Origin of the sequence: Allomuricauda sp. NFXS6 (assembly GCF_040148835.1) — a bacterium.
In the GTDB taxonomy this organism is placed as follows: Bacteria; Bacteroidota; Bacteroidia; order Flavobacteriales; family Flavobacteriaceae; genus Flagellimonas.
Genome location: NZ_JAGEMG010000002.1, coordinates 288,357 through 403,699, shown reverse-complemented (window position 1 = coordinate 403,699; position 115,343 = coordinate 288,357). Strand labels below are relative to the sequence as shown.

Below are 115,343 nucleotides of genomic sequence, written 5' to 3'. Positions count from 1 at the left end.
CGTTGAAGCCTTGGTAGCCGATTTGGAAAAACAAACCAAGAAAATAGGTAACGACTCTGACAAAATTAAGCAAGTCGCTTCTATCTCTTCCAATAATGACCAAACCATTGGTGATCTTATCGCCAAGGCGTTCGCCAAAGTTGGGAACGAAGGTGTAATCACCGTAGAGGAAGCAAAAGGTACCGACACTTACGTTGACGTAGTTGAAGGTATGCAGTTTGACAGAGGATACCTTTCTCCTTACTTCGTGACCGATACGGATAAAATGATTGCTGATTTGGAGAACCCATATATCCTACTTTTTGATAAGAAAATCTCTAACCTTCAGGAAATCCTTCCTATCCTTGAGCCAGTAGCACAATCTGGAAGACCTCTTTTGATTATCGCTGAAGATGTAGAAGGGCAAGCCCTAGCTACTTTGGTAGTGAACAAATTGAGAGGTGGACTTAAGATTGCCGCTGTAAAAGCGCCAGGTTTTGGAGATAGAAGAAAAGCCATGTTGGAAGATATCGCTATCCTAACCGGTGGTACCGTAATCTCTGAAGAAAGAGGATTCTCTTTGGAAAACGCTTCTTTGGATATGTTGGGTACTGCTGAAACTGTAACCATTGACAAAGACAATACTACAATTGTTAATGGTAGCGGAAATGCGGATGACATAAAAGCTAGAGTGAGCCAAATCAAAGCTCAAATCGAGACTACAACATCTGATTACGACAAGGAAAAACTTCAGGAACGTTTGGCCAAATTGGCCGGTGGTGTTGCCGTACTTTATGTAGGTGCAGCTTCGGAAGTAGAAATGAAAGAGAAGAAAGACCGTGTGGATGATGCCTTGCACGCAACCCGTGCCGCTGTTGAAGAAGGTATTGTTGCCGGTGGTGGTGTTGCTTTGGTAAGGGCCAAAAAGGTCCTTGAAAAATTAGCGACCGAATCTTTGGATGAAACCACAGGTGTACAAATCGTGGCCAAGGCTATAGAGTCTCCTTTGCGTACCATCGTAGAGAATGCTGGTGGTGAAGGTTCTGTAGTTATCGCCAAAGTACTTGAAGGTAAAAAAGACTTTGGTTACGATGCCAAGTCTGACCAATATGTGGATATGCTTAAAGCAGGAATCATTGATCCTAAAAAAGTAACCCGTATTGCCTTGGAGAACGCAGCATCTGTTGCTGGTATGATTTTGACCACAGAGTGTGCATTGACCGATATTAAGGAAGATGCCCCTGCAATGCCTCCAATGGGAGGTGGCGGTGGAATGCCAGGTATGATGTAACAACATCCCATTCGGATTAAAAATAGGAACGCCCCGATTTGCATCGGGGCGTTTTCTTTTTATCTAGTTGAACGGTTCTTCATGAGAACCTAAAAACCAAGTTACTTCTTCTTACCAGTAGCTTGGGCAGTCTTCTTTATAACAGGCTTCACAGCTTTTACAGGAGATGACTTTCCATTTGACTTTGCTTGTTTCATCAGTCAATAAATTAAATGTTGGAGTAAATGTATTTCAGATTTGAATCCGCAGATTTTATTTGGCTAAACATTAACTAAAAACCGTTGTGCATTTTGTTCATGTCAACGGAAAAAGTCAGTTCAAGTGTTCTCCGAAGGAAAATATATCGAGAACTGGATTCTTGTCACTGAAATTCTGATTCTCGATACAATCTTTCTTCGTTTTCACTTTAAAAGGTTACTCGAATTGACAAATTTCAACCAAAATATATAGGGGTCAATCGATGGTTCCCACCACGCTGCCGCAGGTAAGCATCGCATCCCCGTAATAAGGATTGCGTATTTCTTCCTCCAAGCTGAGCCAATTGGCTCCATTATCATTATTAGCCATGGGGCAGTGCTGTACATACAGTTTTGTCTCCAGCATATTCATTTGTTGTGCTATCTGAATTATATTTTGAGAAAGCTGTACAAAATCATCACGTTGGTTCTTTAAATTGTTTTTTGAAGCAATATTAGCTAATTGTCCCTCTAGTCTAGACATATGACTCTTACCCATATCTCCCATTGGCAAGTCGCTTATTTTTGAAGCAACTTCTGCCCCTTTCTGCGCTAACATTTGTGTTTGTTCTTCGTCTGATGCAACCAAGGCATCTTTCAAATTCAGATATATCTCCAATAAGTCACCAAATGTATCTTGTGCCTCGTCCGAAAATTCCATTTTCATTTTGGTGAGGATATTGGATTTACCTGTTTGATTCATCATGGATTTTTTGCCCTGCAATTGAGCCGCAGCATCAACCGTAAAAGTACCTTTGGCAACTACCAAGTCTCCCGACTTCAACCCTGAATTGACAACATAACTCCCATTCATTAAATTTCCTAGTTCCACTTCACGCATTTCAAAAATGGCTTCGTTCGGATTTGGCTGTACATATACTAAGGAACGCTTTCCCGTCCACAAAACCGCGCTTTCCGGTATGGTCAAAGATGCATCTCCTTGAATATTGTCAATTTCAACTTCGGCCTGTACAAACATTCCAGGTTTGAGCAACCCATTTTGGTTATCAAGTTCTGTACGGACCTCCAAGGTTCTTGTATTCTTGTTTAATGTGGGAGCAACAAAGGATACTTTTGCCGGAAATGTTTCATTCGGGTATGAATTGGTGGTAACGTTCAACGTCTGACCTTCCTCAAACAAACTCAATTGGTTTTCATAGGCATCAAAAATGGCCCAAACCGAATTCAAATTGGCCACTTTTACCAAAGGTGAACCTGTTTTAATGTAATCGCCTTCCCCCACCATAATTTCAGAAACCACTCCATTTACATTGGAATACACCGGAAAATTTTCAAGTACTTGTCCCGAGCTTTCAATTTGGTTGATTTGTGCTTCGGACAATTTCCAAAGCTTTAATTTATTGCGAACCGCTTTATATAATTGTGGTTGGGATTCCTTTAAATTGGACGCCGTCAACAGTTCTTGTTGAGCCGAAACCAAAGCTGGAGCATAAATCGTGGCCAACTTTTGACCTTTACGTACCTCTTCCCCCTCAAAATTGACAAAGATGTTTTCTATCCTTCCATCAAAATAGGCCGATTGCACCGCATCCGATTTTTGATTGATCGCTACTTTACCCGAAACCTTAACCTTATTCTCCCCTGTTGTTCCTGAACCTACCATAACGGTTTCCACGCCAGCCAAAACCATCGCATTTTCGGTCATTTTAATTTGATTCGCCATCAGTCCCTCTCCGCTACTTTCTGCTGGAATAAGGTCCATGCCACAAATGGGACACGACCCCGACTCTGGTTGCATAATTTGTGGGTGCATGGAACAGGTCCACATGTCGCCCGTAGCAATTTCCGTGCTATGGTCATGCTCCGCTCCGTTTGTCGCATCGGCACTATTTCCAAATATGAGATATCCTATCAATAGTCCTGTAATTACTGCAATTCCGAAGTATATGATGTTTTCCTTTTTCATGTGTTTATTTTTTTCTTTTTACAACTTTTCTCATCGTTGGCGACGAGGTAAACCAAAGCAAAAATCCGCTCAACACGGTAATCAATCCCAAAAGGGAAAATGCCCGAAGCACAGTCGTATTAAAATCATCACGACTTTCATAATCCATCGTGTGGGTCATCCAAAGAAAATCGAACCACCTCCAATTCCGATGTCGCACCGTTTGAAACGAACCATCGGCCACCGAAACGTAGGCCTTAATATTTTCTGGTGAATCATACGTAATCACATAAGCGGGCAATTTCTTTTCCCTATACTCGTGATGTTTATCGGTCTCATTGATGACCTCAACCTCTTTAACTTTTAATTCTGGTGACATTTGACGCTCCGCAACAGCTAGAGCTTCTACTTCCGAAACACCTTCTTTTAAGTTGCCGCTTTTCGCATCAACCAAAAATTCATTGTTAATCCAGTAGTAGGGTTTGCCAGCTATTTCCTTAAGGCTCAACGAACTTATTTTAGATGGAATATTGATTTGTGAAAGCCCAATGAGTCCATCAAATGCAACGGGTTCATAATCCATGTTCCTGAAATGGTCCCCATGGATTTCATCAATATCGGTCCAGCTGAAGTAGAGTCCACTGGCTGTCCACATGATGAATTGAATGCCCAAAAATATTCCCAAATACCTATGGGCTTTTCTAATCTTAACCGCTGTTGTTCGTTTTACCATTTTATTTTTAGTCGATTGATTTAGTTCGTAATCGTAATGCATTGGCTATAACCGACACCGAGCTAAAGCTCATGGCCAGGGCTGCGATCATGGGCGAAAGCAAAATCCCAAAGAAGGGATAGAGTACCCCTGCTGCCACCGGCACACCAATGGTGTTGTATATCAATGCAAAAAATAAGTTTTGTTTTATGTTTTTCATCACGGCCTCACTAAGGTTCCGTGCTTTTACAATGCCGTGCAGGTCGCCTTTTACCAAAGTTATCATGGCGCTTTCTATGGCCACATCGGTACCCGTACCCATGGCAATACCCAAATCGCTTTTGGCCAATGCTGGAGCATCGTTGATACCATCACCCGCCATGGCGACCACTTTGCCGTTGTTTTGAAGCTGTTCCACTTCCTTCATTTTATCCTCGGGCAAGGTTTCGGCCTTAAAATCATCCAAATGTAACTCACTGGCCACTGCTTTTGCGGTCGTTGCATTGTCTCCCGTAAGCATGATCACTTTTATTCCTTTATCCTGAATTGCTTTGATCGCTTTGGCACTTGTCTCCTTGATTTTATCACCAATGGCCACAAAACCGTGACATTTACCATCAATGGCCAAATAGGAAACCGTTTTACCTTTCTCTTGTGCTTTTTTGACCTTTTCCATTATATCATCAGAAATGTCAACATTGGCTTTTTCCATCAATTTGATGTTCCCCAACTTAATCTCCAAATCCTTGATCTTGCCTTCAACACCCATACCCGTCACGGCATTGAAATATTTTGTTTTTAGAATTTTGATTTCCTTTTCTTTACCATAATTCACCGTCGCTTGTGCCAAAGGGTGTTCGCTATTGGCATTTACCGACACTAGATATTGCAGCAATTCTTCTTCCGAATAGTCATCCGAAAACACTACCAATTGATCAAAGGTGGGCTTGCCCTCGGTAATGGTTCCTGTTTTATCAATGATCAGGGTGTCCACATCGGCCATTTTCTCCAAGGCTTCGGCATTTTTGATCAACACTCCATTTTGGGCACCTTTTCCCACCCCAACCATTACGGACATGGGTGTGGCGAGACCGAGTGCACATGGACAGGCGATGATCAATACAGCAATGGCATTGATCAAGGCGTAAACATAGGTGGGCTCTGGACCCCAAATAGCCCAAACTGCGAATGTTAAAACTGAAACGATAACAACCGTTGGCACAAAATAGGCGGATACCTTATCAGCCAAATTTTGAATGGGTGCACGGCTTCGGCTGGCTTCGTTCACCATCTTGATGATTTGTGAAAGCAGGGTGTCGCTACCCACTTTTTCGGCTTTCATTAAAAAGGTTTGGTTACCGTTGATGGTACCACTGCTTACTTTGTCATCCACTGTTTTTTCAACTGGAATGGGCTCTCCTGTGATCATGGATTCATCCACCGAAGTGTCTCCCTCTGTAATCATACCGTCCACAGGAATTTTTTCGCCAGGTTTCACACGGAGAATATCATCCTTTTCTATATCATCAATACTTACCTCAACTTCTTCCCCATCCACAACTTTGATCGCTTTGTTGGGCGCCAATTTCAATAATTCCTTTACCGCATTATTGGTTTTGCTGTGCGCCCTAGCCTCTAACAATTGACCCAAAAGCACCAAGGTGAGGATTACGGTTGCTGCCTCAAAATACACGTGAACCGCACCTGTTTCCCCCTTGAACTGGTCAGGAAAAAATCCTGGGAACAACAATGCGAGCACACTAAATATAAAAGCCACGCCCGCACCGATACCAATCAAGGTAAACATGTTCAGGTTCCACGTTTTAATGCTTCGATAAGCTCTTTCAAAAAACATCCATGTAGCGTAAAAAACCACGGGAAGCGATAGGGCAAACTGTACCCAATTCCAAAATTTTGGCGCCATTAGCTCATGCAACGGATTATTGGGAATCATATCGCTCATGGCTATCAAGAAAATGGGCAGCGTAAAAGCTACTGCTATCCAAAATTTCTTGAGCAGTTTTTTATAGGTTTTTTCTTCCGCGCTGGCTTCGGGCTCCTTGGGCACCAACTCCATTCCACATTTTGGGCAGGAACCTGGGCCATCTTCCACCACTTCGGGATGCATGGGACAGGTCCATTGTTGTTTGGAACTGGACGAAGTGTTTTGCTCCTCCACCAAATCCATCCCACAAACGGGGCAATCCCCTGGTTCATCATAGGTTTTGTCTCCCTCGCATTGCATGGGGCAATAGAAGGTACCATTACCGTTGGAAACCGATTTTTTCTCTTTTTTCTTTGGTTTATGATGGTGGCCTTCGGCATGAATACTGTAACCGCCCCCATCTTTTTCCAAAGCTTCCTCGAACTTTTTGATTGGAATGTGCTCCTCCATCTCAATCACGGCCTCGGCTTTTTCCAGATTTACCTCAACCCCGGTAACCCCCTCCACTTTGGAAAGGGTTCCTTCTACATGATTTCTACAGCCATTACAGCTCATTCCGTGTATGTGATAGGTATGTTTCATCTTGTTTGTTTTTTTTATTCAAAACTAGCTGAACACCAGCAGGAAGCTTTTCACAATTCTGGGTATCTTTTATACAATTTGATCTAAAGGCCTCCGATTCCAATCTTGCACTTTTCGGTATTCACTCATGGACATTCCTGTTATCGATTTAAACTGTTTGGCCAAATGGCTACTGCTCTTATAGTTCAAATCATAAGCTATTTCAGAAAATGTCTTGTTATCCATCTGGATTTCTTCCTTTACCCGCTCAATTTTCAAGAGGATAAAGTACTTTTCAATGGTCAGGCCCTCCTTGGCACTGAACATTTTACTGAGCACCGAATAATCTTTGTTCATTTTTTCTGACAGGTATTTCGAGAGATTCCGGTGCAAATCGCCATCCAAAGCATTGATCAAGTGTTTTTTAATGTCAGCTATATAACTTTCATTCACACCCTCGATCAATTCAAAACCATTTTTGACCAAAATCTCCCGAATACGCTCCAATTGATATTGGGCTCCGTCATAAAATTGGACTTCTCCCAAATCCATATGTACCACCTTGATGCCCGCATTCTGAAACTCTTGTCTCAGAACACCTTTGCATCTATCGCAAACCATATTTTTTACTTTAATCCGCATCGCTGGTACACAATTCAAGCTTTAATTAATTGTGGGTATGTCCGTCCGCCATGTGCTCCTCGTTCAACACATAGGTCATCCCGCAAACTGGGCATTTACCCTCTTCATCGCTTCCACTGCCTTCACAATGCATTGGGCAAACATATGTGGAGGTATATTCCTTGCCTTCCATGTCATGCCCTTCATGGTCCATCTTTTCCATGTCATGGCCTTCTTCATGTTCCATGGTTGCTTCCGTAGAAGTTTCTTTTGCTTCCTCCGTTTTTCCCTTGCACGATACCGTAAGTACCAATACTGAAGCGAATGCGATTCCGATAATAGTTCTAATGTTTGTTCTCATTTTTGACATTTTAAATTTACTTGTTAATTAAATAATTGATGATGGCAGATTGTAGATAATACAACTGCACTGATTGTATTTGATTGGTTTGAAACTTGAGCTGCAACTCCTGAATGTCGAGGACATCGTTAAAGTCGATGGTGCCCGTTTCGTAGTTCTTGATCAGGATTTCTTCGGCATCCTTGGCCTGTTTTAGGTTTTTTGCTTGGGTTTGATGCGCAATACGAGCCTGATTCCGTTGCGAAATGGCATTGGCATAGGCATTTTCCAGCACGTTCAGCCGCTCCTCTTTTTGGAATTCAATCTCTTTTTGACGAAGCTCGTTCTGTTTGGTGGTCGATTTAAACTTATTGTTGAAAATGGGCACGGAAAAAGTGACCATGGGCATTACAATATCCTTTCCGTTATCGCTAAAAACCATATTATCCCGTTCCGATACGGGTATATAGTCCAACCCTATCCCAAAACTTGGAGCATTTTCCTTTTGGTTGAGCAATTCCGATTGCGTGACCGATTCATACAATTGATCATATTTGAGCAACTCTGGATTAAGGCTCAAATCTTCTTTGTTGAAAATGGGGTCGTCCACAGGAATATCCATTACATTCACCACCTCAACCCCAATACTTTCATCACGATTCAGTAAATTATTGAAGACAGCCTGCTCTGCTAGGTACGATTGCTCCAACACTTCTTTCTGCTGTTGCAGTTCATTTTGACGAATTTGAAGTTTTAAAACATCAACCGCGGAGGCATTTCCCACTTCAACAGAGGTCAAAGCCAAGGTCTCGTAGGTTTTTAGCAATTGTATATTTTCCTCCAATACTTTCTGTTTGGCTTGAATCCCATACAATTTGTAATACGATTGTGCCACGGACAAGGCCAATTTTCGTTTGGCGATCACAATTTCCGCATACTCGGTTTCCGCCATGGAACTTGCATAGTTTTCCCGTGCGGTGATCGTCCCGAACCAAGGTAACATTTGCGATACCGAAAATCTGGCACGTTGTGCTCCTGTTCTGGTCTCTGGTTCGCTCACAAAATATCCTGCTGCTATGGTGGTATTGGGCAAAGTGTTCATTTCGACCACCTTTTCCTTTGCGATGTTATAGCGGAGTTCCAACGCTTGGATCATGGGACTGTTCAACTCGGCTTCTTGCAAATAGCTTTCCAAGGACTGGGCGTTAACCCCAAAAGCCGTTAAAGCAAATAGTATGTATATGAATCTATTTTTCATCGGTTTTGCATTTTAAGTTGCAGCTCACTTTTCCAACTGTATAGCACGGGCACCACAAACAAGGTGATCAATGCGATCAGCATACCTCCAAAACTTGGAATAGCCATCGGAATCATGATGTCACTTCCTCTACCCGTACTGGTAAGCACGGGCAGAAGTGCCAAAATGGTGGTCGCCGTGGTCATCAAACACGGCCGGATACGTTTTTCGCCTGCTTCCAATACCGAAGCACGGATGTTTTTCAAGTTGTCCGGTTTGTTCTTATCAAAAGTTTGGGTAAGGTATGTGGCCATCACCACCCCGTCATCCGTGGCAATTCCGAACAGGGCAATAAAACCTACCCAAACGGCCACACTCAGGTTAATCGTATGCATTTGGAAAAGATCACGCAGGTTCTCTCCCATAAAACTGAAATTCAGGAACCAATCCTGACCGTAGAACCAAATCATTAAAAAGCCACCTGCAAAAGCTACCGCAATTCCAGAAAACACCATCAAGGATGTGGCCACCGACCTAAACTGAAAGTAAAGAATCAAAAAGATGATCAATAGGGCCAAGGGAACCACCACGGACAATGTTTTTTCGGCACGTAACTGGTTCTCATACGTCCCGGTAAATTTATAGCTGATGCCTTTTGGCACTACCAATGCTCCACTTTCTATTTTTTCCAGGATCTTGGCTTGGGCATTTTCCACCACATTGACCTCTGCATAGCCATCTTGCTTATCAAATAGCACATAGCCCACCAAAAAGGTATCCTCACTCTTGATGGCTTGCGGTCCTTGTTCGTAACGGATGCTTACCAATTCGCTCAATGGAACAGGACTTCCTTTTTGTACGGGAACATAAATATTTTCCAAATCGGTTGGGTTTTCCCGAAGTTCCCTTGGGTAGCGCACCCGAACACCATAGCGCTCCCTTCCTTCCACGGTTTGGGTCAATGTCATACCTCCTAGGGCAACCTCAAGAATTTGCTGCACATCTTCAATCACAAGTCCATAGCGCACCAATTTTTCACGGTCAATATCGATGAGCAGATAGGGCTTCCCAACGATTCGGTCTGCAAAAACAGCTTCATCTTTAACTCCAGCCGCTTCTTTTAAAATAGGCTCCAGTTTAAGACCAAAGTTCTCGATTTCCTTTAAATCCTGACCTTTCACTTTAATTCCCATCGGAGCACGCATTCCTGTTTGAAGCATCACCAAACGTGTTTCGATGGGTTGGAGCTTGGGCGCCGAAGTAACTCCGGGCAACTTGGTCACTTTCACGATTTCGTTCCAAATATCATCCGGATTTTTAATCTCGGGGCGCCAGTTTCGGAAGTATTCACCATCAGTATCAGGAATTAAAAGATTCCTATTTATTCGCAATGGTTCGCTTACATGATTTTCCGTATAGTTTTGTTCGTTGCTCACTTTCAAGTTTGGATTGGCCAATACTTTTCCGTTGCTCAGCTCAAAATACCCATCTGCATTTACCTTGAATCGTTGTGGACTTCCAGCATCATTTTTCTCATATTCTGAGCGGTATTGAATAATATTCTCATACATGGAAAGTGGTGCGGGGTCCAATGCGGATTCGGTTCTACCTGCTTTTCCTACCACGGTTTCAATCTCAGGAATGGTGGCTACGGCCATATCCAATTGCTGCAACACCCGCTTGTTTTCTTCCACTCCCGCATGCGGCAATGAAGTGGGCATCAACAAGAAAGAACCTTCATTTAAGGAAGGCATGAACTCTTGACCTGTATTCCGCATGATCATGAACCCAAAGACCACAATCACCGTCGGAATGGACAAGAACAACAATTTGTTTTCCAATGCCCAGGTCAAAATACGGCTGTAATATTGTCTGAAGAGGTAAAATACTCCCAATAAAACACCACAAATCAATCCAACAAAAATTAGGTTGATGGCAATACTACGATCAAAGCCCAAGGGTCTCCAATAAGTTGCTAACAAGAAAATGATTGTCGCAACGCAGATACCCACATTGAGCATTCCAGCTTGTTTCTCCTCCAGAATTTTTCTCAATTTCAGGATTCCAGCAACACCGAAAGCGATCAACGCCAAGCCCAACCAATATCCGAAACCGATGGCAACCAATCCCAAAAGAATCAAAACACCATTCCAAATGTACTTGTATAATTGATTAGGGCTTTTCTTTCTAAAAATTATCGCTGCAAAAGGCGGAATCAAAAAGAGCGCCACTATAATAGAGGCCGTCAATGCCATCGTCTTGGTAAAAGCCAGTGGACGGAAGAGTTTTCCTTCGGCACCGACCATAGTGAATACAGGTATAAAACTGATAATCGTGGTCAGTACGGCCGTTAAAATTGCTCCTGAAACCTCGGAAGTGGCATTGTAGACCACCTCATTTATGGACAAGTTTTCATTGTTTTCGTCCATATGTCGGATAATATTCTCAGAGAGAATGACCCCAACATCGACCATAGTTCCAATCGCAATGGCTATTCCTGAAAGTGCCACGATATTGGCATCTACCCCAAACATTTTCATGGAAATGAAGACCATGAGCACTGCAATGGGCAACAAACCAGAAATCAGGATAGAAGCTCGAAGGTTGAACACCATAACCACAATGACCAAAATAGTGATGAGAATTTCAAGAGTCAAAGCTTCGTTGAGCGTGCCAAGGGTTTCTTGAATGAGTTCAGTTCTATCATAAAAGGGAACAATGGTCAATTGCGAAGTGGTCCCATCTTTCAATTCTTTCGATGGAAGTCCCGCACTCAACTCTTTTATTTGATCTTTTACATTGTTGATAACCTCCAACGGATTGGCTCCGTATCGGGCCACAACCACACCACCAACTACTTCGGCTCCTTCCTTGTCCAAAATTCCGCGACGCACCGCAGGCCCCAAAGAAACTCGGGCCACATCCTGTACACGAATGGAGGTGTAATCCGTTGCAGTCACCACTGCATTTTTGATATCGTCCAAAGATTTGATGTAGCCAAGCCCACGAACCAAATATTCTGCTTTGTTGATTTCCAAAGTTTGTGCACCAATATCCCGATTACTCTGCTTTACGGCTTTGACGACTTGATCCAACCCCACGTTGTACTGTTTCATCAATTCAGGATCCACGTCCACTTGGTATTCCTGAACAAATCCGCCAATAGAGGCGACTTCGGATACGCCAGATGCCGAGGATAAAGCATATTTTACATAGTAATCCTGTACACTGCGTAGTTCCTGAAGGTCCCATCCGCCAGTAACGTTTCCGTCTTTATCACGACCTTCCAAGGTGTACCAGAATATCTGTCCCAAAGCAGTAGCATCAGGTCCCAAGGCAGGGTTAACACCATCAGGCAATAGGTTGTTAGGAAGTGAATTAAGTTTCTCCAGAATACGGCTGCGACTCCAGTAGAACTCTACATCCTCCTCAAAAATGATATAGATACTAGAAAACCCGAACATAGAAGAACTCCGAATGGTTTTTACCCCAGGTATTCCCAATAAAGAAGTTGTCAATGGGTAAGTAATCTGATCTTCGATATCCTGAGGGGAACGACCTGGCCATTTGGTGAACACAATCTGTTGGTTTTCACCTATATCGGGAATAGCATCAACAGCCACGGGATTGCTTGGCAAAATAGCACCAGTATTCCAATTAAAAGGAGTGCTTACGATGCCCCAGGCCATAAAAACCAGCAGGAGCAATACGGCTACTAATTTATTTTCTATTAAAAATTTGATGCTTTTATTCAGCATAAAGGTTTGATTTAAACATTAGATCGACTCAAAAACGCGCATAAACGCAATTGCCCAACCATTTTAGGTCAGGTAAAATTCAATCTATGTTAAATCAAATAAGGAAAGTCTGGTCAAGAACCTGGACATCCCGTATCAATGGAGGTGGGTTGTACTCACTGAAGGGAGTAAGTTCTTCGGAATCAATTTCGAAAAGTTGAAAATAGGTTTGGACAAAGCTTACCAAGAAGACTTGCTGATCCAAACTAAAGTTTTCAAAGGAGAGTTTTAAGTCGTCTTGACCTTGAACAGTAAAAGATTCATCATCACAACACGATTTTTCCATCTTCATGTCCATGCCGCAATCGTCGGCGTGCGCAAAGAAAGAAATATCCATCACCCGACCCATACAAATATGCTTGTCCACCGTCCACGAAACCGTGGAGGCCAACAGCAAAAATGCCATTACCGAGGATACTATTTGATGAAAAATCTGCTTCATTCGACTACAAAACTACAAAATATTAACATTTATTGTTTTGCTTAACAGAACTTTATCTGTTTTTAAGCTGTAAGCTTGTTTTCTTTTGTCGTACAAATCCACTATTCAATACATTTGCAAAAAAATACCTCATGCTAAAATCATTGGAACCCAAGGTCCTCGAAATCATAAAAGATGAAAACAAATCGATTGATACCCGCTTGGGCGAAATCTGTGAACTTTTGCGCAACAATGTCGACCATTACGACTGGGTGGGTTTTTATTTTAAAAATGGGGATAAAAATGAATTGAAATTGGGACCCTACGCTGGCGCTCCAACCGACCACACCATCATACCCTTTGGCAAAGGTATTTGTGGACAGGTTGCCGTGAGCAACAAGAACTTTGTGGTACCCGACGTAGCTGCGCAAGACAATTACATCGCCTGCAGCATCACGGTAAAAGCAGAGATTGTTGTCCCGTTGTTCGTAAATAGTGAAAATGTGGGGCAAATCGATATCGATTCCAACACTCCTGACCCATTTACCGAGGAAGATGAACGCTTTTTGGAATTCGTCAACCAGAAAGTGGCAGAGATTCTGTAAAACTTCTCCGAATTTGTTGATAAACCGTACTGCTATTTAGTGGCAAATGGAGTACTTTTGTACGCTTAAGAAATTGATTTTTAAGATATAAATGAGTACTGCCAAAAAAGCCTCCGCTGCATTGATTTCCGTTTTCCATAAAGACGGATTGGAACCTATTGTAAAAAAACTGGATGAACTAGGTGTAACCCTTTATTCTACTGGGGGAACCGAAAAATTTATACGCGACCTGGGTATCGATGTGGTGCCTGTCGAGGATGTTACCAGTTACCCTTCCATTTTGGGGGGACGCGTTAAAACCCTACATCCAAAAGTGTTTGGCGGCATTTTGAACCGTCAGGACAATGATAGCGATGTGGCCCAAATGGAGGAATTTGAGATTCCGCAGTTGGATATCGTCATTGTGGACCTTTACCCTTTTGAAAAAACGGTGGCCAGTGGGGCATCGGAACAAGATATTATTGAAAAAATAGACATAGGGGGCATCTCTCTCATCAGGGCCGCTGCCAAAAATTTCAAGGATGTACTTTGTGTTTCATCCATGGAAGATTATGAAGATTTCTTGGGCGTTATTTCCGAAGGAAATGGCATCACAACCTTGGAAGACCGCAAACGTTTTGCTACCAAGGCGTTCAATATTTCTTCACATTACGATACGGCCATCTTCAACTACTTTAATAAAGAAAAAGAAGAAACCGTATTAAAAATCAGCGAGACCAAAGGTCAGGTGTTGCGCTATGGTGAAAACCCGCACCAAAAAGGATACTTCTTTGGTGATTTTGATGCGATGTTCTCCAAACTTCACGGTAAGGAACTGTCCTACAACAACCTTTTGGATGTTGATGCTGCCGTAAACCTAATGGGCGAATTTAAAAATGATGAGCCAACCTTTGCTATCCTAAAACACAACAACGCTTGTGGCTTGGCCACACGAAATACTATTCATCAAGCGTATGTGGATGCATTGGCAGGTGATCCTGTTTCAGCATTTGGTGGTATTTTGATTTCCAATGTTGAAATTGACAAGCCTACTGCAGAAGAAATTCATAAACTGTTCTGCGAAGTGGTGATTGCCCCTAGCTATTCTAATGATGCTTTGGAAATCTTGAAAGGCAAGAAGAACCGAATCATTCTTATACAAAATGAAACAGCATTGCCAGACACTTTGGTAAGAACTTGTTTGAACGGTGTTTTGGTTCAGGATAAAGATTCCAAAACTGATTCCAAAGAAGATTTGACCCCTGTTACCAAAAAACAAGCCACGCCAGAAGAAATCGAAGATTTGATTTTTGCCTCCAAATTGTGCAAGCATACCAAAAGTAATACCATTGTTTTGGCCAAGAACAAACAATTGTGTGCAAGCGGAACAGGGCAAACATCACGTGTTGATGCCTTAAACCAAGCCATTCATAAGGCAAAATCCTTCGAGTTTAATTTAGATGGAGCAGTAATGGCCAGCGATGCCTTCTTCCCGTTCCCTGATTGTGTGGAGATTGCGGACAAAGCGGGCATTAAAAGTGTAATTCAGCCAGGGGGTTCCATCAAAGATCAGCTGAGCATTGATTATTGCAACGAAAATGGATTGGCGATGGTGATGACGGGCACTCGACATTTTAAACATTAATTTTAGTACTTTAGCCGATAATTTTTACCGTTAATCCGAAATAAACGCTTTTTTATGGGATTCTTTGATTTCATGACCGAGGAAATTGCTATTGACCTTGGTACTGCAAATACCCTGATCATCCACTTGGACAAAGTGGTTGTAGACAGTCCTTCCATTGTGGCAAGGGACCGTGTATCGGGGAAAATAATCGCGGTGGGCCGCGAAGCCAATATGATGCAGGGGAAAACCCATGAAAACATCAAAACCATACGGCCGTTAAAAGACGGGGTAATCGCCGATTTTGATGCATCGGAAAAGATGATCAGTATGTTCATCAAAAATATTCCGGCGCTCAAGAAAAAATGGTTCCCGCCGGCACTTCGCATGGTCATTTGTATCCCATCGGGCATTACAGAAGTGGAAATGCGTGCGGTACGTGAGTCTGCGGAACGTGTTAACGGTAAAGAAGTATACCTTATTCATGAGCCCATGGCCGCTGCCATTGGTATCGGCTTGGACATTATGCAACCGAAAGGTAATATGATTGTGGACATAGGTGGTGGTACAACCGAGATTGCTGTAATCGCGCTTGGTGGTATCGTGTGTGACAAATCCGTTAAAATTGCAGGGGATGTGTTCACGAACGACATTATTTATTACATGCGTACCCAACACAACTTGTACGTCGGGGAAAGTACCGCAGAAGCCATCAAAATAGAGATTGGTTCGGCTACGGAAGATTTAAAATCCCCACCAGAAGACAAATCGATTCAGGGTCGCGATCTTTTAACGGGAAAACCAAAACAGGTCCAGGTGTCTTACCGAGAAATTGCCAAAGCCTTGGATAAAAGCATTTTAAGAGTAGAAGATGCGGTTATGGAAACTTTATCGCAAACTCCTCCCGAATTGGCTGCCGATATATACAACACTGGTATTTATTTGGCGGGTGGTGGCTCTATGCTGCGAGGATTGGACAGAAGGCTTTCCCAAAAAACCGATTTGCCCGTTTACATTGCCGAAGATCCTTTGAGAGCCGTTGTTCGAGGCACCGGTATCGCGCTTAAAAACTTGGAACGCTATAAAAGTATTTTAATAAAATAGCACTGTAGTCTTTACAGTTCTATTATCTTCAAGGAGTTGAATATCTTCTTAACGATACGATTGCATGCAACGCATCATCAATTTTGTTTTACGCTATAGAAATGCATTTTTGTATGCATTTTTTGCGTTTATAGCCTTGGTCATGACCATTCGGTCACATTCCTACCATCAATCCAAATTTTTTAATTCATCTCGATGGGTCACGGGCAGCATTTATGGCGCTGGTTCCGATGTGTCCTCGTATTTCAATCTGCAAGAGGAGAACAAAAGATTGGTGGAGGAAAATCAGCAGTTGCGAAGAATCCTTTTCAACGCTCAATATGATAGCATTGAACCCCTGGATTCCACCTTGGCCGTATATCAGGTTATGAATGCCAAGCTCATTAAAAATAGTTTTACCTCTCCCCGCAATTACGTAACCATAGACAAAGGGGAGGAAGATGGTGTCCATCAAGATATGGGGGTAATAACCACCGACGGTATTTTGGGCATTGTAGAAAATGTTTCGAACGGTTTTGCCACTGTCCAAAGCGTGCTTAACACCAAATCCAACATCAATGCCAAAATAAAAGGCACGGAATACTTTGGCTCTTTGATCTGGGACACCAAAGATTACACCCTTGTCCAGCTTGTCGATATTCCCAGATTGGTGCCATTGGTCGTTGGTGACACCATTGTTACCGGCGGCATGTCCAGTATTTTTCCGGAAAACGTGCCTATCGGGACAATAAAAAAGTACGACCTCAATGATGCCAAGAGTTTTTATAACATTGATGTGGAACTTTTTTCAGATATGGCCAACATCAAAAATGTGTACTTAATAGCGAACAAGGATAAAGAGGAAATTGAAGAACTAGAATCCAGAACCATAGAATGAACAACACCTTGATCATAAATATGCTGCGTTTTGTGTTGTTGGTCATCACACAGGTGCTCATATTCAACAATCTGAATTTTTTAGGCTTTATCAACCCATTTGTCTACGTGGTGTTCTTTTATTGGTATCCCATCAAAGTAAATCGTGCGATTTTTATGCTCACCGCATTTTTATTGGGGTTAGTCATCGATATTTTTTCGGATACTTTGGCTTTAAACGCTCTAGCTTCGGTAACCATTGCCTATGCCAGGCCTGCCATTATGAGGTTTTGTTTTGGCGTTAACTACGATTTTCAGAGTTTTAGCTTCAAAAACACCACCAAGGTCCAGCGCATCACCTTTTTGGCCTTGCTTGTTTTGATTCATCATTTGATATTCTTTTCGTTTGAGATTTTAAGTATCGCCCATTTCCTTTTAATTTTGAAGAAAGTTTTTGCCACAGGTATTGTAACTTTAATACTTTGTGTATTATTCAGTTCACTTTTTAGTCCAAAAACCGAATAAAAACGTAGTTTTTATCGTTGGGATATATACGGAGCCCAAGAATTTAGGTCGATCATGAAAAAATTATTGCTTTCATCCATAGTTGTTCTTATAGGATTTACCTTTATAGGTAGACTGTCCTATTTGCAATTGTTCCGTTTTTCGCCCGATCAAATATTGGACGACCCTGCCATAAAAAAAGTGTATGACTATCCTGAAAGAGGATACATTTACGATAGGGACGGTAAACTCTTGGTGGGCAATCAACCTGCATACGACGTTATGGTCATCCCAAGGGAAGTAAAACCTTTGGACACTTTGGAATTTTGCAGTCTTTTGGGCATTGAAAAGCCTGAATTCCTTGAAAAAATGGAAAAAGCCAGACGGTACTCCCCTAGACTACCCTCGGTTTTGGTTCCTCAACTTTCCAAAGAGGATTATGCCAAGCTTCAGGAGAAAATGCGGCATTTTACCGGCTTTTATATTCAAAAAAGGTCATTGCGCTATTACAACACCAAAAGTGCGGCAAACGTACTCGGCTATATTAGTGAAGTGAACGAATGGGACCTCAAAAATAACCCGTACTACGTTGCTGGGGAGTTAAAAGGCCGAACAGGCATTGAGCAGCAGTACGAAGAGATACTAAGAGGACAAAAAGGGGTTAAACATATTCAAAAGGACCGTTTTAACAGGGATATTGGTCCGTACAAGGATGGAAGATTGGACACCCTGCCCCAACAAGGCAAAGAGATACATATTACTCTGGACAAGACCTTACAAGAATACGGAGAAAAGTTGATGCACGGTAAACGAGGGGGAATTGTTGCCATTGAACCCAAATCTGGGGAAATTTTAGCCATGATTTCAGGCCCAACATACGACCCTGCACTTTTGGTGGGCAGACAACGATCAAAAAATTATAGCAAACTCCATTACGATACCATATCCAAACCTACATGGGACCGTTCCATTTTGGCGCAGCCTTCACCAGGGTCACCTTTCAAAACCCTGAACGCATTGGTCGGTCTCCAAGAAGGTGTTATCAATACCGATACAAAATTTAGATGCTATCACGGTTTTTATGTAGGCAACACGCTCAGGGGATGTCATTGCGGTGGTGGCGTCAGGGATTTGAACTCGGGCATCTATCAATCTTGTAACGCCTATTTTGCTGGTGTATTCCGAAAGATTTTTGATAAATACGAGACCACCGATAAAGGCATGGATGTTTGGGAAAAACATATGAAAAGTTTTGGCCTTGGTGATTTCTTGGGTACCGACCTCCCTACAGGCGCCCCGGGAAGAATTCCAGATGTGGCCTATTACGATAAGTGGTATGGGGATGGCCGGTGGGCGGCATCCACGATCATATCCAATTCCATAGGTCAAGGGGAAATTGCGGCCACCCCCCTACAATTGGCCAATATGACTGCCGCCATTGCCAACCGCGGATATTTTTACACCCCGCACATTATTAAAAGTATTGGGAACCATGGTAAAATTGACCCCAAATACACCGAGCCCCGTTATACCACCATTGAGAGAAAACATTTTGACCCCGTGATTGAGGGGATGGCCAATGTATACAACTATGGTACCGGAAGATGGGTTCAGATTCCAGATATAGAAATTGCCGGTAAAACAGGAACTGTAGAAAACTATATACGGGTTGACGGTGAACGCATGCAATTGACGGACCACTCTGTTTTTGTGGCTTTTGCACCTGTGGAAAACCCTCAGATAGCCTTGGCAGTATATATTGAAAATGGCTATTACGGATCACGCTACGCAGGACACATCGCTTCACTTTTGATAGAAAAATACATCAAAGGGGAAATTACCAGAAAAGATCTTGAGAAGCGGATGCTGGAAAAAACATTGGAACACGAATACGCAAAACCTTACAGCGGTGAACCCTTTGAAATAAACGAGTATGAGTGGTAGAGGACCTTTTGGGAGGTTGGATTGGATTACATTTATCCTCTACACGCTTTTAGTTTTTATTGGTTGGATCAATATTTACTCCACTTCTGTTGGGGAAGCGCATACTTCAATTTTTGACTTTTCCACTTTATATGGAAAACAACTCTTTTTTATAGGCCTTGCTATATTGGGCATCATGTTCGTACTATTTGTGGAATCACAGTTTTTTGAACGCTTTGCCTCCATTTTTTATGTAGTTTCCATTGTGCTGCTATTGGGGTTGTTTGTTTTCGGGAAAACGATTGCAGGAGCAACTTCTTGGTACGATCTTGGTTTTTTCAACCTTCAGCCATCGGAGTTGGCCAAAGTGGCCACTTCTCTAGCTTTGGCAAAGTTCTTAAGTGATATACAAACCGATATACGCACGGGGAAACACCAACTTTATGCCCTGGCCATTATTCTATTGCCTGCCTTGCTGATATTGCCCCAACCTGACCCAGGAAGCTCGCTCATTTATTTTTCGCTTTTTTTTGTGTTATTCAGGGAAGGTTTTCCAATCTATTATTTAGGAATTCTAATATTTGCCGTGGTCTTGTTTGCTACAACTTTAATGTTTGGAACCGTTTGGGTTGCCATTGGATTGATTATTCTGACCTTGTTGGTCTATACCTTCAAAAAAGCTTCTGTAAAGATACCTATTCTTCCCGTTCTCGGGGTTATTGTTGTATCCATACTCTTTTCACTATCCGTAAATTTTGTGTTTGAAAATGTATTTGAACAACGCCACCGAGACCGCTTTGCGCTATGGTTAAGTCTGGAAAAAGATGAAGAGAAACTAGATGAGATCCGAAAGACAATAGGCTACAACACTTATCAATCAGAAAAAGCGATTGAGTCGGGCGGATTTATTGGAAAAGGGTTTTTGGAGGGCACTCGGACCAAAGGAGATTTTGTGCCAGAGCAGCATACCGATTATATTTTTAGTTCGGTCGGTGAAGAATGGGGCTTTTTGGGCACCTCGGCCGTAATCTTGCTGTTCTCGTTGTTCTTTTTACGATTGATTTATATTGCCGAGCGACAAAAAAGTGACTTTAGCCGAATGTATGGCTATGGGGTGATTTCCATATTGGTGTTCCATTACTTCATCAACATTGGAATGGTAATCGGGCTATTGCCCACTATTGGTGTTCCCTTGCCATTTTTTAGCTATGGTGGTTCCGGTCTTATTTTCTTTACAATGTTGTTGTTCATCTTTCTAAAACTGGACTCCAACCGATTAAAGGATGGTATTTAGAATTTCCAGCCCGAGGAATCCACTTGAGATTCAAGTTTAGACTGCCAGGCTTCAGGTTGTTTCTCAAAAAAATCAATGCCTGTTTTTATCTCTATTTCATCAATGGGCACCAAAAAATTTTTGAGAGGTTCTTGACTTTCCTCTGCTGGAATCAAAAAGGCGAGCAGCTGTGCGTTATCATCAAAGCCTCTCAATACAATTTTGTAAAACATCCGGGGTACATCAACATCTTCGTCCCCTATTTCAATTAAATCATCTTCCAAAACACCGCCTGTCACCACCAATAAATCGCCATACTTTTTACACCAATAGCGGATTTTCTGCTCCAAACGGTTCCAAATGCCTGCATTGAATTGTTTATCCTGCGGACTGATGTTGCTCGTGTAAAAAGTTTCGTTGTACGCCTGTTCAGAAAATCGACGATCTCCTGCCGGCAGCAAATGTCCTCTATCGTAACCGGAACCTCTATAATTTTTCCAATCCGCCGATTTTGTGCTTACCTTCGGATCTTCTATAAAATAAGGTCTTTGTCTATCATCATAAGTGAGATGTTCCTTTTTTAGGGTATATGCTACCCACTCTGGCTGTTCATGTGGTTCACTATATGAAAGTGTGTAATAAGCATGCTCCACTATTTCTCCAGTTGTAGAGGTAGGTAAAAAAATTGATTCCGCTAAATCCACACTGGAACCATTGGTATTGGAGTATGTGGCTGGAGTATAAAAATTTTCGAACAGCCAAAACCCGATTATACATAGTGTAATGAGCACCGCATATATCGTCCTATTTTTCATTGAACCAATTGTTTATTTGAAAACTTTATTGCCTAAGTTGCCATAAAAAAAGCCAACTCACAAGAGTCGGCTTTAAATAGGATTATTTTAATAGTGACCAGACTATCCTTTAACGCTGGCCAATTTATTTTCTTCTTTTTTGATATTATTCTGGTGAAGGTCCTTAAGTACATTCACAGCTTCTTCTACATAAATGTCTCGTGCCAAATCCTTGTGCCATCTGTCCCTTTTTTCTCTTAGTACAGAATCTTGAGTAAACAGTTCTTTCTCATACTGTAGGGAGCTAAAAGATAGTTTGGAATCGTAATCCCTTAAGCTTTTGAACCTTTCTGAACGTTTTTTGGCCTCTTGTTCTTTGTTCACGTATGCATTATAATTAAGGGAAATCAAGTTTTCGTCCTGTTGCTCCTTCAGCCATCTGGCGTTTTCCTCAATAAGTTTGATTTGCTCGTTACTCGCCATACGTTCCTTGCTCTTTTTCACGGCATCATCAAAATCAATGTAACCGTCCCAAACTTTATAGTCGGCAGGAGTGATCTTATCCCAACCCAATGGATTTTGTTGATCGCGCTCTCCCAAATCGATATAACTGTATCTGTCCGGAACCACGATGTCACTTTTTACTCCTTCCAACTGGGTAGACCCGCCGTTGATTCTATAGAATTTTTGGGTGGTCAATTTGATTGCTCCCAAATCTCCGTGCTCGTTTCCTCGGACGATACCATCCAAAGGAATTACATTTTGTACAGTTCCCTTTCCGAAGGTTTGCTTGCTTCCAATGATCACAGCTCTTTTATAATCCTGCATAGCGGCTGCCAAAATTTCCGACGCCGATGCGGATAGTTCGTTTACCAAAATTACCAATGGTCCGTCCCATTGAATCCGCTCATCCTTGTCCTCGTGCACTTCTTTTCGTTGCCCAGAGGAACGCACTTGAACTATAGGGCCATCCTTAATGAACAATCCTGCCATTTCAACAACGGTTTTTAATGATCCTCCTCCATTATCACGCAAATCAAGTACAATACCTTCGGCACCTGCTTCTTTTAAACGTTCTAATTCCTTGGCTACGTCTGTTGCCGCATTTCTTTCGCTATAGTCTTCAAAATCCACATAAAATTTTGGGAGATCGATTAGACCATATTTAACATCGCCAGCATCTATGGTGGCAGATTTGGCGTAGGATTCTTCCAATTCCACTACATCTCGGGTTATGGAGACCGTTTCTATGGTACCATCTACTTTGCGCACGGTTAAATCCACTACGGTTCCTTCCGGACCTTTGATCAATTTAATGGCATCTTCCAATCGCATTCCCACAATGTTGATGGGCTCTTCGCCTTCTTGCCCTACTTTTAGGATTTGATCGCCCACCTCAAGGCTCTGGTCTCTCCAAACAGGACCACCGGAAATAATCTCTACAATTTTGGCGCCTTCTGGTTTCTTCTGTAACCTGGCTCCTATACCTTCAAATTTACCTGACATACCAATGTCAAATTTTTCCTTTTCTTCTGGAGCAAAGTAAAAGGTATGGGGATCAAACTCCTCAACAATGGTGTTCAAATACTGCACAAACCAGTCTTTACGTTCCAAATCGCCCACAAAGTCGAAAAACTCGTCCAAGGTGTTTTTGGTCACTTCCCTTGCTTCTTCCTCTGTAATAACTTTATCTACAGAGCTCGGTATATCGTTAAATGCCAATATCGCATCGGCATCCAAGCCTGATTCCTGATTTGCATCAGAAATTATATTATCCACTTTATTGTCGAAAACATTAAGTGTGTTGTATTTCAATTGCTTTCTCCAACGTTCCTTGAGTTCTTTTTTGTTGGCCGCAAAATCTTGTTCGTCATAATCGATCTCAATGGATTCATCGAGTGTATAATCAAAAGGCGTAGCAAGTACTTCTTTGTAAATATCCTTGGCTTCCTCCATTCGGACCATTAAGCGCTCATATACGGTATTGAAAAATTCGATATCGGTGTTCCTGATCTCGTCATCGATCATGAACCTGTATTTTTCAAATTCCCTGATGTCGCTTTTTAGAAAGTATCTTTTGGTTGGGTCAATGATATCGATAAAGTCATCAAAAACATTGGAACTGAAGCTATCGTTCACTTCTTTGGGCTCATAATGCCCTTTTTCCAACACGTAGGAAATCAATTCCAACAAAAATTTATCCTTGTCGTCGTTATCAAAAGACTTATTGGTAAAACTGCAGGAGGCAACTGCAACAAGGATAACCAAAAGTGCCAAAATAAAGTTCTTTTTCATAATGTGATTTTTCTAGAGCGAAATAATCTGACCTCATACTGTCAAATCTTCATTACATCACCCATCGTTTCTACTTGTATGAATTCTCTAAGATACAGAAAAAACCGTGCCAGTCCGTTCTGCCCAATTTAATTTTTTGTTAAACGCTGAAGGTTTCATATCCTTTTGAAAAACGTATTTTTATAGCTTAAATTATCCAAGATGGAAAAACCGCTTATTCTGGTTACCAACGATGATGGAATCACAGCTCCAGGACTTAGGGCGTTAATCCGCACCATGAAAGAACTTGGAGATGTTGTGGTAGTGGCTCCCGACAGTCCGCAAAGCGGTATGGGACACGCCATTACCGTAGACAGTACATTGTTTTCCAAAAAAGTTGTCGTAGACCATAAAGAAGGTGCCCCGAGCGAGTACAGTTGTAGCGGAACCCCTGCGGATTGTGTAAAATTGGCACTTCGGGTAATTTTGGACCGAAAACCCGACATTTGTGTAAGCGGTATCAATCACGGGTCCAATTCCTCCATAAACGTGATTTACTCAGGAACCATGAGTGCAGCCATTGAGGCAGGTATCGAAGGTATTCCCGCTATCGGTTTTTCGCTCTGTGATTATTCTTGGGATGCTGACTTTGAACCCGCTCTGGGTTCCATCAAAAAAATTGTTTCCGAAGCGTTGACCAATGGAATTCCAAAGGGAACAGTCTTAAACGTCAATATTCCAAAAACAAAATCAGCACCCAAAGGGATAAGAATATGCAGGCAGGCACGCGGCAATTGGAAAGAGAAATTTGACAAAAGAACTAGTCCTTCTGGAAAGGATTATTATTGGTTAACGGGAGAATTTGAACTTTTGGACAAGGGCGAGGACACGGACGAATGGGCCTTGGCACAAGACCACATTTCGGTAGTGCCCACCCAGTTCGACCTCACGGCACACCACGCCATACCACAAATAAACAACTGGAACTTAAATGAACAATAAGAAAGAAATCATCATAGGATTTATCGTAGGAATTATTGCAAACACTTTTGGAACTTTGCTTTACATTCTCATGTTTTCCGATTTGGGCATTGTGGAGACCTTTAATGCCGCTGTTAACCAAGGGCACATTGGCAGTTTATTGGCATTGGGCGCAATTTTAAACTTGGTGGCGTTTTTCGGGTTTTTACGCATAAAAAGGGATCAAAGGGCCAAAGGCGTTATGTTGGCGACCTTGGTAACTGCCTTGGTTATTTTAATGTACAAAGTGATGGCTTAAAAGTCTAAAAATCAAACCCAAGAACAAGTTCAAGATTAAATGTTTTTACTGAAATTACTTTTGGACATGGTGTTTGCATTTTAACTTGATACTTATCAATGAAATATTATATAATAGCTGGTGAAGCATCGGGGGACCTGCACGGGTCCAATTTAATAAAAGCTCTTAAAAAAGAGGATGCCTTGGCAGAGATTCGTTGCTGGGGCGGCGACTTGATGCAACAAGCTGGCGGCGATTTGGCCAAACATTACAAGGACATGGCTTTTATGGGTTTTTTGGAGGTCCTCATGAACATTCCTACCATCTTCAAAAACATTTCATATTGCAAGGAAGATATTCAAAAGTTCAATCCAGATGTAATTATTTTTATTGATTTCTCCGGCTTCAATCTTAGGATTGCCAAGTGGGCCAAGGATCATGGTTTCAAGACCAATTATTACATTTCACCCCAAATTTGGGCATCAAGAGAAAGTAGAATCAAAAAGATCAAGAGGGATATTGACCATATGTACGTAATCCTTCCTTTTGAAAAAGATTTTTACGAAAAAAAACACGGTTACCCAGTACAGTTTGTTGGTCATCCTTTAATTGATGCCATAGAAAACACACCGCTACAGGACAATGACACGTTCCGAAAAGAAAACGGACTGGACCCTGACAAACCCATTATTGCCTTGCTGCCCGGGAGCAGGAAACAGGAAGTGCAAAAAATGTTGGAGGTGATGCTTTCTGTAAAAAAAGATTTTTCCGATTATCAATTTGTGATCGCGGGCGCTCCAAGTCTTCCCGATGAGTTCTATATCCCATTCTTAAAAGGTGATAAAGTGGAGTATGTTTCCAACAAAACCTACACGCTTTTAAAGCATTCCCATGCCGCAATGGTTACCAGTGGAACGGCAACTTTGGAAACAGCTCTTTTCGGCATCCCACAAGTGGTTTGCTACAAAGGAAATTGGATTTCCTACCAAATTGCGAAGCGCATCATTACGTTGGATTATATATCATTGGTGAACTTGATCATGAAAAGAGAAGTTGTTAAAGAATTGATTCAAAATGATTTATCAACAAAAAATCTTAAAAAAGAACTTTCCAAAATCGTAGATGGGGCCGAGCGGGAGCGGATGTTATCTGACTATACATTGTTAAAAGAAAAGTTGGGAGGGAAAGGTGCCAGTGAATTGGCCGCCAAATTAATTGTGAAAAATGCGTAGTTTTATCTTCCAAGAAAGTAAATCTATTCTTGGATGTTACGAAAAACCATAATCTTACTGTTGCTTTTTACCATCGCTGCTTGTGGCCCAGGTAAAAAACGACGCACCTACAGCAAGACCCGAACCGTTACGGTAGAGGGGTCCACCACTGACACTTCCCCTAAACGAAAATCCAAAAAGGAGGGGCGTAAAAATACTAAGGCAGATGCCATTGTTTCTACAGCTATCACATATTCTGGAACCCGCTACAAATACGGGGGAACCACCAAGAGGGGTATGGATTGCTCCGGATTGGTCTATGTTTCTTTAAAAGAAAACGAAATCATGTTTCCCAGAACTTCCTACCAAATGGCTTTGGAAGGGCAAAAAATTCGGGTAAACAGTGTTGAAAAAGGAGACTTGCTCTTTTTTAAGACCAGTAAAAGAGGAAAGCGCATCAACCACGTAGGATTGGTGGTCGATGTGGATGGAAACGACATCAAATTTATACATGCCACAACCTCACGGGGCGTTCTGGTATCCTCGTTACGGGAAGGATACTGGAACAGTGCATTTGTAAAGGCCATGCGCATCCTGTAAAGTGCGTCAACTTAACTTTGTGTCCATAAAACTCACTTTGTGTGTGGCTTTGGGCATTATTATCGGTTTTTATCTTGAAGTTGCTCCGTTTTTGCCCCTAATTGCAATGCTCGTTTTACTGCCTACAATGTATTGGGCCATTAAAAAACAGCGTAGAGAAGGGTTCCCGTATTTTGAGGTGCTAACTTCGCTAACAACAATATGTTTGGGTGTTTTTGTTGTGGGGATTTCCATGAACAAAAGCATGTCGCACCACTATAACAAACTAATCCTCAACAAAGAAAAGGTTTGGCACCTCAAAGTGAGTGATGTACTTAAACCGAATGCGTACTCCCACCGATATATTACCCGAATTATTGCTGCGGATGATGGCGTAGCACCCGGAAAATTGCTTTTGAGTCTTTCGGTGGATTCCACTTTGAAGCAATTACAGGTTGATGATGAGTTTTTGATTTACGCAAAACCTGAAAGTATTCGGCCACCATTAAATCCCCACCAGTTTGATTACAAAGCCTATCTTGAAAAGCAGGGTATTCAACATCAAATCAGAACCAATCATGCTGCTATCATAAAAAAGCAAGGTGCTCCAAAAACTTTGTTCGGTCTTGCATCCAACTTTAGGGAACACATCATATCCAAATTGGGACAGAAGGACTTCGGAGCAGAAGAAATGGGTGTTATCCAAGCATTGCTTTTGGGAAAACGCGACGATATTTCGGAGAGCACCTATAACAATTATAAAAACGCGGGTGCCGTTCATATATTGGCTGTTTCTGGACTTCACGTAGGCATTATCCTTTTGTTGTTGGAATTTATTTTAGTCCCGTTGGAACGTTTACCTAAAGGTAAAACCATCAAACTGGTAGTGGTTGTACTGCTGCTTTGGAGCTATGCCTTTATTGCAGGGCTTTCTCCTTCCATTGTCCGTGCGGTTACCATGTTTTCTTTTGTGGCCTATGCGCTGTACCTGAACCGACCCACCAATTCGTTCAACATTATTGCCCTGTCGATGTTGTTTATTTTGATGGTAAAGCCCTTGTTCTTGTTTCAGCTTGGATTTCAAATGAGCTATGCCGCCGTGTTTGCCATTGTTTGGATTTACCCCAAGTTGCAAAGGTTTTGGTTTCCCGATAATCTCATCATCCGTAAAACCTGGCAATTGTTATCGGTAAGTGTTGCGGCACAATTGGGGGTTTTACCGATTAGTTTGTTCTATTTTCATCAGTTTCCTGCCTTGTTTTTTATTTCCAACCTGCTGGTCATTCCATTTTTGGGGTTGATTTTGGGCTTTGGAATCTTGGTCATCCTTTTGGCCTTGATTGATTTCTTGCCACAATTTTTGATCGATAGTTTTAACTGGGTGATTCAACTGATGAATTCTGTTGTTGGTTGGGTGGCCCAGCAGGAAGGTTTCATCATCAAAAATATTCCTTTTGATTCGGTTCAGCTGTTACTGGGTTATTTTATCATCATTGCAATGGTGGTTTTTCTATCCAAGCCCAAATGGAAAACTGCCTTGGTTCTCTTTGGAGGAGTCATCGTTTTTCAAAGTTGGATAATTTGGAATCAGTTTCAAGTGAACCAAAAAGAAGTCATCATACTTGCTCACCGTTCCAGAAATACGGTTTTGTTGCATCAATTAGGAGATTCACTTTCCATGATTACTTCGGATAGCACCAATATTGGAAACATTGGTGCTGATTATGCCGTGGCGGAGCGGATTCAAAAATTGGACACGGTTCAACTCAGAAATAGCTATCAAATCGGTCAGAAAAAGTTATTTGTTTTGGATAGCTTGGCCATCTTTCCTTTGGAAGGGCATTTGGACTACCTACTGCTTACCCAGTCAACGGAAATTAATCTAGAGCGGGTTCTGGACTCCATCGAACCCAAAAAAATATTTGCGGACGGAAGCAATTACCCGAGCTTGATCAAAAAATGGAAACAAACCTGTAGACAAAAGGAAATCCCTTTCCACTACACGGGTGAAAAGGGATTTTATGTTTTTGATTTTTAAAAAGTTTCTAGTGGACCTTGCCCATCAACCTTTTGATCAATGGTGAGGCCAAAATCACTAAAACACCAGCTCCCAAAGCATATTCGGCTATGAGCATAAAGCCATCCGTATAAACAGCAAGGGTGCTAAAACCACTTATGTCGGCGTCTGTACTTTCAATGGCCAATTGTTTGCCGATAAAGCCAACTACCTGAAAAGCAAATGCGGATGAGAGGAACCACACCCCCATCATAAAGGCAACGATACGTTTGGGAGATAGGTCCGTAATTTTTGATAGTCCAACTGGAGACATAAACAATTCCCCAACTGATAACAAGAAGTACATCAATAATAGGTACGTAAAGGGAACAAAACCGTTTTCGTTGGCACTGGCTCCACTTACGGCCAAGGCATAAAAACTAACTCCAGCCAACAAAAGCCCCATTCCAAACTTGTAGGGCGTTCTTGGATTGAGCTTCTTTTTGGAGAGCCATTGCCACATTAAAGAGATTGGGATGGCCAGAATAATAATCCACATGGAGTTCAATGAATTTGTTTGGGAAGCGGACATAATTCCCTCCAAGTCTACATTTCGTGCAGCGAAGAGTGTTATTACACTACCCGAAAGCTCATGAAAGCCCCAGAAGATGGTCATAAAAAAGGTAATCAGTACAGCGACAAACAGTTTTTTACGCTCATCCACGGTTGCTTTGTACATAATGTAACCCAAGTATACCAAGATGGACAATCCTATCAATTTAAAAATTACATTGACTATGTTCTGATCATCAAAGAAAGTTCCTTCAGCACCCAATGCCTTGTAAGCCGACAATAAATAGGCTATCACTGGAACCGAGGCGAAAGCCAAAACCGGTACCAATACTCCTTGTTTTAGACCGAAAACCCTTTTTTCAATGTTTCCATTTGCTGGCGGAAGGCCTTTATCTCCAAACACGCCTTTTTTGATTCCGCTCCAAAAAACGATCAAACCTGTAAGCATCCCTATTCCTGCTAATCCAAATCCATAATGCCACCCATATTTAGCTGCCAAGAAACCGCAAAGCAATGGAGCTACCCAACCGCCAATGTTGATTCCCATATAAAAAATGGTGAACCCAGAATCCTTTTTAGGATCTCCATCTTTATACAGCGAACCTACAAATGTTGATATGTTTGGTTTGAAGAATCCGTTGCCGGCTATAATAAGGGAAAGCGCCAGAAAAAACGTGATATTATTTTCGATGGCCAGTACAAAATGTCCCAAGGACATTAATATACCTCCCAAAAAAATAGATTTTCGCATCCCTAGAATACTATCGGAAATACGTCCACCAATAACGGTGGAAGCGTAAACCAATGAACCGTAAGACGAGTAAACTGCCGCTGTGGCATAATCCCGCTCCATTAAGGCAGCGAAGATTACTTCTACCATATAAAGGGTAAGCAACGCGCGCATTCCATAAAAACTGAAACGCTCCCATAACTCTGCAAAAAAGAGGTAGAACAATCCCCTTGGATGCCCAAATATTTGTTTTTCGCTTTCTGGTGTGGATACTTCTGTCATAACAGGTCTGTATTGGTTAAAATTCTATAGATTTTCCTTAACGAAGTTGGTCATTTTGGTATAGAGGTGCAATCGGGTATTGCCACCGTAAATACCGTGGTTTTTATCGGGATAAATGGCCCAATCAAACTGTTTGTTGGCCTGTACCAGTGCCTCGATCATTCGCATTGTATTCTGCACATGCACGTTATCGTCTCCCGAGCCATGCACCAACAAGTATTTACCTTTCAACAATTCTGGGTAGTTGAACGGTGAATTATCATCATACCCCGTTGGGTTTTCCTGAGGGGTCTGCATATAGCGCTCCGTGTAAATGGTATCATAAAAACGCCATGAGGTCACAGGTGCCACGGCAATGGCCATTTCAAAGGTGTCGTTGCCCTTCAACAAACAGTTGGTCGACATAAAACCTCCATAGCTCCACCCCCAGATTCCTGTTCTGTTTTCATCGATGTAGGAACGTTCGCTCAATTGTTGAGCTGCTGCAATCTGATCTTCCACTTCATATTTTCCCAACTCTTTTTGGGTCAATTTTTTAAAGTCGCGGCCTTTTAGCCCGGTTCCCCTGCCATCTACACAGGCCACAATATAGCCTTGTGATGCCAAGTGCTGGTGCCAATAATCGTTGCTGCCCATCCACGAATTGGAAACTTGTTGCGAACCCGGCCCGCTGTATTGGAACATGAACAATGGGTATTTTTTGTTGGGATCAAAATCCGCAGGCTTTATCATATACATATTGAGGTCGTACCCGTTTATGTTTATGGTGGAAAATTCTTTGGGGGCAATCTCGTACCCTTCCAATTTGTTCAGCAAAGCTGAATTGTCCTTGATTTCCTTAAGTAATTTACCATCGGATGCTTTGTGCAAGGTAAATTTATATGGGGTGGTCGCACTGGAATAGGTGTTGATGTAATAGGTGAAATCACTGCTGAAAGCTGCTGAATTGGTTCCCTTCTCCACAGAAAGTTCCTTTTTGCGTTTCCCTTTGGTGGATATGCTGTAAACACCTCTATTGATGGAACCATTCTCCACGGATTGATAAAAAATACGGTCGTACTTTTCATCATAACCATAATAGCTTGTGACCTCCCAAGGGCCTTCGGTAATTTGATTCTTTAGTTTCCCATCCCTTGCGTACAGGTAAAGATGGTTGTAGCCGTCTGCTTCGCTTGTCCAAATAAAACTATCGTCATCCAGAAAAGTGAGGTCATCATCAATATCCACATAGGCTTCATCCGTTTCTTGCAACAAAATGGTTGCTGAATTATCCTGAGCATTTACCTCATAAAGTTTCAAATCGTTTTGATGTCTGTTCAAGGTCTGGACACTCAAATGGTGTGGGTTGTGCATCCACTTTATTCTTGGAATGTAGTAGGGATCATTTAAATCTACATCAGAAATATTGCCCGACGCCACATCAAACAAATGTAAAGTAACTATGGAATTTTTCTCCCCTGCCTTCGGGTACTTAAACTCATGCTGGTAAGGATAAAGTTCATTTCCGTAAAAATCCATGGAAAAGTGTGGTACTTCGGTTTCATCAAATCTTAGAAATGCGATTTTGGTTCCATCGCTGTTCCATTCAAAAGCTCGGACAAAAGCAAATTCCTCTTCGTACACCCAATCCGTTACTCCGTTAATAATGGTGCCTTTGTTTCCATCAGTGGTCACTTGTTTGGTGGTTCTGGACCCCAAGTCCAATATATAAATGTTGTTATTGAGCACATAGGCTACCTTGCTTCCATCTGGAGAAAGCGTAGGTTCTTGAATTTTCGTCTCGGCGATTTTTACCAATGCTTTGGAGGCAATGTCATACACATAATAAATACCCAAACGAGATCGTCTGAAAACAGGCTCCACTTCTGTTGCCAAGAGCACTTGCGATTCATCATCACTAAAAGTATAGGATGAAAAGTATGGGATGGCATCAGATGAGGCCACAATGGTCTCCACCTTTTCCAAGGTTTCATAATCGTACTTGTCCAAACTACTTGAACGTGGGGAACGTTCGGTATTTAAAATGGTGTATTGTGTACCGTTGTTCATGGATCGGAGGACGTCCATGGATTCTGTTCTGAATTCTCCTCCCCAAATCTCTTCAAGGGTTATTTTTTTCTTTTGCGCTGTAGAAAAAGTAAAAACTCCCAGAAGGAACAGGAATAGAAAAGACTTTTTGTTCATAGAATGAAAAAATTGATTAAATATTCTCTTAAATGTCAAAAAACATTTTTGTCACCTTGAGCGCAGTCGAAAAGGTAAAACGAAAATGTCTCGACTGCGCTCGACATGACATATTGATTCAAAATGTGCTATTTGAAATACGTTTTCAGATAGGCACATTTGATTAAAAACTTCCAAGTTTACTAATATTTATTGTAAAAATAAATTTTGATGTTGCGTTTGCAACAAATTTTAACCTTTGAAGCAATGCCAAGTTTTCAAAACACATACAAGGCTCCCTTAATGGTCAATATCCGTATATTTGATTGCTTTAAGCCAGCTTTATGAACACACCCGTTGAAGGATTTTCCAAACTCACCAAAACCCAAAAAATTGATTGGATAGCCACCAATTGCACCAAGGACCCAAAAAAAACCAAACAGCTATTGCAGCAGTATTGGAACACCGACCCCAGAGTGCAAAAATTACACGATGAATTTATCGAAAATACCATATCCAATTACTATTTGCCGTTTGCCATTGCACCAAATTTTAAAATCAACGGCAAGCTCTACGCAGTTCCTATGGCCATTGAGGAAAGTTCTGTGGTCGCAGCAGCAAGCAAAGCTGCCAAATTTTGGTTGAATCGTGGTGGTTTTAAGACAGAAATCCTAGGTACAGAAAAAGTTGGACAGGTACACTTTATATATAAAGGTGATAAAAAAAAGCTATCCAATTTCTTCGCTTTGGCCAAACCCGAATTATTGAAAAGTGTTGCTTCCATTACAAAAAGCATGGAAAAACGGGGCGGGGGCATCAATAATATTGAATTACGGGATTTAAGCGATAACATTGAAGACTACCATCAGCTCCACTGTACTTTTGAGACTCTGGATGCAATGGGGGCCAATTTTATCAATTCCTGTTTGGAGCAATTTGCCAAAACATTAAAAGAACAAGCACTTGCTTTTGATGCTTTTACGGAAGAAGAAAAAAATATTGAGGTGGTGATGAGCATTCTATCCAATTATGTACCCAATTGCTTGGTGAAAGCAGAGGTAAGCTGTCCTATCTCAGAATTGGGCAATACGGATATGTCTGCCGAAGCATTTGCCGAAAAATTTGTACGGGCCGTAAACATTGCCAAGGCAGAGCCCTACCGGGCCGTTACCCACAATAAGGGCATAATGAACGGAATTGATGCCGTAGTCCTTGCCACTGGGAACGATTTTCGAGCGGTGGAAGCAGGCGTGCACGCCTATGCTGCAAAAGAGGGGCAATATTCCAGCTTGACGCATGCCAAAATCGAAAATGGCATTTTCAAATTTTGGATTGAAGTCCCTCTGGCCCTTGGCACTGTGGGCGGATTGACCACGTTGCATCCGCTAGTGAAACTTGCACTGGAAATACTTCAAAATCCATCGGCAAAACAGTTGATGCAGCTAGTCGCCGTGGCCGGATTGGCTCAGAATTTTGCAGCAGTCCGCAGTCTTGTTACAACAGGCATTCAAAAAGGCCACATGAAGATGCACTTGCTCAACATGCTCAACCAAATGGGAGCCACCGAAACCGAAAAACAGCAACTGGTCACCTATTTTAAGGACCAAACCGTAACCAATGCTTCGGTGAAAGAAGCGTTGGAAAAGATTAAAAAATAGCCGTCCACTTTTTTTGTACCTTTAACTTAAATCAACACAATCAAAAATATTGGAGCATTTAGAAAAGTATATTGAAATCAATCCTGCAAAAAGGTTCGGAAAACCTATTTTAAAGGGAACCAGGATATCAATTTATGATGTCTTAAACTGGATGGCCAATGGTATGGATAAATCCGCCATAATTGCAGATTTTCCTGAATTGTCAGAACAACACATCAATGCATGTCTTGCCTATGCCGCGGACCGTGAAAAGAAATTGAACATTGCTTCGTGAAATTACTCTTTGACCAAAACATTTCCTTTCGGCTAATAAAAATAATAGCACCCTTTTTTCCTCATTCTTATTCTGTAAAGGATTTAAACCTAGTAGACTCTGCGGACATTGATATTTGGAGGTATGCCAAGGACAATCATTTTACCATAGTGACCTTTGATTCTGATTTTTTTGATTTAAACACGTTATATGGTGGACCTTCTAAAATAATTTGGCTTAAAACTGGTAACATGACCACCTCTTTGATCCCAAAATTGTTTGAGGAGCAACAAGATTTGATAAAAGAGTTTATCGAAGATAATGAGAGTGGTTTTCTTGTACTTTCACTGAACAATCAAAAATGAGAAAAGAGTTTTACAGCAACGGCAAATTATTACTGTCAGGAGAATATGCTATTTTGGATGGTGCCCTAGGACTGGCCATTCCCACCAGTTATGGGCAATCGCTCCATGTAACTCCGACCAAATCAGGTTTTTTGGAATGGACCAGTTTTGACGAAAACAAGAATATTTGGTTCTTCGCAAAGTTCGACCTTGAAAGCTTGAACGTTGTATCCACTTCAGACGAAGCAATGGCCCAAACGCTGCTCACATTACTTCTGGAGGCCAATGCTCAAAATCCATTATTGTTAACGGATAGCGATGGTTTCCAGATAGAAACCCATCTTACTTTTCCGCAATCGTGGGGATTGGGCACATCTTCCACATTAATTAACAATATGGCACAATGGGCACGGGTAGATGCCTATCAGCTTTTATGGAATGCTTTTGGGGGCAGCGGTTACGATATTGCCTGTGCACAGTACAACTTTCCAATTACCTATCAACTAGTTGATGGAGTGCCCAAAGTTGAAGTGATAGATTTTAATCCAATTTTCAAGAACTCACTCTATTTTGTTCACCTCAACCAAAAGCAGAGTAGTAAAGAGGCCATTACCAATTATCGAGCACAACAATTTGATAAATCAGAGCTCATAAAAAAGGTTTCAAGCCTGACACAAAAAATTATTGATACATCCACCTTATCCGGATTCGAATCCTTAGTGGAAGAGCATGAAGCATTACTTTCGAGTATCTTGAAAATTGAACCTGTAAAGCAACGTCTCTTCCCCGATTATTTTGGGATGATGAAAAGTCTTGGTGCTTGGGGCGGAGATTTTGTTTTGGCAACAGGTGACGATAAAACCATTTCTTACTTCAAGTCGAAGGGCTACCCAACTGTCATTCCATACTCAAAAATGATACTTTAGAGAATGGGGAAACCCGTTATTTGCAATTTTTAGCCTCATTCGTAAATTCATATGGGGCACACATCAGATCATGCTTACCTAGCAAAGACATTTGTATTAGGTTTGGGACATTCATCAAACTAGTTGCAAAAATGTCTCAAATCTTTAAAAACATAGTTGGTAAATTTTTACTGGGTATTATGCTGTTATACAGTTACTTCTCATTTGGTCAAAACCATATTGAGGGAACCCTAAGATTGAATAACTTCTTGAACAAAAGCTGTTCGACCAACTTTAAAAAAATTACTTCGGAATCCGTAAAAGATATCTTGAAATATGATGTGTATTACATTACACAAGAAACCAGGAATATTTATGGCGAAAAGGAAAAACAGGTCAATGAGTTCATTGTAATTGACAATGGCCAGGAAGTGAATCGGTTTGAACCCATTAAAACCAATACAAAACTTCCAGAATTTACCAATTACATCCGTGAGGATTTTACCTTGAACCAAGAAAACGCTCCCCATTTTCAAGCGCTTTTGGATTACATCTACCCTATTGCTGAATGGAAACCGGACAAACGAGAATTCTTTTTTAAAAACGGCAAGTGGTATTTTCTTCGTGATGCCTACTTCAGAACTAAACAGGGTTTTGAAATCACAGTGGATTCAGAAGGAAAAATCACCCATATCTGTTATAAAATGAAATGGGATGAACCTGAAAGTAAATGATTCTGATCCATCCAAAAAAATTAACAACCAAAAACGCCTCCCGTTCGGGAGGCGTTTTTATTATCTCATATTGCTAAATCCTAGTAGAACGTAGCTCTCTTATCTTCTATCTCTGCTTTTTCCTTCAAAGCATTGTAAACGGCACCATTTACTCTGGCAGCTGTACTTGTTTGCAAGTTTTGTGCATAGGTGCTATAGTTTTCAATGTCGGCAGCTGGGGTTTTGTTGGTCACTTTAACCATATAAACTCCAGTGTTTCCTTCAATCAAATCAGAGGTCTGGTCTTTTTCCATGGCAAAGGCGGTCCCAACTACCAAAGGTTCTCTACCTGCTCCTGGAAGCGTTGGTGAGGACAAAGTTACCGCTGAAGCTGTACTTAGACTAACATTATTGTCCGAAGCAATCGCATCCATAGCTTTCCCTTTGTTGGCTGCAATGATCTTTTCTGCCTTAAGTTGCTTTCTTATAGCCGGTAATGCTGTTGCAGAGGCATCCTCAGGAGCCATAACGCCCTTTTTGTATTTCTTGGTCAACTGCGCCACTGCATACCCGTTGTTTACGTTAAAACGCTTGATGTCGCCAACACTCGTATCATCGTTAAAGGCCCATTGTACCATACTACGTTGTGAACCAAGTCCGGGAAGGTTTTCCTCCATCTCTTTGATTTTATTTACCGGTCGAACAGTATAGCTGCTCTCTCTTGCGATGTCGCCAAAATCTTCCGGTTCTGCATCAATTACTGCCATTTCAAACTTGGTGGCATCTGTAAACAAGGTATTGATGGTTTCTTCGGACGGCTCGATTTCTCTTGCCAAAGTAGCGACCTGAACCACATCTTGCTTATCATCCACTTTGATAACGTGGTATCCAAATTGTGTTTCTACCAAACCAACTGTTCCCGTTGGATTCCCAAAACAGAAATCGTTGAACTCATCGGCCATTACCCCTTCTTGGAAATACCCAAGGTCCCCTCCACGTGGTGCGGAAGGCCCATCTGAGTTATCTCGTGCCAAAGCAGTAAACACGGCTTCTTCTTTTTTTGCCTCGGCCAACAATCTATTTGCCTCGGCCTCGGCCTCTTCTTTGGTTCTGGTAATGGATGGGTTGGCACGTTCGGCTCCTTCCCAAGCTATTAGGATATGGCTTGCTTTTACGGTTCCGTTTTCTTTTTTGTCCATTACTTTGGATACTTTGAAAGTACCTCCATCCTTATAAGGTCCGTACACTTCTCCAATGCCCATGGCCATCAAAGTGTCGGCTACTACCGAAGGTAAATCTTTCTTGGCTTTGTAAATGGTATCGAACTTGGAATCGGAATATCTATCCAAGAATGCGGCCATGTTATTGGTATTTCTAAAACCAAGTATGGTATCGTTGGCATCCTTTGCTTCTGAATATTCAACAGAATCATCCATCAAAGCGGTAATCTCTTCTTTTACATTATTTTCATCCTCTGCAGATGGTTTTTCTTCAAAATAAACAAAACGGATATCACGGGCTTTTTCTTGTTTGAACATTGCCTTGTGGTCATTGATATAGGCTTGGATGTCACTTTTGGAAACTTCGATGGTACTATCAGGAATGGAAGAGTAGGGAATACGAACGTATTGCATATCCAATTTGTCGTTGGCCATTTTGTAGTTCATTTCTCCTTCCGTTAGGGTAGCAGTAACTCCTCCTTTGACCAAATTGAAGTACATCTGCTCCTTAGCTGCTTGAATAATGGATTCTTCATCCTGCAACCAAGCATCGTAACGCAAAGGGTCATTGGCTTTCCAATCGGCGATGGCGCTTTTAAAGACTTGCTCGTTGAATACGCCGTTATCGTCTTGGAAGTCTGGAATTTGGGCGTAACCCGAGGTTCTCACAAATTCAACGATCTGATCGCTTTCCACATCAACTCCCAAATTTTCGAACTGTTGGTTCAGGATGGTTTTTCTTACTTCTTGATCGTACACCATGTTCACCAACTGGGTCGATGTTACATTTGGTCCATATCTTCTGGAAGCGTTTTCTACCTGGGCTCTAAACTCGTTGATGGGAATATTTTCTCCATTTACCTCTGCAACCGTGGAGCCCACTTTTCCACCAGAAAAATTGTCGCTGCTGAATACTCCCGATATTACAAATGCGAACAACGCCAAACCAATAATTAGAATAAGAACTGTTGTCCGTTTTCTAATATTCTCTAATATTGCCATTTTACTGCTTGTTTTCTTTAAATTCAGTGGGCGAAAATACCACTTTCTTTTCAAATAGGAAAGCTAAAAAAGGTACGGAAATTATTAATCTTCAGCATGAACGCGCACACTTACCAGATCTATTTTGGTATTGGACACCTCCAAAATCTTAAAGGTAAAATTGTCCACGGTCACCTCTGAATCCTGTTCGGGTATTTCTCCTGTTTGATTTACGATCAATCCGCCCAGGGTTTCATATTCTTCTCCTTCTGGAAGCTCCAATTTGTAATGCTCGTTGATGTAATCCACCTCCATACGTGCGGAAAACTTGTATTCGTTCTCGCTTATCCGCTCTTCATGTAGGTCTGTAGAATCATGTTCATCCTCTATTTCACCAAAAAGCTCCTCTATAATGTCCTCTACGGTCAAAATACCCGAAGTACCTCCGTATTCATCCAAAACTACTGCCATACTTTTGCGTTTTTTGGTCAGCACATTCAATATATCCTGAATAAGCATGGTCTCCGGTACAAACTCCACGGGAAGCAATATACTTTTGATGGTCTTGGGTTTTTTGAACAACTCGTATGAGTGCACATAACCGATTATTTCGTCAATGCTGTCTTTATAGATGAGAATTTTTGAATAACCGGTTTCAGAAAATAGTTTGGTAAGGTTTTTTGGTGTCTCGCTGATCTCTACTGCAGTAATCTCCGTGCGGGGCACCATTACTTCTCTGGCTTTCACGGTTGAAAACTCCAATGCATTCTGAAAAATCTGTATTTCGGAATCCACCTCATCCTCTTCCTCCACGGTTTCCATTTGTTCGTTGATGTAATCTCCCAGCTCCAGTTTGGTGAAAGAAAGTTGCACCTCGTCACCATCCGTCTTTAAAAATACTCTTAGGATAAAGTCCGATACCTTGATCACAAACCAAGATATGGCAGCGAACAAAATGTAAAAGAAATAGGCAGGTACAGCAAATATTTTGATCAGGGCATTGGCATATATCTGAAAAAATACCTTGGGCAAAAACTCCGCCGTCAGTAGAATAACCAATGTGGATATTACTGTTTGTGACAGCAAGTTGAAATCCGTTAACAAAGCATTTACCAACTGGTAATCACTAGGAAGGAGGCTTTGGAACCATTCCATGAGCACATCTCCCATAAATAGACCGTAAATAACCAATGCGATGTTATTGCCAATAAGCATGGTGGCAATAAATTTTGAAGGTTTATCGGTAAGCAAGGTCAGTACTTTGGCCAAGAAGCCTTCTTGCTTTTTCTCTATTTCAATATGAATTTTGTTGGCAGAAACGAAAGCTATCTCCATTCCCGAAAAAAATGCTGAAAACAGCAGCGAAAGAACTATAATTATTGCGGAGTAATCCAATGTTATTGTTGATTATCCTTTTTTCGTTGTTCAAAGCGCTTCCGATATCGTCTTCTAAAAACGAACATGGCTATGGACACCACCGCAAAAAAGATAAAAATATAAGTATCTTTTGGATTAACACTCCAAAGCGTGGCTATCTTATAAATGGAGATGGCCGCTACGGCCAAATAAAGGTATTCCGTGTATCTTAAAATTTTGATCATCCTATTCTTCTTCTTTTATCGTCATTAATCCGTAGGTCTTGTGTGCTTTGAAAAAAGTAAAGTCCTTATTAAAATCCATCCCTTCGCCGTCCATTACGGTTCCGTCTTCGGGATTGGTATATTTAAAAGAAGCTTCCGTAAAGATCCAATTGTTCTTTCTATCAAAGTACAACTGGTCTGTCTCCAATTTTTTACCGTCATGGCTTTCAATCACCACATTTCCACGCAAATCTATCAAATTGGTTTGTGAATATACAATACCATAATCAGCAACAATCACACTTTTATTATTTTTTTCATCGTAGAAGTCAACTCGAAGTCCTTCAGGAAAAGTCTTGAACTTAAATCTTTGATTGTCAAAGTCCTCGGATATTGGACTGGTTAGCACGGCGATTACACGCGATGTTGCCGAATCTTGGGTGCCCATACTCTCGATGGTCTCGGTATAGGTCAGGGTGAAATTTTTGGCTATACCTTGAGGAAATAAGGGTTTTACGGCCTCTTCCCCTACTCTTTCGTAATTGTCACCACAGGACATAAAAAGGATTGCCACGGTAAAAACCGTGGCAAAGCTCTTTAAAATATGTTCTGATGTTTGTTTCACTACAGGCTTGGTACCGTAACACTACCTCCTACCCAGCAGTCGAAAGAAATGCTTTGACCTGCTTTTCCTGAGCTGAAGATCATCTCTTTGGATGGTGCCTTGGCAGCGTAACTAGCTGCTGTTTGACTGGCCCGTCCGCTTAGCGCAGGATCTACCCTTCCGGCTTTTCTTGCCATGTCGGCTGCCTTCCAGTAAATCGCTCTTTTTTCGAATGGTGTACTACCGCAAGCGTTGGCACTGGTTGCATAAAGGTTGGCAATCAACAAATAAGCTTTACCGTTGGCCGGATTTGCATCAATAGCTTTTAGAGCATAGCTTCTTGCTTGTGACTTACTGCTATTTCTTACCGTAGTTGCAATCTTGTAAAGGATTTCAGATTTTTTATAAGAATCCGTTTCCAACTCTACTGCCTTGTTAAAGTCAGCAAGAGCACCATTCATATCTCCAGATTTTTGCTTGAGCACACCACCGTACATATATGCATCGGCAGATGGATCTAGTGCTAACTGGGCTTCGAACAACTTTCGAAACATGGGGTCGTCCGTACATTCTTTGGAGAACATTCTTCCAACCGCACGCTTTACCCACTTTACATCATCTTTCTTTTCATCAAAGCTTTTTTCGTACAATGGAATAAGGTTGTCACAATCGGCAAGTGCTCCCAATTTGGAGTCTACGCTACTGGCAACTTTACCGTATGATTCTGAGTTCACTGTTGCTACTCTAAGTGCTCTTTTTTCTTTGGAGGTCAAAGTTCCCAAAGAATCCTTAGGAAGAAGCTTTGTTACTATTCCCGTCAACTCCTTGTTTTCCTCTTCTATTTTTCCAGTAACATCATCATACGTGGTAAAAACATCTTGAAGATCTTTTTTACCGGCTCCGTGCAAATCTACCAAAGTGGAGAAGTATAGGTACAAGGCCCTAGGATTCTTGAAATTGGCTTGATCTTCTTGGAAAGCTTTGTCCAACATATTGAACAATTCTTCATCGGAGGCCATTTTGTTCTCTTGCAACAATAAAGCCTTATCAATGGCAACGCCAGCTTTGCTGTATTTTGTTGGGAAATATTGCAGACTGTTGTCATACAATGTCAGCAAGTCTTGGACATAGCCATCTTTCTCGGCACCGGTCGAACTCTCGATCTTGGCCTTCAGGATTCTTTCTCCATAAGAGAAATTGGCCTTGTTGATGTCCGGGCAACTTTCGTAAACCATTTTCCATGGCTCGTAAGCTGCATCATAATTTTTCACTTTTACGTGTTCCGCATAAATCGACAGGTTGGTCATACACTCGGGGTTCTGTGCTTGGGCCATACTTAATCCCGCAAACATGGTGACCATTATCATCGCTAAGTAGTGTCTCTTTTTCATCTTACTAGTTTTAAAGCTGTTAAAGTACAAATTTTCATTAAAAAATCCTCTTTAAGGATATTATATGGGTGGTTATTTATCAAAATTGTAAAAAATGGGCTATCAATTTATTCTTTTCTTTATAAACCATTTATCATTTAAAGATAAGCCTACATTAATTTTAAAATAACTTTCCTCAATTAGGTTTGCATCGGTTGTTCCGCGTCTTCCCAGTTCAAAACCTAAGTTAAGATTGGAGAAGTTCGCTCCTAATGGTAATCCTAATCCAAAAGTTATGCCAAAGTTATTTATTTCTTTATTGTTCACGGTTAAACCGGTTACATCGTAACGGAGACCGGCACGATAGGTAATTCGTTTATAGTACCCAGAAAGTGAACGATAATCGGGTATCCAATAACCTCCAAAGGCATAGGTATTCGCATCATTATATGTTACGTTGTCCAATGCCAGAAAGGAGTTTTCGAAATTGCTCATTTGTTGAAAACTGTACTCAGCACCCAAAAACCATTTTTTATTCTCCCCGAAACCAAGACCTAGCGTGGTTCTAGTGGGCACCTTTATCTCGGTGTTCCTAAGGTTTGATGCATCCAAATCCACATCTACCACCTCAATATTGTTGCCGTTGGCAATTGAAAAAGACCCAAGGGTCTGCGTGTTCTTGGAAACCAAATTACCTTGGGTATTCACTAACACAGAGGTATAGAGCGTGTATTTATCCTTTATTGTGGGCGTATAGTTAAGGGCATAGTTAAAATCGTATCCGTTTATCCGGGATTCGCGAGTATCCAATGTTCCAAACTGAACACCTTCCACACTTTGTACCCTTTCATATTCCAAAGTTCCAAAATTAAAATTGGCCGTGACCCCTATACTAAGATTTCTTATAAGCTCATATCCAATGGATGCGTACAAGCGGTTTACACCACCACTGCCGTCAAAAAAATTGGTCACTTCCGAACCTCCGGGCGTAAGTGAAGTATCGCTTAAACTATAGCCAACGGAAGAGTAGGGCATCAAACCAAAACCGAATCCCAAATTTTCGGCCAAGGGAAAACCAATGGAAAGATAATCCAAGTTGGTCACGGATGTATTCTGCTCATCCTCCCAGTCCTTTAAGCGGTATTCTTTATGCGATAATCCCGCTGTATATGCCGTCAACCGAAGTTTGGAGTATGCTGCTGGATTGGATAGATTGATGTGGATACTGTCCCCATACATGCTTATTCCTCCCATCATTTGGTTGTCCACGGTCCCGTGGTCCCTGTGTTCGCCCACCCCAAAATAGGAATATGGCGAAATTGTTCCGTTTTGTGCGAACAATCCATGGGCTGTCACGCAGAAAAAAGCGATCAGAATTTTTTTAATCATTCAGTTTGTGTTGTATTCCAGTAGGCCATTTAGCCCCTCCAAGAGAAATTTGGAGTTCGCAAATATGGTGTTTTTTAGCCTTTTGGCAAAAAAATGGGAGTCTCCGCCTGTTAAAATAACTGTTAAATCTTGAAAACGAGATTGATATTGATCGATAACTCCATCCACTTCCTGTGTCACACCATTGATTACACCGCTATGCATGCAGGATTCCGTTGAGTTGCCTATAAAATCCAACAATTCGTCCGGACCAAGCAATGGCAGTCCAGCGGTTTGGTTGTGCATAGCCTTGTACCTCATCTGTACACCGGGCGAAATAGCCCCTCCAACGTATTCCCCGGCATTGTTCACCATATCGTAGGTGATGCAGGTACCGGCATCTATGACCAAAGTGTTTCCTCGGGGATTTTGGCAATATGCCGCAGCGGCCAAAGCCAAACGATCCACGCCCAAGGTTTGAGGGGTGGCATAACTGTTCCTAAAAGGGACTTTGGAAGTATTGGTAAGCACGTGCACCTTGCAAAAAAGGGCAACAACATCCCTTTCCTTTCTATCCAATTTCCCTACTGACGATAATATGGCCTTGTTGATTCTCGGGTATTTTTCGAACAACTCCTTTATTATTGATAAAAACAGACCAGACTCCGAGGTTTGGTCATAGATTAACTTTCTGTTCTGGAAAACAGCATATTTAATAAGGGTGTTGCCGATGTCGATAACCAAGTTCATGTTGCAAAGATCGGGAATTGGAAAAAATCAAAACCTTTTTTTCGGGTTTTTGTTTGTATATCCTAATTTTGAAATTATATTTGCACCCGCTTAATAAAGCTTGGTACCTTAGCTCAGTTGGTAGAGCAACGGACTGAAAATCCGTGTGTCCCTGGTTCGATTCCTGGAGGTACCACTTTTAAATTTCACAGAAGCTCTGTAGGTCAACGACTTACGGAGCTTTTCTTTTTTCAGGGGACGAATGAGGGGACGAAATAAGTTTACATGGTTTGTTAAACCGAAAACTTAAAATCAATTCATTTTCTAATAAATTTTATAACTCACAGAAATTCTAGGTAAGATATCGTAATGCCTTATCCCTTTTTGGTTTGTACGTCTTATGGTTTATGTTTAACCCTGTAATATAATCCACATATTCTCTTTTCCTTCTTTTTGAAAATTGACGCAAAGGAATTACCACTACCCACTCAAAAAAATCATTATGCCCTACTAGGTCAGTTTTATGAGCTGAAATCAATCTTTCAAGAAACACATCGTAGACTTTCTTAGGCATAACTTGATAACTATATCTAAGCCATTTATACATCTTAGAATCATCGAAGTAATCAATTAATTCAAGAATAAAGTGACACTGCTCTTCTTCATTGAATTTTTTTGAAATCACCGATAGTCTTCCCCTAAAAGTTGGATAATCACGTCCATTATTATCCTCAAAAGGCTTTTTCAAATAGTTCAAAACCGTTTTACCGTAAAACCATTTATCTTCCAAAGATTTTACATTCTTAACATAAGATATCAATAACATTCCTTTTATTCCATTCAATCGATTTAAAAAATATTGCCCTGAAGACTTTTTCAATTGAAACATGAATTTTTTGCTTTCTTTAGAAGGGTATTTAGCAAAGGCATTGATTGAAGCATCAATAACCGAATCAACTTCTTGAGCTGTCAAACCACTGTCATCATTAGTTTTTTCAAACATTTTCAACAAGGTGTTCCCAAATGGAAAACCATCCTTACCCGTGGACTTGAAGTGCTCTAATAGGGTTTGAGAAAAAGGATAATCATAAACATCATATTTAGCAACATCCTCAGACAAAATATCATTTATCTTCAAAGACAACTTTCTTGAAATATTCTTTTTCAAATACCTCGTAAAAAAAGAAGTACGGTAAGATATTTGGTTAAATTCCTCAGTGTAGAAAATTAAATTTTTAATTAAATCAAAAAAAGATGAATATAACTGATAAAGTTTTGACTCATCGAAATCTTTTTTATAATTAGTATATAAATAATCATTAAGTATGTCAAGCACTTCTATAGTTGACGATGAAATCTTAATATCTAAAGTCATGTTAAGCAACTCATTTAAACGCAGAAAATGCTGCAGGTAATGCTCATACTTGCTCAACGAAATGGACTCCGCCTTATAAAAAAGCTCTAATACATCCAAATAGTAACTAACCAAACTAACTCTTGAAGCTTTATCCTTTTCATTACTTATCGAATAATCTAAACAAAGTTTAGAGGTAAGATGACGCCCTTTTGATTCTTTGTTTTCAAGCTCTCTAGCTAATCTTTTGTATGCACGTTTGGATATTACTTGCGATGCTATTTTGTAGTTTTCTAATGACTTAATTTTTGATACGCCAGATGGGTTGAAAATTAATTTATTACTAAAATTCTTCTGAATAGATGAAAGCTCACTGGTATCTTTGAATTTTGAAATGAAATATTCTATTTTTTCGTTTTCATCATCAATTTCATTGTTTACAAGAAATACACTTTTGAAATAAATTAAAAAAGAATTGTATAAATCTTGATTTACATTATCATAAAACCATTTAGTTCCATCAACTATTTTATTGAAATCAAGTTTTGGAAATAACTTTTGTATTCTAACATCTTTAAAAAGACTTTTAAAAAAAGGGTGTTCATTATGGTCTTCAACAATTATTTGTCTAAACTGCCCCTGTTTTTCATCCAAAACAAATTCTATAAGCAATTGTAGCACTGGTAAAGCGATAAATTCATACGCTTGATGCTTAAAGGTCATTTCTGAATAAACTTCATTTATCTTTTTAATCAACTTTTCCTCATCAAAAGTTGTATCTGAATCATTCAAATATTCCATCAAAGATTGGTATTTACCAAGTCTTATGAAATTATCAATATCGTCAGGGATTTCTTTATCTAAATCAATGTTAAGTATGAACGGGTCAAGTTTTTTAAAACGTATTTCTTGAGTGCTGAACAAAAAATTTCTTTGAGAATCAGTAAGCTTAACCTTGGAGTTTGCAATAAAATACAAGCCATTTTCATCTGGTTGCAAATTTGTTATAACCTCATTTATTTTACTCAGCAACCTTTTATCATATAGAATATGGTCGTATAAATCCTTCCACTCATATTTAATTATCAAAAGCTTGATAAAAAAACTAAGGTTATCCTTAATTACGTCACCATTTATGTAACCCTTGTTTGCTTGCTCAGTAACCAACCACATTTCACTTTGATAGTTGTTTAAAAACTGTATTACTTTACGTGGATTATTGGTAAATTCCTGACATATAATCCTAATACAAGCTGAGTTCAAACCTAATTTATATTTGTCATTAATAGCACTTGTAAACTCAGTCAACTCCTTATTTGAAAACGCCTTTAACCTCAAGATTAAATGAAAAATTTTTCTTAAATATTCATCAGCGTTGTCAGTCTTTTGAGCCAAAAAAGACGAAATCCCTTTCTCATCAACTGGCAAGATGAAAATTACCTTTTCGTGTTCAAGAAAGTTCTTTATAGTATTAAGCGTTAAAAGTAAGTTCTCGTCATCACAACGATCAAGATTATCAATTACAATAACAACTTTTTTAAATACAGGCCTGTTTAGTAGAGTTTGAATCCAATTATAAACAATACCCCCTGTGTTTCCTGTTATATCGGAAATTATTTCATCAAAGATTGTCTCAAACCTTTCTGGTTCTACCACCTTATTTTCCTTTATAACCACTTTATACTTATTTATCGTACTACTTGAAGCCTTTGAAAGAAGTGATACTGATATGGTAATTAATGCGATGACGGCCCTTGTCCTGTCCTCAATACCGAACATTGGGATTATAAAAATTAAAAATGCAAAAACTACAAAAAGAAATAGCAGCCAATCAGGAAGACTTAACCAATTAAAACGATGTTTTGTCTGCTTAGGATCTTCAACGGTAGATTCGGCGTATAATAATCTTTCAAGTTTAGATTGAGTTTTAACATTGAATTTTTTTGTCAACTCAATCAGAAAGCTTCTTCTAAAATCATCCTTTGAGTATTTCCAGGCATCAAATTCAAAATATCCTATTTTATCAGATTTAAGACCATTATGATTGCTTATTCTATTTTCCAAAGTGGATAAAATCGTAGATTTCCCACTACCCCAACTACCAAAAAGTCCTATATTCTTACTACCGTCACAATTATTAACTATTTCAAATATCGTATCTGAATAGGGCTTTGTTCCCAGTAAATCATTTTTTTCAGTCAGTTTTAATACCTCATCTGGTATAAAGTTAATCTTCATAAAACTTAATAATTCTAGTATTAAATTGAGATTAAGTCATAGGGAGAAGGAGACTGAAAAATACATTAAAAATTATTATTGTAGTATTTTTCATAATAACTTTTTGACTTTTAACAAAAAAAGTAAAAACAAAAAACTGCAGTGTTATTTTTATGCTTTGATTGAATTCATAAAACCTTTTGTAACAATGTCATATTCTTCTCAAGCAAACACTTCTTATATGAACTTGTTGGACAACTTAGAAAATAGGCTGCCAAGCAGCAATGATTTAAGCAACTGTCTGAATATTTAATTCTTTTCATCTAATCAGATTGTTTACTTTCTTTCTCCAGTTTATCCTTTAAATTTCCATAAAAATCAATAGAATTATCAATGTAGACGCGAGGTTTTCCAGAGGTAATTGAATACATTGAATCCAGAGATTCTAACAAATTTTGAATGACATCTACGTTTAATGCGGCGACAAAACTATGATTAACTCCACCATATTTCAACCTAACTTTCTCAAAACCAATGGAGGTTTGTAGAATTTTTAATTCGTCGTAGGTTTTACATTGATTTTCAGCGTTATGATCGAAAACCACACCTAACATATTCAAATCTTCATGCAACAAATATGCATCAATTATGGGTTGTCCGAAAAAAAGATTTTTTTCAAAATCCAATGTGATTTTACCAAAAGATATTGCCCCTTTAACCGCAATTTTATTTTTTAACGCATATTTTAAAAAATACCAACTGTCTACTAAAATTTTTACCAAGTCCTCTTTTGAGTCCTTTTTTGAAAAAAAAAGAAAAGAGTCGGAAAATGTTACTGATCTGGTTTGATACTTAACAATTTCCAAATTTGCCTTCTTCAATTTATTTTCATCAAATTCATGACCCTCAAGTTTTTCAACATGACTTTTAAGATTTTCAAGTTTTTTTAGTATTTCTGAATGCGATTTCCTTTGGACCATATCCTTAAAACCCAGTACATCGAAAAAAGCGACAAATCTATTATCTGTTTTTTCCCAATCCATTTACAGTATTTGTATGATTAAATTTTAAAAAAGTAGTGAAAATAATTTATATTATCATACTTGTAATTTTTTTAAGATAATTCTGATGTTTAAAATAAGTGAATATTCTTTTTAAGCTCAAGAACATAGTCCTAATTTTTTAAGAACTGTTTTTTTTGCATGTGACTGAAGCAACTTAATCTAAAATGGCTTTGTTCTTCTCATCCAATCTTCTATAAAGCGGCAAAGTTTGCCTGTTCAAATCGATACTCTTGACCCTCAAAAAAGTTCTATCTAAAGTATCCTTGACCGTGAACTCTCCCCTTACTGCATTAAGCTTTTCAAAGTTCCTTAAATAATCGGGTGTTGTATAAAAATCAGTGTACAACTGAGAGATCCGTTTGGAGCAATTCCAAGGCTGGCATTTGAACTTACCATAGTTTTTGGTAATATATTTTGTCACATATGAACCTGTAGCCTTAATATTCTTGGTATGTATTTGTTTTACATCAAATGCACTTGACGGATTGAAATTCTCATTCCTTGGATGCACTCCATTCTTCTTCTGTAATTCAATCCAATATTTCCACCACTTTTCAATTTTCCAATATTTGTTGGTGATAATGTGAAAATGAACATTCCCCTTGAATTCATCATTCTTGGTCTGTCTTTCTGCCACCCATAGATATTGAAAATCATCAAACCGCTTTTTGGCATTATCCAGAAACTTTCTGAGCAAATCAACTGCCTGTTCATCGTCCACTTTGTTCATGAATGTTAGGGTAACAAAGCTGAATCTCTTATAACATCTTGAAAAGCAAGTAATCTTCTTTCTGATTTTCCTTTTTGAACGTTTGGAGAGGTGTCGCAACTTGGGTTCGCCTGTTTTCTTTTTAACTGGCTTAGGCTTATCCTTTTTGGGTTCTTCTTCATCTTCTGGTTTTTTCTTCTTTCGTTGGAGTGATGAACCAGTAAACTCTTCTTCAGGAACTACACCGAACATTCTTGTGGAAAACTCAACACTTGTTCCATAGGTATTCTTAACTATCATGCTACGCTAAAAAATCGGAATCGTTGCGCATTTATAAATACCATATAAAGGTTTTTAACTAAAGGTTTCTATGAATGCGCAATGATTTCTAAAGGTTAAAAAAAAGAAAACGCTACTCGCTTATGAATGGCGGGATGAAACTGTCCCTGTTGAACCTACGCATAAAGGTACCCGCCCTGCGGTTATAGACGTTCATATATTCCCAATTGGGATGCTTTTTTCTTAGGAACAAGGAGAACCCGTTGAGCTTATGAACATATGTCCATTTCTTTGGCTTTGTACCATCTTCAAAAAACACGATAACGGAATAATCATTCTTCTTTTTTAACATGACAGCCCTCCTCTCTTATTTGCAGGGTTTATCAAGTTTAAAGCTTGATCAATATCTACCTTCTTATACAAAACCCTATTACCAATTCTATAGGCTCTAATCAAGCCCTCTTTTGTCCAATCGTGTAATGTAGGGAGAGAGATTCTTAGAAATTTAGCAGTTTCTTTTCTAGAGAACATATCAGGATCACTTGCTTTTGGCGGATGAGCAAATTCCTTAATCGCCCTTTTAATTGCTTTATCCAATGCTTCTTCAAAAGCAGTTTCAAAATCAGTTTTCTCGAATGTTCTTAATTCAATTTTTCCCATTTTCATTTTATTTTATCAATTAATAGTGGGGCAATGATAAAATGGGAAACACCCTGTAGTAGGTAGAGTAGTAACTACTTTAAAAAGGATAGTTTTTGGGAAACCATCCGAATATAAAATCCTATAAGTAGTGTTCAGACACTATTTTTAAACAATAAAACTCTATATACCAATAATTTAAATAGATTTAATCAAGTACCTGTATCTAATTGATTGACCTATCCCCAATACAGCAATAAAATAAAGCCAGTAAAGATAATGTTCTGTTATAGCCCAAATCGCAAATGGAATGGACACTATTATAAATTCTAATTGCAGAAGTCTTTTGAGTGATTTTCCAACCATATTCTTCTTAGAAAAGGCGAGCTCAAAAACAAACATGAAGAGCAAGGTTGGAGGCCAAACTACAACACCATAAGTAAAGAATGAAAATATTGAACCTAATATCCCTATTCTTAAAGATTGTTGTATACTATCAATTTGGCTATTGAAACTGATAAGCTCTTCAGTCAAACCAAGCACTATCACTCCCAAAAGCAAAGAAAGCCATATTATCCAAAGTGATTTAGGTATTTTATAATTTAATCTCAAATTTCAGTTTTAGAAATCTTGAATACAATTAACTAGAGATCTTCCAAATCTTTTTTTACCAGTTTCAATTCCTCGCCAAACTCCAAGCTTTCAAATAGTTTCTTTAATCTCTTTAAGCCCTTTTCTGTTTTAACTTTTTTACTTGTATTTCCTGTTGTATGAAAATAAGACAAGTGTTGACGAGTTGACTCTTCCTTCTCTTCAATTATTAGGGACAAGATTTTTGCATACTTTGTTTTCTCATATTCATCATTAAATCTCAACCCCATATAATAAAGTGCTAGAAGTTTTTCTTTGTGGGTTAATTCCGCTTCGCTCTTTACTCTTTTTTTGGAATCATTATCAAATCTCAAATTCTTCAACCAAGAATAAAATTTCGCTAATTCCTCAGCCTGTCTCACAACCATTAATTTCTGCTGTACTAGGCTTTCTGGTTCATTTGGAAGAGGTGTATAATTATAATTCCCCTCTACATAACTGTATCGAAACGCTAAAGCAAATAATTCATTTAAACCTTTTGGAACAACTATTTTAAAAACATGCAAAGATGTGCGGTTAGGAGCTGAACCACTACCTCCAGCTAACGCAGTTATCGGTGTGTGTTCTACTTTAGGCTCGAGAAAACGCTCTATTTCGGATATTTCATTTTCAACTAGGTTATTCTTGTTTGGAGCGTTTTCAAATATTGCTTTAAAGTTGCTCTTTAATTCTTCAAATACGGTTAAGCTCATTAATTAAAAAATGGGTGATTCAACAATTTATCAGCGTTCTGCTCTTGTGAGATTTTTATGTACTGCATAAAAGAACGCTCAGTTTTGTGTCCTGTTATCTTCATAATGGAAATACTTGGAACATCTGCCAAATATAAATTTGTTGCAAAGCTTCTTCTAGCTGTGTGTGTAGTGACCAACTGATATTTGGGACAATTGTTCTTTTGAACCTTACCGCCCTTGGTAATAGTTGTTTGTATCATCTGCTTTAATCCAGACACACTTGCAACTTCTTTTAAATACCTATTCATTAACTGATTTGTGTAAGCCTTGGGAAGTTCATTATTATATTTTTTGAGAATGAGCTTTACCGTAGGATGAAGCGGAACAGAAACACGCTGACCTGTTTTTTGTGTCCTAATTTGCAGGATGGATTTATTATAATCAATGTTTTCTGGTCTAATCTGGGTAAAATCAGAAAATCTAAGCCCTGTATAACACCCAACCAAAAACAAATCTCTGACCTTATCCAATCTAGGACTGGCAGAAAAATCAATACCCTCCATCTTTTTAAGCTCTTCAACGGTCAGATAAATATTTTCCGAATCTTCTTTACGTGCTTTAAACTTTCTCTTTTTAAAATCCATGTTTAGATTCAACCCTCTATCTGTGGCTTCATTCAGAAATATCTTAAGGATTTTGATATGCTTACCAACGGTATTTAATGAGAGATTACATTTATGAGTCAAATAGCTCGTGTACTGGTTATAAAACTCTAAAGTAATGGAATCAAAGTCCAAAGATTTATTATAGGCTTCTGCATACTCTTTTAAATGCCTTAAAGTAGTCCTATAGGCTTTGATAGTAGAGTGAGATTTTAAATGTTCACACTCTAGGATATAATCCTCCATAAACTTAAATAAGGTCGTTTTTTCGGACTGCAATACATTTCCATCAACAATTTGAAGAAAGGCTTTTTTCAAAATTGGATTTGTTGGCTGAACTCCATCATTTAGCAATTTGCGAAAAGCAGTATTAATTCCATTCTGCAAAACATCTAGTCTTGCATTAAATTCTGGATATTGAGGAAACTTCCTTGTTTCCTTTGCTCGATGATTCTTCTTGTTCCAAAATTTAGGGTCTATTTTTTCTCCTGTGGAATACTTGAATCTTTTGTACTGATAGTCATAAACCAAGTACACCAAAGTCTCTGATTTGGCATTTGGTTCTTTTAGAATAAATCTTGCATTTGGCATGTCCCAAATATAAACAAGAAAAATCCCCTAGGGGACGAGAGAGGGGACGAATAATTTTAATTTCGTTCAATTACACCTTATTTCAGTTTATCGGAAAACAGCCTAAAAACCCCTTATATACTCAGTAAATACAAGCAAATAAGATAAAATAGAGAAAGAATTTATGGGGTTCTGGAGGTACCACAAAAAACCCGGCAAATTTGCCGGGTTTTTTTGTTTAGGGCCCTACTACAACTACAACCTTTATTTTATTCCAATAAGCTAAATGATGTGTATATTCTTCTCCATCACAAGGTACATTATTGCAGTTGCGAGGGTGATTTTTACAATAACATAGCCAATTATTGTATTTTTATTACTTATTTTACATTAACAAACGTATTAGTGTAAATATTTTATTTTTTTTATAATAACAAAAATGGAATTGTGACTTCATAAGAGAGTAAATGAAAACTTTTAAAGCTGGCCAATATAGAAATCAAGGGTATTATAAAAGTTTCCAACCCGAACCCATCAATAGAAAATGGCTTTTGGAAGACATGGAGCTTTTACAGCTGTTGTCTCAGGCCGATAGACAGCTGGGTCGATTGGACATGTACAGCGAACACATACCAGACATTGATCTATTCATCAGCATGCACGTTCTTAAAGAAGCTACCCAAAGTAGTAAGATCGAAGGTACGCAGACCAATATGGAAGAAGCCTTACTCGATAAAGAGGACATAAGCCAAGAAAAAAGAAATGACTGGGAAGAAGTACACAACTATATCCTTGCTATGCAAAAAGCGATTGAAATGTTGGAAAAAATTCCATTTTCCAGTCGCCTTATAAAACAAACCCATAAAATATTGCTACAAGGGGTACGGGGAGAACATAAACTGCCCGGCCAATTTAGAACAAGCCAAAATTGGATCGGTGGAGCTTCCTTGGATGATGCCGTATTTATTCCGCCCATACACAATAGTATTGGAGAATTAATGGGTGATTTGGAAAAATTTGCACACAATGAAGAACTGTTCTTCCCAGACCTGCTTAAAATTGGGATCATACACTATCAATTTGAGACAATCCACCCCTTTTTGGACGGAAACGGAAGGGTTGGCAGGTTATTGATCACCCTATATTTGGTAAATAAGGAAATCTTAAAAAAGCCCATACTCTACCTATCGGACTTCTTTGAACGCAACAAGACCTTATATTATGACAATTTAATGCGTGCCCGGACCCATAACGATATGAAACAATGGCTCAAGTTCTTTTTGGTAGGAATCATTGAAACAGCCAAGAACGGGGTACACACCTTTAACGACATCCTTACATTAAAGCAAAAGGCGGAATTGAACATCCAAACCTTGGGCGCCAGGGCCACCAACGCCCAAAAGGTCTTACACTATTTATTAAAAAGGCCTATGGTCGATGTAAACAAAATTGTGGAAATAACGGGCGTCTCCCAAAAAACTGGCTATAATTTAATCGCGGACCTCGAAGAACTTCAAATACTAAATGAAATCACAGGGGGCAAAAGAGGTAAGGTGTATGTTTTTAAAGAATACCTGAACCTTTTTAATTCGTAAGCATTAGTATAAAGCCTTTTGTACCAAAGCCATTATTTCCTTTCCAAATGAAGTACTTCAGTTCAACTCCTTTGTGTCATACAATTTCCCTAAATTGGTAGTCATGGAATTTAGTTTTTTCAAAGGATTATTTGATATTAACAAAATACCAGCAAAACTTGCTTTGGTGTTCGCAGTGGTTTCTGGAGTATTACTTTTCTTTCCCGAGGACACTTTAAAAAAATTACAGGCTGACCAATTTGTTAGTGAATATGGATTATACATTGGTACTGTCTTTCTTTTTTCTACTGCTCTTACAATAATCAATGTTGGAATTTGGTTCCAAAAACAAATTAGGTATCAAATTGAACTTGCAAGGGCCAAATCCAGAATCAAGTACTATATCAGAAACTTAAGTCCGCGTGAAAAATCAGTACTTCGAGAGTTTTATATAGTAGGAAACACGATTAAAATGCCATATGACAACCCAGTAGTTAGCGGGTTAATAGAAAACAACATCATTCGGCCAGTAAGTCTTTTTCAGTCAGATTCTTCCTTTATAATCGATGGTCATTACACATCGATGACACTTGGTGACTATGCAAGAAAGATTATTAAGCCAAAATATGTTGATTTGATGACGCCTGAGATGACTGAAGAAGAAAAGGCTAAAATAATTTCGGAAAGACCCCCTTGGGCAGGAAGACATTAATTACTATATAATAAGCAAACCATGTCCCCCCACGCGATCAATTCAAAAACCTGTGGTGTTCAAAATCACATAGCGGCCTATCTCTCAAACCCTTCAGAAAAAAATTCCGTGATACTTAAATCAAAATAGGTAGCAATTCTTTTAATCGTACTGAATTTTGGGTCCCATTTACCAGTTTCTATCCGTCCAAAATGGATTCCGGTATCGTTATAAGCATCTTCTTGAGTAAGATTTCGGGTTTCTCTCAACCCCTTAATCCGGTTGGCTAAGTCTTTCAAAAAATCAACATTTTGCTGGTCGTTGTCCATCATACGACAGCAATGTCAAAATTTTGCAAGTCGAAATTAATGACTTAAACGTCATTTTTGTTTAATTTTGGGCAATCCCATTCACTAAAATGACCTATTATGCCAAATCTTCCCATTTCATACACTTTTACGGACTTTCTACACCAAAGTTCCCATACCCCACTGTGCATCACCTTTGCTACCCTGGAAATCACAAACCACCAAAACGGGCAGTTCCTCAACCAAGTGGAGCGGCGGCAGAGCCGCATCGTCCTGCAAAAAATACCACAAACGGGGCTGGCCCAGATGACCGTGCTGGACAATCTGGTGTTCCGCTTTTCCTTTAAATTCCGACTGCCCCTTGCAGCAAAGTGCCACAATTTGGAAATGCGCTCCCTGCCCCGCCCCTTGGACCGTGGCAGGCTGTGCGTGGACAACGAAAAGTTGGTGCTATCCTTTAGGATAAATGCCCCGGACCCGTCACTCCGCGTGGAGGTAACGCAGGTGTACAAAGACATTTGCAAGCTTGAAGAATTCAGCGCACCGTTATGCGGGCAAACCCAATAATTTGCTGTTTTTTTGGTTCCTTGCGCCGCAGATCAACCTGCCGCTCGGGCGCTTTTTTTGCTGTTCTTAAATTCACTAGGGCTCAAACCGTATCGTTCCTTAAAGATCTTGGAAAAATAGCTTCTACTGGTAAACCCAATGGAGTAGACCACCTCGGAAATGTTCATTTCGGTGGTGGCAATGTAATCGCGTGCCAGCTCCAATCTGGCGTGCCGTATATATTCCGTCACCGTTTTGTTGTACAACAACTTAAACCCTTCTTGCAACTTGGCTTGGGTTAGCCCGGTCTCGGCGGAAATATCTTCCAACGAAAAATCCTTGGCGATGTTCTTCTCTATTTTTTTGGCATACTTGCGGATAGTTTTCAGCTCCCTTTTCAGCAAACTGGTCTGCGGGCGTTTGTTCATCACTTCCTTGTTGTGCTGCATCATGTGCATGGACAGAATTTGATACACGTACCCTTCGACCATCATAACGTGCAACATGCCCTTTGCCTTTATTTTCTGTATCTCCTGCACCACTTCGGCAATCTTAAGGTTGTAAGAGCCGTAGTAAGCAAAAACCTTTTCGTGGTCCGTGTCCAAAAACACTTGGTACAACTGCTTGTTGAGTTCTTCGCCCTGGTTTAATCTTCGGCGCAAAAAATGTTTTCTCCGTACCTGGATCACGGTCTGGGAAATTTTTACATCCTTGGGAAAGTATCTGTCGGTAATGCCGCCATCGCGATTGGTGAGGATAACCGACTGGAACTGTTCCATGATCTTTATCTCGTCCTCCGGCTGGTACCCGAACTTATGTCCGCAATAGCCCTCCAAACAATAATAAAAACTGATCGGATTATAATCTGAGGTATCCATTTCTATGGTCACCTCGTCAAAAAAGGTTATTTCAAGCTCCAAAAAACTCACTCCCCAGTCAAAAGTGATAAAACGAATACTGCCTTTTGCCTTGTCGTTGGAAACATTCAAGGTATACTGCCCCCATCGCTCCTCTATTGTGCCACCAATTATATTTTTAATTTGCTCCACCGATGCTGCGGTATCCTGAGCGTCCACTTTAATTTTTATCATTGGGGTATTGTACTGCTATTTATTTCAAATTAGGTCCTAACCCATAAAGATAGGCTTTGTGGCGGTTTGTACAACTATTCGCCTTCACCTTTAAAATAGTTTTAATAAAATTTATGGAAAGCAGCACAATTAAATTGGTATGCGTTAAACTTTCTGTCTTCTTATGGTTTACTTGTGATTGACATTCCTAAAGATTATGATCTACAAACTTTCAAATGATGCCGGAAAAGAAATGATAGAAGAGGAGTTTGGAATTCCTTTCAGATATCCAAATTTATTTAAGCCAAACCCGATTGTCAATGGTTTCAATGAGACCAACCTATGTGTGGTGACCACGGAAAACCCCACCGAAATATCATTGGCCATTTGGGGACTGATGCCCCAAAACTTTAAGGAAGATTGGCATACATTTCAGGACAATGCCAATACCTTGAACGTAAAATTGGAAGAATTGGAAAGCATTCCGTGGATGCAAGAATCCTTTGAGCAACGTCGGTGCTTGATCATTGTAACCGGGTTTTACACCCATCTTTTGGAAAATGGCAATACCTGTAGCTACTATATTTATCAGGCATCCGGAAAACCATTTTACTTGGCCGGAACCTACAATATTTTAAATGATGGATTTTTATGTACCGCTTTAACGGTAAACAAAACAGACGCTTTCCTATCCAGCTACCATAACATTAGCAATTTGGCACCTGTAATCATCCCAAAAAACCAAGCAAGCAGTTGGTTGAACAAAAACACAGCCATCGATGATTTGGAAGATATCATCGAAAGGCCCAAAAAATTAAACCTGGAAGCCAAACGGATGTCCAACGAATTCTTTTTGAAAAACCTCACCGCCAATACACAAACCGATGCCCTGTTTGTCGGCTTTACACACTAAATAAGCAAGCATTGGCATTCACAGGGTGATTACAAACTGTTTTTTTCTTTAGCGTTAACATAAATACGGAAAACGGCAAGTTCGAATTCAAAAATGAGCGACATTTGTAATGTACTGATTAAGAGATGATCAGACAATAATTTAAAACACTACTATTATGTTACGATGGACAGTAACCTTTATAATTTTAGCCATTATAGCCGGTATATTCGGATTTGGTGGTATTGCCGCAGGAGCTGCAAGCATCGCTAAAATATTATTCTTCATATTCATTGTACTATTTATCATTTCGTTGATAACAGGAAGAAAAAAATTATAACAGCAAAAGCGCACTAATATAGAATCATAAACCCAAAACAGAGAACAATATGAAAAAGTCGATAAGTTTATTTACAATGGTTTTAGCAATGGTACTCACCTTGAGTTTGACCAGTTGCAGAGAAACAAAAGAGGATAAGGCCGAAGAGGCCATAGAAGAAGTGGAAGACGGGGTTGAAGATGCCGCAGAAGACGTGGAGGACGCCGCTGAAGATGTCGGAGACGACATGGAAGATGCCGCCGAAGATGTTAAAGATGAAGTAGAGGACGCCACCGATGATGACTCCTAACAAGTTTCAGGACTAAACAGAAAACTCTGGCAAGAAATTGCCGGAGTTTTTTTATGTCTCTGACTATTATTCTTCCCCCCAAACCTTAGTTTTAACAATATTCGTTCCTACCTTAGGACACATAAACACCACCATTTTTTGAAAACTGCTCTCGTCATAGTTTACATTTTAAGCTCAGTTTGGGCCATCGGGGCTATTATCTACCACGGAAGAAGGCCTTCGCGCTCTATCAGTTGGGCCCTCGCGATTATTGCCCTGCCCGTATTGGGAGCAGTGCTCTACTATTTGTTTGGGATGAATCGCAGAAAGTTCAAATTCTTCAATACCAAAGAGTTTGAGAAAAGAAACAAATACACCCACCCTAAAATTTCTGCCCAAGAAAAATTCTTGACCCATTTTAATACGGACATTAGGAAGGAACGACTCAACCGGCTGATAGAGACCAGCTCCAATACCACGGCAAAAGCCAAAAACAAAATAACGGCCCTACAAGATGGCGGGGAAACCTTCAACGTACTTTTTAAGGCCTTGGAAGAAGCCGAAAAGTTTATCCATGTACAGTATTATATTTTGGAAAGAGGCGAGCTTTTGGACAAAATGTTGGAGCTTTTTAAACGAAAAATCAATGAAGGCCTAGAAATTCGAATCATTTACGATTCCTTGGGAAGCTATCAATTAAGGGGGCGTCCCAGAAAAAATTTTAAGGATGTCGGGGTAAAGATCTATCCCATAATGCCGATTCGACTTAAAAACTTGCTGTTCTCGCTCAATTTTAGGAATCACCGAAAAATTGTGATCATCGACAACAAAGTTGCCTTTACTGGTGGCGTCAATGTTTCCGATAAGTACATTAAGCGAGAAAATGGTCTGGGCAAATGGAAAGATACCCATCTAAAACTTGAAGGACCCATCGTAAACGATTTACATCTGGTTTTTCTGAAGGATTACTTTTTTGCCAGTAACAAAGAGGATTTTCACATCTCGGATTACCTTACCGAACAAGAAGCAGCTGGTGACGTGGATGCGCAAGTGGTGGCAGGAGGACCAGATTCCAAGCACCCCACCATAATGCAGCAATATATTGGTATGATGAACCAGGCCAAAAGCTCCATTTGCATAGCAAACCCCTATTTTGTGCCTGGGGAGGCCTTTTTGCAAAGCCTAAAAATTACCGCACTCGAAGGGGTGGACATTAGTCTTTTGGTGCCAAAAAAATCAGATTCACAAGCGGCCAAGTTCGCTATGTTCTCTCATTTTGAAGAACTGCTTCAGGTCGGAATCAAAATATATCTTAGGGAGGACTTCTCGCACAGCAAAATAATGATTGTTGATGATGATTTGGTCTCCATAGGCTCTGGAAATTTCGATATGCGAAGCTTTGAGCTCAACTACGAGACCAATATCCTTATCTATAACAGGGAGATTGCCAAAGAAATGACCCAAGAGTTCAACAAAATCAGTGAAAAAGCCAATCTCGTCACTTTGGAAAGATTTCGGAACCGCACTATTTGGCAAAAATTTCTTGAAGGCCTATTCAAGTTTTTCAAACCCCTTATTTAGTTTTTACCAACAACGATTTGCATCAATTATTGATTGAATAAAGGCAAGTCAATTCCAACACAGAATTAACTTTGTTTCAAAATAAAACAATCATGAAAAATCTATTTTTAGTGCTATGTTTAATCGGAACAACGGCCGTAAGTGCCCAAAGCATCTCAAAAAATGCATTGGGTATACGAATTGGCGACAATGACGGATTTGGGGGTGAAATCTCCTATCAGCGTTACCTCAAAGAAAACAACAGGTTGGAATTTGACCTGGGTTGGAGGGATTCCAATAATGTAGATGCCTTTAAACTGGTCGGACTCTATCAATGGGTAATGCCCATAGATGGTGGTTTCCATTGGTATGTTGGTGCCGGTGGCGGTATTGGTTCTTTTGATGCAGGGGAAAACGATGGGATTTTTGCCTTGGTTGCTGGTGACATTGGTATTGAATATGATTTTAATATTCCATTGCTCATTTCACTGGACATGAGACCAGAGCTCGGTTTCAACGACGATTATTCCAATGACCTTGACTTGGATATCGCCCTTGGACTGCGATACCAGTTTTAAGCACAAATAAGACAATAAACAAGAGGCCGCCTAAAAAGCTTGTTACTTGTCAGTTCGAGCGCAGTCGAGAACCTAAAGCATATTGATAATCAATGGGTTTCGACTGCGCTCAACCTGACAAAATCAAAATTTTGTTGCTTTTTAGACGACCTCTTTTTTTAACCCTTTAATTTTGAAAAGAAAACTAAAATTACTTTTTCTACTGTCCATATCCGTATTTTTAATCATCCTTATTTTGAAAGAACTCAAAAACACCATCCCAGATAGTATTAGACCAGAGGTGGAGACTGCCCTAGGGCATTTTCCGGAACTTAAGGGCATTCCTATTGAATTCAAATTCAAAAAAAACATAAGAAAATCCGTAATGCAGGCCCAGCCGACCTGGAGCGCACTGCTAAAGCCCAAAAGCAAACGTAGCTACGTAATTCTTATCAGTGAAGAGTTCAAAATTTCCGGCGAAGAATTTAAAACGGTGGACATGCCTACAGATGTTTTGATAGGATGGGTAGGTCACGAACTTGGGCACGTTATGGATTACCAAGAGCGGGGAAACCTGAATCTTGTAGGCTTTGGCGTTCGGTATGTGTTGTTGAAGGAGTTCGTAAAAAAAGCGGAGCGTGCTGCAGATTCCTTTGCCGTATCGCGAGGTATGTCCGAATATATTCTGAAAACAAAGCGTTTTATACTCGACCATTCGGAAATTGATGAAACCTACAAAACAAGAATAAAGCAATATTACCTATCTCCCGATGAAATTATGGAAATGGTCAAAGAGCAAGATTCCCTAAATGACAATGGATTGTTATAAGTTTTGGGAAACAAATGCCTCCCATTCCTTAAAACGGTCCTCTCCCATAACTCTTTCCATTTTTACCTGTCCGCCCTTTTTCTTATTGGCACCGTTCCAATCCGCGAACATTTGCTGGGGCACAAAATTTACCTTCACCCCTTCCAAAGCTTTGCTTCGGGCAACTTTGTAATTTTTGTTGGCTTCTTTTAAGTAGCTGTCCAGGACGCTGGCCGTTTTTTCTTCGTCCAAATGCTCATCGGAACCCAAATACCACGTATGGTAAAATCCGTCATCAAAACGTTTCGCACAAAGTGTATATTCAGGAACCTTAATATTCAGTTCTTCCTCCAAATGTTTTACGGCATCATTCAATTTGTTCACCGAAAGCTGTGATCCCACGGTATTTAAAAAGAATTTGGTACGTCCCGTGATTTTTATTTCGGCTCGTTCCACATCGGTAAAGGCAATGGTGTCTCCAATAATATATCGCCACGCACCGGACACGGTCGATATTATCAAAACATAATCCACATCTGCTTCAACCTCGTCCAAGGTAATGGAGGGTGCATCATCCGTTAACGAACCATCTTGATTGACATACTCAGGTTCAAAAGGCACAAACTCAAAATAGATTCCGTTGTCCGTGATAAGTTTCATCGCAGTGGTCTCTGGCCTGTTTTGACAGGCAAAAAATCCTTCGGACGCCAAATAGGTATCTATAATTTGAATGGGGCGGCCCAATAGGGCATTGAAGCTTTTCTCGTAAGGGTCAAACGCCACTCCACCCGATGTAAAAGCCCGTAAGTTGGGCCATATCTCGTGGATATTGTCCACCTTATGATAGTCTATTACTTTCTTGAGCATCAGCTCCATCCAAGAAGGAATGCCGCTCAGGGCGCCAATATCCCAATTTTTGGCATTCTGTGCTATGGAAAGTACACGCTCGTCCCAATCATCTATTTTGGCGATTTGGTCACCGGGCTTATAGTATTTTTTGAACCAGAAAGGAATGTTACTGGCACTTATGCCGCTAATTTCACCTTCTTTTTTACCATCGCGCTCCTGCAGATTGGTAGAACTCCCCAACATCATGATTTCTTTCTCAAAAAAATCGGCGGGCATATCAAAATTGCTCATCGCAAACACCTGTTGCCTTCCAGCTCGGGTAATGGAGTCCAACATATCTCCGGTAACGGGAATTCTTTTGGGTTTTTTTCCCGTAGTACCCGAAGAAAGAGCAAAGAAATCAGGGCTTCCCGGCCAGACAACGTCCGCTTCGCCTTGAATGGTCTTGCTCCACCATTCATCGGTTATTTTTTTATAATCGTGGTAGGGTATCGCTTTGGAAAATGCCTTTTGGACATCGTTGGATTTTAAAATGGAATCAAAAACGTATTCTTTTCCGAATTGAGTATTCTTTGCCTTGGCCAATAATGTCTCCAAGGTCTTTTTCTGCTCTTCGACCGGACTATTTTCCTTGCTCAGCGCATCCCGAGCTTCGATAACCCCTTTTATAATGTTTCCTATGATTGCCATTTATCGGTAATTTATGTGTTTAAATTTACCCTAATAACGCAGGAAAGTTTCACTCAATCCATTTTTAGATTGACGTAAATCATCTTAAGCATTTACAGCGGCCGATAAAGAAGAGGAATCGGTGAAAACATCTCTGGCAACAGGCTGTTCCAAGTTGTTGGCAATTTTGGAATAAAGAGGCTCTGGTGTATCCCGATGTATTGAAACGTTTCCATTGCCAGGATCGATTTGAACAACGACCAAAGAAAGGTAATCCATAAGGTGTTCGGCTTCTTTTATGAGTATTCTAACTACCTGAAGCCGGACCGCATATTCTAAATTGATTTTGCGCTCATGGTGCAATGCCCTTTTATCCTTTAGATTTTTCCAGATTATTTCCAAGTCAAAATTTTCAACAAAAATAGCCCAAATAATATTTGTTTTACAATTACGTTACATTTATTTAACATTAAAAACATCTTCCTGCTTTCCTTGGCCCATCTTATTTCTTGCGAGCTAAGGACACATTATCAACCCGTTAACCCCCAAATCCATTTTTATTGGGTTTTTTTCAACACTTTAGCCGATCCACTTCTTAATGTTTTCATAAATATGGAAATCAAATAGTTCCATAGGCAAAAAATATCAAACTAACTCTTATATTTAGCCGATTGCGAATAATTTTAAAAACAAAAAATGACCCACGAATTACTAGAAAAGGCGGAAGAGTTTGAAAAAAGGCCCATGAGCCACATGTCCACCAGCGATAGGGTTAAGGCCTCAAGGGAAGCAAAAAGCTTGATTCTTTCCATAAACGAGATTTATAAAAAAACCAAGGATTCCAAATTAATGGAAACCATGAAAAACATTACCGCAAAGAAGCGTAAAATAGAAAAGCGCCTCAAAGGTTCCCCTTTGGTTTAATATACCTTTTGTGGAAGGGTGTTGGTGGTTCCAAAACCAATACCCTTCCCAAAAAACTTTTGTTCCCCTTCCCAAAACCTTCCTAAATTATTGTTTTTCAGCGAACAACTCAATTTCGCTAAGCACCCTATTACCTAAGAACAATACTTTTTCCATTTACATAACATTTATAACCAATTATGTCTTAATTACTGCAACCAATAAAAAACTGGATTGTATTAATGGGTGTTATAGATAATTTAGAGCTATAGTTTTAACTCAACTAAATACAAACACTCAGAAAAATGAACACTATGGAAGCAAAGCTAGGGTACCTATTCTGGTACGTTGTAATTGCACTATCCGTTTACGCTCTTTTAAGCAGTATCTACCTTTACATTAGTTAACTATACTAAACACTAACACAAACCCAATATAGTTAGTAATGTGTCTTTATAGGGGGCCCCTGATCAGGTGCCCTTTTTTAATTCCAGTTCATTCTCGGTAACAAAACTTCTTTCTTGTAGTGATAATCCTCCACATTTATTAGTACCTCATCCAAAAAAGATATCGCTTCATTTACATGAGGTCCTTTGTTCAACATTACACATTCAGCTTGAACCGAAGAAGTAATATCGGTTATTTCAGACCTTGAGGGCATGCCCTTCTTTGCAAGACTTTCCAATACTTGAGTGGCCCAAACCACCGGTATATGGGCTGCACTGCAAAACGATAAAATCCCTTCCTGCACCATTCCCATATTTTTCCAACCCACTTCCAATGCCAGATCGCCGCGGGCAATCATAATGCCCAAATGCTTGCGCTGCATCGCAGATATTAGAATGCTTATTAAATTCCTGTACGCCAAATTGGTCTCAATTTTCAGAATAATGCCCAATTCTTCATCTGCCCCCAATCTTTTCAATTCATACAAGAGGTCGTCAACATCATTTTCATCGTTTACATAAGAGTAATTTACGATGTCCGCATGAGCAACCACAAACTTCAAGTCTTCCCGATCTTTGTCCGTAAGCCCAGAAATGCCCAAATCCAAGGTGGGCAGGTTGATTCCCTTTTCTCCTTTTAGTTTTGCACCGCCAACTTTGGCCCGTGTTATTTTTACCCGAAACGATTCCGAAGCCGTTTCCACAACCTCGCCCTCGATTTTGCCATCATCAAATAAAATGGGCTCTCCTTTTTTTACACGTTGAATAATTTGAGAAGGTACACAACCAATTGTCGCAGGTTTCACAACGATTCCGTTTTTATCATACTCTGGAAGGGTTGCTCCATTTTCTCTGTCGGTAACAATAAGGTGGTCCCCTTTATTAAGTGGAATAAATTGTTTTTCTTTCTTTTTTGAAGCTTTGGATCGTTTTCCTTGCACAGTGAAATCAATGCTACCTGTTCTAACCTTGGACCCTGTCAAATCCATGGCAACTTTGACAGTGGCGGAACATTCTTTAGCTGCTTTGCGCACATTGTCAATTATGGCTTTCCAAACTTCGGGACCATCATGCGCGCAATTTATTCGAGCACAGTCCATCCCGTTTTTTACCATTTGCAACACCATATCGTAATTGGTGGCTGCCTCGGTGGGCTGCGTGACCATAATCCTGACCCTTCGCGATTTGGTATTGGTCCCAAAAAGTTCATCAGTATGTTTTACAAGTAATTTCGCACCATCACCAATGCTTAAAAACTCTTTCTTGGAAAGGTCTGGAGCAGCTCCCAATAAGCTGTTAACGATAATTTTCAGATTGATGATACTCCCCAAAATATTCCCTTCCGAATTGGCAAGACGCGTTAAGCCCAATTGCTTTAGACCCTTTTGCATGTTTCGGGCATCAAAACTTCGGAAGGTAGCATAGTGCAATAAATTTTTTGCACTTTCCCTATAAACCGGACACACCTCAGCAGGCAAAATACCATCAATAGCCTGTTGCCGTTGAATCAAATTTATGACTTCGTCAATCTGCAAAGCCATTTTTTGCAACTGTTGCCGTGTAATACCCATACCCACTATTTATGACAAAGATCATAAGTAAATCGTTCAAAAAAACTGACATTGATCAGCGTAATGTAACATTACCAGACAGATTGCATCTTCTTGATGGATTCAATTGCAATGGGAGCCTGCTTATCCTCATTTACAATAATTAAGGTATGGTAAGGGCTTGTTGGGAATATCTGTTCTGTCATGGAAAGCATTCCTTGGTCCACAAACAATTCCATGGACGACCAATCCATTAATATTTTGAACTCTTTTACATCTCCCTCTATACCGTTTAAAGGTGCGACATGCTTTTTGGCTCCAAAATCTTCTTGAAAATCAACTTTTCCGGACAAAGTTCTATCTACAGAAAAAATCTGATTGTCGGAATCCATAGTCATTACAAACGCCTCATCCAGTTCATTTTTAAACAGTAATTTAAAATTTTTAGCGGCCGTTCTAAGCCGAATCTCTGATTGATTGAGCCCTTCTACCTGTAAGGTATCCGATGTATTGGCCGCCACCTCAACCTCATTGACCAGTGTTGAATTGGTCAAACCACTTATTTTGTCAATTGGGTAATTTGTCAAAAAGCAATCATCCGCAACTTTGTGCAAGGATAATTTTCGGGGCACCGTCATAGCACTTCGCCATTTCTTTGTAGGCGTATCTCGGGCGTAGTCCCAGTTGCTCATCCATCCTATAAAAATACGCTCCTCTTCCGGAACATTGTTATAGGTTACTCCTGCGTAATTATCTGTTCCGTAATCAAACCATTTAGGATTCTTTTGATCGGAAGTAAAAGTTGTACCATCAAAATCTCCCACGAAATATTGAGTCCCACTGCCACCATTTGGGGCTCCGGGGTTAATACTAATGATCAAGACCCATTTTTCCTCATTGGAACCCTCTACTTTCAAGGGAAAAAGATCCGGACATTCCCATACCCCGCCATGGGCACCCTGCGATTTACCAAAATCGCTCAAGTATGTCCAATCCTTTAAGTTTTTGGAACTATAAAATTTGGCGTGGTCCCCAGCTACCAAGATCAAAATCCAACTGTCAGACGGCTCATGCCAAAATACTTTGGGATCCCTAAAATCCTTGATGCCATCGTTAAGAATCACAGGGTTGTTCTTATACTTTTTCCAAGTGTCGCCATTGTCCAAACTATAGGCTATACCCTGAGTTTGAAAATCCTTCCTTCCAGCCTTCTCCCCTTCCATGGAATGGTATGTGAAAATGGCCACCAAAGGTGTTTTCCCATTTGCACCAAAACCCGAGGTGTTTTTCTTATCCACTACTGCACTCCCGGAAAAAATATAGCCGTGCTCATCAGGGTAAAGTGCAATGGGCCTGTGCTTCCAATGCACCAAGTCCTCACTTACAGCGTGTCCCCAATGCATGGGGCCCCATACAATATCCTCCGGGTAATATTGGTAAAAAAGATGGTAAACCCCTTGGTTAAAGACCAACCCATTAGGGTCGTTCATCCATTTTTCCTTTGGTGAAAAGTGGAATTGCGGACGATACTCCTCCTTGTACAATGATTCCTCTTTCGGTTGATTCGGCACTTCTTCCCTTTTTTCCTTACAAGAAACAAGTGCAGCCATCACTATGCAACTGATAATTAGTCTAAACATTACCTTAAGTTAAAATAATCTTTTTCAAGATAAAGAAATTTTATCTCCCACCTTACATGCTTCTGAAAACCAAGAAATAATCACTTTGAATGGCAACCAAGGCTACATTCAAAAAAATAATTCCCACATGCTTGAAAGGAATGAAACCAAAAATCTACCTATCTTTAAACAACGTTTTGCAAACCCCAACTAAATCTAAATAAGTTGAGCAAAAACCTACTTTTAATCCTTACCCGAAACCCCGAACTCGGTAAATGCAAGACCCGATTGGCCGCTAAAGTGGGCAACAAAGTCGCTTTAGATATTTATAAATTTTTATTGGACCATACCGTCACGTTCACTAAAAATCTTAAGGTTGAAAAATGGGTCTACTATTCGGAGGAGATTTGGCAAGATGATATTTGGGACAACAATGTTTACCAAAAAAAACTTCAGGTAGGAAAGGATTTGGGCGAACGAATGATGAATGCCTTTAAAGAAGGATTCCAAGCCGGTTTTGAAAATATCATCGTTATTGGTAGCGATATGTTCCACCTAAACCAATCCGATTTGGAAGAGGCTTTCTCAAAATTTAAAGACCACAACTATGTTGTGGGTCCCGCTGAAGATGGCGGCTACTATCTTTTGGGGATGAAATCCATAAAACCTGAACTGTTCCAAAATAAAAACTGGGGCACAGATACCGTTCTACAGGATACACTTTCCGATATCAAAAACGAAAAAGTGGCACTAATGGATGAGAAAAATGATGTGGATTACTACAAAGACATAAAAGATGTAAAAGCCTTTGCTCCATTTTTAAAACATATACAAGAATGACACAAAAACAGATTGGCGAATCCGTTGAATATTTAAAAAAGCGAGGTTTTGAAACCCCAGAAATCGGCATTGTGCTCGGCACGGGCCTGGGACAACTTGTGGACAAAATAGAAAATTCCATTGAAGCCCATTACAACCACATCCCCTATTTTCCTTTGGCTACTGTGGAATTCCATACCGGCAAATTGATTTATGGGACAATCGAAGGCAAAAAAGCCGTGGTAATGCAAGGGCGTTTTCATTTGTACGAAGGCTATGATTTTCTGGACATCACCTATCCCATTCGGGTTATGCATCAATTGGGCATCAAGAAATTGTTTGTTTCCAATGCGGCAGGTGCCATCAACCTCAACTTTAAAAAAGGGGATATTATGTTGATAGAAGATCACATCAACCTTCAAGGAGGTTCTCCCTTAGCTTTTAAAAATGTAGGAGAGTTTGGCGACCGATTTGTTGATATGAGCGAACCCTACGACCTGGACATGCGCAAAAAATTGGAAGCTATTGCGTTAAGAGAGAATATATCACTTAAAAAAGGAGTCTATGTTTCGGTAGTTGGCCCACAACTCGAAACCAAGGCCGAATATAGAATGCTCAAAATTATGGGCGCCGATGCTGTGGGAATGAGTACGGTTCCCGAAGTAATTGTTGCAAATCATTTACGACTACCCATTGTAGCGGTATCCGTATTGACCGATGAATGTGACCCAGATAATCTAGAACCCGTTGAAGTTCAGGAGATTATAAAAATAGCAAAGCAAACGGAGCCAAAAATGATCAAGCTGTTTCAAGAATTAATCAAAGAACTATGAGCTATTTAGATGCCACCCAAGACCTCTATAAAGAGGCCGCCCTAACCCCAGATGTTGGGCTTTGCTGTACCACCAACCCCATTTGGCAATTTCCCGGGCTTTCCATTCCCAAGATTATGCAAGAAATGAACTATGGCTGTGGCAGCACCGTTTCCGCACAGGATTTGGTGAACAATCCCAAAGTACTTTATGTAGGGGTAGGTGGCGGAATGGAACTGCTTCAATTCTCCTATTTTTCCAGACAACAAGGAGGTGTAACAGGAGTGGATTCCGTAGATGAAATGTTGGAGGCTTCCAGAAAAAACTTCAAAATTGCCGAACAAGAAAACGATTGGTTCAAAAGTGAGTATGTGAACTTGGTCAAAGGTGATGCATTACATCTACCAGTAGAAGATGAAAGTATTGACGTGGCCGCCCAAAATTGCCTCTTCAATATTTTTAAAATAGAGGACTTGAAAAAAGCGGTTTCCGAAATGTACCGTGTTTTGAAGCCGCACGGCAGATTGGTGATGAGCGACCCTATTTGCGAGCAGCCTATGAGTGATGAACTCCGTAATGATGATAGACTGAGAGCGCAATGCCTGAGCGGCAGTATTCCATTGAAAGATTATGTAAAAGTGTTGACCGATGCTGGGTTCGGCACCATCGAGATTCGCGGGAAACGGTCTTACAGGGTATTATCCCCAAACCATTACCCTACAAATGAACTCATCCATATCGAATCCATTGAAATTGCAGCTATCAAAGACCCAATGCCAGAGGATGGACCTTGTGTTTTTACAGGTAAAACAGCCATCTATTTTGGCAACGAAGATTATTTTGATGACAAAAAAGGACACGTGCTACAACAAAACCAACCCCTAGCAGTTTGTGATAAAACAGCAGCAGCCTTGTCAAATGCTTCGAATGAAATTTACATTAGCGAAAGTACCTACCACTATAATGGTGGCGGATGTTGTTAGGTGATTTATTTAGAAATTGTAGTCTTGGAAGATTCGTAGTCCAACAGAATTCCTTCGGAGATCCACTTGGCCAAAGCCTGTCGGTTATCCGGATCTAAAATTCTGCGCTGGTCCTTTTTGTTTCTGATATTGCCGATTTCGATATAGGCCATGGCAGGAAGCGTATTTTTAACCATGTACAAACTGCTTCGCTCCATAAAAGTACCGTTGTACAATCGGTTGGGCTGAAATTTTTTGTATTTCCTAAAAAATGTCCGGTGAATGCTCTCTGCCAGTTTTTTGCCGTTTTTGCTCTTTTCGTGATGGTAGAAAAACACATCGATATTGGTTCCCTCGCTACGGCTGTCCACGTGAGTGACCAGTAAACGTTGATATTTCCCAGAATTCTTCAGATACAAATCATTTACAGCTTTGGAGCGCTGCTTCAATCGCTCCAACTGACTCAACGGAATAGTATTGGACTGCACAGTCTCATCCGTGTCCAATTCCAGCAACCTACTGTCTCGGATTCCATCATTTTCATCCTGAACAATCAAATGTACCTCCGCACCATGTGATACCAACTCACGGGCCAGCCTAAGGGTTACATCATAAGCATATTCATCTTCAGAAATCAATTTTCCGCGGTACTTTTCCACAGCGCCCGGGTCTGGACCACCGTGCCCTGAGATTAAATAGTAGACTGTTTTGTCCAAGCGTTTGCTCACAGCATCCACCTTTTTAAAATCTTCTCCAAAAATGGGATAGGTAATTCCTTGATCAATCTCCTCTACTTTTTTGGTTGCCAAAGTATCCGGCAATACATAGGAACGTCCCATAAACAACGATTCGTCCTCACCCAAATCCTCTGCGTTCAACGATACAAATTTATTGTAATGTTTTGTTGGGCTCACTCCGTGCCTTCTGAGCAAGGAATAGATACCATCCCCTTCTTGGGCAATAACTTTTGGAAATTCCTCTTGGGCACAGATTGCACCTTGAAGTAAAATGCTGAGTAAAACGGTAAACTGAAAAGATTTCATTTTAATTCTCAAATTCCAAATCAACATAATCATTAATAATGCCATTGCTGATCAAGTTGGCAAATTCTTTTTTGTTGGGTTTGAGGGAAATCTTGCTGTCCGATATACTGGAACCGCTTTCAATAGTAAGCAAGCTAATGGCCGGCAGCATGTTTCTGGCCAAATACAGACTGTTCTGATCTTCGAAAATCAAGCTGGCTTCATTGGAAGATTTGCTTGAAATACTTTTTTCCTTAAAAACATTTTGAAGGTTTTTTGCAAAACGCTGTCCTTGGGTGCTTTTGTTATAGTGATAAACGGCCACATTCAAATTGCCTGAGTTTACAATGTTTTCAGTACGGATGAACAATACCCGTTGGTATTTACCCGTGTTCTGCAAGTAACGTTTGTTAACGACCTTTATATAATCTCCCAACACATCTTTTGTGAATATATCTCCCCCCAAGTCCGTGGCAATCTCATCACCCATCACATACACTTGGGCTCCGTTCACCATTAGCTCTGCTGCCAATCGTTGGGTGATATCCTTTATAAAATCTTTATCTCCCTCAGTACTGTTTTCGGTAATCAAGTAGTAGACAGCATCCTTGAGTTTATTACTTTTTAGCGACATTTGGGCAAGTTCCTTATCAAAAATGGGTTCCTCCGCATCTTTCTTGGCCTCGACCATTACTCCGGTCTTCTTAAAGGAATCATCAGCATAGGGAACATTATATGCCTCACCCAGTTTTAGCGCGCTTCCTTTTTTTATCTTGTCCGAATTGAGTTCCAAAAATTCTCCATAGTGTTTAGCAGGATCCAATCCTTGTTTGCGGAGCAGGGAAAAAATACCGTCTCCTTGTTCTGCAACCACCTTGTAGTAAGTGCTTTCCTGTGCAAAAATGAACGTACAGGCCCAAACCCAAAAAAGAAGGGATAATCGTGATTTCATTATTGTATGTCTTTGGGTGGGATGTGTTGCAAATATGGTAAAAAAACACGTAGCTCGGTTACGAATTAGCCCAAAATTTCGGACAAATTAATTTATTAATCCTGAAGACTGGATTGCTTTACATTTGCAAACTGTCTTCGGATTACAGATTCGGCAGGTTTGTTTTGGGGCGTAAAGCGGTTGTCCTCGTGCCCCCCTACCTGATCGTGCTGCATAAACCACTTCCAAACAAAGCCGCCCGCAAACCAATCCTCATTCCAAAATTCATCAAAGATTACCTGCGTGGCGTCGGCTTGGGCCTGAAGATTAACATTCATTTGGTTTCGGTCGACCAACCAAGGTTTTTTGCCGGTAAAGTCCATACTTCGGTACCCAAACTCCGTAAAAAGAATAGGTTTATCTTCTTGTTTGGATAGTTCCCTCATTTCAGTTTTCCAAGGTTGCCATCCCTCGGTAAGTGTTTGAATGGTTGGATTTTCTTTTTCGCACAATGGGAAGTAGGCGTTCACCCCAATGTAATCCAATTGACCCCAAAACGGTGTTTTGGCATATTCGTCCCAGTTGGCAGCATAGGTAAGTTCACCGTGGTATACCTTTTTTACTTTTTGGATAAGGCTGTTCCAAAACTCAGGTCGCTCGTTTACGAAGGTTTTCAACTCCGTTCCAATACAAAACATATCGCTCTGGGTTTCCTCGGCCAGTGCTGCATATAGTAGTATAAATTGTTCGTACGCTACTTCCAGTTGCTTCCAATCCTTTTCCGTTGGCATCTTCATGTTTCCTGTAAACTCACCTCTATGGATCCAGATTTGGGGCTTTACCATCACGCTCACCCCATTTTGATGCATTTTTTGAATGTATTGCCTGGCTCCTTCCCTTCTCTCCCCATACCATTGGTGGTCCGAATCAAAAACCAATTCGGGCGAATCCAAATCACGGATAAAGCCAAAAGGCATAATGGCCGCATAATTGGCCTGAATATCCAGAACAGGGGCAATATGATGTTGAGCCACTTCTTCCCGGGACGAGACAAAACTGACACCATTGACTTTGGCTAACTTGCCACTACCGCAAGAGGCAAAAATAAAGACCCATAATAGAACTACTTTCTTCATAATAATTGTGGAACCCTCTAAAATAATAATTTTAAAGCATCATTTAGCTGCCAAATTCTTATTAAATTCCATTTCACTGTTAAGTTCTTTCCATAAAACTCGACATATAAAACAATCAAAGCCAACCCATGGAACATATTGTCATCATTGGAAATGGAATAGCCGGAATTACCGCTGCTAGGCATATCCGGAAACTTTCCGATAAAAAAATCACTGTTGTTTCGGTCGAAAGCAAGTATTTCTTTTCAAGAACCGCTTTAATGTACGTGTACATGGGGCACATGAAATTTGAGCATACTCAACCCTACGAAAACCACTTTTGGAAGAAAAACAGAATTGAATTGGTAGAGGGCTATGTTTCGCATGTAAACACTCAAGAAAAAATTGTTCAAATTGATGGAGCACCAGACCTTAATTATGACAAACTCGTTATAGCTACGGGGTCCAAACCCAATAAATTTGGATGGCCCGGTCAAGATTTAGATGGGGTCCAAGGACTCTACTCCAAACAAGACTTGGAACTTTTAGAAGAAAATGCCCCCAACAATAAGGTCTGCAAACGCGCTGTAATTGTGGGCGGCGGTTTAATCGGCATCGAATTGGCCGAAATGCTTCGCACTCGCAACATTCCTGTTACTTTTTTGGTTCGAGAGGACAGTTTTTGGAACGGCGTCTTACCCAAAGGCGAATCAGAAATGATCAACGAACATATTCGGGAACACCATATTGACCTGCGTTTGGGTGCTTCGCTCAAAGAAATCAACTCAGATGAACACGGAAAAGTAAAATCCGTGACCCTTGCCGAATCGGGTGAACAAATTGAATGTAATCTGGTGGGCTTGACGGCTGGCGTTACTCCAAATATTGATTTCCTCAAAGATTCGGGCATTGAATTGGGCCGTGGTGTTAAAGTAAATCGATTTTTGGAGACCAATGTTAAAGATGTTTTTGCTATCGGTGATTGTGCCGAGCAGCATGAAGCCATTGGAAATCGCAGACCTATTGAAGCGGTATGGTACACGGGCCGGATGATGGGAGAAACCCTTGCCCAGACCATTTGTGACAACCGAATGGAATACAAACCCGGACACTGGTTCAACTCAGCCAAATTTCTGGATATCGAATACCAAACCTATGGTTGGGTATTTTCAGAAAAAAGAAAAAAAGAAACGGAAGCTCATTTTCATTGGAGGCATCCCAAAGAAAAAATCTGTATCACCCTAGCGTTTGATAAAGATTCCGAAACACTCTTGGGCATCAATACCTTTGGCATTCGTTTACGACACGAAATCTTTGACCGTTGGCTCAACGATAAAAGAAATGTCGATTATGTAATGGAGCATCTCGTAGATGCCAATTTTGACCCTGAATTTTATAAAAATTTTGAAGCGCAGATCGTATCCAAATACAATTCCGATTTTGGAAAATCCATCAAACTGAAAAAGAAAAACCTAAAACGCATCTTCCAGATTGCCTAACCTATAATTATGAGCACGTACGACAAAAGTATGGCCCTTACCGGGGAACCACCAAAAAGTTTGAGCATCGGTCAAAAAATTGCCGTTTTTTTAGGAATGTCCGGACTAGGCATTCTGCTTTTGGCCATTTTTAATGTTGGATTTCCGAATAAAACCCTGTGGTTGACACTATCGCTTTCGGCTATCACCTTTGGTACCATTTTGTTCTCTTGGGATGCCTATTCCAGAAAATTGCCCGGCATCAAAAACGATGGGGTTTGGTTCAAGTCAATTTCCAGCCGCGGTTTATGGGGCTGGATGGCAGGTCTTGCACTCACAGGCTTTTACATTGTGCTCTACTTTTATCCTGAATATCTAGGTTTGGTCAGCGATGGAGATAACAAAGGAGTAATCGGCCTTTTTGATCCCCTCAGCATATTCTTGAACGGAAATCCAGCAAGCCAGTGGTTTGTTTACGGCACGCTCTATACCGTGGCCATTTTGATTTTTGGCATCAAGTTCCTTTGGAAATACCGTCATAATCGATACGAAAGACTGCGCACTTGGAGCGTGATGTTCTTTCAAACCGCTTTTGCGTTCATCATTCCAGAACTGATGGCCCGTTTGAACGGTCACAAGATTTTGGACGGTGGTAGCCTCCCTTATTTTGATCTGAAAAATATTTGGCCGCTCAACTATTATAATTTTGAGGGGTACCGTATCAAAATGTTCTTAACCTCCGGGGAAATTGGGTTTGCACTATTGATTTTTGCCATTCTTTCCATTTTTGTGATAACTCCCATACTCACATACAAATACGGTAAAAGATGGTATTGCTCTTGGGTTTGTGGTTGTGGTGGACTTGCCGAAACCGCTGGTGATTCGTTTAGGCAATTGAGTGATAAATCTACCAAAGCATGGAAAATTGAGCGTTGGGTGGTGCATAGCGTGGTAGTTTTTGTGACCTTGATGACCACAGCGGTCATCTATTCCTATTTGGGGACTGATACCAGCAAATACTGGCTGACGAAAAGCTCTTTTTTGATCGGCGTAGGCGTTTTGTTGACCTTAGTGTTTGCTTGGGTGATGATTTTTAAAAGAAATCAGCTTCAAAAAGATGCACAATGCGGAGCCATCGGATATTTTGTGATTATAATTGCGTTGATCGGATTCCACTTTTTTAGTGGTGAGGGAGAAGTTTTTCTCTTCAAATCTGGAACGCTTCGTAAATCGTACTCTTTTTTGATTGGCAGTATTTTCTCTGGAGTCATCGGAACCGGGTTCTATCCCATATTTGGTAGCAGGGTTTGGTGCAGATTCGGTTGTCCTATGGCTGCTATCCTAGGTTTTCAGCAGAAATTGTTTTCCAGATTTAGAATAACCACCAACGGCGGACAATGCATTTCTTGCGGAAACTGCTCAACGTACTGCGAAATGGGCATTGATGTGCGTGCCTACGCGCAAAAAGGTGAAAACATCGTAAGGTCCAGTTGCGTCGGTTGCGGTATATGCTCAGCCGTGTGTCCTAGGGGCGTCCTCAAATTGGAGAACGGTCCGCTTGAAGGTAGAATTGACAGCAATCAAGTGCTTTTGGGCAATGATGTGGATTTGATGACCCTCGTAAACAAGAAGTAAATCACTTTTCTTTTTGAACAATTCAAGGTAGAATCCATGGAAAATTTTAGTTTTGGCAACTTAAACATTAACTAAAACCTGTTGTGCATTTTGAAGGCTTCATGTATCAAAATCCGTCAATTCGAGTGAAATTCCAAAGGAATTTCTTATCGAGAATCGGGTTTTGACTTGAAATTCTGGTTCTCGATACAATTTTTCTTGCGAAAAATCACTCGAACTGACGAATTTCAATCATAATGCACAATGGGGTAACTAAAGTTTATTCCCAGCCAATGGCGGATATCAAAGTCATTATCCCAGCAATCAACGAAGGAGATTCCATTGGTTTGGTAGTTTCAGAATTGCCCCAACAAGTATCTGAAATTGTGGTTGTCGACAACGGTTCCTCTGACGATACCATTGCAAATGCAAAAAAAGCGGGGGCAACCGTAATCACCGAAAACCGCAAGGGCTATGGGTTTGCCTGTTTAAAGGGATTAAATTACATCTCCGAACAATCCAAAACACCCGATATTATCGTATTTATCGATGGAGACTATTCAGATTATCCAGAGGAATTGGATAAGATTGTCGCCCCAATTTTGGAAAATGACATCGATTTTGTGGTCGGAGCACGAAAAAAATCACTTCGCGAACCGGGATCAATGACCCCACAACAGGTTTTTGGGAACCAATTGGCCACATTCTTAATGCGATTATTTTTCAGGTCAAAGTTTACGGATTTGGGACCTTTTAGGGCGATAAAATATGAAAAGCTCAAAGAATTGGACATGCAGGACACCACTTATGGATGGACTGTGGAAATGCAATTGAAAGTTTTGAGGAAAAAAATGTCATATATCGAAGTACCAGTACGTTACAAACGAAGAATTGGCATCTCAAAAGTATCAGGTACGGTAAAAGGTACTATATTTGCGGGCATAAAAATATTGGGTTGGATCTTTAAATACAGTTTAAAATAAATGGGACTTGCTATTGCTTACATCATCATTGCTATTTATAGTTTCGCCTTGCTTTTGATTTTCTTTTATAGCCTTGCGCAGTTGAATCTGCTGATCAACTATCTGGGCTACAAAAAACGAAACGAAGAAGCTCCAAAATTTAACCTGCTCGATCCCAAAGAAATTCCATTCGTAACCATTCAACTTCCTATCTACAACGAGGAATATGTAATGGAGCGTTTGTTGGAGAACATTGCCAAAATAGAATACCCAAAAAGCAAATTGGAAATCCAGGTGTTGGACGACTCCACAGATGATTCTGTAATTGAAACGGCTCGTTGGGTACAAGAGCTTCAAGAAACTGGATTGGACATTCAACATATACGAAGGGAAAACAGACAAGGTTTTAAAGCAGGAGCCCTCAAAGAAGGTTTGGAAATCGCCAAAGGCGATTTTATTGCCATTTTTGATGCAGACTTCCTTCCAGAGTCCGATTGGCTGAAAAAGACCGTTCCTTATTTTAAGGATGAGGAAATTGGTGTGGTGCAGACCCGTTGGGGACACATCAACAGAGATTATTCTACCCTTACCCGTATCCAAGCTTTTGCTTTGGATGCCCACTTTACCTTAGAGCAAGTAGGAAGAAATTCGAAAGGACACTTCATCAACTTTAACGGTACCGCAGGTATTTGGAGAAAAGAGTGCATTTTTGATGCTGGTAACTGGGAAGGAGACACCCTTACCGAAGATTTGGATTTGAGCTACCGCGCCCAGCTGAAAAACTGGAAATTCAAATATTTGGAAGATGTGGAGACACCAGCTGAACTTCCCGTTGTAATCAGTGCAGCACGCTCGCAACAATTCCGTTGGAACAAAGGTGGGGCCGAAAACTTTAGAAAGACTGTTTGGAGTGTCATCACGTCCAAAAACATACCTTTTAAAACCAAGTTCCATGGTGTAATGCACCTATTGAACAGCTCTATGTTCCTATGCGTGTTCACCGTAGCTTTGCTGAGCATTCCCATGCTCTACATCAAAAACACTTACGGACATTTAGGTTGGGTGTTTGAAGTTACCAGCTTCTTCATTTTGAGTACCATCATCCTATTTGTGTGTTATTGGTTTACCTACAAAAGCATTCAGGGCAGTAGTTTTGATAATTTTGTGGACTATATTAAACTCTTCTTTACTTTCTTCTCTGTGGCATTGGGCTTCTCTTTGCACAATACCGTTGCCGTTTTGGAAGGACATTTGGGCAAGCGAAGCGAATTTGTAAGAACCCCAAAATTCAACATCAACAGCATTAAAGACACTTGGAAGGGCAATAAATATTTGACCACCAAATTATCGCCCAACATGATCTTGGAGTTTGCCTTAATGATCTATTTTCTTTTCGGAATGTACAGTGCCATACCATTGAACGACTACGGATTGTTCCCGTTCCACTTAATGTTGTTCTTAGGTTTCGGATTTGTATTTTTTAAATCCTTAACTTCCAAAGCATAAAACAAAACCATGCAATCTTACTGGCGACTGCACAGATACCCGATACTATTTGCTGTCGCTTGTATTTTATTCTATTGGAGCTTCGCTTACAATTTGGTTCGTACCGACTTTGTTAAGCTATTTATGCTCTTCGGAGCCACCTTTTACCTTACCTATAAAATCATCCAGTTCGAAAAATGGAACTTCAAATTTCTTTTGATTGTTGGAATTCTGTTTCGACTGGTATTTTTGATTGCAGAGCCTAACCTTTCGCAAGACTTTTATCGCTTTATTTGGGATGGTGAACTCATTAAAAATGGCATCAACCCATATTTGTATACCCCTGACCAAATTATGGAAGAAGGGATGGTGTCCTTTACCAGCATGAATGAGCTCCATGAAGGCATGAGTGCTCTAAACGCTCGGCACTACAGCAACTACCCCCCAGTAAACCAAGTTCTCTTTGCACTCGCATCAATTTTAGGGGAAGGAAGTGTGATGGGTTCCATGATTGCCATGCGTTTAACTGTAATCTTGGCAGACTTGGGTGTTCTTTATTTCGGAAGAAAGCTATTGCAAAACCTTAACAAGGCCAACCACATGGCGTTTTGGTATTTTTTGAATCCTTTAGTTATCATAGAGCTTACGGGAAACCTCCATTTTGAAGGCGTAATGCTCTTCTTTTTTGTTTGGGCATTGTACCTCATATCAAAAAACAAGTGGTTATGGGCAACACCCATTTATGCCATCTCTATCATGGTAAAATTAATGCCTATCCTCTTTTTGCCCATCTTCCTAAAATATTTTGGATTTAAAAAGAGTGTCGTTTTTTACACACTGGTAATATTGGGATGTGCAGCCCTACTACTACCATTTTACTCTCCTATTTTTATCGATAACTATGCGGAGACAGTCGGACTGTGGTTTTCCAATTTTGAGTTCAACGCCAGTATGTACAATGTGGTAAAAAAGATTGCCGTTACCTATTACGAAGCCAAACCTTGGGAACTTATTGACTCCTACGGCTCCATGCTTACAAAGGCCATCATTGTAATTGTGTTGTTGTTTACGTTCCTAAGGAAAAACCAAAAATTGCAAAGTGTCATTACCTCCATGGTATTTGCACTGGCCTGTTACTATTTCCTTTCCAGCACCGTTCATCCGTGGTACGTGGTGTTCTTGTTGGGCTTTGCCATCTTTACCGATTACAGGTTCCCTCTGGTATGGTCCTGTACCATCATTTTAAGTTATTATGCCTACTCCAACCCAGACTATAAAGAAAATTTGTGGTTGTTAGCCGTTGAATACATTTTGGTAATTGGCTTTTTTATTTACGAAATGATAGGTAGCAGACCGAAAAAGTTATATTTCTTCAAAAAGTAACCGCAACTTTAGCCCAATTCGAATTAATTTGTACATTAGCCCCTGAATGAAAGGACAACTGTATATATTATCTACTTTGAGCATCACTGCTCCGATCAGTCCGTTTACTCCCCGCCGTCGTCGCCCGTAAGGGTGCAATATAACTATTGGAAATAGGTGAGTCCATTTCCGCAAAATCTCCAAATACATTTTTTCAATTTTTTACAGAATTATCGCTTGCAATGGAAATTATTGTTGCTAACGAATCACATTTTAAATACGCACAGATCATAAGTGATACCATTACCGAATCGGCCAAGGTTCGAGGTACGGGTATCGCCAGACGTACGCCCGAGTACATCATCAAACGTCTTCAGAACGGAAACGCCATCATTGCTCTGGATGGTGATAAGTTTGCAGGTTTCTGCTATATCGAAGTTTGGGGAAACAAAGACTTTGTGGCCAATTCTGGATTGATTGTGCATCCCGATTATAGAAATCAAGGGCTCGCCAAAAAAATCAAGAAAGCAGTTTTTGACCTATCACGAAAAAAATTCCCCGATGCCAAAATTTTTGGTATCACCACGGGCTTGGCCGTAATGAAAATGAACTACGAGCTCGGATACAAACCCGTTACTTTTTCCGAACTTACGGACGACCCTGAATTCTGGAAAGGCTGTCAGACCTGTAAGAATTTTGATATTCTAACACGTACCGAAAGAAAAATGTGCCTTTGTACAGGGATGTTGCACGACCCAAAAGCACAAAAACAAGAACCTGAAAAAATAAACAAAAAAGCTTTTAAAAGGCTCAAAAGCATAAAAGAAAGCCTTTTTCTTAAAAAGAAAGATAAATAAATTGTCAGGTCGAGCTGTCATCCTGAGCGTAGTCGAAGGAGCAGTCGTACCATTGAGAATACTTAAAAACTAAGACATTAAATGGATTCCTGCTGGAGTTTATGCTGAGCAAAGCGAAGTGCAGGAATGACAAACTAAAAGAAAAATGGAAAAATTAGTTATAGCCTATAGCGGCGGATTGGATACCTCATATTGTGCCAAATATCTATCACAGGAAGAAGGGTTTGAAGTGCATGCGGTAAGCGTAAACACGGGAGGCTTCAGCAAATCTGAAATAGTGGAGATCGAAGAAAAGGCACTTGCCTTGGGGGCTAGCTCCTACACCTCCATCGATGCAGTTACCACCTTTTATAACAAAGTGGTGAAATACCTCATCTTTGGAAATGTGCTTCGGAACAATACCTATCCACTCTCGGTAAGTGCGGAAAGAATTGTTCAAGCCATAGAAATCGTGAACCACGCCAAAAAAATTGGTGCCAAATACATCGCACACGGAAGTACCGGAGCCGGTAACGATCAAGTAAGATTTGATATGATTTTTCAAATCTTGGCGCCCGAAATTCAAATCATTACCCCGATCAGGGACAAAAAGTTGGCTAGGGAAGAAGAAATTGAGTACCTGCAACAAAACGGTATTGACTACTCTTGGGAGAAAGCCAAATATTCCGTCAACAAAGGATTATGGGGAACATCCGTAGGCGGTGACGAGACCTTGACCTCCCACTTATCCTTGCCCGAAAGTGCCTACCCGAGCCAATTGGAAAAAGAACTGCCCAAAAAGTTGAAGCTTACCTTTAAAAAAGGTGAATTGGTAGCCATTGACGGTGAGCAGGACACCCCTGTTGCCAACATCGAAAAATTATCCGCCATTGCGTCCAAATATGCCATTGGCAGGGATATCCACGTAGGGGATACCATTATTGGAATCAAGGGAAGGGTCGGTTTTGAAGCTGCCGCACCATTGATCATTATAAAAGCGCACCATTTGTTGGAAAAACATACCTTGAGCAAATGGCAACAATACCAAAAAGAGCAAATGGGGAATTTTTATGGGATGTTGTTGCACGAAGGAAATTATTTGGACGAGGTAATGCGAAACATCGAAGCCTTTTTGACAGATACCCAAAAACATGTATCGGGAGATGTATTCGTCACCTTACATCCCTACCGATTTGAATTGAACGGCATCACTTCCAAGCACGATTTGATGAACGCCTCTTTTGGAAGTTATGGAGAAATGAACAAAGGTTGGACCGCTGATGAGGCCAAAGGTTTCATCAAGATTTTGTCCAACTCCGGAAAAATTGCAAACCACGTAAACAATAAAATTTAAGAGCCGTCACCCTGAACTTGATTCAGGGTCTCATTAGAGTGAGATGCTGAAATAAATTCAGCATGACGATAAATAATTCTCCATTGATATGAGAAAAAAAAATATTAAAGCAGGAATCATAGGAGGTTCTGGATATACAGGTGGGGAGCTAATCAGACTATTGCTCAATCATCCCCAAACCGAAATTGACTTTGTGTACAGCACCACAAGAGCGGACAAACCCATCACATCTGCTCATCAGGATTTGCTGGGACAAACGGAATTGAAGTTTTCTGGAGAAATAAATCCAGAAGTTGATGTGGTTTTTCTTTGTTTAGGACACGGCAATTCAACCTCGTTTTTGAACGAGAACCAATTTTCAGCATCAACAAAAATCATCGACCTCAGCAACGATTTCAGATTACAAGCTGATTCTGTTTTTAACGGTCAAAGATTTATATATGGGCTTCCCGAACTGAACAAGTCTGCCATACAAGCTGCAGAGGCCATTGCCAACCCAGGTTGTTTTGCCACTGCCATCCAATTGGCGTTGTTGCCCTTGGCAAAAGCAGGTTTGTTGAACGATGATGTCCATATAAACGCCGTTACGGGAAGTACCGGTGCAGGTGTTGGATTGTCCGCAACTTCACATTTTAGCTGGAGGAACAACAATGTTTCTTGGTACAAGCCTTTTACACACCAACATTTGGGAGAAATCGGTGAAAGCTTGAACTCCTTCGGAAACTCCGTAGGCAAGCTGATGTTCTTGCCGAACCGTGGCAACTTTACCAGAGGGATTTTGGCCACCGCTTACACCAAATACGACGGCAGCTTGGAAGAAGCAAAACAGTTGTACAACGACTTTTACAAAGATGCCGCATTTACGCATATGTCAGAAGATGAACTGCATTTGAAACAAGTGGTAAACACAAACCAATGCCACATCCATTTGCATAAGTACGATGACCTCCTTTTGGTGACCTCGGCCATTGATAATTTATTGAAAGGGGCATCCGGACAAGCAGTACAAAATATGAGTTTGATGTTCGGTTTCCCGGAAACCGAAGGTCTGTTGTTAAAGGCGGGCGTGTTTTAAAATTATGAGGTCGAGCTGTCACATCGAGCGGAGTCGAGATGCGAGACCATATTCAAAAACTTGAAACATCTCTCGACTGCGCTCGAGATGACAAAACTAAAGAAACCATGAAAATAGCCATTATAGGAGCGGGAAATTTGGGAATGGCCATTGCCAAAGGCATTTTGCACAGCAACGGAGCCACCACAATGTACCTCACCAAACGGAACACCGAATCCATCAAGGAATTTGAAAAATACGGCAATGTAACCGTCACTTCGGATAACCAAGAAGCAGTCAAAAATTCGGACATCCTTGTTTTTGCGGTGCAACCGGGGCATTTTGCCTCCATTTTGGAAGAAACCAAAGACCTGCTCACCGAAAAGCACGTGGTGATCAGCACCATTACGGGTTTCCGCATTCCGAAAATCGAGGAAATCATAGGCAATGATAAATTCATTATCCGAAGTATGCCCAACACGGCTATTTCTGTGGGTAAGTCAATGACCTGTATTTGTAGTAACGAGCCCGGCAAAAAACGGGTTGACTTGGCCAAGGCCATTTTTAACCGCATGGGTCATACCATGGAAATTCCAGAAGATCAAATGCAGGCGGCAACGGTGATTTGTGCCAGCGGTATTGCTTTTTGGATGCGTTTGATTCGTGCCACAACACAAGGGGCCATACAATTGGGGTTTGATGCAAAAGAAGCTCAAGAACTGGCCATGCATACCTGTAATGGGGCCGCAAGTCTATTAATTGAATCCGGCAGTCATCCCGAAGAAGAAATAGATCGCGTGACCACGCCAAAAGGATGCACCATTGAAGGCTTGAACGAAATGGAACACCAAGGATTGAGCTCATCATTGATCAAGGGAATTGTTTCCTCATTTGAAAAAATAAGCCAAATCAGAAAAGGATAAAAATGTTAGGTCGAGCTGTCACATCGAGCGGAGTCGAGATGCGAGACCTTTATTGAAGAAAAATATAAAAACACCTCTCGACTGCGCTCGAGGTGACAAATAAAAGATTATGAAACTATTCGACGTATATCCACTTTATGATGTCACTCCCGTAAAGGCTAAAGGCATTGAGGTCTGGGATGATAAAGGAGAAAAATACTTGGATTTTTATGGAGGACACGCCGTAATTTCCATTGGTCACACACATCCACATTACGTAAAACGTATCAAGGAGCAATTGGACAACATGGCGTTTTACAGCAATTCTGTCCAAAATCCGTTGCAAAAGGAATTGGCCAAAAAATTAGGAGAAATGTCCAGCTGTGAGGACTACGATCTTTTTATGTGTAATTCAGGGGCAGAAGCCAATGAAAATGCCTTAAAAATGGCCTCTTTTCACACCGGAAAATCCAAAGTAATCGCTTTCACCAATAGTTTTCATGGGAGAACCTCAGCCGCCGTTGCCGCAACGGACAATCCGAGCATCAATGCACCCATCAACAAACAACAAGAGGTTACTTTTTTGCCTTTGAACGATAAAGAGGCTTTTGAAAAAGCAATCACCTCCGATAACTATTGTGCCGTAATTTTGGAAGCCATTCAAGGAGTAGGTGGATTGGACGAACCTACCACAGAATTCTTCCAGTACATTGCTGAAAAATGTAAAGAAAACAATGTGGTTCTTATTGCCGATGAAGTACAATCAGGCTACGGACGAAGTGGTAAATTCTTCGCTTTTCAGCATCATGGAATCAAACCTGATATCATTTCTATTGCCAAGGGTATGGGAAACGGTTTTCCTGTTGGTGGTATCTTGATTCATGACTCTTTTAAACCCTCCTACGGACTTTTGGGCACCACCTTTGGCGGTAACCATCTGGCCTGTGCAGCATGTCTTGCGGTTCTGGAAGTTTTGGAGGATGAAAATTTGATGGACAACGCTGCTGAACTCGGTGCTTATTTTAAGGAAAAAGCGGCAGAGATACCACAAATCAAAAACGTAAAAGGAAAAGGATTGATGATAGGTCTGGAGTTTGACTTCGAAATCGCCGACCTAAGAAAAAAAATGATTTTGGAACAGCATATGTTCACGGGAAGTGCCAAAAACAAAAAATTATTGCGCTTCTTGCCTGCCTTGAACATCACCAAAGAAGACATAGACCTATTTTTTGAAGCGCTGAAAAAAACATTATAATGAAGCATTATTTAACAGTAAACGATATAGCATCCCTGCCCGATTGGGTGGACGAAGCCATAACACTAAAAAAAGACCCCTATCAGTTTGAAGATTTGGGCAAACGAAAAACAATCTGTTTGTTGTTTTTCAACAATAGTCTTAGGACACGCTTAAGTACACAAAAAGCGGCCATGCACCTTGGTATGGAAGTAATGATCATGAATTTCGGGAACGAAGGCTGGGCTTTGGAATATGGTGATGGCACCGTAATGGACAAAGGTACCTCGGAACACATTAAAGAAGCTGCACAAGTGGTTTCACAATATTCCGACATTGTGGCCATAAGAGCGTTTGCGGGATTGGTCGAAAAAGAAAAGGATGAAGCGGAGGAAGTCATCAACGGGTTCGCCAAGTATGCGACAATCCCCGTGGTAAATATGGAAAGTTCGGTGGGACACCCGCTTCAGGCTTTGGCAGATGCCATCACCTTGAAGGAAAACGAAACCAAAAAGAGGCCCAAAATCGTGCTTTCTTGGGCTCCGCACCCAAAAGCATTGCCGCACGCCGTAGCTAATTCATTTATTCAGATGATGAAGAAGCAGGAGGCGGATTTCGTGATTACGCATCCCAAAGGATATGAACTTAATCCAGAATTGACCCAAGGATGCCAAATAGAATACGACCAAGACAAAGCATTGGAGGATGCCGATTTTGTCTACGTAAAAAACTGGAGCAGCTATGCTGATTATGGCAAAGTACTGAGTACCGATAAAAATTGGACCATCACAAAAGACAAATTGGGAAAAGCCAAGTTTATGCACTGTCTTCCTGTTCGAAGAAACATGATCGTGGAAGATGCCGTTTTGGACAGTGAACAATCCTTAGTAGTGGAACAAGCAAAAAACAGGATTTTCTCAGCTCAAATTGTATTAAAGAAAATATTGGAAGACAAATGAAACTAAAGGATAAGGTCTGTATTGTAACTGGCGCAACAAGTGGCATGGGAAAAGCCATAGCCGAGGCACTTTCTTGTGAAGGAGCCAATTTGGTGCTTTCGGGCAGAAACCAAGAAAGCGGTAAAGCGTTGGAAAACAATCTTGGCAATGCCGTATTTGTTCCAGGAGATGTTACCGATCCATCTTACAACAAAAAACTGGTCGATACAGCGATGGAAACTTTTGGCAAGCTGGATATCCTTTCGTTGAATGCTGGTGTTCTCGGTATTGGAAATGTTGAGAATCTTTCTATTGATTTATGGCGTAAGACCATCGACACCAATTTGAGTTCCATATTTTATCTTTGTAAATATGCGCTCCCCTACTTACAGAAAGAACCGCAAGGCAATATTTTGATCAATGCATCCATTGCCGCCTTTAAGAGTTTCCCGAATCACCCGGCTTATTGCGCTTCAAAAGCAGCAGCTGTTGCCTTAACTAAGCAAATGGCAGTTGATTATGCCCCAAAAATTAGAGTGAACGCTATTTGTCCCGGTCCCGTAGACACTCCCTTATTGTGGGAATCTGCCAAAGCATTTGAGCAACCGGACACCGCTGTGGAAAATGCGAAAAAGACTACACTGTTAAAAAGGTTGGGCACACCTGAAGATATTACTAAACTTGTGCTTTTTTTGGTTTCTGATGATAGTTCTTGGATTACGGGAACCACAGTGACCATAGATGGAGGGATTATAAATACATAAAATGAAACAAAAATTATCCGTAGTGAAAATAGGCGGTAACCTAATAGAGGACGCAGCGGTGTGCAAGCACGTATTGGGACTGTTCTCTAAAATGGACGGCAACAAAATTTTGGTCCACGGAGGTGGAAATAAAGCCACAGAACTGGCCCATCAAATGGGGGTGGAATCCAAAATGGTAAACGGAAGACGTATTACCAACGCAGAAACCTTGGACATAGCGCTAATGGTATACGGAGGATTATACAGTAAAAAAATAGTGGCCAACTTGCAATCTCTGGGTACCGATGCCATTGGAATGAGCGGTGCCGACGCAAACGCCATTCTAGCACACAAAAGACCAAAAAAAAATATCGATTTTGGCTTTGTCGGCGACGTGGACATGGTGAATACCTACGGAGTTTTTAAACTACTGCAGGCAGGCTTTACGCCGATTTTCTGTGCCCTCACCCACGATGGAAAAGGACAAATGCTCAACACCAATGCCGATACTATCGCGGCGGAACTGGCCATTGCCATGTCCGACCAGTTTGAAACCACTCTTTACTATTGCTTCGAAAAAAAAGGAGTGCTCGAAGATATTGAGGACGAAAACTCCGTGATTCAGCATATTGACTCCAAAGGGTATGACGAACTTTTGGCCTATGGGATTATTGCGGATGGTATGCTTCCCAAAATGCACAATTGTTTTTATGCCCTGCGCAACAAGGTATCCAAAGTTTGCGTAGGAAACACCACTATGCTCGAAGCAGGTAATTCAGATTATACCACATTAACCTTATGAAAATCGACCAAGATATATTAACGAAAAAAGCCATTGAACTGCTGAAAAAACTTATCAGCACACCTTCCTTTTCAGGGGAAGAGGATAAAACGGGGGATGCCATTGAGGAATTTCTACAGGGATTTGGGGTGGAAACAAAAAGACAACACAACAACATTTATGCGTTCAACAAACATTTTGATGAAAGCAAACCAACCTTGTTGCTCAACTCACACCACGATACCGTAAAACCGAACAGTGCTTATACCAAAGACCCCTTTGATGCCCATATTGAGGATGGTAAATTGTACGGACTTGGCAGTAATGATGCAGGTGGATGCTTAGTATCACTTTTGGCCACTTTTGTTCATTTTTATGAAAACGAAAACCTGAGTCATAATATAATTATGGCTGCCACGGGTGAAGAAGAGGATGCTGGTGAAAAAAGTATCCGCGCTTTGCTTCCCATACTACCCAAAATTGATGTGGCCGTTGTGGGCGAACCCACCTTAATGGATTTGGCCATTGCAGAAAAGGGGTTGGTGGTTTTTGATGCCGTTGTGGAGGGAACTCCATCACACGCTGCGCACCCCAACGACCATAATTCTATTTACAACACCATTGAAGTATTACAATGGCTCAAAGATTATTCCTTTGATAAAGTTTCTGATGCTTTGGGCGAAGTAAAACTGACCACAACCCAAATCAGCGCAGGAAACCAGCATAACGTAGTACCTGGCCACGTGGATTTGGTGATTGATGTTCGGGTGAACGATTGTTACAGTAATCAGGAAATAGCGGATATCCTTCAGAAGGAAGCACCGTGCAAAATGACGCCTCGTTCTTTACGATTGAACTCATCTTCCATAGACCCAGACCACGATTTGGTAAAAAGTGGATTGGCCTTGGGTAGAAAAACTTATGGTTCCCCGACCTTGTCCGATCAAGCCGCTTTGACCTGTCAATCGGTAAAATTGGGGCCTGGTGACAGTACACGCTCCCACTCTGCAAACGAATTTATCTTTGTAAAAGAAATAGAGGAAGGAATAGATATTTACATTAAAATTCTTATGGGATTTTTGCAATAACTAAAATACAATGATCAATTAGCAATTTACATTGACCAATTGTTTATTGATAATTGACAACTGATAATTGAATAGTATGAAACTCTGGGACAAAGGATTCAGTACCGATAAAAAAATAGACCATTTTACCGTTGGCAACGACCGTGAACTGGATTTAGTATTGGCAAAATATGACGTGATCGCTTCCAAGGCACACGCCAAAATGCTGGGCAAAGTAGGTTTGATTACAGAAGAAGAGGGCAAAGACTTGGTAAAAGCATTGGATGCCATAGCCAAGGATATTGAAAAGGGAAAATTTATCATCGAGGATGATTTCGAGGACATGCACTCGAAAATTGAGTTTATCCTGACCGAAAAATTGGGAGATACCGGTAAAAAAATTCATTCTGCCCGTTCTCGAAACGACCAAGTTTTGGTCGCCATGCAATTGTTCCTTAAAGATGAGTTGACCGAAATTAAAACTCAGGTAAAAACACTGTTTGACTTATTAATGAAACTAGCGGACAAGCACAAAAATGTTTTGCTGCCGGGATACACCCATCTGCAAATCGCAATGCCTTCCTCTTTTGGGCTCTGGTTTTCTGCCTATGCCGAGAGCTTGGTGGATGATCTATACTTTGTACAGGCCGCCCATAAAGTTACCGATCAAAACCCTTTGGGAAGTGCCGCCGGTTATGGAAGCTCTTTTCCGATCGATAGAAGTTTCACTACAGAAGATATGGACTTTGCCACTCAAAAATACAATGTGGTAGCAGCACAAATGGGTCGTGGCAAAGTGGAAAAAGCCACTGCATTTGGAATATCCAGCGTGGCCGCTACGCTATCCAAAATGGCGATGGACATTTGTTTGTACATGAGTCAGAACTTTGATTTTATCTCCTTTCCGAACGAGCTCACTACGGGGAGCAGCATTATGCCGCACAAGAAAAACCCGGATGTATTTGAATTGATCAGGGGGAAATGCAATAAGATTCAAGCGGTACCGAACCAATTGATCATGATCATGAACAATTTGCCCAGTGGTTACCATAGGGACCTTCAATTGGTGAAGGAAGTTATTGTTCCAGCACTACAAGATATGCACGCCTGTTTGGAAATGATGACATTTAGCCTAAAAGAAATCAAAGTCAACAAAAACATTTTGGACGACCCCAAGTACGATTATCTGTTTAGTGTGGACACCTTGAACGAGCTTGTAAAAAGTGGAATGCCCTTCCGCGATGCCTACAAAACTATGGGCAAAGCCATAGAAAATGGCAATTTTAAACCCAAACGGGATATTGACCACACCCACGAAGGCAGCTTGGGCAATCTGTGTTTGGAGCAGATAAAAAAGAAAATGGAAAAGGTTTTGGCCTAAAATAGATAAATTGGGTTGAAATTTAAGCCTAAGGCTTTCAACTTGATTTTATGTCCATCAGAATTTTACTCGGTTTATTTTTATGTAGTGCTTTTTTTAAATTTTCATTTGCACAGGATGTGTATGCGAAAAATGAATCCGTCGATATCCAAAACTATGTTTTTGGTCTTCATTTGAACGATGCATCCAACGAAATTAAAGGAGAAACACAGGTAAGGGTTCTGTTTAAAGAAAACCCTGCTCCTTTCTCTTTGGACCTCATCCAAAAAAACGGTGCATTTGGTATGGAAGTCACCAAAGTGATGGAAAATAGTTCCCAAGCCAACTATACGTACAACGATAACAAAATCAGCATTGTTCCGAAGAATTCGAAGGATTCCATCCAGACCTACACCATCAAATACCAAGGTGTTCCAGAAAAGGGCTTGGTCATCGACACCACAAAATTTGGGAAGCGTTCCTTTTTTGGCGACAATTGGCCCAACTTGGCGCGGCATTGGCTTCCGTCCGTGGACCATCCGTACGATAAAGCCAGTGTGGAATTCCAGATTACTGCTCCAGACCACTACGATGTGATGGCAACGGGCAAAAAAATGGAAGAAAGCAATCTTGAAAATGGCTATAAACTCACCATTTATAGCGAACCTGCTCCGGTGGCCACTAAAGTGATGACCATCGGTGTCACTGAATTTGCTTCAAGATTGGTGGATAACATTGACGGCATTGAAGTTTCCGCTTGGGTATATCCACAAAACCGTTTAGAAGGTTTCGGTGATTATACCGTTGCAGCAAATGTGTTCGACTACTTCATTGATCATATCGGTCCTTATTCTTATGCAAAACTGGCCAATATGCAAGCCAAGACGCAATGGGGCGGGCTGGAAAATGCCGGCACCATCGCTTATTTTGAAAATTCGGTAACGGGGAACAAAACTGTGGAACCATTGATTGCCCACGAAATCGCCCATCAATGGTTTGGAAATTCTGCTACGGAAAAAAGCTGGAACCATGTTTGGCTCAGCGAAGGCTTTGCTACCTATTTCTGTATCCTGTATTTGGAAAGTGTGTACGGCGATGAGCGCCGAAAAGAGGAACTGGCCATCGATAAACAGCAAATCTTTGACTATTACCGAAAAAATCCTGCTCCCATTGTGGACCTCAGCATCAAAGACCCGATGAAAGTGTTGAGTACCAACACCTACCAAAAAGGAGGATGGGTACTGAACATGCTCCGTCACAGATTAGGTGATGGCGTTTTTTGGGAGGGCATCCGAAACTACTACGCTACGTATCAAAACAGCAATGTACTTACCGAGGATTTTCGGCATATGATGGAACAGGTGTCAGGAGAAGATTTGGAATCATTTTTTCAACAATGGTTGTTTGTTAAGGGCCACCCTCAAATCCAATGGAACTGGGATTACAGCAATGAAAACATCAACCTCAACATAAAGCAATTACAAGACCATCACGTATTTGTATTTCCTTTGGAAATAGGTATAGTAAAAGATGGGAAACTGACCATCAAAACAATCGAGGTGAACCAACGCAACCAAAATATCGCAATCGAAACCAAGGACCAACCTGATTCCATTGTTTTGGATCCCAACGAATGGACTTTGTTCGAGAATATGGGCAAATTGTAAGCTGAAAAAATAATGGACAAGCTAGAACCCGGTGAGTATTACGGAACACATTATCAAAAATCGGCTTATGATAACTTTATTGTTACCGATACCGAGTATACCGAGGAGAAAGTGGATTGGCACTATCACGAAAATCCCTATTTCACCTATCTGCTTCAGGGCAAATTGTTTGAATCCAATAAAAAAGAATCCTATTATTTAGCACCTGGAAATTTGTTGTTCCATAACTGGCAAGATGCACATTACAATATAAAACCAAATGAATTCACACGAGGTTTTCACATTGAAATGAATGAAGATTGGTTTTCCAACTTTGACATCGAATTGTCCAATTTTGAAGGGAGTATCAATTTAAAGAATCCCATAATCAAAAACTCAATGAACCAGATTTTCATTGAGAGTAAAATAAACGACCCCTATTCAAATTTGAGTATTGACAATCATTTGATTGCTATTTTCAATGCTGTAAAAAGTGATAAAGAGGAAAGTTCACAAAAGCCAGCTTGGGTAAATCGATTAAAAGAATTGTTGCTTGAGGAACAAATGGATCATTCCTTAAAAGGATTGAGTTCAGCGCTGGAGATTCATCCAGTACATTTATCAAGGGAATTTAACCGGTATTTTGGAACAAGCCTTGGCAACTACATTCGACTGGTAAAACTGAACAAAGCATTTTGCCTGCTTGCTTCCAACAAATTTTCAATGACAGAAATCTGTTATCAATGTGGTTTCTACGATCAGAGTCATTTCATCTCAAACTTTAAGCGGGTTTATCGTTCCACCCCAACAGCGTTGTTGAAAAAAATTAGCTGATGTTAATTTTATACAATTTTGCTGCTGTATATAGTTTCATCTTTGCTTCTTCATCAAGAATCAATCAAAAAATGGAACTTAAAAGCACCACTACCACCTTTTTCGCACTTCTTTCCTTTAGTCTTTTTAGCCAAGATATGGCCAATTATACCGGGGGTTGGGAAGGAAAAATCAAGACTACAAAGGAATTCAACCTAAAGGTTGCTATAGAAAATCTGGATTCTGAAAATCCTGTTTTCAAGATTTACAACCACAGAAACATCATTGATCAAAAGTTTAAAAAAACCAATTCTCTAGGATTAAAAATCTCTTTTTCCGACAATTATTTTTTTGAAGGCACAGTTTCGGAAAATGGAAAGGAAATCAATGGGTTTATCAAATCCGGGTTACTTCTTTATCACATAAAACTTGTCAAATCCAAGGCCAATACCTTCACGGGAATTTGGAATCTATTGATGGTAGATGAATTGAAGTCACTCGATTTTTATTTGAGTGTGGAAAATGGAAAAGGTAATGATTACCAAGCGTATCCAATTTTAGGGGACAATCGTTTTACGGGAACCTGGTGTTCTAATTTTAAAAAAGAGAATGATGTTATTTATTTTACCGATTTTAAAACCGGGCTTCAATTTAAAGGGCAGCTATTTAAAAATAATATTCACTTAGAGGTTCTTTTAGGAGAGAATTTGCTCACTGAGATAGCCCTACAAAAATCTACAACGGATTGGAAGATTGGCGGCTTTGCCAGTCCAAATAAAACCTCCACGCTAGAGCTTACCGAAATGGAAAACCGTATTGCAAAGGATTCTTACCCGAACACCCATTCCGTTTTAGTTTCAAAAAATGGAAAATTGATTTATGAAAACTATTTTCAAGGGTATGACGCAAATATTCCACACGATATGCGTTCCGCATCCAAAAGCATTTCATCTGCCGTAGTAGGAATAGCTAAAGATGAATTGTTATTTGCCACCGTAGAGCAATCCATCTTCGATTTTCTGCCTGAAAAATATAAGTGCCTCAAAGACAGTTTAAAATCCAAAATAGATATTCAAAGTCTTTTAACGATGAGCTCCGGATTGGATGCTGATGATTATACACAGGAAAGAACTTCATTGGCATCCGAGAACCATTATCAGCCGACTGATGATTGGGCGAAAACAGTATTAAAAGCCCCTATGCTGAACACCCCAAATACAGCCGCCAATTATGGTTCGGCAAATCCGTTTTTACTTGGCATTGCGATGGATTCTGTTGTTTCTGGCCCCTTGGAATTGTTTATGGACCAACACCTTTTTCAAAAACTTAACATCTCAAATTATATCATACAAACAGATTTGCAAGGCACCCCGTATTTTGGCGGCGGAATGTATCTGACTCCAAAAGATATGTTGAAATTTGGCGAACTGTATCTTGCCAAGGGTAAATGGAAAGGAAGGCGTGTAGTTTCCAAAAAATGGGTTGCCAACTCGTTTAAGGAACATCATCATTTAGAAAATGTACCAGATAAAAATGGTTATGGTTATTTGTGGTGGCACCACACCTATCAAGTCAATGGTAAACCCATAAATTCTATTGAGGCCAGAGGAGCTGGTGGGCAATACATTTTTGTGATTCCTGAGTTAAAAACGGTGGCTGTAATAACTTCCGGAAACTACACAAACGGAAAAACTCAACAACCCGAATTGATTTTTGAAAAGCATATTTTGCCTTATCTTAAAAAGTGAATCCATTATGTTGTCAAAACTATATCTGCCCTAAATTGATTTATAACAAAAAAAGAATTAGATTCAAACATCTAACTCAAATCCATTTCTTGTAAAATCAACAATATCTGCAATTGTAACAGCAATAGATGTAGGAGAAGCACATCTTTCAGAAAAACAAGTATCTACTTGTTAAGAACCATAAATACTTGATGCTTACCATTTGGGTAGTTCATGATCAAAAACTATAAATGACAAGCCAACAATTTGACGTGATAATTATAGGAGGCGGTTTGGCTGGATTAACAAGTGCCATTGATTTGTCGCAAAATAATTTCAAGGTGCTACTCATTGAAAAAAACAGTTTCCCCAAGCACAAGGTCTGTGGCGAATATGTGTCCAACGAAGTTTTGCCCTATTTGGAATATTTAGGCTTCAACCCTTTTGAATTTGGGGCAAAGCGCATCACCAATTTTGAACTTACCACACACAACAACAAAACCATACAAGCTGAATTGCCCCTTGGCGGATTCGGAATGAGCCGATACGAAATGGATTTTCAGCTTTATCAGTTAGCACTAAAGCAAAAGGTTACCGTATTGAAGGATACAGTGATTAATGTGATATTTGAGAATGACGTTTTTAGCGTTCAAACTAAATCAGGTCAAAGTTTTACTTCAAAAATCACCATGGGTGCCTTTGGGAAACGATCTAATTTGGACACTACCTTGCAGCGTTCGTTTATCACCAAAAAATCTCCATACTTAGGTGTAAAGATTCATATGTCTGGTAATTTTCCTGAAAATAAGGTTGCACTTCACAATTTTCAAGGTGGCTATTGTGGTGTGTCCAAGGTTGAGAACGACCACATTAATCTATGTTACATCACTAATTATGAAGCATTTAAGCGTTATAAAGATATTGATGCCTTTCAAAATGAAGTTTTATTTAAAAACCTTGTCTTAAAGGAGCTATTTCAGAATTCAAATATTGAATTCGATAAGCCATTGACCATCAGTCAAATATCTTTTGAGACCAAAAATCCCATTGAGAACCATATGATCATGTGCGGCGATTCGGCAGGAATGATTCATCCACTATGTGGAAACGGAATGGCTATGGCGATACGGAGTGCACAATTAGCATCAGGTCTTATTATTGACTATCTTCAAAATAAAATAGATACGCGAGCGGCATTAGAGCGAAAATATGCCAAAGTCTGGAACAAAACGTTCAGCTTTAGATTAAAAGTCGGCCATGGCATTGCCTATTTATTCAGACAAGATTGGTTGGCACCAAAATTACTGGTAGTTTTAAGGAGCACACCTTTTTTGATACCGCTAATTATTAGAATGACACACGGAAAGCCCATGAAAGTTTAATGAACTTATTTGTAGACACCACATACAGAAGCAATGCCACAGAGCTTATGGATGATTTTTCCATGAAGGGTGAATTGCTTCGAGATACGTTGGATAAGCTGGGTAAAATAAATAAATGGCTTGGTGGAAATCATGTGACCTTGGATGGCCTACGCCAATTGCTGAAAAATCAACCCAAAGATAAAACCTATACCATTGTGGATTTAGGTTGTGGTCATGGTGATATACTAAGATTGATTGCGGATTATGGGAGAAAACACAAGTATTCGTTCAATCTCATCGGTATTGATGCGAACCAAGATGCCATTGACTATGCCGTGGAATTATCTGAAGGGTATGATGAACTATCATTTAAAAAGCTGGATGTTTTTTCCGATGAATTTCAAAGTTTGGATTATGACATTGTGCTTTCCACCTTGTTTTTGCATCATTTGAATCAAGATGAAATCCATACCCTACTAAAAACCATACAATCAAAGACAAAGCTTGGCATCGTTATCAATGATCTACACCGCAACAGCATTGCTTATGGATTATTTAAATTATTGGGCCTGGTCATTTCCAACCATATGATTGTAGAAGATGGATTAACCTCTATTTTAAGGGCATTTAAGCGGGAAGAATTAGAAAACATTTCAAAGCAACTGAACCTTAGATCACAAATTTGTTGGAAATGGGCATTCCGCTACCAATGGCTAATTAGGAGTTAATTTAGAATAAAAATTGTCACGCTGAGCTTATAGAAGCGTCTCAAAATAGGAAACAAAAAAGATTCCTGTCTATGCAGGAAATTAATATGGCAGTACGAATAACATCGGTCGCAAAGCAACTTCCAAAATATACCAGAGAAACCAAAGATATTTTACCGTATGTAGCACTTTGGCTCGAAGGACAAGAAGAACGTTTTAAACGCAAAGTCCTCAAGATTTTCGAGAATGCGGCTGTTGACAGGCGTTATTCCATAATGAGCCCAGAGGAAGTGTTTTTAAAAACTTCGTTTGAAGAAAAAAATGACATTTACGTTAGAGAATCCATTAAACTGGCAGAGAAAAGTTTGTTGAAAGCCTTGGATAAAGCCAATTTGGAACCAACAGATTTGGACTATATCATCACGGTGAGTTGCACAGGTATCATGATTCCTTCTTTGGATGCTTATTTGATCAATCGTCTAAAGCTAAAACAGGATATTGTTCGGTTGCCAGTAACCGAGATGGGGTGTGCCGCAGGCGTTTCAGGGATTTTATATGCTAAGAATTTTTTAAAGGCCAATCCCAACAAAAGGGCTGTTGTTATTGCTGTTGAGTCGCCAACCGCAACCTTTCAACTCGATGATTACTCGATGGTCAACATTGTGAGTGCGGCCATATTTGGTGATGGTTGTGCAAGTGTTATTCTATCCTCTCACGAGGATGAGGTTGGTCCAGAAATCAAGGATGAAGCCATGTACCACTTTTATGATGCAGAGCATATGATGGGATTTAAATTAAGGAATACCGGGCTACAAATGGTTTTGGACCGATCCGTTCCCCAGACCATAGCAGATCACTTTCCCGATATTATCCATCCTTTTTTAGAGAAAAATGGCCTAACCATTGAAGATATAGATCATTTGGTGTTTCATCCAGGAGGTAAGAAAATTGTTCAAACGGTTGAAGACCTATTCGGTGCTCTTGGCAAAAATATAAATGATACAAAAGAAGTTTTAAGACTATACGGCAATATGAGCAGTGCTACCGTGCTCTATGTTTTGGAACGATTTATGGACCGGCAACTGCCTAAAGGAGATAAAGGAATTATGCTGAGTTTTGGACCAGGTTTTTCCGCCCAGAGAATACTTTTGGAGTGGTGAAAAAATATATACTTTGTCCTGCTGAGCCTGTCGAAGCATTTCATTTTTAGACAACTATGATAAAAGAATTTACAGATAAAAATTATTGGGCCTTGATACTTGGCGGCAGCAGTGGTTTAGGTTTGGCCACGGCAAAAAAATTGGCCAAACATGGCATGAACATTTGTGTTGTACACCGTAATCCTAGAATGCAAGAAGAAGCTATTTCCAAAGAATTTAAAATAATAGAGCAAGAAGGAATACGATTCAAGGCTTTTAACAGTGATGCTTTTCATCAACAGAAAAGAGAGGCCATTGTACAAGAATTGAAATCAATACTAGGCGAAAATCAAAAAATAAAAGTACTCGTCCACAGTGTTGCGAAAGGGAATCTAAAACCTATGGTTTCTGACGAAAAAGCGGAACTACAGCACGATGACTTTACCTTGACCATACAGGCTATGGGAATTAGTTTGTACGACTGGACCAAATCAATTTTTGAAGCACAATTGTTCGCAGCAGATGCACGTATACTAAGTTTTACCAGTGAAGGCAATTCCAAGGCTTGGCAGAGTTATGCCGCCGTTTCGGCAGCCAAGGCGACCCTGGAAGCCATCACCCGAAATATAGCATTGGAGTTTGCACCTTACGGAATTAAGGCCAATTGCATTCAAGCGGGGGTAACGGACACCACCTCTTTACAAATGATTCCCGGAAGTGAACAGATCATTAAACATACATTAAAACGAAATCCAAATAAACGTTTGACCACCCCTGAGGATGTGGCCAACGTGGTTTATTTACTAACAAAGGACGAAGCCGCTTGGATTACGGGAACGGTAATTCCAGTGGATGGAGGGGAACATTTGATTTAAAATGAAGACATCGGAAATCATAGCATTATTACCTTATCAAAGACCGTTTTTGTTTGTGGACGATATTGTTTCCGTCACGGAAAACAACATAGTGGGGCATTATACATTTAAAGATGATGAGTTTTTTTATGAAGGACATTTTAAAAATAATCCAATAACGCCAGGTGTAATACTCACTGAATGTATGGCACAAATTGGTTTGGTTTGTTTAGGAATTTACCTGATGAAAGATGAATTAATGAAAGCCGAAAATCTACAAATAGCCTTGACCTCACATCAAATGGATTTTTATTTGCCCGTTTTACCCGGCAAAAAAGTCCACGTGCATTCCGAAAAGGAAGTGTTTCGATTTAATAAATTAAAATGTAAGGTGAAAATGCTCAACAAGGACGGAGAACTCGTAGCAAGAGGATTAATTTCAGGAATGTTGAAAGTATAATAATTCTAAACCTTCAAAAAAAGATTCCGTTGTCACGCTGAGCTTGTCGAAGCGTACAATTTTGAGATGAAATTTTATTATGTATACATATTGCTTTGTTCGGATAATTCATACTATACCGGTATGACTAATGATTTAGACCGCAGAATAACTCAGCATAACTCTGGACATAGAAAGTTCAATTATACCAGTACAAGATTACCCGTAGAGCTGAAAATGGTCTTTACAATGTACCAATCCATCAGAAGCAATAAAGATTGAAAAACAAATAAAGGGTTGGTCCCGCAGAAAAAAGAAAGCATTGATTGAAGAAAACTGGACTGACTTGGTTGAGTTTTCAAAGAATTATAAAGAACATGGAAACAAAATTAAACCAGATTAGTCATCGTGTAATTATGTGACTAAAAGTAATATGTCACACTGAGCTTGGCGAAGTGTATCATAGAAAGAACGATTTAATTAAAGGAGAAAGTCTTCGACAGGCTCAAACTGACATAAGAGCAATCAATTGTAATTATGAGAAACATATAATGGATAATCAAGGAACTAAATGTCATGCTGAGCATATTGAAGCGTAGTCTAAAAAAATGAAAAACAGAGTCGTAATAACAGGAATGGGAGTAGTTGCACCAAACGGTGTCGGTATTTCACAATTCACGGAAGCCCTAAAAAATGGGACCTCGGGAATCACTTTTCATCAACAATTAAAAGACCTTAATTTTTCGTGTCAAATAGGTGGTATTCCCAATGTTACCAATGAATTACAATCAAAATATTTTACAGATTTACAATTACGAGGATTTAATAGTTCTGGAATATTATATGGTTGTATAGCTGGTATAGATGCCTGGAAAGATGCAGGGTTTTATATGAATCCAGATAGTGAGCTAGATTATGAGACAGGACTCATTTTTGGAACGGGAACATCAGGTGTGGAAAAATTCAGGGAAGCGATTTACAAGCTCGATGATGGACAGGTAAGACGTTTGGGCAGCACAGTGGTACTCCAGACCATGGGCAGCGGAGTTAGCGCATATTTAGGGGGTATGTTGGGGCTGGGCAATCAGGTTACCACAAATTCCTCCGCATGCACCACCGGCACCGAAGCTGTTTTAATGGGATATGACCGGATTAAGAGTGGAAAAGCCAAACGTATGTTGGTGGGGAGCTGCAGCGATCACGGGCCCTACGTTTGGGGCGGGTTTGACGCCATGCGCGTTATGACCTACAAACACAATGGTGATCCTGAAAAAGGTTCGCGACCCATGAGCGCCTCGGCATCAGGTTTTGTACCTGGGAGTGGCGCAGGGGCTTTGGTTTTGGAGTCTTTGGAATCCGCTTTGGAACGCGGTGCAAACATTTATGCCGAAGTTCTTGGCGGTGAAGTCAATTCTGGCGGGCAACGCCAAGGCGGTACCTTGACCGCACCAAATCCGGAGGCGGTACAACGATGTATAAAAAATGCCCTGAAGCAATCGAAAATAAATTCGAGTGAAATAGATGTCATAAATGGGCATCTTACGGCTACTTCCAAGGATGCGCTAGAAATTGAAAATTGGACCAAGGCATTGGGGAGAAAAGATGGGGATTTCCCCTTCATCAATTCTACCAAATCATTGGTAGGTCATTGTTTGGCCGCAGCAGGTGCTATTGAATGCGTGGCCAGTGTTATTCAACTCAAAGAACAGTTTGTGGCGCCCAACCTGAATTGCGAAGACCTTCATGAAGACATCAAGGAACTGATACCCACTTCCAAAGTCCCTACACAATCCATAAATGGCAATGTTGATATAGTGGCCAAAGCCAGTTTTGGTTTTGGAGATGTGAATGTCTGTGTTTTATTTAAGCAATTTATACCGTAACTTACATTTCAAAAAATATGACGAAGGAACAATTAATTGCCAAACTAAAACCTATAATTGAACCCTACATTCAAGATGAGGAGGCTTTCAAAAACTTATCCGAAGACACGGATTTTGTGAAGGACCTCAAGATAAACTCGGCGAACCTTGTGGATATCATTTTGGATATTGAGGACGAATTTGATATTCGATTGGAAAATGAGGATATGGAGCAAATGCTGAACGTAAAGTCTGCCATGGGCATTGTTACTTCAAAACTTGAAAACTAATGGTCGGCAATGATATCGTTGATCTTCATGAAGCACAGCTTGCTTCAAATTGGGAACGACCACGATTCTTGAATAAACTTTTTACGGAATCCGAACAACGGTATATCCAGGATGCCAAAAACCCATTTCAAATGGTTTGGCGATTATGGAGCATGAAAGAGGCTTCGTATAAATTATACACGCAACAGTATCCTAGGCGTTTTTATGATCCCAAGGGATTCGAATGTACCTTTCAGAATAATTCCGGAACCGTAAAATTCAAGGGGTTCCAATCTTATGTTGAAACCAAGGAAACCTCAAACTATATCATCTCCGAAGCAAGACTGCATATACAAAAGTGGAGTTCCAAAGTTGTAAAATTTAAAACCGTAGATCAACAAGACCAAAGTGAAGAACTAAAAACAAGACTGTTGAACTATGTCGGTAGCGCTTATCAGCTACAAAAGAGCGAATTGGACATTCCCACCTTGAATAACGGAAAAGAACAGTTCCATATTAGCTTAACCCATCATGGATGTTACGGTGCCTTCGCCATAGGCTGATTGTTGAAAGATTTGCAAACATCATGATATCTAATGAATCTAAAAGCACAAAACTTGTTTTGAACAAAAACTGACTTCATAAGAAAAATATTACTTTTTATCGAAATGTTTTTTCACGTTAGCTTTTAAAAATGTAAGTTTCCACACCTAAACTAACGCATGAAAAAATTCTACTTCTCAATTCTTTTGGGCCTTGCTTATTTTATCGTATCTGCCCAAACGAAATTTATCACTACTTGGAAGACCGACAATCCAGGAGTATCAGCGGACAACCAAATTACAATTCCAACATATGCTGGAAATTATGGAGAAGTAATTATTAATTGGGGGGATGGAACTATTTCAACACTTACCAATGCCTATAATCCCTCTCACGTTTATGATGTTCCTGGTGTTTACACAATTGAAATCACCGGGAATTTTCCTGGTTTATATTTTAATAATGGTGGAGATAGGGAGAAACTATTGTCCGTTGATCAATGGGGCTCAATAGAATGGGTAACTATGCAGTCTTCTTTTAGTGGTTGTACAAATCTCGACTTACTTGCCAATGATACCCCCAATATTTCCCAAGTTACATCAATGGCTTTTGCTTTTGCTAATTGTAATTCGATGTTGGGAACACCTGCTATAAATGATTGGGATGTTTCCAATGTAACAAATATGGATAGTGCTTTTGCTCAATGTTTTCTGTTCAATCATGATATCGGAAAATGGGATGTTTCTAATGTCAAATACTTAGCAAACATGTTCCAAGAAGCAAATACCTTCAATCAGGACATAGGTAATTGGAATGTTAGCAATGTAGAATCTATGTGGGGTATGTTTGCTGGTGCCGATTCGTTCAATCAAAATATTGGTGATTGGGATATTTCCAATGTCATTTCAACAGGTTGGATGTTTATTTCGGCCAAATCTTTTAACCAAGATATTGGAGGATGGAATGTTAACAATGTCGTTAATATGGCCCAAATGTTCTCAGGTGCAGATAATTTTGATCAAAACTTAGGCGAATGGAATATATCAAACGTAACCAATATGCAAGATATGTTTGATAGAACAGGCTTGTCCCAAGAAAACTATGACAATACCTTGAATGGTTGGACAAGTTTGCCTTCATTACAGGAAGGTGTTGAATTCAATGCTGGCAGCAGCACTTATTGCAATGGTGAATCTGCAAGGTTTAAGTTAATCAATGAATATAATTGGGCGATAACTGATGCAGGAAAAGGTGACTGCCCATTTGTGACCACTTGGAAAACCGATAACCCTGGAATTTCGGCGGACAATCAAATTACAATTCCAACATTTCCGGGTGAGACCTATAACTACTCGGTTGATTGGGGCGATGGTACTTCCGATTCAAATGTGGAAGGCAATATTACACATACCTATGCAACACCAGGAACTTATCAAGTTTCTATAAGTGGCGATTTTCCAAGAATATATTTTAATGATTTATCCTTCGATGAAGCAACCAATGATAGTGATAAAATAATGGAAGTGAATCAATGGGGCTCTATCGAATGGACATCAATGGAATCTGCATTTCATGGTTGTGCTAATTTGGATGTTACAGTTTTGGATCTTCCAGATTTTAGTCGGGTCACTAGTCTAGTGTATATGTTCAGAGGATGTAGGTCACTTATAGGAAACGAATCGATGAATTCTTGGGACGTATCCAATATCACCAATCTAACAGCTGCATTCAACACAACGGATTTATTCAATCAAGACATTTCGAATTGGGATGTTTCCAATGTCACCAGTTTAAATGGAACCTTTGCGGAAGCCAAGGCTTTTAGTCAAAACTTAAATGACTGGGATGTAAGCAGCGTAACCAACCTTGGAGTTGTTTTTGGATATGCATCTTCCTTTAATCAACCCTTGAACAATTGGGATGTTTCGAAAGTCTCGGACTTTCATTCGGCATTTGCTGGGACACCTTTTAATCAACCTTTGAACAATTGGGATACCTCAAGTGCAAGCACAATGGGTGGAATGTTTTCGGATGCCGTCAATTTTAATCAAGATATTGGAAATTGGAATGTGTCTTCAGTGGAATATTTTGGAGCCATGTTTCAAAATGCCAGTTCTTTTAATCAAGATATTTCAAATTGGGATACCTCAAGTGTAATCGAAATGAGTGGAATGTTTGGTGGTGCAACTTCTTTTGACCAAAACTTAGGAGAGTGGGAAATAAGTAATGTGACCAATATGGTTTACCTTTTTTTAAATGCAGGATTATCCTTGGATAATTACGACAAAACATTGATTGGTTGGAATAGCTTGCCCTTAAAACAAAACAATGTTGTTTTGAACGCTGGCTCAAGTCAATATTGTGATTCTGAAGAAGCACGACAGAGCTTAATTGATGATTTTGGGTGGACCATTGTTGATGGAGGTAAAGCACCCTTATGCAACGAGGACAATGATGCCGATGGGGTTTTTGATCATTTGGACCTTTGTTTGAATACCAATCCAGATGCTGTTGTGGATGATTATGGCTGTGAAATTATTCCCGAGGATGCCGTCCAAGTATATGTTTTGACTCCTAGTTGTGTTGATAGTGCGGATGGCGCAGTAAACCTCTCGATGACTGTACCTGGCCATTTGATGGATATTTCCATATCTGGTGGTGATGCTTACTCCAACCAATTTGAAGATGTCGCATCGGGACAGGAGTTTGAAATTGGTGGCCTATCACCCGGAACATACACTATTTCGATAACGGTGCCTGAAATTCTATTCGAACAAACGTATGGGGTTACTGTAAACAATCTATCGTCAGTTACCGGTAAAAGAACATCGACCGATTCTGAGAAGGGTACCGTGGTGTACGAGGTCACTGGAAGTAAAAATTATGAAGTCAGCGTGAATGGAGAAAAACAGAACTATACTTTTGGGGATACTGGAAAGCAAACCATTGAACTAAACAGCTTGTTTGGTCAGAATGAAATTTCAATTTCAGGCACAAGTGACTGTCAAGGAATTGTGTCCGATAGTTTTTTTATGGGAGATATCATTCAAGTGTATCCGACCATAACATCATCCGAAGTGAATATCCTAACCAAGAAAAAAACACTTAACGCAAAAGTTTTTGGAATGGATGGACGACTCGTCAAGGAAATCGATTATAAACAGAGTGATAAAAATATAGATGTTTCCACCTTCAAATCAGGAGTTTATTTCTTGCAAATGCTAGTTGATGGGCGATTGGAAACCGTAAAAATTATTAAGCGATGAAAAGAAAGAAATCAATTTCGCGAATTATATATGGTTGTATTGTTGTGCTATTGTCTTCCTGCGGTGGCGGTGATGGTGGAGAACAACCCTCACCAGAACCCGAGCCAACCAATGATTTACCTATGGCAGTTACGGGAACATTGCCCGCGAATGGGGAACCCTGCTCAGATTATGAAGAAGTGCCTTCGGATGAATCCAAGGTTTTGATTGCCTTTAATTGGAATGAGGCCCAATTTGCCGATAGTTATGAATTGGCAGTGTTGGAGGGCAGTTCCGAGATTTTTAAAAATACGTATTCCAACGTAGAGACCCAGGTGGAGCTGCAAAGAGGAAAAACCTATACTTGGTCTGTTACGGCAATCAATGAGTTTGGGGAAACATCGGGAAGCACATATTCTTTTGCCACCCCTGGAATACCATTGGGCAATTATGCTCCCTACGCCGCAGAAATCAGCGTTGATTTCGATACCGAAACCATGGAAATGTCGGTTAGTTGGTTGGGTAAAGACGAGGATGGAGATACCTTGGTTTATGATGTAAAAGTGTTAGAGAACAATAACACCCTGTTTGAAGAAGTGGATTATTCCACGGATTCCCTGGGACCGATACAGTTTGTAAGTGGAGAAACCTATGTGGTTGAGGTGATTTCAAAAGATACCAGTGGTAACTTTTCAATTTCTAATATTGCCATACAAGCTCCTGATTAAAATCCAATAAGAATTGGTGAAAACACCTTGTTCATTACGGTGCATATCCATATTGGAGGTCATAGGGAACAAAGCGAAGAGCTAAAGAAAAGACTGCTCTATGGTATTTCTTCATCATATCAGTTAAAACATTCCCACCTTGACCAATGGAAGAAAACAGTTCCATATCAGTTTGACCCATCATGGAGGTTACGGTGCCTTTGCCATAGGATGGTTATAAAATCTAACAATCCAAAAAGGGCATTGGCACATTCCAGCTGGAATTTTAATTCGAAAAATGTCTATTTGACAATTTAAGCTGCTCAATTGTGTTTCATTGTTAAAAAACAAAGTAAATCATTACTTTTACCGCACTAAACAAACAATGATTAACCGAGCCTTTTCAACCCCCGTTTTCATGGCCCTTGCCATGTTCTTTTGCGCGCTTTCGTATGCCCAAAAGAAAAATGCCGAATACAAAATTCACCTGTTCAAAACCGACGAAACCTTTACCATAGACGGTATCGGCGACGAAGCAACCTGGCAAAAGACAGAAGCCGCTAAGGACTTTTTTATGGTCTTGCCGATGGACGACCGCAAGGCCACCCAGCCCTCGGAAGTGAAGATGGCCTACGATGACCGACAACTCTACCTCTTGGCCACTTTTTTCAAAACCCCAGGGAACACCTATGTCGTGGAATCGCTCCGAAGGGATTTTTCCTTTGGGGGGAACGATAATTTTTTGTTGTTCATGGACCCGTTCAACAATCAGACTACGGGCTTTAGTTTTGGGGCAAACGCCTATGGAGCTCAATGGGATGGCACTATGTCCAACGGTGGCAGCATAGACCTCAACTGGGACAGTAAATGGGTATCCGAAGTACAGAGTTATGAAGACAAATGGGTCGTGGAAATGGCAATTCCCTTTAAATCCATCCGATATGAAAAAGACGTAACCGAGTGGGGCATTAATTTCTCCAGGCTGGATCTGAGCACCAACGAAAAATCGAGCTGGACACCCATTCCAAGGCAGTTTCCAACGGCCTCTTTGGCCTACACGGGCACAATGGTGTGGGACAATCCCCCACCAAAACAAGGACTCAACTACTCCCTCATTCCCTACGTTTTGGGTACTGTTGGCAATTCGACAATCGATAATATTGATTATGATAATGAATTCAAAGTGGGAGGCGATCTAAAATTGGGACTTACCTCATCCTTAAATTTAGATTTAACCATTAATCCCGATTTTTCACAGGTTGAAGCGGACCGCCAAGTAGCCAATTTAACCCGTTTTGAGCTCTTTTTTCCCGAAAGGCGGCAGTTTTTCCTTGAAAATGCCGACCTCTTTGCCAGTTTCGGATACAACGAGATTCGTCCTTTCTTCTCCCGTAGAATTGGTTTGGGCGTACCCATTATTGCAGGTGCACGGGTAAGTGGGAATCTAAACCGTAACCTTCGTTTGGGGGTGATGGATATGCAAACCGACAAAGTGGACGAAACAGGACTACCCAGTCAAAACTTCGCTGTGCTTTCCTTGCAGCAAAAAGTGTTTTCGCGTTCCAATATTGGATTAATGTTCGTGAACAAAGAGTCCTTGGATTATAACTCGCTTGCCGACAGTTTACAGACCCAATACACCAAATTCAACCGAAATCTGGGACTGGAATATAATTTGGCCTCAGCGGACAACCAATACAACGGTAAGGCTTTTGTGCTCAAATCTTTTGGTCCTGATTCATCATACAACGGTTTTGCACAAGGTGCCCATTTGGCCTATAGCAGCCGTAAATGGAACTGGCGTGTTCAACAAGAATATATTTCAGAGAACTTTACCTCGGAAGTGGGTTTTGTACCACGGAACAACTACATCAAATTGGAAGGTTCCGTAGGTCACCTGTTTCTGCCCGCGAGTGAAAAAGTAGTGAGCCATGGTCCCCAGTTCACAGGTTTTTACTACTTCGACCCTCATATGAAATCCACGGATTATGTGTCCATTTTAGGATATGCGGTAAATTTTATGGACCGTAGTTCCTTAAGTGTGGACGTATTTAATGAATATGTACAGCTTTTGGCGCCTTTTGATCCCACCAACACGGGCAAAGAGGAATTGGCAGCAGGTACGCAACACCATTGGAACGGAATCTATATTTCATACAATTCCCGTCCCAAAAGTCTGTTTACCTATAATATGACCACCAGACTGGGCCGTTATTTTTCGGGAGGTTACCGAACCAATATAAACGCCCAGTTGGGCTACCGTTTTCAGCCCTACGTGAGTTTGGGCGCCAACCTCAGCTACAACAATTTGGACTTGCCCGAACCTTGGTACACTACGGATTTTTGGTTGGTGGGCACCGAAGCTGACATTACCTTTACCAACAAATTATTTTGGAATACGCTGTTCCAATACAATGAACAGAGCAACAATTTTGGTATCAACTCCAGGTTGCAATGGCGCTACGCACCTGCCTCCGACCTGTTTCTCGTTTTTAACAACAACGAGCAACTATCCCCACTCGAAGGTAATCTATGGTCGTTGACGCTCAAATTTACGTATTGGTTTAATCGTTGATTATTTTAAATTTTGACCAGTTTCACTGAATCCGTCAACCCAAATGGGGCATTGGTCAATTCTGCGGTTACCTATCTAATTAAATTCTCGAAATTGCTTTAGGATAGGATATGATTTATTTAAAAATAAGCAATGAACACAATAAAAAAACTAACCATAATAGTTCTGATACTATTATTGATAGGTATCATTACCACGCTTTTAATGGGCGGGTTTATGCCTATTTTCAGTATTGCTTTTGGGCTTCTGTTTTTATACTACGCGCTGATATACTTCGTCATCAGATTCTTAAAAAACAATCAACGATATAAATTTATTTTTTACATTCTTTTTATTCTACCCATTTTCTGGGGCATTATAGATTGGGGAGGCTTGGTTGATTTTCTTCTAGAGGGAATTCATCTGGACATGAAATAACCGTAAGGTGAAACCAAGTCCAAGTACCAATAATCAATATTTGGAACTGATAACTATACCAGATAACCTAAAATACTCAAAGGGATTACTTAATATTCTTCAAATTAATCACCTCCTGCTCGGTCAAGTGCCGCCAATGCCCACGTGGTAGATCTTTTTTGGTCAGTCCGGCGAAAATAACACGGTCCAGTTTGGTAACATTATAACCCAAGTGCTCAAAAATACGGCGTACAATACGGTTACGCCCGCTATGGATCTCTACGCCCACTTCGCGTTTTGGTGCTCCTTGAATGTAACTGACACTATCCACGGTAATGGCTCCGTCTTCCAGTTCCAGGCCTGCTTCAATTTTGTGGAGATCGGCCAAACTTAGATTATTGTCCAAATGCACATGGTAGATTTTACGCACGTTGTGCTTGGGGTGTGTCAATTTTTTGGTGAGGTCACCGTCGTTGGTGAACAGTAAAAGTCCAGTTGTATTTCTGTCCAAACGGCCCACCGGCAGCAAACGGTTGTTCGAGGCACTCGAAATCAGTTCCATCACGGTACGGCGTCCCTTTTCATCACTTGTAGTGGTGATAAAGTTTTTGGGTTTGTTCAGCAGGATATATTCCTTCTTTTCCAAGCTGAGTCGTTTGCCATCAAAACGGACATCATCGGAGCGTTTCACCTTAAAACCCATCTCCGTCACCGTTTTTCCGTTTACCGTAACATTTCCAGCAGCAATAAAGGTATCTGCTTCCCTACGGGAACAAATGCCCGCATTGGCAATGTAACGGTTCAATCGAATTTCATCTGGATTGGATGGTTTTTTTGGAGCGTTCTGCCTTGGTTTGGAGGAGAATTTTTTATCAAACGGTTTCTTTCTGTCCCCGCCCTTGAAGTTTTTGGAAGGTCTTCTGCCTTTGTTATTGTCTGATTTCGCCATCAGTCTAATTTTTTGCAAATGTACTCTTTTTAAGTTCCAAAAATCCTAAAGAACAAAGAATTACAAAATTCGGTTCAGTACCACATCCACATCGATCAAAAGGATAGTGAAAACCCCAACAACGATGATAAATTTGATGATGTTGTGCAACCAAACGTAGTGCTTTTTTCCGTTGGCCTTCCAAAGCAGGGCAAGGAACAATATCAACAATGCAATACAGGCTTTAAAATAAAGGTGCATGTAACCCACATCAAAAGTTTTGATGAGCAAAAGTGCCGGCACCAGCGTAAGTCCAATCAAAAAGGTAATGATGAATTTTGACACCTTGGCACCGTGAATAATAGGGATGGTTTTGTAATTCTGTGCCATATCGCCAGCCATATTTTCCAAATCCTTGATCATTTCACGGGACAAAATCAACAAAAATAAAAACAGTGCGTGTACAAAAATTACGGTCTCAAAATTCTGATAGTACACAAACACCACAAAAAACGGGGAAATAGCCAAGGTGGAAGATACCAAATTACCCACAAGTGGAATACGCTTGAGTTTATGAGAGTAAATCCAGATGCCAAAAATATAGGCCGAGAAAAACAGCACCGCTTTGAACGAGATATAGCTTGCTGCGAAAACGGCCAAAAAGTTGAGGATAAAATAGGTGGTCAACTTAAAGCGCTGGCTTACCAAACGGTCCAGCATACTTTTGGCGGGTTTGTTGATCAAATCCTTTTCCGCATCGTAAAAATTGTTGATGATATAACCACTGGCAATGGTAAGCGCTGAAGCAGTAACGATAAGAAATAGGTTTAAATCCAAAACCACATCCCTTAATGGAATATTCGGGGCCAAAATATAAATGGAGGCCAGATATTGGGCCAAGGTAATTACAAGGATATTATATCCTCTCACAACTGAAAACAGACTCAACAGCTTAAAAAGCAAGAGTTTGTTTTTTCTGCTAAGCATGATTTTGCTTTTAGAAGTTGTACACTACTTCCAAGGTGTGTCCTTTAAGTGCTTTTTTGGCTCTTTCCAAGTCTTGGGTGAACCCCAAAATATATCCACCGCCACCAGAACCACAAAGTTTAAGGTAGTAATCGTTGGTCTCGATGCCTTTTTGCCAAAGTTGGTGAAACTTGGATGGAATCATAGGTTTGAAGTGATCAAAAACCACATGCGAAAGTTGTTTTAAGTTCCCGAACAACGATTTTACGTTCCCGTTCAAAAAGTCCTCCACACAAGCGTCGGTGTGTTTGATGAACTGATCTTTTATCATATTTCGGAAACCTTCCTGCTTCATGTTCTCCATAAACAATTGCACCATAGGCGCAGTTTCGCCGGTCATACCGCTATCCAATAAGAACACCGCACCTTTTCCTTCGGTATTTTGGGAAGGAATACTGGTGGATTCAATATTATCTTTGGAATTGATAAGTATAGGTAGACTCAAGTAACTGTTCAATGGGTCCAATCCAGAGGATTTCCCGTGGAAGAAAGATTCCATTTTCCCGAAAATCTTCTTTAATTGAAGTAATTTTTCACGGGTCAGGTTTTCCAAAACCGTGATTTTATCCGTAGCGTAGCGATCGTAAATAGCTGCAACCAAAGCACCACTACTTCCAATACCGTAGCCCTGAGGAATGGAGCTATCAAAATACATTCCATCGGCCACATCCTTTTCCAACGCTTCAATGTCAAAAGAAACCAAGCCTTCTTCCTTTATTTCGAGTACTTTTAAATACTCGGCATAAGCCTTTAGGCTTTTGTTGGATTCTTGCGCCATTTCGGAATCGTTTTTGTCCCATTTAAGCGCCCCTTTGAAAAAATTATAGGGTATGGACAAGCCTTTGGAGTCTTTGATAATGCCATACTCCCCAAACAATAAAATCTTGGAATAAAACAAAGGACCTTTCATATGTGTCTACTAAGATACAAACAAATTTTGTTCAATATTTGATAAATTTCGATAAACAAATCGATTTTATCCTTAAAAACCTGTTTACACGGTCTAAAATCTTGGCAAATAACGTAAAAAAACAGCTTAGCTGTTCATTTTTAGTCGTTTATTTTGATGGCTCCCGACCCTACTTGATCGTGAATGTATTGACCATTCTCACAATGTTCCGCCAATTCATCTTTAATAAAAATCTCTACTTTCTCCTTGTCGGAAGATGGATACAACAAATGCACATTGGCCCCAGCATCCAGCGTAAAGCAAACAGGTGTTTTGGTTGCTTCACGGTATTCCCAAATTTTATTGATGATTTCCAGCGTATCGGGTTTCATCAGCATAAAATAGGGCATACTCGTCATCATCATGGCGTGCAAGGTCAATGCTTCACTTTCCACCAATTTAATGAATTCTTCCAAATCTCCATTGGCCAAAATGGGCTTTAGCTTGTCTAAATTGGAAAATGCCTGTTCAAATCGGTTTTCGGCATAGGGGTGACCGTGCATCAATTGATGCCCCACCGTGCTGCTCACTTGTTTCTGTCCTTTGTGTACCAGCAAAATGGTATCGCAATAACTCTTAAAAACTGGGTTAACCTTAAACGGATATTCCATGCCGTACAAATCGGAACTATTGGGAATGTTCTTGTGCGCACCCCATTGCACCAAGTCACCCTTAATGCTTCGGCAGGCACTCCCCGAGCCCAAACGGGCCAAATAGGACGCCTTTGCGTGGAACAGAGCCTCATCCATAGACGGGTTCAGTTCTTTTTCAATATCCATCAAACACAGGGAAAGGGCTGCCATCCCACTTGCTGATGACGCAATCCCACTACTATGCGGAAAAGAATTGGAGGTTTCAATCGTAAAATGATACGCTTTCAAAAAAGGCAGGTACATTTCAACACGCTCCAAAAAAGTCTGAATCTTTGGTTTAAAATCTGCTTTTTGCTTTCCCTCAAAAATCAAATCGAACGAAAACCCATCGTTTTTTTCCTTCTTCTCAAAAGTCACGGATGTTGTGGTGGCACAGGCATCCAAAGTAAAACTGATGGAGGGGTTGGCGGGAATCTGAACTGGGCGCTTTCCCCAATATTTAACCAAAGCGATATTGCTAGGTGCTTTCCAAGTTACTTTGCCGTTTTCGGGCATTTTTTGATAGGCACCGGGCAAAAAATCTTTTTCCGTCATTTGGAGTGGATGTTTAAACAAATATAAGCAGCAGCAAACTTACTGGAAATCGGATTCAAATAAATTCTTATTTTAGTCGAAGTTGCACCGACCATGAAAAAAAGAATTGTTTACATAACCATAAGCGTTTTGATTTGCCTGGCTATCGGATTCCTTTCCAGCATAGCGACCCAAAGCTCGGTAAACGATTGGTATCTTACCCTCAACAAACCATACTTTACGCCTCCAAACTGGCTTTTTGCTCCTGTTTGGACGGCATTGTACATAATGATGGGGGTTGCCGCAGGGATAGTTTGGTCCAAAGGCTACCACCATGTTTGGGTAAAAACAGCATTGTATCACTTTGTTTTTCAATTGTTGCTCAATGCCTTGTGGAGCATTGTTTTTTTCGGATTGAAAAATCCTCTTGGTGGAATGGTGGTCATTTTGGCTTTGCTGACGATGATCATACTTACCATAAAATGGTTCAAGGTCATTAGCAAACCTGCAGCACTTTTAATGATTCCCTATGTGCTTTGGGTGGCATTTGCCTCAGCACTGAACTATAAAATCTGGGAACTCAACCCTTAACCCGAGGCCATTTCCAAAAGCTTCAACATCGTTTTCTGATTTCGGGTGGTCGCTTCCACTTTTAGCTTCTTTTCAACAACATTATTGTTGAGTTTTGCCTTGCCATAGCCATTTTTACAAAGTAAATACACGCATTTGTCCGTGATATGGTGTCCTTCATTTTCAAAATGAAGTTGATTGAACTCCTTGACCAAATCCTCCTTTGGAGCATTTTTGAGCAAAACATAGTACAATTTGTTTGCTTCCCCTTCTCCTGAAAAAGGATTGGTTTCCAAAATTTGTTTGATATCCTCATCCTGGATCACCAAAGTCGGCACATCAAATCCAAAATGCTTACGAATGCTAGTTGCAATTGTTTCCTGAAGTTTGTTTTGATCGGTCCGTTCACTATTAAAAACAATATTTCCGCTTTGGATGTATGTTTTTACGTTTTTTAGGCCAATTTCTTCCAAAACATCTCGTAACTCCGCCATTTTTATTTTCTTTTGACCGCTTACGTTAATACCCCTAAGCAACCCTATATATGTATTCCCCATAATGACTAATTCAGCACTCGGATTTATTTTAGTAAATTCAAACGCACTTAAAATAACAAAATGAATCAATATATCCTTGCTTTGGACCAAGGTACAACCAGTTCCCGTGCCGTGGTTTTTGATAAAAAGGGAACCATTATCTCCGTAGCGCAGAAAGAATTCACACAAATATTCCCAAAACCTGGTTGGGTGGAACACGATCCCGATGAGATTTGGTCCACACAAGCGGGGATGGCCGCGGAGGCTGTGAGCAAAAAAGGACTCAAGGCGTCACAATTGGCCGCTATCGGTATTACCAATCAGCGGGAAACGGTAGTGGTCTGGGACAGACATACGGGGGAACCTGTTTACAACGCCATTGTTTGGCAAGATAAACGTACTTCGGACTATTGCGATGAACTAAAGAAAGAAGGCAGATCCAATCTAATCCGAGAAAAAACAGGATTGGTCATTGACTCCTATTTTTCGGGCACCAAGGTAAAATGGATTTTGGATAATGTAGAGGGCGCCCGTGAAAAAGCCGAAGCGGGTGATCTAGTAATGGGCACTATCGATTGTTGGTTGATTTGGAAAATGACCGATGGAAGACTTCACATTACAGATGTGACCAATGCGTGTCGGTCCATGCTGTTCAACATCAACACTATGAATTGGGATGATGAGCTTTTGGAACTGTTGACCATTCCCAAAAGTATGCTTCCCGAAGTGAAACAATCCAGTGAAGTTTACGGACACACAACGCCCAATTTATTTGCAACCCCAATTCCGATTGCGGGGATTGCGGGTGACCAGCAGGCTGCATTGTTCGGACAAATGTGCACCAAACAGGGCATGGTAAAAAACACCTACGGCACAGGTTGCTTTATGTTGATGAACATTGGTGAAAAACCGATTGTTTCCAAAAACAACCTGCTTACCACAGTTGCTTGGAAAATCAACGGTAAAACAAGCTACGCGCTCGAAGGAAGTATTTTTATAGCAGGTGCGGTGGTACAATGGCTAAGGGATAGCTTGAATATTATAAAAACCTCTTCCGAAGTGGAAAGACTGGCCAGTTCCGTGG

The 115,343-nt window shown here is 40.4% G+C and carries 105 protein-coding genes and 1 tRNA gene (2 of these 106 cut by a window edge); 65 read left to right on the top strand and 41 right to left on the bottom strand.

The annotated features are described in order from the left end of the window. Positions 1-1,270 carry the 3' portion of a chaperonin GroEL gene (groL, locus tag J4E06_RS05070; protein ID WP_349522953.1) on the top strand. 365 nt of this gene lie to the left of the window's left edge, so only the last 1,270 of its 1,635 coding nucleotides appear in the window; its start codon lies beyond the left edge, outside the window; its stop codon occupies positions 1,268-1,270. 453 nt (positions 1,271-1,723) lie between these two features. Here groL and J4E06_RS05065 read toward each other — a convergent pair whose 3' ends face one another. The 8 genes from J4E06_RS05065 to J4E06_RS05030 form a co-directional block, all read right to left on the bottom strand. Continuing rightward, the gene (locus J4E06_RS05065; RefSeq protein WP_349522952.1) at positions 1,724-3,433 is read right to left on the bottom strand and encodes an efflux RND transporter periplasmic adaptor subunit; all 1,710 of its coding nucleotides are present in this window, start codon (positions 3,431-3,433) and stop codon (positions 1,724-1,726) included. Between the two features lie 4 nt (positions 3,434-3,437). Further along, positions 3,438-4,145, bottom strand: a complete 708-nt coding sequence (locus J4E06_RS05060; protein ID WP_349522951.1) for a hypothetical protein — start codon at positions 4,143-4,145, stop codon at positions 3,438-3,440. Positions 4,146-4,152: 7 nt separating this feature from the next. Continuing rightward, positions 4,153-6,651: a heavy metal translocating P-type ATPase gene (locus tag J4E06_RS05055; RefSeq protein WP_349522950.1), complete on the bottom strand. Its 2,499-nt coding sequence runs from the start codon at positions 6,649-6,651 to the stop codon at positions 4,153-4,155. Positions 6,652-6,720: 69 nt separating this feature from the next. Further along, positions 6,721-7,272: a helix-turn-helix domain-containing protein gene (locus J4E06_RS05050; RefSeq protein WP_293165373.1), complete on the bottom strand. Its 552-nt coding sequence runs from the start codon at positions 7,270-7,272 to the stop codon at positions 6,721-6,723. Between the two features lie 25 nt (positions 7,273-7,297). Then, a complete protein-coding gene (locus J4E06_RS05045; RefSeq protein ID WP_349522949.1) occupies positions 7,298-7,612 on the bottom strand; it encodes a heavy metal-binding domain-containing protein in 315 nt (104 codons plus the stop codon). A 16-nt stretch (positions 7,613-7,628) separates the two neighbouring features. Continuing rightward, positions 7,629-8,849, bottom strand: coding sequence for a TolC family protein (locus tag J4E06_RS05040; protein WP_349522948.1), 1,221 nt, complete (start codon positions 8,847-8,849; stop codon positions 7,629-7,631). Next, positions 8,846-12,586 (bottom strand): efflux RND transporter permease subunit, encoded by a 3,741-nt coding sequence (locus J4E06_RS05035; protein ID WP_349522947.1) that lies wholly within the window; start codon positions 12,584-12,586, stop codon positions 8,846-8,848. The genes J4E06_RS05040 and J4E06_RS05035 overlap by 4 nt, the downstream gene beginning before the upstream one ends. Positions 12,587-12,680: 94 nt before the next feature. Then, a complete protein-coding gene (locus J4E06_RS05030) occupies positions 12,681-13,067 on the bottom strand; it encodes an HYC_CC_PP family protein (RefSeq protein ID WP_349522946.1) in 387 nt (128 codons plus the stop codon). 131 nt (positions 13,068-13,198) lie between these two features. Here J4E06_RS05030 and J4E06_RS05025 point away from each other — a divergent pair, with 131 nt between their 5' ends. The 7 genes from J4E06_RS05025 to rodA all read left to right on the top strand — a co-directional run bounded on the left by J4E06_RS05025 (position 13,199) and on the right by rodA (position 20,934). After that, the gene (locus J4E06_RS05025) at positions 13,199-13,651 is read left to right on the top strand and encodes an XrtF-associated fRMsr-like GAF protein (RefSeq protein ID WP_349522945.1); all 453 of its coding nucleotides are present in this window, start codon (positions 13,199-13,201) and stop codon (positions 13,649-13,651) included. A 91-nt stretch (positions 13,652-13,742) separates the two neighbouring features. Beyond that, positions 13,743-15,275 (top strand): bifunctional phosphoribosylaminoimidazolecarboxamide formyltransferase/IMP cyclohydrolase, encoded by a 1,533-nt coding sequence (purH, locus tag J4E06_RS05020; RefSeq protein ID WP_349522944.1) that lies wholly within the window; start codon positions 13,743-13,745, stop codon positions 15,273-15,275. A gap of 54 nt (positions 15,276-15,329) precedes the next feature. Next, positions 15,330-16,358: a rod shape-determining protein gene (locus J4E06_RS05015; protein ID WP_127138234.1), complete on the top strand. Its 1,029-nt coding sequence runs from the start codon at positions 15,330-15,332 to the stop codon at positions 16,356-16,358. A 64-nt stretch (positions 16,359-16,422) separates the two neighbouring features. After that, positions 16,423-17,235, top strand: a complete 813-nt coding sequence (gene mreC / locus J4E06_RS05010; RefSeq protein ID WP_349522943.1) for a rod shape-determining protein MreC — start codon at positions 16,423-16,425, stop codon at positions 17,233-17,235. Further along, complete coding sequence (locus J4E06_RS05005; RefSeq protein ID WP_349522942.1) at positions 17,232-17,738, top strand: rod shape-determining protein MreD; 507 nt, start codon at positions 17,232-17,234, stop codon at positions 17,736-17,738. Before mreC ends, J4E06_RS05005 begins: the two co-directional genes overlap by 4 nt. A 54-nt stretch (positions 17,739-17,792) precedes the next feature. Beyond that, positions 17,793-19,661 carry a peptidoglycan D,D-transpeptidase FtsI family protein gene (locus J4E06_RS05000; RefSeq protein WP_349522941.1) on the top strand — a complete coding sequence of 623 codons (1,869 nt, stop codon included), beginning with the start codon at positions 17,793-17,795 and terminating at the stop codon, positions 19,659-19,661. Then, a complete protein-coding gene (gene rodA / locus J4E06_RS04995) occupies positions 19,651-20,934 on the top strand; it encodes a rod shape-determining protein RodA (RefSeq protein ID WP_349522940.1) in 1,284 nt (427 codons plus the stop codon). The genes J4E06_RS05000 and rodA overlap by 11 nt, the downstream gene beginning before the upstream one ends. Here the strand turns inward: rodA and J4E06_RS04990 are convergent. Together J4E06_RS04990 and J4E06_RS04985 are read right to left on the bottom strand one after the other, a co-directional pair. Continuing rightward, a complete protein-coding gene (locus tag J4E06_RS04990) occupies positions 20,931-21,728 on the bottom strand; it encodes a DNA/RNA non-specific endonuclease (RefSeq protein ID WP_349522939.1) in 798 nt (265 codons plus the stop codon). The genes rodA and J4E06_RS04990 overlap by 4 nt on opposite strands. 102 nt (positions 21,729-21,830) lie before the next feature. After that, positions 21,831-24,002 (bottom strand): carboxy terminal-processing peptidase, encoded by a 2,172-nt coding sequence (locus tag J4E06_RS04985; RefSeq protein ID WP_349522938.1) that lies wholly within the window; start codon positions 24,000-24,002, stop codon positions 21,831-21,833. Between the two features lie 201 nt (positions 24,003-24,203). Between J4E06_RS04985 and surE the strand changes: the two genes are divergently transcribed. The 5 genes from surE (at position 24,204) to J4E06_RS04960 (ending at position 29,067) form a co-directional block, all read left to right on the top strand. Beyond that, the gene (gene surE / locus J4E06_RS04980; protein ID WP_349522937.1) at positions 24,204-24,983 is read left to right on the top strand and encodes a 5'/3'-nucleotidase SurE; all 780 of its coding nucleotides are present in this window, start codon (positions 24,204-24,206) and stop codon (positions 24,981-24,983) included. Next, a complete protein-coding gene (locus J4E06_RS04975) occupies positions 24,973-25,260 on the top strand; it encodes a hypothetical protein (protein ID WP_349522936.1) in 288 nt (95 codons plus the stop codon). Before surE ends, J4E06_RS04975 begins: the two co-directional genes overlap by 11 nt. Positions 25,261-25,358: 98 nt before the next feature. Then, positions 25,359-26,471 (top strand): lipid-A-disaccharide synthase, encoded by a 1,113-nt coding sequence (gene lpxB / locus J4E06_RS04970; protein WP_349522935.1) that lies wholly within the window; start codon positions 25,359-25,361, stop codon positions 26,469-26,471. A gap of 33 nt (positions 26,472-26,504) precedes the next feature. Then, complete coding sequence (locus J4E06_RS04965; RefSeq protein WP_349522934.1) at positions 26,505-27,050, top strand: C40 family peptidase; 546 nt, start codon at positions 26,505-26,507, stop codon at positions 27,048-27,050. A 19-nt stretch (positions 27,051-27,069) separates the two neighbouring features. Then, on the top strand, positions 27,070-29,067 hold the full coding sequence (locus J4E06_RS04960; RefSeq protein ID WP_349522933.1) for a ComEC/Rec2 family competence protein: 1,998 nt from the start codon (positions 27,070-27,072) through the stop codon (positions 29,065-29,067). A 7-nt stretch (positions 29,068-29,074) separates the two neighbouring features. Here the strand turns inward: J4E06_RS04960 and J4E06_RS04955 are convergent, their stop codons facing one another. Further along, entirely contained in the window at positions 29,075-30,610 is a 1,536-nt protein-coding gene (locus tag J4E06_RS04955) for a peptide MFS transporter (protein WP_349522932.1), read from the bottom strand. A 24-nt stretch (positions 30,611-30,634) separates the two neighbouring features. Beyond that, positions 30,635-32,794 carry a S9 family peptidase gene (locus tag J4E06_RS04950; RefSeq protein WP_349522931.1) on the bottom strand — a complete coding sequence of 720 codons (2,160 nt, stop codon included), beginning with the start codon at positions 32,792-32,794 and terminating at the stop codon, positions 30,635-30,637. Between the two features lie 323 nt (positions 32,795-33,117). Here J4E06_RS04950 and J4E06_RS04945 point away from each other — a divergent pair, with 323 nt between their 5' ends. The 5 genes from J4E06_RS04945 (at position 33,118) to J4E06_RS04925 (ending at position 36,667) form a co-directional block, all read left to right on the top strand. Further along, the gene (locus tag J4E06_RS04945) at positions 33,118-34,431 is read left to right on the top strand and encodes a hydroxymethylglutaryl-CoA reductase, degradative (protein WP_349522930.1); all 1,314 of its coding nucleotides are present in this window, start codon (positions 33,118-33,120) and stop codon (positions 34,429-34,431) included. Between the two features lie 49 nt (positions 34,432-34,480). Further along, on the top strand, positions 34,481-34,705 hold the full coding sequence (locus J4E06_RS04940; protein WP_349522929.1) for a DUF433 domain-containing protein: 225 nt from the start codon (positions 34,481-34,483) through the stop codon (positions 34,703-34,705). After that, the gene (locus J4E06_RS04935; protein WP_349522928.1) at positions 34,702-35,049 is read left to right on the top strand and encodes a DUF5615 family PIN-like protein; all 348 of its coding nucleotides are present in this window, start codon (positions 34,702-34,704) and stop codon (positions 35,047-35,049) included. Before J4E06_RS04940 ends, J4E06_RS04935 begins: the two co-directional genes overlap by 4 nt. After that, the gene (locus J4E06_RS04930) at positions 35,046-35,954 is read left to right on the top strand and encodes a GYDIA family GHMP kinase (protein WP_349522927.1); all 909 of its coding nucleotides are present in this window, start codon (positions 35,046-35,048) and stop codon (positions 35,952-35,954) included. The genes J4E06_RS04935 and J4E06_RS04930 overlap by 4 nt, the downstream gene beginning before the upstream one ends. A 131-nt stretch (positions 35,955-36,085) precedes the next feature. Continuing rightward, positions 36,086-36,667 (top strand): hypothetical protein, encoded by a 582-nt coding sequence (locus J4E06_RS04925; protein ID WP_349522926.1) that lies wholly within the window; start codon positions 36,086-36,088, stop codon positions 36,665-36,667. Positions 36,668-36,747: 80 nt separating this feature from the next. Here the strand turns inward: J4E06_RS04925 and J4E06_RS04920 are convergent, their stop codons facing one another. The 7 genes from J4E06_RS04920 to J4E06_RS04890 all read right to left on the bottom strand — a co-directional run bounded on the left by J4E06_RS04920 (position 36,748) and on the right by J4E06_RS04890 (position 44,519). Beyond that, positions 36,748-38,868 (bottom strand): peptidylprolyl isomerase, encoded by a 2,121-nt coding sequence (locus J4E06_RS04920; RefSeq protein WP_349522925.1) that lies wholly within the window; start codon positions 38,866-38,868, stop codon positions 36,748-36,750. Positions 38,869-38,952: 84 nt separating this feature from the next. Next, positions 38,953-40,182 carry a hemolysin family protein gene (locus tag J4E06_RS04915; RefSeq protein ID WP_502877335.1) on the bottom strand — a complete coding sequence of 410 codons (1,230 nt, stop codon included), beginning with the start codon at positions 40,180-40,182 and terminating at the stop codon, positions 38,953-38,955. A 62-nt stretch (positions 40,183-40,244) separates the two neighbouring features. Next, positions 40,245-40,448: a hypothetical protein gene (locus tag J4E06_RS04910; protein ID WP_349522923.1), complete on the bottom strand. Its 204-nt coding sequence runs from the start codon at positions 40,446-40,448 to the stop codon at positions 40,245-40,247. 1 nt (position 40,449) lies between these two features. Beyond that, complete coding sequence (lptC, locus tag J4E06_RS04905) at positions 40,450-41,052, bottom strand: LPS export ABC transporter periplasmic protein LptC (protein WP_349522922.1); 603 nt, start codon at positions 41,050-41,052, stop codon at positions 40,450-40,452. Then, complete coding sequence (locus tag J4E06_RS04900) at positions 41,052-42,422, bottom strand: hypothetical protein (protein WP_349522921.1); 1,371 nt, start codon at positions 42,420-42,422, stop codon at positions 41,052-41,054. The genes lptC and J4E06_RS04900 overlap by 1 nt, the downstream gene beginning before the upstream one ends. A 102-nt stretch (positions 42,423-42,524) precedes the next feature. Beyond that, positions 42,525-43,790, bottom strand: a complete 1,266-nt coding sequence (gene bamG / locus J4E06_RS04895) for a BamG family beta-barrel-assembly machinery protein (protein WP_349522920.1) — start codon at positions 43,788-43,790, stop codon at positions 42,525-42,527. Next, positions 43,791-44,519: a type III pantothenate kinase gene (locus tag J4E06_RS04890; protein WP_349522919.1), complete on the bottom strand. Its 729-nt coding sequence runs from the start codon at positions 44,517-44,519 to the stop codon at positions 43,791-43,793. A gap of 102 nt (positions 44,520-44,621) precedes the next feature. Between J4E06_RS04890 and J4E06_RS04885 the strand changes: the two genes are divergently transcribed. Next, positions 44,622-44,694: transfer RNA gene (locus tag J4E06_RS04885), tRNA-Phe, on the top strand. Positions 44,695-44,850: 156 nt separating this feature from the next. Here the strand turns inward: J4E06_RS04885 and J4E06_RS04880 are convergent. From J4E06_RS04880 to J4E06_RS04845, 8 genes are all read right to left on the bottom strand, one after another. Beyond that, positions 44,851-48,090 carry a KAP family P-loop NTPase fold protein gene (locus J4E06_RS04880; RefSeq protein ID WP_349522918.1) on the bottom strand — a complete coding sequence of 1,080 codons (3,240 nt, stop codon included), beginning with the start codon at positions 48,088-48,090 and terminating at the stop codon, positions 44,851-44,853. A 302-nt stretch (positions 48,091-48,392) separates the two neighbouring features. Next, positions 48,393-49,112 (bottom strand): hypothetical protein, encoded by a 720-nt coding sequence (locus J4E06_RS04875; protein ID WP_349522917.1) that lies wholly within the window; start codon positions 49,110-49,112, stop codon positions 48,393-48,395. Positions 49,113-49,287: 175 nt separating this feature from the next. Further along, positions 49,288-50,142: a rolling circle replication-associated protein gene (locus J4E06_RS04870; RefSeq protein ID WP_349522916.1), complete on the bottom strand. Its 855-nt coding sequence runs from the start codon at positions 50,140-50,142 to the stop codon at positions 49,288-49,290. A 112-nt stretch (positions 50,143-50,254) separates the two neighbouring features. Next, positions 50,255-50,473 carry a hypothetical protein gene (locus J4E06_RS04865; protein WP_157810735.1) on the bottom strand — a complete coding sequence of 73 codons (219 nt, stop codon included), beginning with the start codon at positions 50,471-50,473 and terminating at the stop codon, positions 50,255-50,257. Then, positions 50,467-50,781 (bottom strand): helix-turn-helix domain-containing protein, encoded by a 315-nt coding sequence (locus J4E06_RS04860; protein ID WP_198519649.1) that lies wholly within the window; start codon positions 50,779-50,781, stop codon positions 50,467-50,469. Before J4E06_RS04860 ends, J4E06_RS04865 begins: the two co-directional genes overlap by 7 nt. 177 nt (positions 50,782-50,958) lie before the next feature. After that, positions 50,959-51,372, bottom strand: a complete 414-nt coding sequence (locus tag J4E06_RS04855) for a hypothetical protein (RefSeq protein ID WP_349522915.1) — start codon at positions 51,370-51,372, stop codon at positions 50,959-50,961. 32 nt (positions 51,373-51,404) lie between these two features. Further along, positions 51,405-52,103 (bottom strand): hypothetical protein, encoded by a 699-nt coding sequence (locus J4E06_RS04850; RefSeq protein WP_349522914.1) that lies wholly within the window; start codon positions 52,101-52,103, stop codon positions 51,405-51,407. Beyond that, a complete protein-coding gene (locus tag J4E06_RS04845; protein ID WP_349522913.1) occupies positions 52,103-53,338 on the bottom strand; it encodes a tyrosine-type recombinase/integrase in 1,236 nt (411 codons plus the stop codon). Before J4E06_RS04845 ends, J4E06_RS04850 begins: the two co-directional genes overlap by 1 nt. A gap of 446 nt (positions 53,339-53,784) precedes the next feature. Here J4E06_RS04845 and J4E06_RS04840 point away from each other — a divergent pair, with 446 nt between their 5' ends. Together J4E06_RS04840 and J4E06_RS04835 are read left to right on the top strand one after the other, a co-directional pair. After that, positions 53,785-54,912, top strand: a complete 1,128-nt coding sequence (locus J4E06_RS04840) for a Fic family protein (protein WP_349522912.1) — start codon at positions 53,785-53,787, stop codon at positions 54,910-54,912. 103 nt (positions 54,913-55,015) lie between these two features. Next, positions 55,016-55,603: a superinfection exclusion B family protein gene (locus J4E06_RS04835; RefSeq protein ID WP_349522911.1), complete on the top strand. Its 588-nt coding sequence runs from the start codon at positions 55,016-55,018 to the stop codon at positions 55,601-55,603. A gap of 77 nt (positions 55,604-55,680) precedes the next feature. On the opposite strand, the gene J4E06_RS04830 is transcribed toward J4E06_RS04835, so the two are convergent. Then, entirely contained in the window at positions 55,681-55,881 is a 201-nt protein-coding gene (locus J4E06_RS04830) for a helix-turn-helix domain-containing protein (RefSeq protein ID WP_349522910.1), read from the bottom strand. Between the two features lie 129 nt (positions 55,882-56,010). Between J4E06_RS04830 and J4E06_RS04825 the strand changes: the two genes are divergently transcribed. Continuing rightward, positions 56,011-56,457 (top strand): hypothetical protein, encoded by a 447-nt coding sequence (locus J4E06_RS04825; protein ID WP_349522909.1) that lies wholly within the window; start codon positions 56,011-56,013, stop codon positions 56,455-56,457. Positions 56,458-56,489: 32 nt separating this feature from the next. Here J4E06_RS04825 and J4E06_RS04820 read toward each other — a convergent pair whose 3' ends face one another. Further along, positions 56,490-57,527 (bottom strand): helix-turn-helix domain-containing protein, encoded by a 1,038-nt coding sequence (locus tag J4E06_RS04820; protein WP_349522908.1) that lies wholly within the window; start codon positions 57,525-57,527, stop codon positions 56,490-56,492. 196 nt (positions 57,528-57,723) lie between these two features. Between J4E06_RS04820 and J4E06_RS04815 the strand changes: the two genes are divergently transcribed. The 6 genes from J4E06_RS04815 (at position 57,724) to J4E06_RS04790 (ending at position 61,952) form a co-directional block, all read left to right on the top strand. Then, positions 57,724-58,419 carry an SOS response-associated peptidase gene (locus J4E06_RS04815; protein ID WP_349522907.1) on the top strand — a complete coding sequence of 232 codons (696 nt, stop codon included), beginning with the start codon at positions 57,724-57,726 and terminating at the stop codon, positions 58,417-58,419. Between the two features lie 157 nt (positions 58,420-58,576). Next, a complete protein-coding gene (locus J4E06_RS04810) occupies positions 58,577-58,738 on the top strand; it encodes a DUF1328 family protein (RefSeq protein WP_014032233.1) in 162 nt (53 codons plus the stop codon). A 49-nt stretch (positions 58,739-58,787) separates the two neighbouring features. Next, on the top strand, positions 58,788-59,027 hold the full coding sequence (locus J4E06_RS04805; protein ID WP_349522906.1) for a hypothetical protein: 240 nt from the start codon (positions 58,788-58,790) through the stop codon (positions 59,025-59,027). Positions 59,028-59,165: 138 nt separating this feature from the next. Then, complete coding sequence (gene cls / locus J4E06_RS04800; protein ID WP_349522905.1) at positions 59,166-60,587, top strand: cardiolipin synthase; 1,422 nt, start codon at positions 59,166-59,168, stop codon at positions 60,585-60,587. Between the two features lie 92 nt (positions 60,588-60,679). Next, entirely contained in the window at positions 60,680-61,144 is a 465-nt protein-coding gene (locus J4E06_RS04795) for a hypothetical protein (RefSeq protein WP_062787350.1), read from the top strand. Positions 61,145-61,316: 172 nt separating this feature from the next. Continuing rightward, positions 61,317-61,952 (top strand): hypothetical protein, encoded by a 636-nt coding sequence (locus J4E06_RS04790; RefSeq protein ID WP_349522904.1) that lies wholly within the window; start codon positions 61,317-61,319, stop codon positions 61,950-61,952. Here the strand turns inward: J4E06_RS04790 and J4E06_RS04785 are convergent. After that, positions 61,947-63,470 (bottom strand): GH3 family acyl-acid amido synthetase, encoded by a 1,524-nt coding sequence (locus tag J4E06_RS04785; protein ID WP_349522903.1) that lies wholly within the window; start codon positions 63,468-63,470, stop codon positions 61,947-61,949. The genes J4E06_RS04790 and J4E06_RS04785 overlap by 6 nt on opposite strands. Before the next feature lie 84 nt (positions 63,471-63,554). Beyond that, positions 63,555-63,851 carry a hypothetical protein gene (locus J4E06_RS04780; protein WP_349522902.1) on the bottom strand — a complete coding sequence of 99 codons (297 nt, stop codon included), beginning with the start codon at positions 63,849-63,851 and terminating at the stop codon, positions 63,555-63,557. Positions 63,852-64,145: 294 nt separating this feature from the next. On the opposite strand from J4E06_RS04780, the gene J4E06_RS04775 reads away from it, so the two are divergent. Beyond that, positions 64,146-64,373 carry a hypothetical protein gene (locus tag J4E06_RS04775; protein ID WP_014032240.1) on the top strand — a complete coding sequence of 76 codons (228 nt, stop codon included), beginning with the start codon at positions 64,146-64,148 and terminating at the stop codon, positions 64,371-64,373. A gap of 463 nt (positions 64,374-64,836) precedes the next feature. Here J4E06_RS04775 and J4E06_RS04770 read toward each other — a convergent pair whose 3' ends face one another. Further along, positions 64,837-66,369: a pyruvate kinase gene (locus J4E06_RS04770; RefSeq protein WP_349522901.1), complete on the bottom strand. Its 1,533-nt coding sequence runs from the start codon at positions 66,367-66,369 to the stop codon at positions 64,837-64,839. A 71-nt stretch (positions 66,370-66,440) separates the two neighbouring features. After that, a complete protein-coding gene (locus J4E06_RS04765) occupies positions 66,441-67,988 on the bottom strand; it encodes a glycoside hydrolase family 32 protein (protein ID WP_349522900.1) in 1,548 nt (515 codons plus the stop codon). 204 nt (positions 67,989-68,192) lie between these two features. Here J4E06_RS04765 and J4E06_RS04760 point away from each other — a divergent pair, with 204 nt between their 5' ends. The 3 genes from J4E06_RS04760 to arsM are packed head-to-tail and all read left to right on the top strand — an operon-like array spanning position 68,193 to position 70,581. After that, positions 68,193-68,807, top strand: coding sequence for a TIGR04282 family arsenosugar biosynthesis glycosyltransferase (locus tag J4E06_RS04760; protein WP_349522899.1), 615 nt, complete (start codon positions 68,193-68,195; stop codon positions 68,805-68,807). Continuing rightward, positions 68,804-69,619, top strand: a complete 816-nt coding sequence (locus tag J4E06_RS04755; RefSeq protein ID WP_349522898.1) for a purine-nucleoside phosphorylase — start codon at positions 68,804-68,806, stop codon at positions 69,617-69,619. Before J4E06_RS04760 ends, J4E06_RS04755 begins: the two co-directional genes overlap by 4 nt. Next, the gene (arsM, locus tag J4E06_RS04750) at positions 69,616-70,581 is read left to right on the top strand and encodes an arsenosugar biosynthesis arsenite methyltransferase ArsM (protein ID WP_349522897.1); all 966 of its coding nucleotides are present in this window, start codon (positions 69,616-69,618) and stop codon (positions 70,579-70,581) included. Before J4E06_RS04755 ends, arsM begins: the two co-directional genes overlap by 4 nt. 5 nt (positions 70,582-70,586) lie before the next feature. Here the strand turns inward: arsM and J4E06_RS04745 are convergent, their stop codons facing one another. The 3 genes from J4E06_RS04745 to J4E06_RS04735 form a co-directional block, all read right to left on the bottom strand. Then, on the bottom strand, positions 70,587-71,648 hold the full coding sequence (locus J4E06_RS04745) for an N-acetylmuramoyl-L-alanine amidase family protein (RefSeq protein WP_349522896.1): 1,062 nt from the start codon (positions 71,646-71,648) through the stop codon (positions 70,587-70,589). Continuing rightward, entirely contained in the window at positions 71,605-72,534 is a 930-nt protein-coding gene (locus tag J4E06_RS04740; protein WP_349522895.1) for a hypothetical protein, read from the bottom strand. The genes J4E06_RS04745 and J4E06_RS04740 overlap by 44 nt, the downstream gene beginning before the upstream one ends. Positions 72,535-72,629: 95 nt before the next feature. Beyond that, a complete protein-coding gene (locus J4E06_RS04735) occupies positions 72,630-73,649 on the bottom strand; it encodes a glycoside hydrolase family 113 (protein ID WP_349522894.1) in 1,020 nt (339 codons plus the stop codon). A gap of 128 nt (positions 73,650-73,777) precedes the next feature. Between J4E06_RS04735 and J4E06_RS04730 the strand changes: the two genes are divergently transcribed. The 31 genes from J4E06_RS04730 to J4E06_RS04580 all read left to right on the top strand — a co-directional run bounded on the left by J4E06_RS04730 (position 73,778) and on the right by J4E06_RS04580 (position 109,105). After that, on the top strand, positions 73,778-75,127 hold the full coding sequence (locus J4E06_RS04730) for an NAD(P)/FAD-dependent oxidoreductase (protein ID WP_349522893.1): 1,350 nt from the start codon (positions 73,778-73,780) through the stop codon (positions 75,125-75,127). A gap of 9 nt (positions 75,128-75,136) precedes the next feature. Continuing rightward, positions 75,137-76,741, top strand: a complete 1,605-nt coding sequence (locus J4E06_RS04725; protein WP_349522892.1) for a 4Fe-4S binding protein — start codon at positions 75,137-75,139, stop codon at positions 76,739-76,741. 272 nt (positions 76,742-77,013) lie between these two features. Continuing rightward, complete coding sequence (locus J4E06_RS04720; protein ID WP_349522891.1) at positions 77,014-77,703, top strand: glycosyltransferase family 2 protein; 690 nt, start codon at positions 77,014-77,016, stop codon at positions 77,701-77,703. After that, a complete protein-coding gene (locus tag J4E06_RS04715) occupies positions 77,704-79,188 on the top strand; it encodes a cellulose synthase family protein (RefSeq protein WP_349522890.1) in 1,485 nt (494 codons plus the stop codon). 9 nt (positions 79,189-79,197) lie between these two features. Next, positions 79,198-80,550 carry a polyprenol phosphomannose-dependent alpha 1,6 mannosyltransferase MptB gene (mptB, locus tag J4E06_RS04710; protein WP_349522889.1) on the top strand — a complete coding sequence of 451 codons (1,353 nt, stop codon included), beginning with the start codon at positions 79,198-79,200 and terminating at the stop codon, positions 80,548-80,550. A 221-nt stretch (positions 80,551-80,771) separates the two neighbouring features. After that, positions 80,772-81,386, top strand: a complete 615-nt coding sequence (locus J4E06_RS04705; protein WP_349522888.1) for a GNAT family N-acetyltransferase — start codon at positions 80,772-80,774, stop codon at positions 81,384-81,386. A 145-nt stretch (positions 81,387-81,531) separates the two neighbouring features. Beyond that, positions 81,532-82,719: an argininosuccinate synthase gene (argG, locus tag J4E06_RS04700; protein WP_349522887.1), complete on the top strand. Its 1,188-nt coding sequence runs from the start codon at positions 81,532-81,534 to the stop codon at positions 82,717-82,719. Positions 82,720-82,807: 88 nt separating this feature from the next. Further along, a complete protein-coding gene (gene argC, locus J4E06_RS04695; RefSeq protein ID WP_349522886.1) occupies positions 82,808-83,794 on the top strand; it encodes an N-acetyl-gamma-glutamyl-phosphate reductase in 987 nt (328 codons plus the stop codon). 107 nt (positions 83,795-83,901) lie between these two features. After that, the gene (gene proC, locus J4E06_RS04690; RefSeq protein ID WP_349522885.1) at positions 83,902-84,696 is read left to right on the top strand and encodes a pyrroline-5-carboxylate reductase; all 795 of its coding nucleotides are present in this window, start codon (positions 83,902-83,904) and stop codon (positions 84,694-84,696) included. Positions 84,697-84,805: 109 nt separating this feature from the next. Continuing rightward, on the top strand, positions 84,806-85,930 hold the full coding sequence (locus tag J4E06_RS04685; RefSeq protein WP_349522884.1) for an aspartate aminotransferase family protein: 1,125 nt from the start codon (positions 84,806-84,808) through the stop codon (positions 85,928-85,930). After that, positions 85,930-86,868, top strand: coding sequence for a Rossmann-fold NAD(P)-binding domain-containing protein (locus J4E06_RS04680; RefSeq protein WP_349522883.1), 939 nt, complete (start codon positions 85,930-85,932; stop codon positions 86,866-86,868). The genes J4E06_RS04685 and J4E06_RS04680 overlap by 1 nt, the downstream gene beginning before the upstream one ends. Further along, positions 86,865-87,611 carry an SDR family NAD(P)-dependent oxidoreductase gene (locus J4E06_RS04675; RefSeq protein WP_349522882.1) on the top strand — a complete coding sequence of 249 codons (747 nt, stop codon included), beginning with the start codon at positions 86,865-86,867 and terminating at the stop codon, positions 87,609-87,611. The genes J4E06_RS04680 and J4E06_RS04675 overlap by 4 nt, the downstream gene beginning before the upstream one ends. A 1-nt stretch (position 87,612) precedes the next feature. Continuing rightward, positions 87,613-88,392 carry an acetylglutamate kinase gene (gene argB / locus J4E06_RS04670; protein ID WP_349522881.1) on the top strand — a complete coding sequence of 260 codons (780 nt, stop codon included), beginning with the start codon at positions 87,613-87,615 and terminating at the stop codon, positions 88,390-88,392. Beyond that, positions 88,389-89,459, top strand: coding sequence for a M20 family metallo-hydrolase (locus tag J4E06_RS04665; protein WP_349522880.1), 1,071 nt, complete (start codon positions 88,389-88,391; stop codon positions 89,457-89,459). Before argB ends, J4E06_RS04665 begins: the two co-directional genes overlap by 4 nt. A gap of 76 nt (positions 89,460-89,535) precedes the next feature. After that, positions 89,536-90,819: an argininosuccinate lyase gene (gene argH / locus J4E06_RS04660; RefSeq protein WP_349522879.1), complete on the top strand. Its 1,284-nt coding sequence runs from the start codon at positions 89,536-89,538 to the stop codon at positions 90,817-90,819. Between the two features lie 50 nt (positions 90,820-90,869). After that, on the top strand, positions 90,870-92,465 hold the full coding sequence (locus tag J4E06_RS04655; protein WP_349522878.1) for a M1 family metallopeptidase: 1,596 nt from the start codon (positions 90,870-90,872) through the stop codon (positions 92,463-92,465). A 12-nt stretch (positions 92,466-92,477) separates the two neighbouring features. Further along, the gene (locus tag J4E06_RS04650; protein ID WP_349522877.1) at positions 92,478-93,278 is read left to right on the top strand and encodes a helix-turn-helix domain-containing protein; all 801 of its coding nucleotides are present in this window, start codon (positions 92,478-92,480) and stop codon (positions 93,276-93,278) included. Positions 93,279-93,349: 71 nt separating this feature from the next. Further along, positions 93,350-95,005 carry a serine hydrolase domain-containing protein gene (locus J4E06_RS04645; protein WP_349522876.1) on the top strand — a complete coding sequence of 552 codons (1,656 nt, stop codon included), beginning with the start codon at positions 93,350-93,352 and terminating at the stop codon, positions 95,003-95,005. 230 nt (positions 95,006-95,235) lie between these two features. Further along, on the top strand, positions 95,236-96,366 hold the full coding sequence (locus J4E06_RS04640; RefSeq protein ID WP_349522875.1) for an NAD(P)/FAD-dependent oxidoreductase: 1,131 nt from the start codon (positions 95,236-95,238) through the stop codon (positions 96,364-96,366). Beyond that, positions 96,366-97,076 carry a methyltransferase domain-containing protein gene (locus J4E06_RS04635; protein ID WP_067031778.1) on the top strand — a complete coding sequence of 237 codons (711 nt, stop codon included), beginning with the start codon at positions 96,366-96,368 and terminating at the stop codon, positions 97,074-97,076. Before J4E06_RS04640 ends, J4E06_RS04635 begins: the two co-directional genes overlap by 1 nt. A gap of 86 nt (positions 97,077-97,162) precedes the next feature. Further along, a complete protein-coding gene (locus J4E06_RS04630; RefSeq protein ID WP_349523034.1) occupies positions 97,163-98,215 on the top strand; it encodes a type III polyketide synthase in 1,053 nt (350 codons plus the stop codon). A 56-nt stretch (positions 98,216-98,271) separates the two neighbouring features. Further along, positions 98,272-99,069 (top strand): enoyl-ACP reductase FabI, encoded by a 798-nt coding sequence (locus tag J4E06_RS04625; protein ID WP_349522874.1) that lies wholly within the window; start codon positions 98,272-98,274, stop codon positions 99,067-99,069. Position 99,070: 1 nt separating this feature from the next. Next, positions 99,071-99,508 (top strand): 3-hydroxyacyl-ACP dehydratase FabZ family protein, encoded by a 438-nt coding sequence (locus J4E06_RS04620; RefSeq protein ID WP_349522873.1) that lies wholly within the window; start codon positions 99,071-99,073, stop codon positions 99,506-99,508. A gap of 66 nt (positions 99,509-99,574) precedes the next feature. Continuing rightward, positions 99,575-99,769, top strand: a complete 195-nt coding sequence (locus J4E06_RS04615) for a GIY-YIG nuclease family protein (protein ID WP_349522872.1) — start codon at positions 99,575-99,577, stop codon at positions 99,767-99,769. Between the two features lie 326 nt (positions 99,770-100,095). Beyond that, complete coding sequence (locus tag J4E06_RS04610; RefSeq protein WP_349522871.1) at positions 100,096-101,370, top strand: beta-ketoacyl-[acyl-carrier-protein] synthase family protein; 1,275 nt, start codon at positions 100,096-100,098, stop codon at positions 101,368-101,370. Positions 101,371-101,387: 17 nt separating this feature from the next. Then, positions 101,388-101,639, top strand: coding sequence for an acyl carrier protein (locus J4E06_RS04605; RefSeq protein ID WP_349522870.1), 252 nt, complete (start codon positions 101,388-101,390; stop codon positions 101,637-101,639). Then, complete coding sequence (locus J4E06_RS04600; protein WP_349522869.1) at positions 101,639-102,181, top strand: 4'-phosphopantetheinyl transferase family protein; 543 nt, start codon at positions 101,639-101,641, stop codon at positions 102,179-102,181. Before J4E06_RS04605 ends, J4E06_RS04600 begins: the two co-directional genes overlap by 1 nt. Before the next feature lie 159 nt (positions 102,182-102,340). Beyond that, positions 102,341-105,427 carry a BspA family leucine-rich repeat surface protein gene (locus J4E06_RS04595; protein ID WP_349522868.1) on the top strand — a complete coding sequence of 1,029 codons (3,087 nt, stop codon included), beginning with the start codon at positions 102,341-102,343 and terminating at the stop codon, positions 105,425-105,427. After that, positions 105,424-106,134 carry a hypothetical protein gene (locus tag J4E06_RS04590; RefSeq protein WP_349522867.1) on the top strand — a complete coding sequence of 237 codons (711 nt, stop codon included), beginning with the start codon at positions 105,424-105,426 and terminating at the stop codon, positions 106,132-106,134. Before J4E06_RS04595 ends, J4E06_RS04590 begins: the two co-directional genes overlap by 4 nt. A gap of 397 nt (positions 106,135-106,531) precedes the next feature. Further along, positions 106,532-108,688, top strand: coding sequence for a DUF5916 domain-containing protein (locus tag J4E06_RS04585; protein WP_349522866.1), 2,157 nt, complete (start codon positions 106,532-106,534; stop codon positions 108,686-108,688). A gap of 132 nt (positions 108,689-108,820) precedes the next feature. Then, positions 108,821-109,105 (top strand): hypothetical protein, encoded by a 285-nt coding sequence (locus tag J4E06_RS04580; RefSeq protein ID WP_349522865.1) that lies wholly within the window; start codon positions 108,821-108,823, stop codon positions 109,103-109,105. Between the two features lie 85 nt (positions 109,106-109,190). Here the strand turns inward: J4E06_RS04580 and J4E06_RS04575 are convergent, their stop codons facing one another. The 4 genes from J4E06_RS04575 to mvaD all read right to left on the bottom strand — a co-directional run bounded on the left by J4E06_RS04575 (position 109,191) and on the right by mvaD (position 113,174). Then, entirely contained in the window at positions 109,191-110,033 is an 843-nt protein-coding gene (locus tag J4E06_RS04575; protein ID WP_349522864.1) for a pseudouridine synthase, read from the bottom strand. A gap of 60 nt (positions 110,034-110,093) precedes the next feature. After that, positions 110,094-110,999 carry a geranylgeranylglycerol-phosphate geranylgeranyltransferase gene (locus tag J4E06_RS04570; RefSeq protein WP_349522863.1) on the bottom strand — a complete coding sequence of 302 codons (906 nt, stop codon included), beginning with the start codon at positions 110,997-110,999 and terminating at the stop codon, positions 110,094-110,096. Positions 111,000-111,009: 10 nt separating this feature from the next. Further along, positions 111,010-111,948: a mevalonate kinase family protein gene (locus tag J4E06_RS04565; protein ID WP_349522862.1), complete on the bottom strand. Its 939-nt coding sequence runs from the start codon at positions 111,946-111,948 to the stop codon at positions 111,010-111,012. A gap of 140 nt (positions 111,949-112,088) precedes the next feature. After that, entirely contained in the window at positions 112,089-113,174 is a 1,086-nt protein-coding gene (mvaD, locus tag J4E06_RS04560) for a diphosphomevalonate decarboxylase (RefSeq protein WP_349522861.1), read from the bottom strand. A gap of 93 nt (positions 113,175-113,267) precedes the next feature. On the opposite strand from mvaD, the gene J4E06_RS04555 reads away from it, so the two are divergent. Continuing rightward, positions 113,268-113,744: a TspO/MBR family protein gene (locus tag J4E06_RS04555; protein ID WP_349522860.1), complete on the top strand. Its 477-nt coding sequence runs from the start codon at positions 113,268-113,270 to the stop codon at positions 113,742-113,744. Here the strand turns inward: J4E06_RS04555 and J4E06_RS04550 are convergent. After that, a complete protein-coding gene (locus J4E06_RS04550; RefSeq protein WP_349522859.1) occupies positions 113,741-114,280 on the bottom strand; it encodes a DUF1697 domain-containing protein in 540 nt (179 codons plus the stop codon). The two genes, J4E06_RS04555 and J4E06_RS04550, sit on opposite strands and share 4 nt — an antisense overlap. Before the next feature lie 60 nt (positions 114,281-114,340). Here J4E06_RS04550 and glpK point away from each other — a divergent pair, with 60 nt between their 5' ends. Further along, positions 114,341-115,343 carry the 5' portion of a glycerol kinase GlpK gene (gene glpK, locus J4E06_RS04545; protein ID WP_349522858.1) on the top strand. 494 nt of this gene lie beyond the right edge of the window, so only the first 1,003 of its 1,497 coding nucleotides appear in the window; it begins with the start codon at positions 114,341-114,343; its stop codon lies off the right edge, out of view.

Excerpts from the sequence above, each read along its gene's own strand:
- J4E06_RS05065 (WP_349522952.1), bottom strand. The coding sequence starts at position 3,433 with ATGAAAAAGGAAAACATCATATACTTCGGAATTGCAGTAATTACAGGA.
- J4E06_RS05060 (WP_349522951.1), bottom strand. The coding sequence starts at position 4,145 with ATGGTAAAACGAACAACAGCGGTTAAGATTAGAAAAGCCCATAGGTAT.
- J4E06_RS05055 (WP_349522950.1), bottom strand. The coding sequence starts at position 6,651 with ATGAAACATACCTATCACATACACGGAATGAGCTGTAATGGCTGTAGA.
- J4E06_RS05050 (WP_293165373.1), bottom strand. The coding sequence starts at position 7,272 with ATGCGGATTAAAGTAAAAAATATGGTTTGCGATAGATGCAAAGGTGTT.
- J4E06_RS05045 (WP_349522949.1), bottom strand. The coding sequence starts at position 7,612 with ATGAGAACAAACATTAGAACTATTATCGGAATCGCATTCGCTTCAGTA.
- J4E06_RS05040 (WP_349522948.1), bottom strand. The coding sequence starts at position 8,849 with ATGAAAAATAGATTCATATACATACTATTTGCTTTAACGGCTTTTGGG.
- J4E06_RS05035 (WP_349522947.1), bottom strand. The coding sequence starts at position 12,586 with ATGCTGAATAAAAGCATCAAATTTTTAATAGAAAATAAATTAGTAGCC.
- J4E06_RS05030 (WP_349522946.1), bottom strand. The coding sequence starts at position 13,067 with ATGAAGCAGATTTTTCATCAAATAGTATCCTCGGTAATGGCATTTTTG.
- J4E06_RS05025 (WP_349522945.1), top strand. The coding sequence starts at position 13,199 with ATGCTAAAATCATTGGAACCCAAGGTCCTCGAAATCATAAAAGATGAA.
- purH (WP_349522944.1), top strand. The coding sequence starts at position 13,743 with ATGAGTACTGCCAAAAAAGCCTCCGCTGCATTGATTTCCGTTTTCCAT.
- J4E06_RS05015 (WP_127138234.1), top strand. The coding sequence starts at position 15,330 with ATGGGATTCTTTGATTTCATGACCGAGGAAATTGCTATTGACCTTGGT.
- mreC (WP_349522943.1), top strand. The coding sequence starts at position 16,423 with ATGCAACGCATCATCAATTTTGTTTTACGCTATAGAAATGCATTTTTG.
- J4E06_RS05005 (WP_349522942.1), top strand. The coding sequence starts at position 17,232 with ATGAACAACACCTTGATCATAAATATGCTGCGTTTTGTGTTGTTGGTC.
- J4E06_RS05000 (WP_349522941.1), top strand. The coding sequence starts at position 17,793 with ATGAAAAAATTATTGCTTTCATCCATAGTTGTTCTTATAGGATTTACC.
- rodA (WP_349522940.1), top strand. The coding sequence starts at position 19,651 with ATGAGTGGTAGAGGACCTTTTGGGAGGTTGGATTGGATTACATTTATC.
- J4E06_RS04990 (WP_349522939.1), bottom strand. The coding sequence starts at position 21,728 with ATGAAAAATAGGACGATATATGCGGTGCTCATTACACTATGTATAATC.
- J4E06_RS04985 (WP_349522938.1), bottom strand. The coding sequence starts at position 24,002 with ATGAAAAAGAACTTTATTTTGGCACTTTTGGTTATCCTTGTTGCAGTT.
- surE (WP_349522937.1), top strand. The coding sequence starts at position 24,204 with ATGGAAAAACCGCTTATTCTGGTTACCAACGATGATGGAATCACAGCT.
- J4E06_RS04975 (WP_349522936.1), top strand. The coding sequence starts at position 24,973 with ATGAACAATAAGAAAGAAATCATCATAGGATTTATCGTAGGAATTATT.
- lpxB (WP_349522935.1), top strand. The coding sequence starts at position 25,359 with ATGAAATATTATATAATAGCTGGTGAAGCATCGGGGGACCTGCACGGG.
- J4E06_RS04965 (WP_349522934.1), top strand. The coding sequence starts at position 26,505 with ATGTTACGAAAAACCATAATCTTACTGTTGCTTTTTACCATCGCTGCT.
- J4E06_RS04955 (WP_349522932.1), bottom strand. The coding sequence starts at position 30,610 with ATGACAGAAGTATCCACACCAGAAAGCGAAAAACAAATATTTGGGCAT.
- J4E06_RS04950 (WP_349522931.1), bottom strand. The coding sequence starts at position 32,794 with ATGAACAAAAAGTCTTTTCTATTCCTGTTCCTTCTGGGAGTTTTTACT.
- J4E06_RS04945 (WP_349522930.1), top strand. The coding sequence starts at position 33,118 with ATGAACACACCCGTTGAAGGATTTTCCAAACTCACCAAAACCCAAAAA.
- J4E06_RS04930 (WP_349522927.1), top strand. The coding sequence starts at position 35,046 with ATGAGAAAAGAGTTTTACAGCAACGGCAAATTATTACTGTCAGGAGAA.
- J4E06_RS04925 (WP_349522926.1), top strand. The coding sequence starts at position 36,086 with ATGTCTCAAATCTTTAAAAACATAGTTGGTAAATTTTTACTGGGTATT.
- J4E06_RS04920 (WP_349522925.1), bottom strand. The coding sequence starts at position 38,868 with ATGGCAATATTAGAGAATATTAGAAAACGGACAACAGTTCTTATTCTA.
- J4E06_RS04915 (WP_502877335.1), bottom strand. The coding sequence starts at position 40,182 with ATGGAGATAGCTTTCGTTTCTGCCAACAAAATTCATATTGAAATAGAG.
- J4E06_RS04910 (WP_349522923.1), bottom strand. The coding sequence starts at position 40,448 with ATGATCAAAATTTTAAGATACACGGAATACCTTTATTTGGCCGTAGCG.
- J4E06_RS04900 (WP_349522921.1), bottom strand. The coding sequence starts at position 42,422 with ATGAAAAAGAGACACTACTTAGCGATGATAATGGTCACCATGTTTGCG.
- bamG (WP_349522920.1), bottom strand. The coding sequence starts at position 43,790 with ATGATTAAAAAAATTCTGATCGCTTTTTTCTGCGTGACAGCCCATGGA.
- J4E06_RS04890 (WP_349522919.1), bottom strand. The coding sequence starts at position 44,519 with ATGAACTTGGTTATCGACATCGGCAACACCCTTATTAAATATGCTGTT.
- J4E06_RS04880 (WP_349522918.1), bottom strand. The coding sequence starts at position 48,090 with ATGAAGATTAACTTTATACCAGATGAGGTATTAAAACTGACTGAAAAA.
- J4E06_RS04875 (WP_349522917.1), bottom strand. The coding sequence starts at position 49,112 with ATGGATTGGGAAAAAACAGATAATAGATTTGTCGCTTTTTTCGATGTA.
- J4E06_RS04870 (WP_349522916.1), bottom strand. The coding sequence starts at position 50,142 with ATGATAGTTAAGAATACCTATGGAACAAGTGTTGAGTTTTCCACAAGA.
- J4E06_RS04865 (WP_157810735.1), bottom strand. The coding sequence starts at position 50,473 with ATGTTAAAAAAGAAGAATGATTATTCCGTTATCGTGTTTTTTGAAGAT.
- J4E06_RS04860 (WP_198519649.1), bottom strand. The coding sequence starts at position 50,781 with ATGGGAAAAATTGAATTAAGAACATTCGAGAAAACTGATTTTGAAACT.
- J4E06_RS04850 (WP_349522914.1), bottom strand. The coding sequence starts at position 52,103 with ATGAGCTTAACCGTATTTGAAGAATTAAAGAGCAACTTTAAAGCAATA.
- J4E06_RS04845 (WP_349522913.1), bottom strand. The coding sequence starts at position 53,338 with ATGCCAAATGCAAGATTTATTCTAAAAGAACCAAATGCCAAATCAGAG.
- J4E06_RS04840 (WP_349522912.1), top strand. The coding sequence starts at position 53,785 with ATGAAAACTTTTAAAGCTGGCCAATATAGAAATCAAGGGTATTATAAA.
- J4E06_RS04835 (WP_349522911.1), top strand. The coding sequence starts at position 55,016 with ATGGAATTTAGTTTTTTCAAAGGATTATTTGATATTAACAAAATACCA.
- J4E06_RS04825 (WP_349522909.1), top strand. The coding sequence starts at position 56,011 with ATGCCAAATCTTCCCATTTCATACACTTTTACGGACTTTCTACACCAA.
- J4E06_RS04820 (WP_349522908.1), bottom strand. The coding sequence starts at position 57,527 with ATGATAAAAATTAAAGTGGACGCTCAGGATACCGCAGCATCGGTGGAG.
- J4E06_RS04815 (WP_349522907.1), top strand. The coding sequence starts at position 57,724 with ATGATCTACAAACTTTCAAATGATGCCGGAAAAGAAATGATAGAAGAG.
- J4E06_RS04810 (WP_014032233.1), top strand. The coding sequence starts at position 58,577 with ATGTTACGATGGACAGTAACCTTTATAATTTTAGCCATTATAGCCGGT.
- J4E06_RS04805 (WP_349522906.1), top strand. The coding sequence starts at position 58,788 with ATGAAAAAGTCGATAAGTTTATTTACAATGGTTTTAGCAATGGTACTC.
- J4E06_RS04795 (WP_062787350.1), top strand. The coding sequence starts at position 60,680 with ATGAAAAATCTATTTTTAGTGCTATGTTTAATCGGAACAACGGCCGTA.
- J4E06_RS04785 (WP_349522903.1), bottom strand. The coding sequence starts at position 63,470 with ATGGCAATCATAGGAAACATTATAAAAGGGGTTATCGAAGCTCGGGAT.
- J4E06_RS04775 (WP_014032240.1), top strand. The coding sequence starts at position 64,146 with ATGACCCACGAATTACTAGAAAAGGCGGAAGAGTTTGAAAAAAGGCCC.
- J4E06_RS04770 (WP_349522901.1), bottom strand. The coding sequence starts at position 66,369 with ATGGGTATTACACGGCAACAGTTGCAAAAAATGGCTTTGCAGATTGAC.
- J4E06_RS04765 (WP_349522900.1), bottom strand. The coding sequence starts at position 67,988 with ATGTTTAGACTAATTATCAGTTGCATAGTGATGGCTGCACTTGTTTCT.
- J4E06_RS04755 (WP_349522898.1), top strand. The coding sequence starts at position 68,804 with ATGACACAAAAACAGATTGGCGAATCCGTTGAATATTTAAAAAAGCGA.
- arsM (WP_349522897.1), top strand. The coding sequence starts at position 69,616 with ATGAGCTATTTAGATGCCACCCAAGACCTCTATAAAGAGGCCGCCCTA.
- J4E06_RS04745 (WP_349522896.1), bottom strand. The coding sequence starts at position 71,648 with ATGGCATTATTAATGATTATGTTGATTTGGAATTTGAGAATTAAAATG.
- J4E06_RS04740 (WP_349522895.1), bottom strand. The coding sequence starts at position 72,534 with ATGAAATCACGATTATCCCTTCTTTTTTGGGTTTGGGCCTGTACGTTC.
- J4E06_RS04735 (WP_349522894.1), bottom strand. The coding sequence starts at position 73,649 with ATGAAGAAAGTAGTTCTATTATGGGTCTTTATTTTTGCCTCTTGCGGT.
- J4E06_RS04730 (WP_349522893.1), top strand. The coding sequence starts at position 73,778 with ATGGAACATATTGTCATCATTGGAAATGGAATAGCCGGAATTACCGCT.
- J4E06_RS04725 (WP_349522892.1), top strand. The coding sequence starts at position 75,137 with ATGAGCACGTACGACAAAAGTATGGCCCTTACCGGGGAACCACCAAAA.
- J4E06_RS04720 (WP_349522891.1), top strand. The coding sequence starts at position 77,014 with ATGGCGGATATCAAAGTCATTATCCCAGCAATCAACGAAGGAGATTCC.
- J4E06_RS04715 (WP_349522890.1), top strand. The coding sequence starts at position 77,704 with ATGGGACTTGCTATTGCTTACATCATCATTGCTATTTATAGTTTCGCC.
- mptB (WP_349522889.1), top strand. The coding sequence starts at position 79,198 with ATGCAATCTTACTGGCGACTGCACAGATACCCGATACTATTTGCTGTC.
- J4E06_RS04705 (WP_349522888.1), top strand. The coding sequence starts at position 80,772 with ATGGAAATTATTGTTGCTAACGAATCACATTTTAAATACGCACAGATC.
- argG (WP_349522887.1), top strand. The coding sequence starts at position 81,532 with ATGGAAAAATTAGTTATAGCCTATAGCGGCGGATTGGATACCTCATAT.
- argC (WP_349522886.1), top strand. The coding sequence starts at position 82,808 with ATGAGAAAAAAAAATATTAAAGCAGGAATCATAGGAGGTTCTGGATAT.
- proC (WP_349522885.1), top strand. The coding sequence starts at position 83,902 with ATGAAAATAGCCATTATAGGAGCGGGAAATTTGGGAATGGCCATTGCC.
- J4E06_RS04685 (WP_349522884.1), top strand. The coding sequence starts at position 84,806 with ATGAAACTATTCGACGTATATCCACTTTATGATGTCACTCCCGTAAAG.
- J4E06_RS04680 (WP_349522883.1), top strand. The coding sequence starts at position 85,930 with ATGAAGCATTATTTAACAGTAAACGATATAGCATCCCTGCCCGATTGG.
- J4E06_RS04675 (WP_349522882.1), top strand. The coding sequence starts at position 86,865 with ATGAAACTAAAGGATAAGGTCTGTATTGTAACTGGCGCAACAAGTGGC.
- argB (WP_349522881.1), top strand. The coding sequence starts at position 87,613 with ATGAAACAAAAATTATCCGTAGTGAAAATAGGCGGTAACCTAATAGAG.
- J4E06_RS04665 (WP_349522880.1), top strand. The coding sequence starts at position 88,389 with ATGAAAATCGACCAAGATATATTAACGAAAAAAGCCATTGAACTGCTG.
- argH (WP_349522879.1), top strand. The coding sequence starts at position 89,536 with ATGAAACTCTGGGACAAAGGATTCAGTACCGATAAAAAAATAGACCAT.
- J4E06_RS04655 (WP_349522878.1), top strand. The coding sequence starts at position 90,870 with ATGTCCATCAGAATTTTACTCGGTTTATTTTTATGTAGTGCTTTTTTT.
- J4E06_RS04650 (WP_349522877.1), top strand. The coding sequence starts at position 92,478 with ATGGACAAGCTAGAACCCGGTGAGTATTACGGAACACATTATCAAAAA.
- J4E06_RS04645 (WP_349522876.1), top strand. The coding sequence starts at position 93,350 with ATGGAACTTAAAAGCACCACTACCACCTTTTTCGCACTTCTTTCCTTT.
- J4E06_RS04640 (WP_349522875.1), top strand. The coding sequence starts at position 95,236 with ATGACAAGCCAACAATTTGACGTGATAATTATAGGAGGCGGTTTGGCT.
- J4E06_RS04635 (WP_067031778.1), top strand. The coding sequence starts at position 96,366 with ATGAACTTATTTGTAGACACCACATACAGAAGCAATGCCACAGAGCTT.
- J4E06_RS04630 (WP_349523034.1), top strand. The coding sequence starts at position 97,163 with ATGGCAGTACGAATAACATCGGTCGCAAAGCAACTTCCAAAATATACC.
- J4E06_RS04625 (WP_349522874.1), top strand. The coding sequence starts at position 98,272 with ATGATAAAAGAATTTACAGATAAAAATTATTGGGCCTTGATACTTGGC.
- J4E06_RS04620 (WP_349522873.1), top strand. The coding sequence starts at position 99,071 with ATGAAGACATCGGAAATCATAGCATTATTACCTTATCAAAGACCGTTT.
- J4E06_RS04615 (WP_349522872.1), top strand. The coding sequence starts at position 99,575 with ATGAAATTTTATTATGTATACATATTGCTTTGTTCGGATAATTCATAC.
- J4E06_RS04610 (WP_349522871.1), top strand. The coding sequence starts at position 100,096 with ATGAAAAACAGAGTCGTAATAACAGGAATGGGAGTAGTTGCACCAAAC.
- J4E06_RS04605 (WP_349522870.1), top strand. The coding sequence starts at position 101,388 with ATGACGAAGGAACAATTAATTGCCAAACTAAAACCTATAATTGAACCC.
- J4E06_RS04600 (WP_349522869.1), top strand. The coding sequence starts at position 101,639 with ATGGTCGGCAATGATATCGTTGATCTTCATGAAGCACAGCTTGCTTCA.
- J4E06_RS04595 (WP_349522868.1), top strand. The coding sequence starts at position 102,341 with ATGAAAAAATTCTACTTCTCAATTCTTTTGGGCCTTGCTTATTTTATC.
- J4E06_RS04590 (WP_349522867.1), top strand. The coding sequence starts at position 105,424 with ATGAAAAGAAAGAAATCAATTTCGCGAATTATATATGGTTGTATTGTT.
- J4E06_RS04585 (WP_349522866.1), top strand. The coding sequence starts at position 106,532 with ATGGCCCTTGCCATGTTCTTTTGCGCGCTTTCGTATGCCCAAAAGAAA.
- J4E06_RS04580 (WP_349522865.1), top strand. The coding sequence starts at position 108,821 with ATGAACACAATAAAAAAACTAACCATAATAGTTCTGATACTATTATTG.
- J4E06_RS04575 (WP_349522864.1), bottom strand. The coding sequence starts at position 110,033 with ATGGCGAAATCAGACAATAACAAAGGCAGAAGACCTTCCAAAAACTTC.
- J4E06_RS04570 (WP_349522863.1), bottom strand. The coding sequence starts at position 110,999 with ATGCTTAGCAGAAAAAACAAACTCTTGCTTTTTAAGCTGTTGAGTCTG.
- J4E06_RS04565 (WP_349522862.1), bottom strand. The coding sequence starts at position 111,948 with ATGAAAGGTCCTTTGTTTTATTCCAAGATTTTATTGTTTGGGGAGTAT.
- mvaD (WP_349522861.1), bottom strand. The coding sequence starts at position 113,174 with ATGACGGAAAAAGATTTTTTGCCCGGTGCCTATCAAAAAATGCCCGAA.
- J4E06_RS04555 (WP_349522860.1), top strand. The coding sequence starts at position 113,268 with ATGAAAAAAAGAATTGTTTACATAACCATAAGCGTTTTGATTTGCCTG.
- J4E06_RS04550 (WP_349522859.1), bottom strand. The coding sequence starts at position 114,280 with ATGGGGAATACATATATAGGGTTGCTTAGGGGTATTAACGTAAGCGGT.